This window comes from Pseudomonas sp. WS 5079 (genome assembly GCF_012985465.1).
GTDB lineage: Bacteria > Pseudomonadota > Gammaproteobacteria > Pseudomonadales > Pseudomonadaceae > Aquipseudomonas.
The window spans coordinates 229,523-313,984 of sequence record NZ_JAAQWN010000009.1; the positions used below are offsets into that span (position 1 = coordinate 229,523).

General features: G+C 61.8%; 83 protein-coding genes and 1 pseudogene (1 of these 84 running past the window's edge). 41 read left to right on the plus strand and 43 right to left on the minus strand.

Going from position 1 to position 84,462, the window contains the following annotated elements; all coding sequences use genetic code 11:
* Positions 1-562 carry the final stretch of a hypothetical protein gene (locus HBO05_RS23395; protein ID WP_169956155.1) on the plus strand. Its footprint begins 608 nt before the window's first position, so the window shows 562 of its 1,170 coding nt (coding positions 609-1,170); its start codon lies beyond the left edge, outside the window; its stop codon occupies positions 560-562.
* Between the two features lie 37 nt (positions 563-599).
* On the opposite strand, the gene HBO05_RS23400 is transcribed toward HBO05_RS23395, so the two are convergent.
* Together HBO05_RS23400 and HBO05_RS23405 are read right to left on the minus strand one after the other, a co-directional pair.
* Complete coding sequence (locus tag HBO05_RS23400; protein WP_169956157.1) at positions 600-1,220, minus strand: hypothetical protein; 621 nt, start codon at positions 1,218-1,220, stop codon at positions 600-602.
* Positions 1,221-1,307: 87 nt separating this feature from the next.
* Positions 1,308-2,276: a hypothetical protein gene (locus HBO05_RS23405; protein WP_169956159.1), complete on the minus strand. Its 969-nt coding sequence runs from the start codon at positions 2,274-2,276 to the stop codon at positions 1,308-1,310.
* Between the two features lie 264 nt (positions 2,277-2,540).
* Between HBO05_RS23405 and HBO05_RS23410 the strand changes: the two genes are divergently transcribed.
* The 3 genes from HBO05_RS23410 (at position 2,541) to HBO05_RS23420 (ending at position 4,680) form a co-directional block, all read left to right on the plus strand.
* Complete coding sequence (locus HBO05_RS23410) at positions 2,541-4,034, plus strand: helix-turn-helix transcriptional regulator (RefSeq protein ID WP_169956161.1); 1,494 nt, start codon at positions 2,541-2,543, stop codon at positions 4,032-4,034.
* A 134-nt stretch (positions 4,035-4,168) separates the two neighbouring features.
* Complete coding sequence (locus HBO05_RS23415) at positions 4,169-4,420, plus strand: CsbD family protein (protein WP_029296551.1); 252 nt, start codon at positions 4,169-4,171, stop codon at positions 4,418-4,420.
* A gap of 11 nt (positions 4,421-4,431) precedes the next feature.
* Positions 4,432-4,680, plus strand: a complete 249-nt coding sequence (locus HBO05_RS23420; RefSeq protein ID WP_029296553.1) for a DUF1652 domain-containing protein — start codon at positions 4,432-4,434, stop codon at positions 4,678-4,680.
* Positions 4,681-4,809: 129 nt separating this feature from the next.
* Here the strand turns inward: HBO05_RS23420 and HBO05_RS23425 are convergent, their stop codons facing one another.
* On the minus strand, positions 4,810-6,015 hold the full coding sequence (locus HBO05_RS23425; protein WP_172314199.1) for an MFS transporter: 1,206 nt from the start codon (positions 6,013-6,015) through the stop codon (positions 4,810-4,812).
* Positions 6,016-6,190: 175 nt separating this feature from the next.
* Positions 6,191-6,496 carry an RcnB family protein gene (locus HBO05_RS23430; RefSeq protein ID WP_070995670.1) on the minus strand — a complete coding sequence of 102 codons (306 nt, stop codon included), beginning with the start codon at positions 6,494-6,496 and terminating at the stop codon, positions 6,191-6,193.
* A gap of 206 nt (positions 6,497-6,702) precedes the next feature.
* Between HBO05_RS23430 and HBO05_RS23435 the strand changes: the two genes are divergently transcribed.
* From HBO05_RS23435 to HBO05_RS23450, 4 genes are all read left to right on the plus strand, one after another.
* Positions 6,703-7,260 (plus strand): XRE family transcriptional regulator, encoded by a 558-nt coding sequence (locus HBO05_RS23435; RefSeq protein ID WP_038441866.1) that lies wholly within the window; start codon positions 6,703-6,705, stop codon positions 7,258-7,260.
* 22 nt (positions 7,261-7,282) lie between these two features.
* Positions 7,283-8,629 (plus strand): glutamine synthetase family protein, encoded by a 1,347-nt coding sequence (locus tag HBO05_RS23440; RefSeq protein WP_169956165.1) that lies wholly within the window; start codon positions 7,283-7,285, stop codon positions 8,627-8,629.
* A gap of 124 nt (positions 8,630-8,753) precedes the next feature.
* The gene (locus tag HBO05_RS23445; protein ID WP_170057917.1) at positions 8,754-9,851 is read left to right on the plus strand and encodes a DNA alkylation repair protein; all 1,098 of its coding nucleotides are present in this window, start codon (positions 8,754-8,756) and stop codon (positions 9,849-9,851) included.
* Between the two features lie 151 nt (positions 9,852-10,002).
* Positions 10,003-11,862: a DUF3857 domain-containing transglutaminase family protein gene (locus tag HBO05_RS23450; RefSeq protein WP_172314201.1), complete on the plus strand. Its 1,860-nt coding sequence runs from the start codon at positions 10,003-10,005 to the stop codon at positions 11,860-11,862.
* 145 nt (positions 11,863-12,007) lie between these two features.
* On the opposite strand, the gene HBO05_RS23455 is transcribed toward HBO05_RS23450, so the two are convergent.
* Positions 12,008-12,895 carry a LysR family transcriptional regulator gene (locus HBO05_RS23455; protein ID WP_169956169.1) on the minus strand — a complete coding sequence of 296 codons (888 nt, stop codon included), beginning with the start codon at positions 12,893-12,895 and terminating at the stop codon, positions 12,008-12,010.
* 129 nt (positions 12,896-13,024) lie between these two features.
* Here HBO05_RS23455 and HBO05_RS23460 point away from each other — a divergent pair, with 129 nt between their 5' ends.
* From HBO05_RS23460 to HBO05_RS23475, 4 genes are all read left to right on the plus strand, one after another.
* A complete protein-coding gene (locus HBO05_RS23460) occupies positions 13,025-14,671 on the plus strand; it encodes a GMC family oxidoreductase N-terminal domain-containing protein (protein ID WP_172314203.1) in 1,647 nt (548 codons plus the stop codon).
* A 94-nt stretch (positions 14,672-14,765) separates the two neighbouring features.
* Positions 14,766-16,391: an MFS transporter gene (locus tag HBO05_RS23465; RefSeq protein ID WP_170043170.1), complete on the plus strand. Its 1,626-nt coding sequence runs from the start codon at positions 14,766-14,768 to the stop codon at positions 16,389-16,391.
* Between the two features lie 229 nt (positions 16,392-16,620).
* Complete coding sequence (locus tag HBO05_RS23470; protein ID WP_172314205.1) at positions 16,621-18,570, plus strand: DNA topoisomerase III; 1,950 nt, start codon at positions 16,621-16,623, stop codon at positions 18,568-18,570.
* 124 nt (positions 18,571-18,694) lie between these two features.
* The gene (locus HBO05_RS23475) at positions 18,695-19,135 is read left to right on the plus strand and encodes a CBS domain-containing protein (RefSeq protein WP_169956176.1); all 441 of its coding nucleotides are present in this window, start codon (positions 18,695-18,697) and stop codon (positions 19,133-19,135) included.
* A gap of 137 nt (positions 19,136-19,272) precedes the next feature.
* Here HBO05_RS23475 and HBO05_RS23480 read toward each other — a convergent pair whose 3' ends face one another.
* Positions 19,273-19,434 carry a hypothetical protein gene (locus tag HBO05_RS23480; RefSeq protein ID WP_169956119.1) on the minus strand — a complete coding sequence of 54 codons (162 nt, stop codon included), beginning with the start codon at positions 19,432-19,434 and terminating at the stop codon, positions 19,273-19,275.
* Positions 19,435-19,766: 332 nt separating this feature from the next.
* On the opposite strand from HBO05_RS23480, the gene HBO05_RS23485 reads away from it, so the two are divergent.
* On the plus strand, positions 19,767-20,096 hold the full coding sequence (locus tag HBO05_RS23485; protein WP_029296579.1) for a hypothetical protein: 330 nt from the start codon (positions 19,767-19,769) through the stop codon (positions 20,094-20,096).
* 120 nt (positions 20,097-20,216) lie between these two features.
* Here the strand turns inward: HBO05_RS23485 and HBO05_RS23490 are convergent, their stop codons facing one another.
* A complete protein-coding gene (locus HBO05_RS23490; RefSeq protein ID WP_170057913.1) occupies positions 20,217-21,119 on the minus strand; it encodes a LysR family transcriptional regulator in 903 nt (300 codons plus the stop codon).
* A gap of 132 nt (positions 21,120-21,251) precedes the next feature.
* Between HBO05_RS23490 and HBO05_RS23495 the strand changes: the two genes are divergently transcribed.
* From HBO05_RS23495 to HBO05_RS23505, 3 genes are read left to right on the plus strand one after another with little or no spacing between them, the layout of a single operon-like run.
* Entirely contained in the window at positions 21,252-21,950 is a 699-nt protein-coding gene (locus HBO05_RS23495; protein ID WP_010211319.1) for a CoA transferase subunit A, read from the plus strand.
* 34 nt (positions 21,951-21,984) lie between these two features.
* A complete protein-coding gene (locus HBO05_RS23500) occupies positions 21,985-22,644 on the plus strand; it encodes a CoA transferase subunit B (protein WP_027603173.1) in 660 nt (219 codons plus the stop codon).
* Between the two features lie 11 nt (positions 22,645-22,655).
* Entirely contained in the window at positions 22,656-23,837 is a 1,182-nt protein-coding gene (locus HBO05_RS23505; protein WP_169956179.1) for an acetyl-CoA C-acetyltransferase, read from the plus strand.
* A 187-nt stretch (positions 23,838-24,024) separates the two neighbouring features.
* Here the strand turns inward: HBO05_RS23505 and HBO05_RS23510 are convergent, their stop codons facing one another.
* Complete coding sequence (locus tag HBO05_RS23510) at positions 24,025-24,435, minus strand: PaaI family thioesterase (RefSeq protein WP_169956181.1); 411 nt, start codon at positions 24,433-24,435, stop codon at positions 24,025-24,027.
* A 168-nt stretch (positions 24,436-24,603) separates the two neighbouring features.
* On the opposite strand from HBO05_RS23510, the gene HBO05_RS23515 reads away from it, so the two are divergent.
* On the plus strand, positions 24,604-25,383 hold the full coding sequence (locus HBO05_RS23515) for a DUF4349 domain-containing protein (protein ID WP_169956182.1): 780 nt from the start codon (positions 24,604-24,606) through the stop codon (positions 25,381-25,383).
* A gap of 2 nt (positions 25,384-25,385) precedes the next feature.
* On the opposite strand, the gene HBO05_RS23520 is transcribed toward HBO05_RS23515, so the two are convergent.
* The 4 genes from HBO05_RS23520 to HBO05_RS23535 form a co-directional block, all read right to left on the minus strand.
* The gene (locus HBO05_RS23520) at positions 25,386-26,471 is read right to left on the minus strand and encodes a DUF1615 domain-containing protein (RefSeq protein ID WP_170057911.1); all 1,086 of its coding nucleotides are present in this window, start codon (positions 26,469-26,471) and stop codon (positions 25,386-25,388) included.
* A 127-nt stretch (positions 26,472-26,598) separates the two neighbouring features.
* A complete protein-coding gene (gene hemB, locus HBO05_RS23525; protein ID WP_057959111.1) occupies positions 26,599-27,573 on the minus strand; it encodes a porphobilinogen synthase in 975 nt (324 codons plus the stop codon).
* Positions 27,574-27,791: 218 nt separating this feature from the next.
* Entirely contained in the window at positions 27,792-28,634 is an 843-nt protein-coding gene (locus HBO05_RS23530; protein ID WP_172314207.1) for a PhzF family phenazine biosynthesis protein, read from the minus strand.
* Between the two features lie 3 nt (positions 28,635-28,637).
* Positions 28,638-29,336, minus strand: coding sequence for a glutathione S-transferase N-terminal domain-containing protein (locus tag HBO05_RS23535; protein WP_172314209.1), 699 nt, complete (start codon positions 29,334-29,336; stop codon positions 28,638-28,640).
* 255 nt (positions 29,337-29,591) lie between these two features.
* On the opposite strand from HBO05_RS23535, the gene HBO05_RS23540 reads away from it, so the two are divergent.
* Positions 29,592-30,293, plus strand: coding sequence for a histidine phosphatase family protein (locus HBO05_RS23540; protein WP_170057908.1), 702 nt, complete (start codon positions 29,592-29,594; stop codon positions 30,291-30,293).
* 52 nt (positions 30,294-30,345) lie between these two features.
* Positions 30,346-31,401 (plus strand): permease, encoded by a 1,056-nt coding sequence (locus tag HBO05_RS23545; protein ID WP_172314211.1) that lies wholly within the window; start codon positions 30,346-30,348, stop codon positions 31,399-31,401.
* Between the two features lie 118 nt (positions 31,402-31,519).
* Here the strand turns inward: HBO05_RS23545 and mnmH are convergent, their stop codons facing one another.
* The 4 genes from mnmH to HBO05_RS23565 form a co-directional block, all read right to left on the minus strand.
* On the minus strand, positions 31,520-32,620 hold the full coding sequence (mnmH, locus tag HBO05_RS23550) for a tRNA 2-selenouridine(34) synthase MnmH (protein ID WP_172314213.1): 1,101 nt from the start codon (positions 32,618-32,620) through the stop codon (positions 31,520-31,522).
* Positions 32,620-33,654, minus strand: a complete 1,035-nt coding sequence (gene selD, locus HBO05_RS23555) for a selenide, water dikinase SelD (protein WP_172314215.1) — start codon at positions 33,652-33,654, stop codon at positions 32,620-32,622. The genes mnmH and selD overlap by 1 nt, the downstream gene beginning before the upstream one ends.
* Positions 33,655-33,748: 94 nt before the next feature.
* Entirely contained in the window at positions 33,749-34,498 is a 750-nt protein-coding gene (locus HBO05_RS23560) for a TerC family protein (RefSeq protein WP_057726241.1), read from the minus strand.
* Positions 34,499-34,527: 29 nt separating this feature from the next.
* On the minus strand, positions 34,528-34,779 hold the full coding sequence (locus tag HBO05_RS23565) for a hypothetical protein (RefSeq protein ID WP_172314217.1): 252 nt from the start codon (positions 34,777-34,779) through the stop codon (positions 34,528-34,530).
* A gap of 148 nt (positions 34,780-34,927) precedes the next feature.
* Here HBO05_RS23565 and nhaR point away from each other — a divergent pair, with 148 nt between their 5' ends.
* On the plus strand, positions 34,928-35,833 hold the full coding sequence (gene nhaR / locus HBO05_RS23570; RefSeq protein WP_169956198.1) for a transcriptional activator NhaR: 906 nt from the start codon (positions 34,928-34,930) through the stop codon (positions 35,831-35,833).
* Here the strand turns inward: nhaR and HBO05_RS23575 are convergent.
* Positions 35,830-36,984 (minus strand): MFS transporter, encoded by a 1,155-nt coding sequence (locus HBO05_RS23575; protein WP_170043180.1) that lies wholly within the window; start codon positions 36,982-36,984, stop codon positions 35,830-35,832. The genes nhaR and HBO05_RS23575 overlap by 4 nt on opposite strands.
* A gap of 209 nt (positions 36,985-37,193) precedes the next feature.
* Between HBO05_RS23575 and sstT the strand changes: the two genes are divergently transcribed.
* Complete coding sequence (gene sstT, locus HBO05_RS23580; protein WP_172314219.1) at positions 37,194-38,417, plus strand: serine/threonine transporter SstT; 1,224 nt, start codon at positions 37,194-37,196, stop codon at positions 38,415-38,417.
* A gap of 94 nt (positions 38,418-38,511) precedes the next feature.
* Here the strand turns inward: sstT and HBO05_RS23585 are convergent, their stop codons facing one another.
* Complete coding sequence (locus HBO05_RS23585; RefSeq protein WP_057439460.1) at positions 38,512-39,021, minus strand: DUF1993 domain-containing protein; 510 nt, start codon at positions 39,019-39,021, stop codon at positions 38,512-38,514.
* A gap of 115 nt (positions 39,022-39,136) precedes the next feature.
* On the opposite strand from HBO05_RS23585, the gene HBO05_RS23590 reads away from it, so the two are divergent.
* Positions 39,137-39,787 (plus strand): DUF480 domain-containing protein, encoded by a 651-nt coding sequence (locus tag HBO05_RS23590; RefSeq protein WP_169956206.1) that lies wholly within the window; start codon positions 39,137-39,139, stop codon positions 39,785-39,787.
* Between the two features lie 129 nt (positions 39,788-39,916).
* Here the strand turns inward: HBO05_RS23590 and HBO05_RS23595 are convergent, their stop codons facing one another.
* Positions 39,917-40,735, minus strand: coding sequence for a shikimate 5-dehydrogenase (locus HBO05_RS23595; RefSeq protein ID WP_170057903.1), 819 nt, complete (start codon positions 40,733-40,735; stop codon positions 39,917-39,919).
* 164 nt (positions 40,736-40,899) lie between these two features.
* Between HBO05_RS23595 and HBO05_RS23600 the strand changes: the two genes are divergently transcribed.
* From HBO05_RS23600 to HBO05_RS23610, 3 genes are all read left to right on the plus strand, one after another.
* Complete coding sequence (locus HBO05_RS23600; protein ID WP_169956210.1) at positions 40,900-41,247, plus strand: hypothetical protein; 348 nt, start codon at positions 40,900-40,902, stop codon at positions 41,245-41,247.
* A gap of 231 nt (positions 41,248-41,478) precedes the next feature.
* A complete protein-coding gene (locus HBO05_RS23605) occupies positions 41,479-41,673 on the plus strand; it encodes a hypothetical protein (protein WP_029296627.1) in 195 nt (64 codons plus the stop codon).
* 109 nt (positions 41,674-41,782) lie between these two features.
* On the plus strand, positions 41,783-41,962 hold the full coding sequence (locus tag HBO05_RS23610; protein WP_169956212.1) for a hypothetical protein: 180 nt from the start codon (positions 41,783-41,785) through the stop codon (positions 41,960-41,962).
* Here the strand turns inward: HBO05_RS23610 and HBO05_RS23615 are convergent.
* Positions 41,959-43,026: an AI-2E family transporter gene (locus HBO05_RS23615; protein ID WP_169956214.1), complete on the minus strand. Its 1,068-nt coding sequence runs from the start codon at positions 43,024-43,026 to the stop codon at positions 41,959-41,961. The genes HBO05_RS23610 and HBO05_RS23615 overlap by 4 nt on opposite strands.
* A 162-nt stretch (positions 43,027-43,188) precedes the next feature.
* Between HBO05_RS23615 and yegQ the strand changes: the two genes are divergently transcribed.
* On the plus strand, positions 43,189-44,508 hold the full coding sequence (gene yegQ, locus HBO05_RS23620) for a tRNA 5-hydroxyuridine modification protein YegQ (RefSeq protein WP_170057902.1): 1,320 nt from the start codon (positions 43,189-43,191) through the stop codon (positions 44,506-44,508).
* 338 nt (positions 44,509-44,846) lie between these two features.
* On the opposite strand, the gene HBO05_RS23625 is transcribed toward yegQ, so the two are convergent.
* Both HBO05_RS23625 and HBO05_RS23630 read right to left on the minus strand, forming a co-directional pair.
* Positions 44,847-46,526 (minus strand): methyl-accepting chemotaxis protein, encoded by a 1,680-nt coding sequence (locus tag HBO05_RS23625; protein WP_172314221.1) that lies wholly within the window; start codon positions 46,524-46,526, stop codon positions 44,847-44,849.
* Positions 46,527-46,617: 91 nt separating this feature from the next.
* Positions 46,618-47,937, minus strand: coding sequence for a Na+/H+ antiporter NhaC family protein (locus tag HBO05_RS23630; protein ID WP_172314259.1), 1,320 nt, complete (start codon positions 47,935-47,937; stop codon positions 46,618-46,620).
* A 238-nt stretch (positions 47,938-48,175) separates the two neighbouring features.
* On the opposite strand from HBO05_RS23630, the gene HBO05_RS23635 reads away from it, so the two are divergent.
* A complete protein-coding gene (locus tag HBO05_RS23635) occupies positions 48,176-50,323 on the plus strand; it encodes a methyl-accepting chemotaxis protein (protein ID WP_172314223.1) in 2,148 nt (715 codons plus the stop codon).
* A 7-nt stretch (positions 50,324-50,330) separates the two neighbouring features.
* On the opposite strand, the gene HBO05_RS23640 is transcribed toward HBO05_RS23635, so the two are convergent.
* The 7 genes from HBO05_RS23640 to HBO05_RS23670 all read right to left on the minus strand — a co-directional run bounded on the left by HBO05_RS23640 (position 50,331) and on the right by HBO05_RS23670 (position 56,623).
* Entirely contained in the window at positions 50,331-50,747 is a 417-nt protein-coding gene (locus HBO05_RS23640) for a DUF1850 domain-containing protein (protein WP_172314225.1), read from the minus strand.
* Positions 50,744-52,771, minus strand: a complete 2,028-nt coding sequence (locus HBO05_RS23645) for a TRAP transporter permease (protein ID WP_172314227.1) — start codon at positions 52,769-52,771, stop codon at positions 50,744-50,746. The genes HBO05_RS23640 and HBO05_RS23645 overlap by 4 nt, the downstream gene beginning before the upstream one ends.
* 88 nt (positions 52,772-52,859) lie before the next feature.
* Positions 52,860-53,813 (minus strand): TAXI family TRAP transporter solute-binding subunit, encoded by a 954-nt coding sequence (locus HBO05_RS23650; RefSeq protein ID WP_172314229.1) that lies wholly within the window; start codon positions 53,811-53,813, stop codon positions 52,860-52,862.
* A gap of 203 nt (positions 53,814-54,016) precedes the next feature.
* Complete coding sequence (locus HBO05_RS23655) at positions 54,017-55,336, minus strand: sensor histidine kinase (protein WP_169957030.1); 1,320 nt, start codon at positions 55,334-55,336, stop codon at positions 54,017-54,019.
* Positions 55,333-56,001, minus strand: coding sequence for a response regulator transcription factor (locus tag HBO05_RS23660; protein WP_169957029.1), 669 nt, complete (start codon positions 55,999-56,001; stop codon positions 55,333-55,335). Before HBO05_RS23660 ends, HBO05_RS23655 begins: the two co-directional genes overlap by 4 nt.
* The gene (locus HBO05_RS23665; RefSeq protein WP_172314231.1) at positions 56,001-56,315 is read right to left on the minus strand and encodes a PepSY domain-containing protein; all 315 of its coding nucleotides are present in this window, start codon (positions 56,313-56,315) and stop codon (positions 56,001-56,003) included. The genes HBO05_RS23660 and HBO05_RS23665 overlap by 1 nt, the downstream gene beginning before the upstream one ends.
* A complete protein-coding gene (locus HBO05_RS23670) occupies positions 56,315-56,623 on the minus strand; it encodes a PepSY domain-containing protein (protein WP_172314233.1) in 309 nt (102 codons plus the stop codon). The genes HBO05_RS23665 and HBO05_RS23670 overlap by 1 nt, the downstream gene beginning before the upstream one ends.
* A gap of 159 nt (positions 56,624-56,782) precedes the next feature.
* Between HBO05_RS23670 and HBO05_RS23675 the strand changes: the two genes are divergently transcribed.
* The 10 genes and pseudogenes from HBO05_RS23675 to HBO05_RS23720 all read left to right on the plus strand — a co-directional run bounded on the left by HBO05_RS23675 (position 56,783) and on the right by HBO05_RS23720 (position 65,079).
* Positions 56,783-57,862: a patatin-like phospholipase family protein gene (locus HBO05_RS23675; protein WP_170043188.1), complete on the plus strand. Its 1,080-nt coding sequence runs from the start codon at positions 56,783-56,785 to the stop codon at positions 57,860-57,862.
* A gap of 89 nt (positions 57,863-57,951) precedes the next feature.
* Entirely contained in the window at positions 57,952-58,533 is a 582-nt protein-coding gene (locus HBO05_RS23680) for a hypothetical protein (protein WP_172314235.1), read from the plus strand.
* A gap of 3 nt (positions 58,534-58,536) precedes the next feature.
* Positions 58,537-58,749, plus strand: coding sequence for a helix-turn-helix transcriptional regulator (locus HBO05_RS23685; protein ID WP_172314237.1), 213 nt, complete (start codon positions 58,537-58,539; stop codon positions 58,747-58,749).
* Positions 58,750-59,050: 301 nt separating this feature from the next.
* Positions 59,051-59,446 (plus strand): hypothetical protein, encoded by a 396-nt coding sequence (locus tag HBO05_RS23690; protein ID WP_169957023.1) that lies wholly within the window; start codon positions 59,051-59,053, stop codon positions 59,444-59,446.
* Between the two features lie 140 nt (positions 59,447-59,586).
* A complete protein-coding gene (gene queD / locus HBO05_RS23695) occupies positions 59,587-59,943 on the plus strand; it encodes a 6-carboxytetrahydropterin synthase QueD (RefSeq protein ID WP_003190259.1) in 357 nt (118 codons plus the stop codon).
* A 67-nt stretch (positions 59,944-60,010) separates the two neighbouring features.
* Positions 60,011-60,157 (plus strand): annotated as a pseudogene (locus HBO05_RS23700) (DNA mismatch repair protein MutT); the annotation flags it as partial.
* 182 nt (positions 60,158-60,339) lie between these two features.
* The gene (gene codB, locus HBO05_RS23705) at positions 60,340-61,608 is read left to right on the plus strand and encodes a cytosine permease (RefSeq protein WP_170043190.1); all 1,269 of its coding nucleotides are present in this window, start codon (positions 60,340-60,342) and stop codon (positions 61,606-61,608) included.
* A gap of 102 nt (positions 61,609-61,710) precedes the next feature.
* Positions 61,711-62,946, plus strand: a complete 1,236-nt coding sequence (gene codA / locus HBO05_RS23710; RefSeq protein ID WP_169957021.1) for a cytosine deaminase — start codon at positions 61,711-61,713, stop codon at positions 62,944-62,946.
* A 181-nt stretch (positions 62,947-63,127) separates the two neighbouring features.
* Positions 63,128-63,790, plus strand: coding sequence for a carboxymuconolactone decarboxylase family protein (locus HBO05_RS23715; RefSeq protein ID WP_169957020.1), 663 nt, complete (start codon positions 63,128-63,130; stop codon positions 63,788-63,790).
* A 137-nt stretch (positions 63,791-63,927) separates the two neighbouring features.
* Positions 63,928-65,079: an MFS transporter gene (locus tag HBO05_RS23720; protein WP_170043192.1), complete on the plus strand. Its 1,152-nt coding sequence runs from the start codon at positions 63,928-63,930 to the stop codon at positions 65,077-65,079.
* Between the two features lie 13 nt (positions 65,080-65,092).
* Here HBO05_RS23720 and HBO05_RS23725 read toward each other — a convergent pair whose 3' ends face one another.
* The 7 genes from HBO05_RS23725 to HBO05_RS23755 form a co-directional block, all read right to left on the minus strand.
* Positions 65,093-65,707 carry a type III secretion effector protein gene (locus tag HBO05_RS23725; protein ID WP_169957018.1) on the minus strand — a complete coding sequence of 205 codons (615 nt, stop codon included), beginning with the start codon at positions 65,705-65,707 and terminating at the stop codon, positions 65,093-65,095.
* Positions 65,697-66,044: a hypothetical protein gene (locus HBO05_RS23730; protein ID WP_169957017.1), complete on the minus strand. Its 348-nt coding sequence runs from the start codon at positions 66,042-66,044 to the stop codon at positions 65,697-65,699. Before HBO05_RS23730 ends, HBO05_RS23725 begins: the two co-directional genes overlap by 11 nt.
* A gap of 172 nt (positions 66,045-66,216) precedes the next feature.
* Positions 66,217-66,564 (minus strand): hypothetical protein, encoded by a 348-nt coding sequence (locus HBO05_RS23735; protein WP_172314239.1) that lies wholly within the window; start codon positions 66,562-66,564, stop codon positions 66,217-66,219.
* Between the two features lie 224 nt (positions 66,565-66,788).
* Positions 66,789-67,619, minus strand: coding sequence for a hypothetical protein (locus tag HBO05_RS29390; RefSeq protein ID WP_262380943.1), 831 nt, complete (start codon positions 67,617-67,619; stop codon positions 66,789-66,791).
* Between the two features lie 204 nt (positions 67,620-67,823).
* Positions 67,824-70,229 carry a TonB-dependent receptor gene (locus HBO05_RS23745; protein ID WP_172314241.1) on the minus strand — a complete coding sequence of 802 codons (2,406 nt, stop codon included), beginning with the start codon at positions 70,227-70,229 and terminating at the stop codon, positions 67,824-67,826.
* 84 nt (positions 70,230-70,313) lie between these two features.
* Positions 70,314-71,282: a FecR family protein gene (locus tag HBO05_RS23750; RefSeq protein WP_170043233.1), complete on the minus strand. Its 969-nt coding sequence runs from the start codon at positions 71,280-71,282 to the stop codon at positions 70,314-70,316.
* Between the two features lie 32 nt (positions 71,283-71,314).
* The gene (locus HBO05_RS23755; protein WP_169957014.1) at positions 71,315-71,815 is read right to left on the minus strand and encodes a sigma-70 family RNA polymerase sigma factor; all 501 of its coding nucleotides are present in this window, start codon (positions 71,813-71,815) and stop codon (positions 71,315-71,317) included.
* Positions 71,816-71,961: 146 nt separating this feature from the next.
* Between HBO05_RS23755 and HBO05_RS23760 the strand changes: the two genes are divergently transcribed.
* Complete coding sequence (locus HBO05_RS23760) at positions 71,962-72,567, plus strand: hypothetical protein (RefSeq protein ID WP_172314243.1); 606 nt, start codon at positions 71,962-71,964, stop codon at positions 72,565-72,567.
* A 19-nt stretch (positions 72,568-72,586) separates the two neighbouring features.
* Here the strand turns inward: HBO05_RS23760 and HBO05_RS23765 are convergent, their stop codons facing one another.
* From HBO05_RS23765 to HBO05_RS23780, 4 genes are all read right to left on the minus strand, one after another.
* Positions 72,587-73,942 (minus strand): MATE family efflux transporter, encoded by a 1,356-nt coding sequence (locus HBO05_RS23765; RefSeq protein ID WP_172314245.1) that lies wholly within the window; start codon positions 73,940-73,942, stop codon positions 72,587-72,589.
* 86 nt (positions 73,943-74,028) lie between these two features.
* Positions 74,029-75,324 (minus strand): FAD-binding oxidoreductase, encoded by a 1,296-nt coding sequence (locus tag HBO05_RS23770; RefSeq protein WP_172314247.1) that lies wholly within the window; start codon positions 75,322-75,324, stop codon positions 74,029-74,031.
* Entirely contained in the window at positions 75,321-76,409 is a 1,089-nt protein-coding gene (locus HBO05_RS23775; RefSeq protein WP_172314249.1) for a polyamine ABC transporter substrate-binding protein, read from the minus strand. Before HBO05_RS23775 ends, HBO05_RS23770 begins: the two co-directional genes overlap by 4 nt.
* A gap of 31 nt (positions 76,410-76,440) precedes the next feature.
* Positions 76,441-77,799, minus strand: coding sequence for a glutamine synthetase family protein (locus HBO05_RS23780; RefSeq protein WP_169957335.1), 1,359 nt, complete (start codon positions 77,797-77,799; stop codon positions 76,441-76,443).
* A gap of 138 nt (positions 77,800-77,937) precedes the next feature.
* Here HBO05_RS23780 and HBO05_RS23785 point away from each other — a divergent pair, with 138 nt between their 5' ends.
* Positions 77,938-78,834 carry a helix-turn-helix domain-containing protein gene (locus tag HBO05_RS23785; RefSeq protein WP_172314251.1) on the plus strand — a complete coding sequence of 299 codons (897 nt, stop codon included), beginning with the start codon at positions 77,938-77,940 and terminating at the stop codon, positions 78,832-78,834.
* Between the two features lie 114 nt (positions 78,835-78,948).
* Here HBO05_RS23785 and HBO05_RS23790 read toward each other — a convergent pair whose 3' ends face one another.
* From HBO05_RS23790 to HBO05_RS23800, 3 genes are read right to left on the minus strand one after another with little or no spacing between them, the layout of a single operon-like run.
* On the minus strand, positions 78,949-80,052 hold the full coding sequence (locus tag HBO05_RS23790; protein WP_172314253.1) for an acetoin dehydrogenase dihydrolipoyllysine-residue acetyltransferase subunit: 1,104 nt from the start codon (positions 80,050-80,052) through the stop codon (positions 78,949-78,951).
* Entirely contained in the window at positions 80,049-81,068 is a 1,020-nt protein-coding gene (locus tag HBO05_RS23795; protein ID WP_169957330.1) for an alpha-ketoacid dehydrogenase subunit beta, read from the minus strand. The genes HBO05_RS23790 and HBO05_RS23795 overlap by 4 nt, the downstream gene beginning before the upstream one ends.
* 23 nt (positions 81,069-81,091) lie before the next feature.
* Positions 81,092-82,072 (minus strand): thiamine pyrophosphate-dependent dehydrogenase E1 component subunit alpha, encoded by a 981-nt coding sequence (locus HBO05_RS23800; RefSeq protein WP_057445001.1) that lies wholly within the window; start codon positions 82,070-82,072, stop codon positions 81,092-81,094.
* A gap of 309 nt (positions 82,073-82,381) precedes the next feature.
* Here HBO05_RS23800 and HBO05_RS23805 point away from each other — a divergent pair, with 309 nt between their 5' ends.
* Positions 82,382-84,244 (plus strand): sigma-54-dependent Fis family transcriptional regulator, encoded by a 1,863-nt coding sequence (locus HBO05_RS23805; protein WP_172314255.1) that lies wholly within the window; start codon positions 82,382-82,384, stop codon positions 84,242-84,244.
* Between the two features lie 15 nt (positions 84,245-84,259).
* A partial coding sequence (locus tag HBO05_RS29110; RefSeq protein WP_222932571.1) for a hypothetical protein occupies positions 84,260-84,462 on the plus strand: 203 nt, incomplete at its 3' end.

Below are 84,462 nucleotides of genomic sequence, written 5' to 3' on the forward strand. Positions count from 1 at the left end.
TGTGATGGCCTTTGTCGTTTGTCGTCGCGTTCCGATTCTGGTGCGTTCGGACTTTATCGCCACGGACAAACCGTTGCCGCTCAAGCCGCCAACCTATGGCCTGGGCTGGAGTTTGCGCAGGGTCTTGGCGGACTTTTCCGAAGCGCCGTTCTTCGGCAATGAGTGGGCCAGCCTTGGCCTGCTGGCGGGGGTCCTGCTGGCGTATGCCTTGAACCCATTGAGCGCTGCCTATGGTTCGGGACTGGTGCTGCAACTGATCGGTGCCCAGGCGCTGACATCGGCATTGGGCGTGCTGATCTGGCGCAGTCAGTGGATCAAGCGCGGTTGGTATCCCACCTATGTGCCGCTGGTGTCGGTCGTACCGGCGGCGGTGTTGACCCATGGCGGAAGTTGGATGGTGGTCGGTTCGAGCGCGTTGCTCGGCGCGCTGATTGCACCACCGCTGGCCTGTGCCATTGCAGGCCGGCTGCCGGCACACGTTCATCCGTATATCGGCAATGTGATCTCGATGGCGTTGAGCACCTTATTGATTGTGCCCATCGTTGGCAGGCTGATCGCGTAAACACGCGGGTCAGGCTCATGAGCCTGACGCGCTGGCCTCACAACCAGCGCCAGAACCGCCCCCAGAACCCCCGCTCCAGATCCGCCTTGCACCCCGCATACTGGCGCGCATACAGATCGGAGCGGGCCTTGACCTTGCCGGCTACCGGCAACAGCCACGCCTTGCTGGCGTAGGTGCGGTTACGGTAGCCGCCCCAGCCTTCGTGGTAGTTGAGGTATTGGCCATAGGCGTCGTATTTGTATACGCCGTTGATGCTGGCGGTCTTGTCCATGTACCAGCCGACAAAGTCGATGGCATCGTCGAAGTCCTGGCGGCTGGCCCAGTTGCGGCCGGTGCTTTTCTGGTAGTCGCCCCACACTTCATCCTTGGCCTGGGCGTAGCCGGCTGCGGTGCTGACACGGCCCCAGGGAATGATCCATAGCAGGTATTTGCGCGGGGTCTTGGCGTTCTGCCGGAAGCCCGATTCCTGATACATGATGGCGAACGGCACCTGGATCGGCACACCCCAGCGCTTCTGGGTGACTTTGGCCGCGTCGTACCAGTCGTCCTTTTCGCGGAAGATGCCGCAGATGTCGTCAGGGGTGCGTGGCGGTGAAGTGCCGCACGCCGCCAACAGGGTGGTGAATAGCAGGAGGGCTGTGGTTTTTAGCGGGGTCAAAAGCTTACCTTTGCATGAGCGCGTAAAAAAACCGACAGTTTACGCGCTCACGCAAGGTGTTGTGGTTACGGCATCAATGAGCCTTGATCAAGCCACGGGTACTTTGCGGGTCGAAATGGCCAGGCGACCGATGCCAAAGCTCAATGCGGCGCCCAGTACCAATATCAACAAAGTGCTCCACGCCGCGCGGGACAGTTGCTTGGCCGCCACTTCGCCAGCTTCACGAGCCTTTTGTTCGGCTTGGGCTTTCAGTTCTTCGACTTTCTGCACGGCCTGCTGATACGCCTGGGCATAGTTTTCGACGATCTGGCTAGCCTCGGCCTGGCTCTTGCCGGTGCGGGCAGCGACGATGTTGACCAGCGCCTCTTTGTCCGCTGCATTCAACGCAGGCTCACCCGAAGCTTTGACGCGTTCGAACCATTGCTTGAGCTCAGTCGCAGCCTGGGCCGGGTTGGTGGCGGCATCAGTAGCCGCTTGCTGGCCGTCTGCCGCTGCCTGGTCGGCTTTTTGTTCGACATTGGCCGGATCCAGTTCAGCCTTGCCGCTTTGCTTGAGCAAGGTGTCGAGTTCGCCCTGCAAGCTATCCCAATCCAGGCTGATGCCCTTCTCGTTCAACTGCTGCTTGACGCTGTCGCTGATGCCGGGGGCTACCGCAGCAATTCCGCTGCCGGCCGCCGACAGGCCTTTGCCGACCACATTGCCCGCTGCGCCGACCACGCTGGTGGCCAATGCCGCCAGCAGCCAGGTGGTGAGCAAGGTGGTGATGGTCCAGCTCAGGACGCCGTGCAGGCCGCCGCGATCCGGGGCGGTGCGGCCGGCGACGAAGGCGCCCACGCCAATCGCCAATAGTGTGGAGACAAACAGCCAGATCCCGGCACCGGTGCCAAAACCGCTCAGCGGGTTACCCGCCGCCATGGGGTCGACTGCACTGGCGCCGATGGCGGTACCCAGCACGCTCAGCACCAGGTAGGTCACCAGGGCAATTGCACTACCGGCCAGTACCGAGCCCCAGGACACTCGAAAAGGCGAGCGGTTGGTTTCATACAAAGTGGTCATGATCGTTCCTTGGACAAGTGAGTAGGCCGTCAGTGTGTCGAGGCCGGAGGTTGCGGTCTCGGCACAATTGCACTAGGGCAACTGGTGCATTCGCACCCCGCCAAGCCGAATCGGTCTGCACTATGCTCAAGGCCAGTTGTCGTACTCCACACACACCAACTGTAGGAGCCGGCTTGCCGGCGAAGACGGCCGTAAGGCGTGCGATGAAGCTCTGGGCCTCATCGCCGGCAAGCCGGCTCCTACGCGGATTTTTTTGGAGAAACCATGAGCCAGGCCGTCCTCGCCCAAGAAACCAATCGCCGCCAATTGCAGCAGATCATTTCCGGCCTGTCCGATGGGGTGATTCTCGCCGAGATCGACCAGAGCATTCTGTGGGCCAACGAAGCCGCGCTGGCCATGCATGGCCTGGATGACATCGCCGGGCTGGGGGCCAACACCGCCGAATACGCCGAGCGCTTTGCCCTGCGCTACCGCAACAATCACCCGCTGCCCCTGGAGGCCTATCCCCTGAGCCGGGTGGCCAACGGCGAAGAGTTCAGCGATGTGGTGGTCGAAGTCACGCCCGCCGCCGACACCGACCGTACCTGGGTCCATCGTCTGCGCAGCCTGGCGCTCACCGACAGCGCCGGCAAGCCGGAATTGCTGGTGCTGATCTTGAGCGATGCCACCGAATGGGCCAGCGCCGAGCAGCGCTTTGAAAAGACCTTCAACGCCAACCCGGCGCCGGCAGTGATCTGCCGCCTGAGTGACTTGCGCTATATCAAGGTCAACCAGGGCTTCCTCGAAATGACCGGCTACAACCGCGACCAGGTCATCGGCCGTTCGGTGTACGAACTGGACGTGCTGGAACAGGCCGAGCGCAAGGAGCTGGCAATCCAGCGCCTGGGCGAAGGTGCGACCATCCCGCAGATGCAAGCCGAGCTGAAGCTGCCCGAAGGCGGCAGCAAACTGGTGATTGTCGCCGGCCAGCCGCTGGATATGAACGATGAGGAATGCATGCTGTTTTCCTTCACTGACCTTGAGCCCCGGCGCAAGGCCGAAACCGCCCTGCGCCAGAGCGAGGAGCGGTTTGCCAAGTCGTTCCGCCTGACGCCGGTGCCAACCCTGGTGTGCGACGCGGGCAATCAGCAGGTGGTGGACGTCAACGATGCGTTCATGACCATCACCGGCTACACCAGCGAAGAGTTGATCGGCAAATCCATCAGCGATATCAACTTTATCGATAGCAGCGAGGCCTGCACGCAGTTGTTCGCCACCCTGGAAAAGGCCGGCAGCCTCGAAGGCCAGGACCTGAAGATCCGCAAAAAAGGCAATGAGGTGATTGACTGCGTGGTGTCGGCCGACACCGTAACCATCCAGGACACCGCCTGTTACCTGCTGGTGATGATGAACATCACCGAGCGCAAACGCTCGGAGCTGGAGTTGGTGTCGGCCATCGAGGAAGTGATGAAGGACGCGTCCTGGTTCAGCCAGACGCTGATCGAAAAACTGGCCAACGCCAAGAGCGTCAACAGCCCCAACCAGCCGAACATCGCCTTCACCGACCTGACCGCCCGTGAGCGGGATGTACTGGGGTTGATCTGCGAAGGCCTGGCCGACAAGGAAATCGCCTCGCGCCTGAAGCTGGCGCCCAATACCGTGCGCAATCATGTGGCAACGGTGTACTCCAAGCTCAACGTACACAGCCGCAGCGCCGCGATTGTATGGGCACGGGAACGAGGGCTGTTTGCCGGCGAGCGACGGGTAAAAAAACCATGAACCAAGTGCAAATGCACTAGCCCTACCAGTGCAAATTCGCCTTATTGCGAGGGGATGGGCTGCTTAACCTTGAAGGGTAGCCACAGGGTTTGACGCTCTGTGCCATGGCGATTGTTGCCCTTGAAGGAGACATCATGAAAAGTGAACAAATCAAAGGCCGCGTGGAAAAGGCCGTCGGCAAGGCCCAGGACTTTCTTGGCGACATGACCGATGACGAACAACTCCAGGCCCAGGGCGTAGCGCGCCAGGCGGCCGGCCAACTGCAACAGACCTATGGCGATGTGCTGGACAATGTCGGTGACTTTGCCCAACGCAAGCCGCTGGCCACCGTGGCAATCGTCGCGGGCGTGGGTCTGGTCCTGGGCCTGTTGCTGCGTCGTCGTTAATGGGGGCCGGCATGTTTACCTTGTCCCAACTGCGTAATTGCATCGAAGAAGCCTTGTTGCCACTGACTTGCGAGTTCACCCTGTGCCGCGATTCGTCACTGACGTTGAAGGTGTTTGATGCCGAGAGTGGGCGCGTGGACCTGGTGGTCACCGGGATCAGCGTGAACAAGCTCAAGACCCCGCAGGACGTCGCGACGATGGTCGAAGAATTGCGCTACGAATTGCACAGCAACACCGTGGGCGGTGCCATCTCCATCTGACCCCGCCCCCTTGTAGGCACTATCCCCTGTGGGAGCGGGCTTGCCCGCGATGGCGGCGGCTCAGTCAAAGATGCATTTACTGACAGGCCGCAATCGCGGGCAAGCCCGCTCCCACAGGGCCGCAGACGTTTACCCAGGTGGTGTGATGTCAGGGCGCGGCTTTAACGACGCCCCGATAAAGTAGAACAGCCCCCCGGCCACGATAAACCCGGCCAGCATGTAGAACATGTAGTGCGCCGGCAGGCTGGCCAGTACCAGCCCGCACAACACCGGCCCCAGCGCGGCGCCGAGGTTGGAGAGGTTTTGCGCGCCGTAGTACATGCCCCGCAGGTGGTCCGGGGCGATGCGGTCGATAAACATGTACTCGGCGGGGAATACGATGATTTCCCCCACGGTAAAGATCGCCATCGACACCACCCACCACCACACGCTGGTGGACAGCGCAAAGCCGATCACCCCCACCATGAACATCGCCAGCCCCAGGAGCAGCCAGCGGCTCAGGTGACGGTGGCTGATCTGCCGGCCAATCACGTATTGCAGGGCGATCACCAGCAGGGCGTTGGTGGTCAGGATGGCGCTGATTACGGTGTAGGTGTATTCGGCGTCCGAGGTGGTCACCAGGTATTGCGACAGGTAGGCCGTGAACTGCCCGAACACCACGGCGCTGAGCAGGCCACCGAGGGTGAAGCACACCAGGCGATGATCGCGCAGCAACACCCGGCCCACCGCGATGAAGGGCACCGGCTTTTGCGCGGCGTCGACCGTGGCCAGGCTGCGGTCGCCCCAACGCCAGTACAGCAGGAAGAAACCCAGCCCCAGCAGCACCGACAAGACAAATGGCAGGCTCATATCGACCTTGGCCACCATCGCCCCTAAAAACGGCCCTACCGCGTAGCCGATATTGGTCAGGGTGTACTTGATGGAAAACACTTCGCTGCGCGCGTCGACGGGCAACAGGCTGGCAAAACCGGCCTTGACCGCGACGTCGATCACCGCATACGCCAGGTTGATCAGGATCAGGCAGCTATAGAACAGCCACAGCTCGCGTGCCAGCAGCGTGCCGACAAACCCGAGGACGAACAACAGGCTCAGGCCCAGCAACAGCCGGTAGCTGTTGACCCGGTCCACAAGGAACCCGCCATACACACTCAGCAGGGATCCGACGATCAGCGAACTGCCGATCACCAGGCCCACCTGGCTGATGCCCAGGGCAAAGTGGCTGGACAGGTAGATCACCATGTAGGGAAAGGTGATCGCCTTGGCCAGGGTCAGCACCAGCGTGGCCGACAGCAGCAGGTTCACACTGCGGGGGTAGTTTTTTATTGTGTTCAGCATCCTGCTCTCGTTTCCTGAAAAGGAGTCGTTGCACACGCCATGACGGGCGCGAAGCGCAGCTACCTTAACTCAGGATGAGCGGCAAAAAAGACTGTTTTTATGCATTCGTGCATGCAATTTTTAAATGCGCAGCACAAAGGGGGAAGAAGGGCGCGGGCCCCTTCCCCCAACCCGGTTACTTGGCAGGGGTGATATCGAGAATGGTGCCATTGGTGATTTTCACCAGCACATAACGGTCATTGACCCGCGCCCACTGGCTGTCGTCATGGGGCGCTTTGAGCCCGCGCTTTTTCCAGTCTGCAAGGGCCGATTCCTTGCGCACCAGGATATCCGGCGCACGGTCTCCCACTTTCAAGTCTCGGGTATTGATGTTTGAAGGCTCCACGGTTTTCTGCGGATTGTCCTCGGCCTGCACGGTAAGGCTGGTGGCGGACAGGCTGGCGGCAACCAGCAGGCTGGCAATCAGGGACGTTGCTTTCATGGGCATTCCTTCAATAAATGATGTGTACCCAGGTTCCGACAGCAGGGCTGGGCAATCATTCACCGGCAATCCAGGCACCGATTGCCTGCCGGAAAATCCCGCGGTGGATGGCAAGCCGGCTCCTACACTGGACCGCCTATTGCGCTGGTGAAATTAATCCTGTAATTTTTCATGAAATTTTTAGATAAGAATTTCACGAAATCCCCATGGACAAACAAGAAGAACTGGACGCCCTGGCGATCCTGATTCACGACCTGCGCAAGTACAAAAAGCTCACCCTGGCCCAACTGGCACAGAAGATCGAGCGTTCCGTGGGGTTCCTGTCCCAGGTCGAGCGGGGGTTATCGCGCCCCACCGTAGCGGACCTGACTGCCATCAGCCATGCCCTCGATGTGCCCACTACTTATTTCTACAGCCTGTCCAAGCCCAAGGCGGTGGACTGGGTCACGCGCCCCAACGAGCGGCGCACGGTGTATTACGCCAATGGCATCACCGATATCCTCGTCTCGCCGAGCATGCAAGGGGCGTTTTCGATCCTCGACAGCCTGCTCGAACCCGGCGCCAACAGTGGCGAACAGACCATGAGCGACCGCGCCGAACAGGCCGGTTACGTACTTGAAGGCCACCTGACGCTGTGGGTCGAGGGCGAAGCCGATGCGGTCACCCTCGGCCCCGGCGACAGCTTTCACCTGGCCAGTTTCGCCCACTGCCGCTATGGCAACCTGACCGACCTGCCGGCCCGCGTGCTGTGGGTCTATAACTGAGGCACACCAAGGAGCGTCACCCGTGAAAAGCCATTCCTCCACGTTACTGGCCGAAGTGCGGACCTTTCGCCAGAACCATCCGGATGTACGTTATGTCGATCTGATTTGCCTGGACATCCCCGGGCGTTTCTACGGCAAGCGCTACCCGGTTGAAATGTTGGAAAAAGTCGCCGCCGGCAGCCCCCTGAAGCTGCCACAGAACGCGGTGTTGCTGGGGGCCCAGGGCGGTTTGTTCAAGATCGGCGACTATTGCTTCCACGACGGCGATCCCGACGCCAACCGCCGCCTGGTGCCCGGCACGCTCAAGCCGGTGAGCTGGGAAGCGCAGCCCCTGGGGCAGATGCTGATCACCTCCGACGGCACCGAGGCACCCATTGAGTTCGAGCCCCGCGAAGTCCTGGCCAAAGTCCTGGAGCGCCTGCACGGCAAGGGCATTCACCCGGTGGTGGCGTTCGAGCTGGAGTTCTACCTGTTCGACCGGAAACTGGCCGACGGCCTGCCGCAATTTGCCCGCGACCCGTTGAGCGACGACCCCGATGACCAACCGACCCTGCACATCGAGCGGCTGTCGCGTTTCGCCCCGGTACTCGATGACATGGTGCAGACCGCCCAGGCGCAGGGGATCGACATTACGGTGATCACTGCCGAGTTGGGCCCCGGCCAGTTTGAAATCAACTTCGGCCACCTCGACGACGGCCTCCGCGCCGCGGACTGGGCCGCGCTGTTCTGCCGCAGCACCCGTGGCGTGGCGCTCAAGCATGGCTATCGCGCCAGTTTCATGGCCAAGCCCTACCTGCAACATCCCGGCAGTGGCATGCATGTGCATGTCAGCCTGTACGACGCCGCCGGCAACAACCTGCTGGCGGCGCACCAGCAGCAACCCTTGCGCCATGCGATAGCGGGTTGCCTGGCACTGCTGCCGCACTGCATGCCGATTTTCTCGCCCAACCACAACGCCTTCCGCCGCCTGGGCGGTACGGTCAATGCCGCCACCAAAGCCTGCTGGGGTTATGAAGACCGCGATGCCTGCGTGCGCATTCCCGAGTCCGACCCGCGCAACCTGCGGATCGAACATCGGCTGGCCAGTGCCGACGCCAATCCATACCTGGTGCTGGCGGCAATCCTGGTCGGGCTTGAACATGGCCTGGAGGCGGCGCGCGAACCTATCGCACCGCTGAACGAGGACCGCGACAGCGGCCACGACTTCCCCCTGGAAATGCTCGAGGCCGTGCGCGCCATGCAACAGCAACCTGCGCTGCGCGAGGGCTTGGGCGCGGAGTTTGTCGACGTCTACTGCGAAAACAAACGCCAGGATCACCTGGCTTTCCAGCAGGAGATCAATGCGCGGGAATATCGCTGGTATCTGTAAATACCGAGCACCCTGCCCACCCTTGTGGGAACAGCTTGCCTGCTCCCACATTTTGAGCTTCGCGGCCTTGAGCAAGGTGTTACCTTGAAAAAGCCCGACGAACGCCCTCTCCTGCGGACTCCCCATGACCAAGCAAAGCACCCCTGCCCTCAAGGAAATCTTCAACCTCGAACGCCTGCAGCACATCGCCGATGAGATGAGCGCGGTGTACCCGTCATTCGATGCCAAGGGATTTCTTAAGCACGCCAGGCGCGACCTGGACGGGTTGTCGGTGATGCAGCGCATGGCCCGCGTCAGTGAAAGCCTGCACGCGGTGATGCCACTGGACTACCCACAAACCCTCGAACATTTGTATGCCCTGGCCCCGCGCCTGAACAGCGGTTTTGTCAGCCTGTTCCTCGGGCACTATGTGGCCAGCTATGGCCTGGATGACTTCCAGCGCTCGATGGCGGCACTCAAGTACTTCACCACCTTTGGCTCTGCCGAATTTGCCGTGCGGGCTTTTCTGCTCAAGGACTTCGAGCGCACTCTGGCGGTGATGCAGCAGTGGTCGCTGGATGACAATGAACACGTACGCCGCCTCGCCAGCGAGGGCTCGCGGCCGAGGTTGCCGTGGTCGTTTCGCCTGGCCCAGGTGCAGGCCGACCCGCGCCTGTGCGCATCGATCCTGGAGAACCTCAAGGCCGACAGCAGCCTGTATGTGCGCAAATCCGTGGCCAACCACCTCAACGACATCACTAAAGATCATCCCGACTGGGTGCTGCAGGTGATCGAGAGCTGGTCCCTGGACAACCCCCACACCGCCTGGATCGCCCGCCACGCCCTGCGCAGCCTGATCAAGCAAGGCAACACCCGCGCGCTGACGATCATCGGCGCAGGCGCGCGGGCCGAGGTGAAGATCCACCAGTTCAAGGTCGAGCCGGCGGTGATTCGCCTGGGTGAGCGGATCAATCTGTCGTTCACCCTCGAATCCCTGGCCAGTGCCCCACAAAAACTGGTGGTGGACTACGCCATCGACTACGTAAAAAGCGCCGGCCATAGCGCCGCCAAAGTGTTCAAGCTCAAGGCGTTTACCCTCGGCGCGGGTGAACGGCATACCGTACTGCGTGGCCAACACATCCGCGACATGACCACGCGCAAGCACTACCCCGGCCAGCACACCGTGCATGTACTGGTGAACGGCGAACGCTTGGGCAGCACCGGCTTTGAGCTGATCGACTGACCCTTCCTACTCATCCGAAGGCTCTATCTCGGGCCTTTCAGCGATATTTATTGTCCTACAATGCTAGCCTTTGGTGTTGCGATCCATTATCATCTGCTGCCTTCTCGGTACCCGCCAGGGTATCTGTGTCAACGTTCCACCTGAGGCGCCCATGCACCGTTTCTCGTTTTACCGCCCTTTGATCTGCGCCAGTCTGGGGCTTGTTTCGCACACCGCCTATGCCGCGTTGCAACCCATGGCCGAAGCTGCACTTGCCAACGAATCCGAGCTGCACTGCCACTTCAATCGTGACGCCAGCACCGATTGCACCACCACCTATCACTACACCATTCTCCAGCCCAGTGGCCGGGAGATATTGTCGCGAATCGACTTCAACTACGCCGAAGGCGATGGTTTTGAAGTGCTGCACGCCGAGTCCACCCAGCCCGGCGGCAAGCCCCAGGCGCTGGACGAAGCGCAGATCGATACGCGCACCGCGCCCAACCCCGACCAGGGGTTTTCCCGCCTCAAGCAAACGTCCCTGGCCTTCCCCAACCTGCGGGTCGGCACACAGATCCGCTACACCGTGCGCGAACATCACCCGGCCAAGCCGCTGATGACCGAATTCCACTACGCCCTGCAGTTTGGCCCCAGCAACGCCCGCCGCGATCGGCTCAAGGCGCGCTTCACCGCCGAACGGCCCATCGAGTGGCGCGCCGAGTCGATGGATGGCTTCACCATCACCCCGTCGGTCAATCGCAAGACCCTGGACATCGAGCAAAAAGCGCCGAGCTATCTCAACTACATCAACGAATCGGGCCACGCCTATATACGGGTGATCCCCCGGATCGAAGTGGGCAGCAGCCTCGATGTACAAAAGCACTTTGGCGGCTTTGCCCAGCGCTACAACCAGATCCTCGCGGCCAACCTGCCGGCCGCAAGTGCCGCTGCCGTGGTGGCGGTGAAGGGCCTGGCCCCGGCCCAACAAGTGGCCGGGCTGATGCAGCACATCAACGATCACCACCGCTACCTGGGTGACTGGCGCGCCACGGATCGCGGCTATGTGCCGTTTAACCTGGCAGAGATCGAACAGCACGGTTACGGCGACTGCAAGGACCTGGCGATTCTCCTGACCGCCATGCTCAAGGCCAGCGGGATCAAGGCCGAGACCGCCTGGGTCAGCCGTGGGGATGTGGTGGATTCACTGCTGGTGCCGGGCACTGGCGCGCCCAACCATGCGATCGTGCGCGCCGAAGTGGCCGGCCAGGTGTGGTGGCTGGACCCGACCAACCCGGTGTTCGCCCCGGGCCAGACCATGCCCGACATCCAGGATCGCTGGGTGCTGGTCAACGATGCACAGGGCCAGGTACGCGAGGAACACATCCCCCTGGCGCGCCCTGACACCAGCATCCGCCTGGACAAGCAGGTGCATTACGACAAGCAGGGCAACGGCACGACCCGCGCCAGCGTCACCTTCAGCCGCCTGACGCTGATGCAATTGAGCATGGCTGACCGCGAACAGGGCGCCACCGCCACCGACCAGAATATCTGCGACAACTTTGGCCGCGAGATCAGCGATTGCCAGGTCACCCGCCAACCCACCGGATTCGTGCAGCCCGACAGCTACACGGTCAAGGCCAGCATGACTGACCTGCGCGCCCTGGAAAAACTCGACGAAGGCTACGTCTACACCGACCAGTCGCTCAAGGAGAAGTGGGACGGCCTGCTCAACTACCGCCGCAACGGGCAACGGGGCGACCTGTACCTGGGCAATCCGGACACCGTCGACTACACCTTTACCTTGACCGGCGGGAAGATGGACAAGCCGGTTCAGGGCTGCAAGATCAGCTCGCCCTGGTATGACCTGGAACTCGATGGCGAACCGCTCAAGGATGGCTTGCGCTACCACTACCGGCTGACCCAGAAAGTGCGCTGGTTGAGCCATGATGAAATCGTCAGTGCGCCGTTTGAAAAGATGATCAACGATGCCCGTGCGTGTGGTGAACAGGTGCACCAGACGGTAAAACTCTAAGCCTGTGTGGGAGCTGTCTCGCCCTGCGAGGCTGCGATGACGGCGGTACTGCCAGCATTGATGTTGACTGACCTGCCGCCATCGCAGCCTCGCAGGGGCTCGACAGCTCCCACATTTGATCTCTGTAAAGCCCCCTTGCCCTTCGCTACTCGCCCAACAGCAGCCCCTGCTCCTTGGCGCACAACTCCACCACGTAATCCCACAACACCCGCAACCGCACCGACTTGTGCAGTTCGCGCCGGGAGCTGATCCAGTAGCTGCGCTGGATGCCCTCCTCCGGCAACAGCGGCACCAAGTCCGGGTCGCCGGCGGCCATAAAGCATGGCAACACCGCAATCCCCAGCCCTGAGCGCGCCGCCTGGTGCTGGGCGATCACGCTGGTGCTGTGGAATACCACCCTGGGGTTGCGGCAAAAGCTGCTGAGGAATTTCAATTCCTGGCTGAACAACAGGTCGTCGACATAATCGATCCAGGCATGGGCGGCCAGGTCTTCGCGTTTCTCGATGGCTGGCGTGCGCGCCAGGTAGCTGCGGCTGGCGTAGAGGGCCAGGCGGTAGTCGGTGAGTTTGCGCGTGACCAGTTGATCGACGCTGGGCCGCTCCAGGTGGATGCTGATCTCGGCCTCGCGGTTGAGGATGCTGACAAAGCGCGGCACCGCCACCAGTTCCACTTCCAGCCCCGGATAACGCTCGAACAGGCCACCCATGCGGCTGGCGAGAAACATCACGCCCAAGCCTTCGGCCACCCCCAGGCGAATCTTGCCCAGGGGCGCGGCGGAATGGGTCAGTTCTTCTTCGGCCAGCAGCGCCACGTTCTCCATGGCTTCGGCATGCTTGAGCAGCGCTTCGCCCGACGGCGTCAGTTCATAACCCTGGGCGTGCTGCACAAACAGCGCAGTGCCGAGGCTTTTCTCGATGGCCTCGATGTGCCGGGCTACGGTCGCATGCGTGGTTTTCAGGCGCTGGGCGGCGGTGAGCAGGCGCCCGCTGCGCTGCAACTCAAGAAAATACCGCAGGTCATTCCAGTCGAACATGTCACCCCCCTCTCGGCCATGAGCGCAGCGCTGTTTAAAAACGCACAGCAGCTGGGTAAAAACTAACATTTTTAAGACGAAAACTAACAACTAGGATGGAGCCAATAAGAAAAACAAGCGAGACCCCAGATGACTATTGCACCTGCGCAATACGATTACGTGGTGGTAGGCGCCGGCCCTGCGGGCTGCCTGCTGGCCAACCGACTGTCCGCCAACCCTGCCCATCGCGTGTTGCTGCTTGAAGCGGGCGGGCGCGACAACTATCCCTGGATCCATATCCCCGTCGGCTACCTGTTCTGCATCGGCAACCCGCGCACCGACTGGTGCTTCAAGACCGAGGCCCAGCCTGGCCTGCAAGGCCGTGCGTTGAGCTATCCGCGGGGCAAGGTGTTGGGCGGTTGCTCGTCGATCAACGGCATGATCTACATGCGCGGCCAGGCCAATGACTACGACGGTTGGGCCGCCGAAGGCAATCCCGGCTGGGCTTGGGACGATGTATTGCCGCTGTTCAAACAAAGCGAAAACCATTTTGCCGGTGCCTCGCCGCTGCATGGCGACAGCGGCGAATGGCGCGTGGAACAACAGCGCCTGCACTGGCCGATCCTCGACGCCTTCCGCGAAGCCGCCAAGCAGAACGGCATCGCCAGCATCGACGACTTCAACCAGGGCGATAACGAGGGGTGTGGCTACTTCCAGGTCAACCAGAAAGGCGGCGTGCGCTGGAATGCGGCCAAGGCGTTTCTCAAGCCCATCCGCCAGCGCGCCAACCTCACGGTGCTCACTGGCGTGGAAGTCGACCGCGTACTCCTGGAAAACGGCCGCGCCAGTGCGGTGGCGGGCCGCCAGCAAGGGCAAGCGGTGACGTGGCAAGCGCGCAAGGAAATCATCCTGTGCGCCGGTGCCGTGGGTTCGCCCGGCATCCTGCAGCGCTCCGGGATCGGCCCTTCGAGCATCCTCAAGCCCTTGGGCATCGAGGTACGGCACGAACTGCCAGGAGTCGGCGGCAACCTGCAAGATCACCTGCAACTGCGGCTGATCTACAAGCTGGAAAACGCCCGCACCCTGAACCAGATCGCCGGCTCCGTGTGGGGCAAGATGGGCATGGGCCTGCAATACCTGTATGACCGCAGCGGCCCGCTGTCCATGGCCCCCAGCCAACTCGGCGCCTTCGCCCGCTCGGGGCCGGAACAGACTTCGGCCAACCTCGAATACCACGTGCAGCCGCTGTCGCTGGAGCGCTTTGGCGAACCGCTGCACGCGTTCCCGGCATTTACCGCGTCGGTCTGCGACTTGCGCCCACAGAGTCGCGGACGCATTGATATCCGCTCGGCCGATCCGGCGGCGCCGCCCCTGATCCAGCCCAACTACCTGAGCCATGCCGAAGACTTGCGCGTGGCCGCCGCAGCTATCCGCCTGACCCGGCGCATTGTCGGCGCCCAGGCCCTGCGCCCCTTCAACCCGGTGGAATACCTGCCCGGTGAGGCGTTGCAGAGCGACGAACAATTGCAGGAAGCCGCCGCGCGGATCGGCACCACGATTTTTCACCCGGTCGGCACCTGCCGCATGGGCCAGGATAAGGACGCGGTGGTCGATGCCCAATTGCGCGTGCACGGCGTGCCGGGCCTGCGCATCGCCGATGCCTCGATCATGCCGCGTATCACCTCCGGCAACACCTGCTCACCCACGTTGATGATCGCGGAAAAAGCCGCGCAACTGATCCTGTCCCCGCCAACAAGGAACCTCACCCCCGAAAGAGAACAGACAACACCGGCATGACCTGTAGAAGCCGGCAAGCCTACAGGGCAAGAGCGGCGCTGAAGTTGGCGCCGACAGTGGAACAACAATAAATAATCACTGTGAGGGCTACCCCATGTCAGAACGTGCTCAACCCCTGGACGCCACTCCTGGCGCCACTGTCTCCAGCAAGGAGTCGCAAAAGGTCATCTTCGCCTCGTCCCTGGGGACGGTGTTCGAGTGGTATGACTTTTTCCTCTATGGCGCCCTCGCGGCGGTGATCAGCAAGCAATTCTTTGCCGGGGTCAACGACACCACGGCCTTTATCTTCGCCTTGATGGCCTTTGCCGCCGGTTTTGTGGTGCGGCCGTTCGGCGCGCTGGTATTCGGCCGCCTGGGGGACATGATCGGGCGCAAGTACACCTTCCTCGCCACCATCATCCTGATGGGCGTGGCGACTTTCTGCGTAGGCCTGTTGCCCACCTACGCCAGCATCGGCATCGCTGCGCCGATCATCCTCGTGGTGCTGCGCATGCTCCAGGGCCTGGCCCTGGGCGGTGAATACGGTGGCGCCGCGACCTATGTCGCCGAGCACGCCCCGGCCGGCAAACGCGGCTTCCACACCAGTTGGATTCAATCCACCGCGACCCTCGGCCTGCTGCTGTCGTTGCTGGTGGTGCTGGCCTGCCGTTACTTCACAGGCGATCAATTTGAAGTCTGGGGCTGGCGCCTGCCGTTCCTGCTGTCCATCGTGCTGCTGGGGATTTCCACCTGGATCCGCATGAGCCTGCACGAATCGCCCGCGTTCCTGAAAATGAAAGAGGAAGGCAAGGCCAGCAAGGCGCCGATCCGCGAGTCGTTCGGCAACTGGGAAAACCTCAAGGTGGTGTTGATTGCACTGTTCAGCATCAACGCCGGCCAGGCCGTGACCTTCTACGCCGCGCAGTTCTACGTGCTGTTCTTCCTGACCCAGTTCCTGAAGATGGACCCGGCCCTGGCCAATATGCTGCTGATCATCAGCGTGGTGATTGGCGCGCCGTTCTTTATTTTCTTCGGCTGGCTCTCGGACAAATGGGGGCGCAAGCCAGTACTGATGGTCGGCCTGCTGCTGGCCACCGCCCTGTACTTCCCGATCTTCAAGGGCCTGGCCCACTACACCAACCCGGCGATGGACCAGGCTAGCCGCCAGGCCCCGATCACCGTGCTGGCGGACCCGGCCACCTGCACCTTCCAGTTCGACCCGGTAGGCAAGGCGCGCTTTGACAGCCCATGCGACAAGGTCAAGACCTTCCTGGTCAAACAGGGCCTGCCCTACAGCAGCGAAGCCGCACCTGCCGGCAGCGCGGTGCAAGTGAGCATCGGCGATGTGCGCATCGACGGCTACGACGAAGACGCCCTGCGCGGCGCCGTGACCCTGGCTGGCTACCCGAAATCGGCGGACGTGGCCCAGGTCAACAAAACCATGGTGGTGGTGCTGATCGTCGCCCTGATCCTGATCGCCGCGATGTGCTACGGCCCGCTGGCCGCGCTGATGGTGGAACTGTTCCCGACGCGCATCCGCTACACGTCCATGTCGCTGCCCTATCACATCGGTAACGGCTGGTTTGGCGGGTTCCTGCCAACCGTGTCGTTTGCCCTGGTGGTGTACACCGGCGATATTTTCTACGGGCTGTGGTACCCGGTGGTGATTACCGGGGTGAGCCTGATCGTCGGGCTGCTGTGCCTGAAGGAAACCAAGAATGTGGATCTGGATAAAAACTAATATCCCGCAAAGCCTGTAGATCCCTTGTGGGAGCGGGCTTGCTCGCGATGGCGGTAGGTCAGTCAATGAATACAGTGACTGGCACACCGTCATCGCGGGCAAGCCCGCTCCCACATTGGTTTGCCGGCGCCCACACAAATTGCTGTATATCCATACAGATAAAGGTTGCTCAATTCCCTTCTTTTGCCCATCCTGCTCTCCATTCAACTGTGTAACGAATGGGCTGAGCATGCGGCTGTTCCTCTGTGAAAAACCCTCCCAGGCCAAGGATATCGCGGCCGTGCTCGGCGCCCGGCGCCGGGGCGACGGTTGCTGGCTGGGAACCGACGTCACCGTCACCTGGTGCATCGGCCACCTGCTGGAAACCGCCCCGCCCGATGCCTACGACGCCAAGTACAAGCGCTGGGTGCTGGCCGACCTGCCCATCGTCCCGGAAAAATGGAAGATGACGGTCAAGCCCAAGACCGCCAGCCAGTACAAGGCGGTCAAGCGCCTGCTCGGGGAAGCCCGGGAACTGGTGATTGCCACCGATGCCGACCGCGAGGGCGAGATGATCGCCCGGGAGCTGGTGGAGCATTGCCGCTATCGCGGGCCGATCCAGCGCCTGTGGCTGTCGGCTCTGGATGATGCCTCGATCCGCAAGGCCCTGGCCTCGTTGAAGCCTGGCGCAGACACCTTCAGCCTCTACCATTCGGCCCTGGGCCGCTCACGTGCCGACTGGCTGATCGGCATGAACATGAGTCGCCTGTTTACCCTGCTCGGCCGCCAGTCCGGCTATCAGGGCGTATTGCCAGTGGGCCGGGTGCAAACCCCGACCCTGCGCCTGGTGGTGGACCGCGACCGCAGCATTGCCGACTTCGTCCCGGTGGCTTACTGGGCAATCGACGTCGAACTGCTGGACCAGCAGATGCGCTTTATCGCGCAATGGCGCGCCGCCGACGATCTCTGTGACGATCAGGGCCGCTGCCTCAACCCGGAGCGGGCACAGCAGGCGGCAACGGCGATGAGCAATGCAGCCAGCGCGCGCCTGGTGAAGCTGCGCACCGAACGCATGCGCGAAGTGGCACCGCTGCCCTTTGACCTGGGCACGCTGCAGGAGATCTGCTCGAAGAAACTCGGCCTCGGCGCCCAGGAAACCCTGGATATCGCCCAGTCCCTCTACGAAACCCACAAGGTCATCACCTACCCACGCAGCGACTGCGGCTACCTGCCCGTGAGCCAGCATGGCGACGCGGCGACAATTCTCGCGGCACTGGGCCGCGCCGACCCGGCGGTAAATGCGCTGATGCCACACCTCGATGCGCAACGCCGCTCCCGTGCCTGGAACGACGCCAAGGTCAGCGCCCACCACGGCATCATCCCCACCGGCGCCGGCAAGGACCTCGCGCAACTGACCGGCAAGCACCGCGCCGTCTACACCTTGGTCCGCGCCCGTTACCTGGCGCAGTTCCTGCCCAACCACGAATACGACCGCACCCAGGCGGATTTCGACTGTGCCGGTGAAGCCCTGCGCGCGGTAGGCAAAGTGGTGGTGGAGCCGGGCTGGAAGCGCGCCTTGCCCGAAGCCCTGGCGCCCAGCAAGGGCCGCGAGGCGCCGGCGCCACAGCCTTTGCCAGCGTTGGTGCAGGGCCAGGATTATGCAGTGGCGAAGGTCAACCTCAAGGACCTGTGGACCCAACCGCCCAAGCCTTTCACCGAAGGCGACCTGATCAAGGCGATGAAGAACGTCGCCAAACTGGTGGAGGACCCGTTGCTCAAGCAAAAGCTCAAGGACACCACCGGCATCGGCACCGAGGCGACGCGGGCCGGAATCATCCAGGGCCTGCTGGACCGTGGTTACCTGGTGAAAAACGGCAAGGCACTGTCTGCCACACCGGCGGCCTTCAGCCTTATCGACGCGGTGCCCAGGGCGATTGCCGACCCCGGCACCACGGCGATTTGGGAGCAGGCCCTGGACATGGTGCAAAGCGGTGAGATGAGCCTGGAAGAGTTTGTCGCCAAGCAGGCGGCCTGGATGAGCAAGCAAGTGGCCCGCTGCAATGGTATGCAAATGACCATCAGCGGCCCGGCCAGCCCGGCAGGCCGTGGCGCCGCCCCCTGGAAAAACAAACGCAAGCCGGCCAAACGCAAGGCCGGCGCCAGCCCGAAACGGGCGGCAAAACCAGCAAACAAGGGCTGAAATACCGAAAAAAGTCGGGTAATGACGCTTTTCAAGCGGATATACGCCGCTTTAGGTCTTGCTCTGGCGCCAGCGGTCTAGGATTCTGTAGGAACTGCCTAATAACAAAACCGGGGTGGCCACCATGAAGACCGTCGCACAGTTGCTCAAGTCCAAGGACCAGAAGAATCAGGAAGTCCATACCATCCAGTGGAACCACACCGTGTTTGAGGCGCTGGTGGTGATGGCAGCGAAGAACGTCGGCGCTTTGCCGGTGGTCAAGGACGACAAGGTCGTTGGCATCATCAGTGAGCGCGACTACGCGCGTAAACTGATTCTCCATGGACTGTCCTCGACGAGCACACAGGTCCACCAGGTGATGAGTTCACCGGCAATCACCGTGGACACCCACAAAAGCGTCGAAGACTGCATGGGTATCATGACTGACGGCCACCTGCGCCACCTGCCCGTGGTGGAAGGCGGAGAACTGCTGGGCCTGCTGTCCATTGGCGACCTGGTCAAGGAAGCCATCGCTGAACAGGCTGCCCTTATCCAGCAATTGGAACAGTACATCCGCGGCGAATAGCATTTACCAAAACACCTCGAAGCCAATGTGAACACAGGCTTATGTGGGAGCGGGCTTGCTCGCGATAGCGGTGGATCAGTCAAAAAAATTACTGACTAATCCACCGCTATCGCGAGCAAGCCCGCTCCCACATTAGATCACTGGAAGGGTCCAGCATCGCCATGCTTACCCCGACTCCCCGGCACAAAAAATGACGCCCAAGTCACCTTTTCCCAGACCGCCCTCTCTTCTGCAAAAAATATGTAGTGATCAAAAATAATCACTACATAACCGTTGACGTAACCATTTTGACCTTGCATGATTCAAGCGTCTCCCGGATCGGGAGCGTTGGTAACACGCGTTTTGAACAAGCTCGTCTGACCGCCGAGCTGTTTTTCCGGATGTGCACTGCCCACAAGGCAGATTGATGAAGCTGACCGGCCCGAAAGGATCGGTACAAGAAGCTCAAATGCTGCTTGTCTTCGTTATGAAACCATTGCGTAGCAGTTCATCAGAAACACTACATGCATCAGGTTCAAGACCCTGCCCGTATTTGGCAGACCGTTTCTGACGCCCGGTTTTCGCAACCGGAGACAACTAACGTGGATTAACGAATCAACTGAAGATCGCCAACTGGTCAAGGGGCTTACACATGAATCTGAACAACCAACCAACTATCGATGAATTGGCTGAGATGTTCGCAGCGCAGAAAGACACACTCGACGACCATATCCTGTGGATTGGTAAATCGGGCGAAGTGCAAATTGACTGCCTGGCGCCCCATACCGAAGAAGCCGAGTTCGACCGCAATAACCGTGAACTGGCGGCGCGCCTGAAGATGTACCGCCGCGGCCAGGGTTATGTCGGTAAAAAGGCCGCTGCCGATCGCAACTTTATTGAGCAGGTCTTCGATACACTTAACAATGCCTGGGAGTCGTTCAAGGACAACTCGCAAGTTAAAGTGATTGACCGCTACTACTAAGAATAACTAGACCTTTGTGGGAGCTGGTTTGCCTGGGATAACCGTTTAACGATCAACAGAGTTGTTGAATGTTAGATAGCTATCGCTGGCAAGCCAGCTCCCACATTTGTTTGTGTTGACTTAAATCCCCGGGAATCGCCCCTTCTGCGCTTCGCCCCTGAAGATATCAAACAGTGCCTGCGCCGCCGCCGACAGCTCATGTCCTGGTTTGGTCAGCACCCCAATCGGCCGCTCGATCACGGGATCACCCAAGGTGATGCAACGGGCACCTGCCTCTTCCATCTGCTGCGCGCACAATGCTGGCACGGCGCTGACGCCCAGGCCGCTGGCGACCATCTTGCCCACCGTCGCCAATTGATGGCTTTCCAATGCCACCGGCAGCTTCATCTGCAAGGCACCCAGGTGCTCTTCCAACATCACCCTTACCGTCGAAGGCCGCTGCAAGGTAATGAAGGGTTGTGCCAGCAGGGTTTTCCAATCGATCTCGGTCATGTGTGCCAGCGTTGAGTCACCGGGCACTACCGCGACAAAGCGGTCCAGGTACAGCGGGGTAAAGGCCAACGACGATCCCGATGAGGGTTCAAATGCCACACCCAACTCGACCTGGCGATCGCGGACCATTTCCAGGACCTGTTCGTTGATCAGGTCGTGCACCGTGACATTGACCTGGGGAAACCGCGCGCGAAAGATCTTCAGGATCGGCGGCAGCAGGTTGCCGGCAAACGACGGCATCGCCGCCACCGTCACTCGCCCGCGCTGCAGGGTGAAACGCTGGCGTAGTTCATCCTCGGCATTGTCCCAGTCGGCAATCAAGCGCCGGGCCAGGGGCAGCAGGGATTCGCCTTCCGGGGTCAGCGCGACGTTGCGCGTATTACGGCTGAACAGCCGCCCGCCCAGGCCTTCCTCCAGGCCTTTGATAGTCAGGCTCAGGGCCGACTGGGACAAATGCAGGCGCTCACAGGCGGCGGCAAAACTTAAGGTCTGGGCCACGGCAAGGAAGGCCCGCATCTGTTTAACTGTCATGACGCTGCTCCAATGGCCGGATAATTGTGCTGTTTTTTAAATCAATCAACCTTAAAAAACAACTTAACAAATCAATCCCCCGGCGCAACACTCGGTTCACTGGCTGGACCACAAACAATAAAAGAGGTGCATATGGCAGGTTTCGATAAACGCGTGGCGTCCTATGAAGAAGCGCTGGCAGGCCTGGAAGACGGCATGACCGTACTCTCCGGTGGCTTTGGCCTGTGCGGCATCCCGGAAAACCTCATCGCCGAAATCAAGCGCAAAGGCACCCGCGACCTCACGGTAGTTTCCAACAACTGCGGCGTCGACGGCTTCGGCCTGGGTGTATTGCTCGAAGAAAAACAGATCAGCAAGGTCATCGCCTCCTACGTCGGTGAAAACGCCCTGTTCGAGAAGCAACTGCTCAGCGGTGAAATCGAAGTGGTGCTCACGCCCCAGGGCACCCTCGCGGAAAAAATGCGCGCAGGCGGCGCCGGCATTCCAGCGTTCTTTACCGCCACAGGTGTTGGCACGCCCGTCGCCGAAGGCAAGGAAACCCGTGAATTCAACGGGCGCCCATACCTGATGGAAGAATCCATCACCGGCGACTTCGCCATCGTCAAAGGTTGGAAAGCCGACCATTTCGGCAACGTGATCTACCGCCACACCGCCCAGAACTTCAACCCGCTGGCCGCCACCGCCGGCAAGATCACCGTGGTCGAAGTCGAGGAAATCGTCGAACCGGGCGAGCTGGACCCGGCGCAGATCCACACCCCTGGCATCTACGTCGACCGGATTATCTGCGGCACCTTCGAGAAGCGCATAGAACAGCGCACTGTCCGCAAATAATCTGCCTCCAGCCCGAACAATAAGGACTCATAAAATGGCTCTTACCCGCGAACAAATGGCTCAACGCGTCGCCCGCGAAATGCAGGACGGCTTCTACGTCAACCTCGGCATCGGCATCCCGACCCTGGTGGCCAACTACATTCCCGAAGGCATGGAAGTGATGCTGCAATCGGAAAACGGCCTGCTGGGCATGGGACCGTTTCCTACCGAAGACACCATCGATGCCGACATGATCAACGCCGGCAAGCAGACCGTCACCGCACGTATCGGCGCGTCGATCTTCTCCTCGGCCGAATCCTTCGCGATGATTCGCGGCGGCCACGTTGACCTCACGGTGCTCGGTGCCTTTGAAGTGGACGTGCACGGCAACATCGCCTCGTGGATGATCCCCGGCAAGCTGGTCAAGGGCATGGGCGGCGCCATGGACCTGGTGGCCGGTGCAGAAAACATCATTGTGATCATGACCCACGCCTCCAAGGACGGTGAGTCCAAGTTGCTCAGCCAGTGCAGCCTGCCGCTGACCGGTGCCAACTGTATCAAGCGCGTGCTGACGGACTTGGCCTACCTGGAAATCGAAAATGGCGCTTTCGTCCTCAAGGAACGCGCACCTGGCGTCAGCGTGGAAGAGATTGTGAGCAAGACCGCCGGTAAACTGATCGTCCCGGACCACGTTCCAGAAATGCACTTCCAGTGAGGACAGATTCCATGCAAGACGTCGTGATTGTTGCTGCCACCCGCACCGCCGTGGGCAGCTTTCAAGGGGCCCTGGCCGGCATCCCGGCACCGGAACTGGGCGCCGCCGTGATCCGCCGCCTGCTGGAGCAGACCGGCCTGGACCCTGCGCAAGTGGACGAAGTGATCCTCGGCCAAGTGCTGACCGCAGGCTCCGGCCAGAACCCGGCGCGCCAGGCGTCGATCCTCGCCGGGCTGCCCCACGCGGTGCCGAGCCTGACCTTGAACAAGGTCTGCGGCTCGGGCCTCAAGGCCTTGCACCTGGGCGCTCAGGCCATCCGTTGCGGTGATGCCGAAGTGATCATCGCCGGCGGCATGGAAAACATGAGCCTGGCCCCTTACGTGCTGCCAGCCGCGCGCACCGGCCTGCGCATGGGGCACGCGAAGATGGTCGACAGCATGATCACCGACGGCCTGTGGGATGCGTTCAACGACTATCACATGGGCATCACCGCCGAGAACCTGGTGGACAAGTACGGCATCAGCCGTGAAGCTCAGGATGCCTTCGCCGCCGCCTCCCAGCAAAAAGCGGCCGCGGCGATTGAAGCCGGGCGCTTTGCCGATGAAATCACGCCGATCCTGATTCCCCAGCGCAAGGGCGACCCGATTGCCTTTAGCGTGGACGAACAACCCCGCGCCGGTACCACCGCCGAGTCCCTGGGCAAGCTCAAGCCCGCCTTCAAGAAAGACGGCAGCGTCACCGCCGGTAACGCGTCGAGCCTCAATGACGGCGCCGCCGCTGTGCTGCTGATGAGTGCCGATAAAGCCAAGGCCCTCGGCCTGCCAGTGCTGGCGCGTATCGCCAGCTACGCCAACGCGGGCGTCGACCCGGCGATCATGGGCATTGGCCCGGTGTCTGCAACCCGTCGCTGCCTGGACAAGGCCGGCTGGCAGTTGGCCGACCTGGACCTGATCGAAGCCAACGAAGCCTTCGCCGCGCAAGCGCTGGCAGTGGGCAAGGAACTGGAGTGGGACGCGGCCAAGGTCAACGTCAACGGCGGCGCGATTGCCATAGGCCATCCGATTGGCGCATCAGGCTGTCGGGTGCTGGTGACCCTGCTGCATGAAATGATCAAGCGCGATGCCAAGAAAGGCCTCGCGACCTTGTGCATCGGCGGCGGCCAGGGCGTGGCACTGGCCCTTGAGCGCGACTGATTCAACGAGCAACACGAAAAAGGCCTGGCTCCACGAAAAGCCGGGCCTTTTTTTGCCTATTTTGATTGGCGAACACCGTCCAATGTAGGAGCTGGCTTGCCTGCGATAGCGGTGGGGCAGTCACCGGCAGCATTGACTGCTACACCGCTATCGCAGGCAAGCCAGCTCCTACATTAGATCTCTATCGTCAATTGGATTGCGGCACGGCGAACACCGCATTGGCCCGCACCACCACCTTCTCCCCCACCTGCAAGCTGACCGTGGCAAACGCCATCTGCCGCCCGCGCTTGTGATGCTCCAGCTGCACCTCGATCCACTCGCCGACCTGCACCGCCCCCAGATAATCAAGGGTCATGCTGGCGGTAATCAACGGCACCGGTGGGTCGCTGGAAAACGCCATGGCGTAGCCCATGCCGACATCCGCCAGGGTTGCCAATACACCACCGTGCACCGTACCGCGCCCATTGGCATGGCGGTTGTCGGCGCGCAGGCCCAATTGCAGCCGTAGGCCCTCACCACGGCAATACACCGGGCCCAGTAGATCCAGGAGCGGGCTGCTGCGGGTTAAGGGAGCAAAACCTTCAGGGACGTTCGTCATGGTGGATCTTCCTTGTGACCGGGCATGAGGTTTAACCTGCATCGCTCGATGCGGCCAGCATGATCAACCGGGGAAATCTGGGCCGATAAGCCTGCGCCTGCTTTGCGTTCGCCGGGCAAACCGGCTTTAATCGCCGCGCATCTATCCCGCACAGTTGAAGGAACCGTAATGCGCCACCTGGAAGGCAGATCTACTGCGTTGATGTTATTGGCCGCCCTGCTGCTCGGCGGCTGTTCGCCCAAGGAATATTCCGAAGGCACGCCGATCAATGGTGAACAGGGCCGGGCCGGCGCGCTGTTGGCCTATGAACACGAGTTGAGTCTGGCGATGCCGCTGGCGCTGCTCGCGCCGCGCATGCAGGCCACCCGCCAAGCCTGCGAGTCGGCACAGTTCGGCGCCTGCAATATCCTGCGTATCGAAGAAAACAGCGACGGCGGCATGATCGTGTTGCGCATCGCCCCCAGCGGGGTCGAACCCTTGGTGAAGATGGCGGCCGAGGGCGGGCAACTGGGCCAGCGCATCACCAGCGCCGAAGACCTGGCCGACGCAGTGGCCGATGTGCGCCGCCGCCAGCAACGTTTGCAGGCCCAGCAAAAGCGCCTGGATGAACTGGCCGCACGCAAGGACATCACCGTGGGCGACCTGATCACCCTCACCAAGGAACAGGCCGCCATCGAAAACGAGCTACAGGAGTTGGCGCAGATCGCCGCCGGCCAGCAGCGGCGCCTGGACACCAACCGCGTGACCCTGAACTTCAGTCCATCCGACGGCGAGCATCAGCAATCACGTTTTGCGCGGATGTTCGGCAACCTGGGCGACAACCTGGTCGACGGCACCGCCGATGCCCTGGAACGCTCCAGCTACGTGCTACCGTTCGTGATCCTCGCGTTCCCGGTGTTGTGGCTGTGGGTCTGGCTGTGGCGCAAGCTAGTCAAGCGCCGCCCCTGACCTCAACGCTTCATGCAGCGCTGGTAACGCTCATCCACGCGCTTGGCGAACCAGGCCGTGGTGAGGTTGCGGGTGATCTTCGGGCTCTTGAGCACAATCCCCGGCAGGATCGCCCGTGGCAGCGGCTTGCCTTCGGCTTTTTCGGCCAGGGCAAATACCCGCTGGTACAGGGTGGTCTGTTCAAAGTCCAGGCGATCGCCCTGCTCCAACTGGCTGCGAATGCTCGGGTTGCGCATGTCCAGCTTCTTGCCCAGTGAGCGCACCGCCAACTCCGTGGTGCCGGGCATGATCGAGCCATAGCGGATCAAATCGCCATCCAGCGCCAGGCGGGTACCGGAAGCGCGGCTGACTGCGGCCTGGAACGCGGCATTGCGGCTGGCGTACCAACCGGCGTTGAAGTCGGCAAAGCGGTACAGCGGCTGCTCGTAGCTCACCGGATAACCCAGCAAATGGGCAATGCCGAAGTACATGCCGCCACGCCGGGTGAACACTTCGCGGCGAATGCTCCCGTCTACGGTGTAGGGATAATTGCGCGCCTGCTGCTCGGCGAAGGCAATGCTCACCTGCATCGGGCCTGCGGTATGCACTGGGTTGAAACTGCCAAACAAGGTACGGCCCAACGGCACGGTGCCGATAAAGTCGTCAAAGATCCCACTCAGGTCCTTCTCGGTTCGCGCGGCGTTCAGGCGTTCGGCGTAGGACTTGCCCGTGGGCGAGCGCAGTTGCAGCGCGGTGCGCACCAGCACCGCCGGCACATGCACCCTGGCCGCGCGCTTGAGGATTTCATCCTGGGCGATCTTGCCCATGTTCGGCACCGGCGGGTCAACCTGATAGGTGGACTCTTGCTCGGTGACCGCCAGCACCGCACAGATATTCTCGGTGCTGGGGTAGATTTTCTGGCTGTCGAGTGCCGTGTAGATATCCTGAGCCCAACCGGCGCGATCCGGCACCTTGGCCGGCATCAGTCGCACGATCTGCGCCTTGACCTCGGCCTCGCTGCGCTCGGGGAGCTGCTGGCTGCGTTGGGTCGAACAACCGGCCAGCACCAGTAAGGCGGCCAGGCACAGAGTCAGCCGGGATGAAAACATGCGGGGGGTTTCCTGTGAGTCGCTGAAAGCACCCACTATCTCACAAACCCACACCCATCCCTGTAGGAGCGGGCTTGCCCGCGATGGCATCCTCAAGCCGGCCCCCACAGTACGGCATGCGCCGGGATCAGATACCGGCGAGCGCCAGGTCCATCGCAAAGTAGGTAAAAATCAGGTCCGCACCGGCACGCTTGATCGAACCCAGGGTTTCGCGCACCACACGGGCTTCGTCGATGGCACCGGCCTGGGCACCGAACTTGATCATCGCGTATTCGCCGCTGACCTGGTACGCCGCCACTGGCAAGCGCGAGGCTTCGCGGATGTCACGGATGATGTCCAGGTACGCACCGGCCGGCTTGACCATCAGCGAGTCGGCCCCTTCCTGCTCATCGAGCAAGGATTCGCGCACGGCTTCGCGGCGGTTCATCGGGTTCATCTGGTAGCTTTTGCGGTCGCCCTTCAGTGCACTGCCACCCGCCTCGCGGAACGGGCCATACAGGGCCGAAGCGAATTTGGTGGAGTACGCCATGATCGGGATATGGCTGAACCCGGCCGCGTCCAGGGCCCGGCGAATGGCCTGGACCTGGCCGTCCATCGCGGCCGACGGCGCGATCACATCGGCACCGGCACGGGCTGCCGCCACCGCTTGCTTGCCCAGGTTGGCCAGGGTGCGGTCGTTGTCCACTTCATTGCCGTGCATCACGCCGCAATGACCGTGGTCGGTGTATTCGCAGAAGCAGGTGTCAGACATCACGATCATTTCCGGCACTGCGTCCTTGCAGATCGCCGACATGCGCGACACCAACCCACGCTCGTTCCAGGTATCGCTACCGCTGGCGTCCAGGTGATGGGACACGCCGAATGTCATGACCGACTTGATCCCGGCGCGGGCAAAACGCTCGATTTCACTGGCCAGTTTCGATTCGGGGATGCGCATCACACCGGGCATGCTGGTAATCGGCACGAAGTCGTCGATTTCTTCTTCGACGAAGATCGGCAATACCAGGTCATTGAGGGTGAATTCGGTTTCCTGGAACAGGCTGCGCAGCTCGGGGGAACGGCGCAGACGGCGGGAACGGGCTTCGGGGAACTGACTGGACATGGGTTTTCCTACAATTTCCTACAAAAAACGCCAGGGCAAGTGGCAAGGCCGCTAGCTTAAAGGCGAAAGCTTATGCCTGGATTGACCGAGAGCACAAATACGGCGGCCATAACGGTGTTTTGCCGTTCACGTAACAATGCGCCCAGGCGGAACAAGCAGCAGCAACGAGTGACCTGCAGCGACCGGGCTGGCCCGTTCCCCACAGGTGCTTTTCGGCGTTACAGGGTCAGGCGCCCTTCGATACACAGCGAGACGGCGCCGCCGATCCAGATCTCATCGCCCTGCTGCTGCACCCGGATACGCCCGGCGCGGCCAATGGCCGTGCCCTGGCTGACCACATACTGGCTGGGGGCCAGGCCCGCACTCAGCAGCCATTGCGCGACGCCCGCATTCAGGCTGCCGGTGGCCGGGTCCTCGGGTGCACCGTCACCGGCAATAAACGCACGCACTTCGAACTGCGCATCGACGTCATCGCGTGTCGGATCGCACGGGGCAACCACGCCCACCGCCAGCCCGAGCAGTTTTGAATAGTCCGGCTGCAAGTCCAGCACTGCCTGGCGATCCGGCAACATCAACGCCAGCCAGCCGGCGCCGTTATCGACCCATTGGCTGCGCACAATCGCCTCAGGCTCAAGGTTAAGCGCCAGGCGTACACGCTCCAGCAGCTCGGCATCCAACGGCCCTGAGCGCAGCAACGGCGGCGCGATAAACGCCAGCTCCTCGCCCTGGCGACGGATGCGCACCAGGCCAATCTCGCACTCCTGGATGATTTCGCTGCCCCGGGGCACACCACCGGCTTGCAGCCACGCCTGGCAACTGCCCAGGGTTGGGTGACCGGCGAACGGCAGCTCCTGCACGGTGGTAAAAATACGCACCCGGTAATCCGCACGCGGGTCGCGCGGTTGCAGCAGGAACGTGGTTTCGCTGAGGTTGGTCCACTTGGCGAAGTCGGCCATCTGCTGGTCACTGAGGCTATCGGCGCCCAGCACCACTGCCAGCGGGTTGCCCTTGAGGGCCACGCTGCTGAATACGTCCAGTTGCTTGAAATCGAAAGTCGGCATGGGTCAGCTCGGAATATTCAGGCCACGGATCACCGCCGGCCGGGCGACAAAGCCATCCAGCGCGCGCAGCACATTGGGGAAGTCACTGATGCCCACCAGATCGCCCGACTCATAGAAGCCAATCAGGTTGCGGATCCAGGGAAAGGTCGCGATATCGGCGATGGTGTACTCATCGCCCATGATCCAACTGCGGCCCAGCAGGCGTTTTTCCAGGACGTCCAGCAGGCGCCGGGCTTCAGCCGCATAGCGATCACGAGGGCGCTTGTCTTCGTAGGCCTTGCCGGCAAATTTATTGAAGAAGCCAACCTGGCCGAACATCGGCCCGATCCCGGCCATCTGGAACATCAGCCATTGCAGGGTTTCGTAGCGCGCGGCGGGTGCCTGGGGCAGCAGTTGCGCGGTTTTCTCCGCCAGGTAGACCAGGATCGCCCCCGACTCGAACAACGCCAGCGGTTCACCGCCCGGGCCGCTGGGGTCGATGATCGCCGGGATCTTGTTGTTGGGGTTCAGGGACAGAAACTCTGGCGAGAGCTGGTCCTGGGTGTCGAAGCTGACTTTGTGCGCCTCATACGCCAGGCCCACCTCTTCGAGCATGATCGAGACCTTGACCCCATTGGGCGTCGGCAACGAGTACAGCTGCAGGCGCTCGGGGTGCTGGGCTGGCCATTTGGTAATAATCGGAAACGCTGCAGCTGAAATCATCGATATACCCCAAGGTGAGAAAAACCCATGATAGCCATCCGGCGGCACGCTTGCATCGGTCTTCAATTCGCAACATCCGCCGGCTAATCTCCTGTACCAAGCGAACCAAAACGCCCTGACGCACTCTTAGAAGCGCTTGAACGGTTGAATGGAGGCATACCGCCATATCTGTCACGGAAAACCGCACGATGCTTGGAGCGTCGCTGTGGCTGGGCCTTCCAGCCTTGATCCGACGCACTGAAGACTCGAACCCTAATGACTATCAAGCCTTTGTGCATTGGCAAACGTTTTAGAAAATGTGCTTATTTCCTGGTGCCGACACTGTTTGTCGGTGGCGCCTTGATGCTGGCCTTTGAAGCCCGCGAAAGCAGCGCCGAGCCGAAGAACGGCGTGCAGACCCTGGTGTTCCTGCGCCATGGCGAGAAGCCCGTGGGCGGCCTGGGCCAACTCAATTGCCAGGGCCTCAACCGCGCGATGAACCTGGCCACCGTATTGCCAGAAAAATTCGGCGCCGCCGATTTTGTATTCGCGGCCAACCCGACGCGCAATGTCGAGGAAGGCGAGTTCGACAATTCCTACAGCTACATTCGCCCATTGATGACCATCAGCCCCAGCGCGATCAAACTCGGGCTGCCGGTGAACATCGAGTTTTCGGCCAACGACACCAGCGATCTGGCTGACGAGTTGATGGAGGACAAGTACCACAACTCCACCATCTATACCGCCTGGTCCCACGGCTACCTGCCGGAATTGATCAACAAGGTCGCGAGCGAAGCGGTCGGCGAGAAGTACACCATCACCGAAGACTGGTCCGGCGGCGATTTCGACACCTTGTACGTGTTGACCCTGACCTGGCAGAACGGCAAGGCCAGCCTGCTCAGCCGCAACTACAAGCAAGGGCTGGATAACGGCTTGCAGACCTGCCCGGATGCGACGCACGTAGCCGCCGACACCTGACACCGGGACCGCGTATGATGCGTCGCTATCGACTTATCTGCGGATCTTGACCATGTCTAACCTCACCTCTGCCAGCCCTGTACGCGGCTGGTCCTTCTGGTGGAAGCCGGCGCTGTTCCTGTTGGTGGCCTGCGTCGGCCTGTATTACGTGAAGTGGTCACCCTACTACTTCAAGGCGTTCGTCGCGGCGAACAGCCACAGCATCGGCAACTCGATCCTCAATGACCAGCAAGGCTCGCCATTGGCGGCGGCCCTGGCCTATGCCCAGGTGTATTTCCTGGCGATCTGGAAAGCCGCCGTGCTGGCGGTAATTCTCGGCTCGTTGCTGCAAGTATTGATTCCACGGGACTGGCTGTTGCGCCTGTTCGGCCGCGCCGGGCTGGGCTCCACGGTGCGTGGCGGGCTGTTCGCCCTGCCGGGCATGATGTGCAGTTGCTGCGCCGCGCCGGTGGCCGCCGGCATGCGTCGCCAGCAAGTATCGGTGGGCGCCGCCCTGGCGTTCTGGATGGCCAACCCGGTGCTCAACCCCGCGACCCTGGTGTTCATGGGCTTTGTGCTGGGCTGGGATTTTGCCGCGCTGCGGCTGGTGGCCGGGATCGTCCTGGTGATCGGCGTCGCCCTGATCGCCCAACGTATCGCCCGCCCCGAGCAGGTGCCACAGGTGGCGCTGGAGGCCGTGGCCGACGTCAGCGGCGCCGAGACCCAGCCCTTCCTCAGCCGCTGGCTGCGCACCTTGTGGCAGTTGTTCTGGAGCACCATCCCGATCTACATCCTCGCGGTGTTGCTGTTGGGCGCGGCGCGGGTGTGGTTGTTTCCCCATGTGGACGGGGCGATGGCCGACAGCCTGCTGTGGCTGGTGCCGCTGGCGATTGTCGGCACCCTGTTTGTGATTCCGACTGCCGCCGAAATCCCGATCGTACAGACCATGATGGCCCTGGGGCTCGGCACCGGGCCCGCAGTGGCACTGCTGATGACCCTGCCGAGCGTGAGCCTGCCGTCGCTGTTGATGCTGCGCAAGGATTTCGACACGCGGGTGCTGGTGACGGTGGCCGGGTTGACCATGCTGATGGGCGTGGTGTGTGGGTTGGTGGCGGTGGTCGTCCTGTAGGGAGGGGTTGACTGTCAGGGCCTCATTGCAGGCAAGCCAGCTCCCACATTTGGAACTGTGAATACATTCAAAATGTGGGAGCTGGCTTGCCTGCAAATGAGGCCCGAAAACCAGCCAATCACCCGCGCCGGGCACCACGCTCGCGCAGATACTCCAGCACCGCCCCCCGCTCCCCGGCAAACTCGATCCGCGCGCCCTTCTTCTCACGCTGGAACGCGTACATCGGGTCGTAGTATTCACGCAGCCCGACAATCCAGCCGCGGTGTAAATCCACGTTCCCCGAGCGGGCCTGCTCGGCCAGGGCGTCCTGCATCAGCCCGCGCAAGCGCTGGTAGCGTTCGCCGCCCAGGCGCTTGTGGATATTGGCCAGGCTCTGCACCAGACGCTCGGCGAACAGGCTGAAGCCCGCTTCGCCAAACTCGGCCTCGAACTGCGCGCACAGGTCGATGACATAGTCGCGCAAGACCCGCTCGACGCGGTTTTCCAGGCTTTCTTCCAGCCATACCATCGGGTACGCCTGCATGCCCCGGTGCAGGTTCAGCGGCAAGGCGCAGCTACCAATCATGCGGCTTTCATCTTCAAGCACGAACTGCTCGATCCCTTGCGCACGTTTTTTCAACACGTCCACCGCCAGGCGGTTTTCAAAGTCGATATTCGATGGCTGGCCCGTGGCGCGCTTGCCAAAGCTGGAGCCCCGGTGATTGGCATGACCCTCCAGGTCCAGGCCATTGCGCAACTGATGGAGCACCTCGGTCTTGCCACTGCCCGTCAGGCCACCCAGCAGGACAAAGTCACACTGCTCGACCGCCTGCTCCACAGTCTCCAGCAAGAAGGTACGCATGGCCTTGTAGCCACCGCCGACCCGGGGATAGTCGATCCCCGCTTCGTCCTTGAGCACCTTCTGCACCAAGTGCGAGCGCAAGCCGCCGCGGAAGCAATACAGGTAACCGTCAGGGTTGGCCTGGGCAAACGCGGTCCAGCGCGCCAATCGCTCCTGCAAAACTGCGCCGCTGACCAGTTGGTGCCCCAGCACAATCGCCGCCTGCTGCCCCTGCTGCTTATAACAAGTGCCCACCCGCTGGCGTTCGTCGTCGTTCATCAACGGCAGGTTGACCACGCCGGGGAACGCGCCCTTGACGAATTCGACCGGTGCGCGGGTGTCCATCATCGGCCGGTCGTTGAGAAAGATATCGCGGTAATCGGTAATGTCGATGGGCATCAAGACACCTCTACCGCGTGGCTCTGTCGCTCAACCAACTGGCCAATCGGCGCCAGGTTCAAGCCTAGTTCGGCAGCTGCCGCCAGAAACTCGGCTTCGCCCTCGGGCGTGACCGCCACCAGCAGCCCGCCACTGGTTTGCGGGTCGCACAGCACACGTTTGTGCAGTTCATTGATACGGCCCAACTGGCTGGCGTAGCTGTCGAAATTGCGCAGGGTGCCACCGGGCACACAGCCCTGGTCCAGGTAGTACTCCACCCCCGGCAGGCGTGGGACTTTTTCGTATTCGATAAGGGCAGTCAAACCACTGCCGTCAGCCATTTCCACCAGGTGCCCGAGCAGGCCGAAACCGGTCACGTCGGTCATGGCGCTGACCCCGGCCAGCTTGCCGAAGCGGCTGCCGGGCTTGTTGAGGGTGCACATCCAGTCCCGCGCCAGGCCGATATCCGCCTGCCGCAGCTTGCCCTTCTTCTCGGCGGTGGTAAGGATGCCGATGCCCAGGGGTTTGGTCAGGTACAAACGGCAGCCAGCGGTGGCGGTGTCGTTGCGCTTCATATGGCGTTTGTGCACCAGCCCGGTGACGGCCAGGCCGAAGATCGGCTCCGGGGCGTCGATGGAATGGCCACCGGCCAGGGGGATGCCCGCTGCGTCGCACACCGCGCGGCCACCGCGAATCACTTCGCGGGCGATTTCCGGGGCCAGCACGTTGACTGGCCAGCCGAGAATCGCGATAGCCATCAACGGATCGCCGCCCATGGCGTAGATATCGCTGATGGCGTTGGTAGCGGCTATGCGCCCGAAATCGAAGGGGTCGTCGACGATCGGCATGAAAAAGTCAGTGGTGGACACCACCCCGCGCTCGTCGTCGATGGCGTACACCGCCGCGTCGTCCCGCGAGGCATTGCCCACCCAGAGCTTGGGGTCGAGGTTCTGCGCACCGCTGCCGGCGAGGATCACTTCCAGCACCTGCGGCGAAATCTTGCAGCCACATCCGGCACCGTGGCTGTACTGGGTCAGGCGAATCGGCTCGTTCATGGTGGACCTCAAGCTATCAAGTGCGGGGATTCTAACAGACAGCAAAAAGCCGGCTGGGCTCATGTGAGCGCAGCCGGCCTTTGGGTTCCAGCGGTTACTGGCGGGCAGCGAGCAAACGCTTGTGGCGATTGCGCCGCGCGATGTTCAGGCACTCGATGGCAGCCGAGAAAGCCATGGCCGCATACACGTAGCCTTTAGGCACATGGGCACCGAAGCCTTCGGCGATCAAGGTCATGCCGATCATGATCAAGAAGCCCAGGGCCAGCATGACCACGGTCGGGTTGTCGTTGATGAACTTGGCCAGGGGTTCAGCCGCCACCAGCATCACGATCACCGAGGTCACCACGGCAATGATCATGATCGGCAAATGCTCGGTCATGCCAACGGCGGTGATGATGCTGTCGATGGAGAACACCAGGTCGAGCAACAGGATCTGCCCGATGGCCGCGGCAAAGCCGATCGCCACGGTATTGCCGACGCTGGCTTTCTCTTCGGGCTCCGGGTCCATGCTGTGGTGGATCTCGGTCGTCGCCTTCCACACCAGGAACAGGCCACCGGCGATCAGGATCATGTCCTTCCACGAAAACGCCTGGCCGAACACTTCAAACACCGGCGCCGTCAGTTGCACGATAAACGCGATGGTGCTCAACAGGCCCAGGCGCAGTATCAGCGCCATGCTGATGCCGATGCGCCGTGCCTTGGCCCGGTGTTGCTCCGGCAGCTTGTTGGTGAGGATCGAGATGAAGATCAGGTTGTCGATCCCCAGCACGATTTCCATGACGATCAGCGTCGCCAGGGCCACCCAGGCGGTGGGGCTGGCGGCCAGCTGTAAAAGGTAATCCATAGGTCAGTCCTGACTGGGTGTACGGGAAATTAAGCTTCTTTGGAATCTGGCTCAGGCTTGGAATCCTGCTCTTGCTCGTCTTCCTTGGGGGCAATCAAACCCTGGGTCGCTTCGCTCAACGCCTGTTCGGCGGCCTTATGGGTGTCATCAATGGCCTGCTTGGCCGCTTCGCTGGCTTTGCCCAGCACCTGCTGGGTGCTCTTCTCGACCTGGTCGCAACCACCGAGCACCACTAATGAAAGCGCAAGCAACGACGCCGCGCCCAGGGAATTGAGTTTCATGATGTATTCCTCGTTAGAACCGTTGGACCCAAGCATTGGGCCCGCGATAGCGAGGCATTCTAAGGAAGCGAACACTTCAGGAAAATTCGTATTTTTTTCGCTTATACTTCGATTTACACGAAGTAATACTCTGCAACCGAGGCGCCTGATGCTCAATTACCGACAACTGCACTACTTCTGGGTAGTCGCCAAGACCGGCAGCATCGTGCGTGCCTGCGAGCAACTGAACCTCACGCCGCAGACCATCAGCGGGCAAATCAGCCTGTTGGAGCAGACATTTGGTATCGCACTGTTTCAACGAGTCGGCCGCCAACTGGAGCTGACCGAGGCTGGGCGCCAGGCCCTGCCCTATGCCGAGCAGATGTTCCAGACGGGCAATGAGCTGGAAGCGATGTTGCGCGCCCAGCCCAATGAACAGCAGATTGTGTTTCGCGTTGGCGTGGCGGACGTGGTGCCCAAGTCCATCGTCTATCGCCTGATCGCGCCGACCATGGAGTTGAGCGAGCCACTGCGCATTACCTGCCGTGAAGACAAACTCGAACGCCTGCTGGCCGACCTGGCGATCCAGCGTCTGGACCTGGTGATCTCCGACAGCCCGATGCCGACGCACCTGGACATCAAGGGCTACAGCCAGAAGCTTGGGGAATGCGGCATCAGTTTCTTCGCCACCCAGGCGTTGGCGGACCTGCACGGTGGTGATTTCCCACAGTGCCTGCACGGTGCACCGCTATTGATTCCCGGTGCCGAAACCGTAGTGCGCAGCCGTTTGCAGCGCTGGTTCGCCGAGCAGCAGATCCGCCCGAAAATCATCGGTGAGTTCGACGACAGCGCCTTGATGCAGGCCTTCGGCCAGTCCGGCAGCGGGATTTTCATTGCCCCCAGCGTGATTGCCGAGGAAGTGCTGCGCCAATACGGCGTGGCATTGATTGGCCAGACGGACGCGGTCACCGAGTCGTTCTATGCCATCTCGGTGGAACGCAAGGTCAAGCACCCCGGCATCGTGGCGATTACCGAAGGTGCTCGCCGCGAACTGTTTACCGCGTTGCCCGCCTAGGCGCAGGCGACCCGGGTCTTGGCGGTCATCAGCCACAGGGCCAGGAGAATCGACAGCAGGATAAAACCCGACGCGGCGAACCCCAGGCTGCCCAGGCCCAAGGTGTCGATCACCCGCCCGCCGACCATCGCGCCCAGGCCAATGCCCAGGTTGGCCCCGGCAATGTTCAAGGACGCGGCAAATGCCGGCGCATGGGGCGCCGCCTTCATCAAGCGCACATGGCTGACCAAAAACAGCGCCGCCTGGGTCACGCCCCAGATACCCATGGCCGCAGCCAGGCCGAGGGTGGAGTGGATCGCCGGTACCAGCGCCACCATGCCGGCAATCATAAAGCCGCAGAACACCATGGAGGCGATCAGCGGATGCTTGTCGACCATGCGTCCGCCCAGGGAATTGCCGATCAGCCCCACGGCGCCAAAGCCCATCAGGCACCAGCCCACCAGCGTGCCATCGAAGCCGGCCAGGCGCTCGAGAATGTCGGCCAGGTAGGTATAGGCAGTGAACATGCCGCTAAATACCAGGATCGACAGCAGTACGTGGCCCTGCATCAACGGGTTGCGCAGGATCTTGAACTGCGAACGCAGGGTCACCGCGTCCTTCTTCACTGTGGTCGCCGGCAGGTAAATCAACAGCAGCAATGCCTTGAGCACCGCCACCCCGGCGAGAATGCCGAAGGCGCTGCGCCAGCCGAACATATCGGAGATCAGCGTACCCACCGGGATGCCGAAGACCGTGGCGCAGACGATGCCGAAGCCGATCTTGGCAATCGCCCGGCCAGCGTAGTCCGGCCCGACGATGTCCACCGCCGTCTCGCTGGCCAGGGCCCAGAACACCGGCAATCCGAGGGCCGGAATCAGGCGGGCCACGGCCATTACCCAGATATTCGGCGCCAGCGCCGCCAGGGTGTTGGCCGCGCCGAACATCAACAGAATGCTGATAAACAGGCGCTTGCGCTCAAAGCGTGCGAAATACGCGGTGAGGAACGGCCCAAACGCGGCTACGGTGAAGGCAAACAGGGTCACCAGCAGACCAGCCTGGGACACGCTCACATCCAAATCACGGGCGATGGAGGGCAACAGGCCCACGATGACAAATTCGGTGGTCAACACCGTAAAACCGGCTGCGGACAGCAGCAGGATGGGCAACAACATGCACAACTCCAGAAACGGCGACGCCAGCGCTGACCCAAGGGCCCGCTGACAGAGAGATAAGAAGAGGATGGCGAATCTTAACAGAATGTGACCGGGGCACACACGGCCTTGGCGACTGAATGCCGCAGCAAACGGGATGTTTCCTACAGCATGTTAGACTTCGCGCCCTGCATAGCGCTGCACACATTAAAAAAACTAGAGACACTCTTATGACTGCTGCTCCTTCGCTGCTTCAACGCCTGCTGCGCGTCAGCCTGGTGACCCAAATTGTCATCGGCCTGGTTGCTGGCATCTTGCTAGCCCTGCTGTCGCCCAGTGCTGCCCTGTCCACCGCGTTCATCGGCAAGGTATTTGTCTCGGCGCTCAAGGCCGTGGCGCCCATCCTGGTGTTTGTGCTGGTGATGGCCTCGATTGCCAACCACAAGCATGGCCAGGAAACCAATATCCGGCCGATTCTGTTCCTGTACCTGCTGGGTACCTTTTCGGCGGCGGTGGTCGCGGTGATTGCAAGCACCCTGTTCCCGTCGAGCCTGGTGCTCAGCACCCATGACGTGGCCATCAGCGCTCCCGGCGGAATCGGCGAAGTGATGCAGAGCCTGTTGCTCAGCGTGGTGGACAACCCCGTCAGCGCTTTGATGAACGCCAACTTTATCGGGATCCTGGCGTGGGCCATCGGCATGGGCATCGCGATCCGTCATGCCGGGGAAACCACCCGTACCGTGCTGGACGACCTGTCCAACGGCGTCACGCTGATCGTGCGCGTGGTGATTCGCTTCGCACCGCTGGGGATTTTCGGCCTGGTGGCCTCGACCCTGGCCGCTTCTGGCTTTGATGCGCTGCTCGGTTATGCGCACCTGTTGCTGGTGCTGATCGGCTGCATGCTGTTCGTGGCCCTGGTGGTCAACCCGGCGATCGTGTTCTGGAAATTGCGTCGCAACCCCTACCCGCTGGTGCTGCTGTGCCTGCGTGAAAGCGGGATCACCGCCTTCTTCACCCGCAGCTCCGCGGCCAACATCCCGGTCAACCTGGCGTTGAGTGAGCGCCTGGGCCTGCACGAAGACACCTACTCGGTATCGATCCCGTTGGGTGCGACCATCAACATGGCCGGCGCCGCCATCACCATCACCGTGCTGACCCTGGCCGCCGTGCATACCCTGGGCATCGCGGTCGACCTGCCGACCGCCGTGCTGCTCAGCGTGGTGGCGGCGATCTGTGCCTGTGGCGCGTCGGGTGTGGCCGGGGGTTCGCTGTTGCTGATTCCACTGGCGTGCAGCCTGTTCGGCATTCCGAGTGAAATCGCCATGCAAGTGGTGGCCGTGGGCTTCATTATCGGGGTGTTGCAGGATTCGGCGGAAACCGCGCTGAATTCGTCTACCGACGTGCTATTCACCGCAGCGGCGTGCCTGGGCCACGAAGACAAGAACCCGGCCTGACACAACCCGGCAAGCAAGTGGGAGCTGGTTTGGGTGGGAGCCAGCTCCCACACAAGCCCGCTCCCACATTTGTTTTTGCAGTGTTACTCAGGGCTTAGAACGCGCCCATGTAGTCACGCTTGCCCACTTCCACACCGTTATGACGCAGCAACGCGTAGGCGGTGGTGACGTGGAAGAAGAACTGCGGCAGACCATAGGTCAGCAGGTAGGACTGGCCGCTGAAGCGCTTCTCTTTAGGTGTGCCTGGGCGGGTGACGATCTCGATGCCTTCCTTGCCGTCGATCTGCGCCGGGGTAATGGTGTCGATGAAGGCCAGGACCTTGGCGATCAGCGCTTGCAGGTCGGCGAAGGTGACTTCGGTGTCTTCGTATTTCGGTACTTCAATCTCGGCCAGGCGCGCGGAAACACCCTTGGCAAAATCCACGGCGATCTGCACCTGGCGTACCAGCGGGAACATGTCCGGGAACAGACGCGCCTGCAGCAAGGCGTTCGGGTCGATGTTCTTGGCGGTGGCGTGGGCCTCGGCCTTGTTCAGCACATCGCTCAGGGCGTTGAGCATTTGCTTGAAGACCGGAAGGGAAGCGGCGTACAGGGAAATAGTCATGACAGTCTCGACAGTGGTGACAGGGTTTGAACAGCCGCGATTATAGACATGAGCGCTGCTTGTCTTTTATTTTTTCGGGATTAGGCTAGTGGGCTCACTGCATAGGGAAAGCGCGATGACCGCCGAGCACGACACCACCTCCTCCGAGCCGCGCCTCAACAGCACGGAAATCCGCGTTCTGGGCTGCCTGATCGAGAAGCAGGCCACCAACCCGGAAACCTACCCGCTGACCCTCAATGCCCTGGTCCTGGCCTGCAACCAGAAAACCAGCCGCGAACCGGTGATGAACCTCAGCCAGGGCCAGGTCGGCCAGAGCCTGCGCGCCCTGGAAGGCCGTGGCTTTACCAAACTGGTGATGGGCAGTCGCGCCGACCGCTGGGAACACCGCGTAGACAAGGCCCTGGAACTGGTGCCGGCGCAGGTGATTCTGACTGGCCTGCTGTTCCTGCGCGGCCCGCAGACGGTCAACGAATTGCTGACCCGCAGCGGGCGCATGCATGACTTTGAAGATGCCGAGCAGGTGGTGCACCAACTGGAACGCCTGATCGCTCGCGATCTGGCGGTGCTGGTGCCCAAGCAGGCCGGCCAGCGCGAAGACCGCTACACCCACTCCCTGGGCGACCCGGCGGATATCGAGGCGATCCTGGCCGCCCGTGGCAGCCCGGTGGAGCGCAGCAGCGCTGGCAGCGGGGTTCCCCTGGAACGCATCGAAGAGCTGGAGGCGCGGATTGCGGCGCTGGAAGAGCGCCTGTCCCGTCTCGAATAAACACCGCGTCCCCCTGTGGGAGCGGGCTTGCCCGCGATAGCGGTGGATCAGTTAACACGTAGTTGACTGACACTCCGCCATCGCGGGCAAGCCCGCTCCTACATGGGCCCGCAGTGTTTTTGAGATTTTTTACTGGCGGGCGAAATTCACCGCCTTCTGGAACTGTTCGTCGGTCGGCCGGATGCCGGTGTACAGCACGAACTGCTCCAGGGCCTGGATCGCAATCACTTCCAGGCCGGTAATTACCCGCTTGCCCTGGGCCCTTCCCCGCACGATCAGCGGTGTTTCGGCGGGGATCGCCACTACATCGAACACCGTGTCGGCCGCATCAATCGCGTCGGCCTCGAATGCCAGGTCCTGCGCCTGGGCGCCGCCGGTCATGCCGATCGGCGTCACGTTGACCAGCATCTGCGGGCGCGCCTTGCCCAATGTCGCCTGCCACTCATACCCCAGGTTGTGCGCCAGGGCCCGGCCCGCCGTTTCATTGCGCGCAACGATCAGCCCATTGGCATAGCCACCATCACGCAAGGCGCTGGCCACGGCCTTGGCCATGCCGCCGCTGCCGTGCAGGGCGAAGGTCGAGTCCTTGGGCACCGCGTGCTTTTGCAGGAGTTGCTCGATGGCGATGTAGTCGGTGTTGTAGGCCTTGAGGTGCCCGGCGGTGTTGACGATGGTGTTGATCGAGGCGATGGCGCGAGCCGAGTCGTCGAGTTCGTCCACCAACTCGATACAGGCCTCCTTGAACGGCATCGACACCCCGCAGCCACGGATACCCAAGGCCCGGATGCCGGCCACGGCGCCGTTCAGGTCTTGGCTGCTGAAGGCCTTGTAATAAAAGTTCAGCCCCAACTGCTCATACAAATGGTTATGAAATCGCAGGCCGAAATTGCCTGGCCGGGCCGACAACGACATGCACAGCTGGGTATCCTTGTTAGGGTTCATCAGCATCGGTAACGCCTCTTCAAGTAAGCAAATCGGTACAGACCTTACACAACCTTTACCTAGTGGTAGTGCTGTTTTCGTGAAATACGTTGTCTTAAAAGTATCCCCGCGACAATCCTTGAGTCTATTGATTGCAGACCACAAGCGCAGGGGCCAACCGAGGAAAGACCATGATTCGTAAAATCCCCAGGATCGCCTTGCTGATCGGGGCACTCGCTGTAGCCGGCCAAGCCTGCGCCCATGGTGGCGGTTGGGGTGGCCCGGCCGTATTGGGTGCGGTTGTCGGCGCAGCCGTAGTGGGCTCAGTGATCGCCAGCCATGATCGGCCGGTATATGTGCAGCAGCAACCGGTGTATTACCAACCGCAGCCGGTGTATGCCGCCCCGCCACCGGTCTATTACCAGCCGGCGCCGGTGTATGTGCAGCAGCCGGTGTATTACCGCCCGGCGCCGGTGTATTACGGGCCACCACGCGGTTATTACGGCCCGCCCCGCGGCTATTACGGGCGCGGCTGGTAAGCCCAGCAGAAAAAGCCTCGCCCTCCAGGCGGGGCTTTTTTATGGGCTGCCAGGTCTGAATAAATCTCGCCAAGGTCGCTATCGAGACAACGCCGACTGTTAAATCCGACATTATTAAGGCCAAAGTGCACTTGCCCAACCGGGGGGCGCGCTGTCATGTTTGTGTCACGCGGCACTCTCACTATCAAAACTGTCCCCCATAACAGGTCATAACAACAAGGACGACCCAGCATGCCCACACAAAACCCGCACCGTACCGCCGGCCTCTGCACTTCGAGCAAGGTCTACAGCGCCTTGACCGAACTCAAGCACCTGGAGGGCCATCGCAGCGCCAAGTTTCTCTCGCTGCTGGCAGAAAACCTGGTCCACAAGGGCCTGCTCAATGAACAGGAAGTGCTGCACATGCTGGACCAGGTGGTTGACTGAACCCCTGCCGGCGCAGTCTCGATCGCAGTGATGTTGACTATCGAGCAGGGTGATTTTCCCTCGCCGCCTGGCCGCCGTAAGGTGACCTCCATCAGCAATGGAGGTAGATATGCCCACTATCCAGATCATGTCCGTCATCGGCAGTGCCGTCCCCGGCCCCCTGCGGGAACTGGGTTTGCTCGCCTGCTGGTACCTGGTACGCGACGGTGAAGCCATCAGCGGCCCACTGACTTCACTACCCGACGCCCAGGCCCTGTCACGCAAGATGGCCCATTGCTTCTCAGCCTAGGGCAATGGCAGCCGCACCCGCGGTTTGGTCTCGACAAATAGCGCCCAACTGGAGATAAACAGCGCGGCAATCAACGGCCCGATGACAAAGCCATTGAGGCCGAAGATCGACAGGCCGCCCAGGGTCGAGATCAGGATCAGGTAATCCGGCATTTTGGTGTCCTTGCCCACCAGGATCGGGCGCAGCACGTTGTCCACCAGGCCGATCACAAACACCCCGAACAAGGCCAGCACCACCCCCTGCCAGATTGAACCGCTGAGCAGGAAATAAGCGGCCACCGGCCCCCAAACGATCCCCGCACCCACGGCCGGCAGCAAAGACAGAAACGCCATCAATACCGCCCAGAGCAACGCGCTGGGGATATCCAGGAACCAGAAGATCAGGCCGCCCAACGCGCCCTGGGTCACCGCCACCAGCACATTGCCCTTTACGGTCGCGCGCACCACGCGGTTGAACTTCAGTTGCAGGCGACGCTTCTGCGGCTCGGCCAGCGGCACCGCCGTGCGCACTTTGCGCACCAGGTCGGGGCCGTCGCGCAGCAGGAAGAACAGCAAGTACAGCATGATGAAAAAGCTCACCAGGAAATCAAAGGTGCCCTGGCCAAAGCTGAACGCCTGGCTGGCAAAGAACTGGCTGCCCTGCATCGCGCCCTTGACGATTTTCTCGCGCAGGCCTTCCAGGTTGCCCATGCCGAAGCGGTCCAGCAGGTGCTGGAAGTACGGCGGCAGGAAGTTCTTGAATTGTTCGATGTAGCCGGCCACATCCAATTTGCCGCTTTCGACGTTTTTGTACAGCGTCGCCCCCTCCTGCACCAGCAAGGCGCTGGTGATGATCACCGGCAAAATCGCGATCACCAGGCACACCATCAGGGTACACAACGACGTCAGGTTGCGGTTCCAGCCAAACTTGAGCTGCAGGCGGCGCTGCATGGGCGCAAAGATGATCCCCAGGATGACCGCCCAGAACACCGCGCCATAGAACGGCAACAGGATCCAGAAGAATGCGAGGGTCACGATGACCAGCAGCAACAGCAGGGTTTTGAATTGCAGATTCGTTTGGTTCATGTCCGATCCGTACCAGAAAAACGCCGGGCGCCCAGCGCGCCCTGTTGCTTAGTCCGCCGGGCGTCGCACGAGTGCCATCTTTATTTCTACAGCGTAGACCCAGATCAATAAGCGCCCGCCCCGGCTCGGCTACCCTGCCGCCCTTTTGCGACCCAAATCCCCATGCTCCCTGTCCTTGCCCCCGAATTGCTCGCCCCTGCCGGCACCCTGAAAAACATGCGCTACGCCTTTGCCTACGGTGCCGACGCGGTCTACGCCGGCCAGCCGCGCTACAGCTTGCGGGTGCGCAACAACGAGTTCGACCACGCCAACCTGGCCCTGGGCATCGCCGAGGCGCAGGCCCAGGGCAAGCGCTTTTATGTGGTGGTCAACATTGCGCCGCACAACGCCAAGCTCAAAACCTTTCTCAAGGACCTGGAACCGGTGATCGCCATGGGCCCGGACGCGCTGATCATGTCCGACCCGGGCCTGATCATGCTGGTGCGCCGGCACTTCCCGCAGATGCCGATCCACCTGTCGGTACAGGCCAATACGGTGAACTGGGCCAGCGTCGAGTTCTGGCAGCAGCAAGGCATCTGCCGGATCATCCTGTCGCGGGAATTGTCCCTGGAAGAAATCGCCGAGATCCGCCAGCACGTGCCGGCCATGGAGCTGGAAGTGTTTGTGCATGGCGCACTGTGCATGGCCTATTCCGGGCGCTGCCTGTTGTCGGGCTATATGAACAAGCGCGATGCCAACCAGGGCACCTGCACCAACGCCTGCCGCTGGAAATACCAGGCCACCCCGGCGGTCGAAAACACCGTGGGTGATATCGTCCAGCAGTATCAACCCGAGCCGACCCTGGGCCTTGGCGCGCCCACCGACCAGGTGTTTCTGCTGCAAGAGGCCAATCGCCCGGATGAGCAGATGCCGGCTTTCGAGGACGAGCACGGCACTTACATCATGAACGCCAAGGACCTGCGGGCGGTGCAGCACGTCGAGCGCCTGACGCAGATGGGCGTGCACTCGCTGAAGATCGAAGGCCGCACCAAATCCCACTTTTATGTGGCGCGCACCACCCAGGTGTACCGCCAGGCCATTGATGATGCAGTGGCCGGGCGCACGTTCGACCGGGGCTTGATGACCAACCTTGAGTCCCTGGCCCAGCGCGGCTACACCGAAGGCTTCCTGCGCCGCCATGTGCACGACGAGTACCAGAACTACCAGAACGGCAGCTCCGTCTCGGAACAACAGCAGTTTGTCGGGGAATTGACCGGCGAACGGCGCGGGGAACTGGCCGAGGTCAAGGTGAAGAACCGCTTTGCCGTGGGCAATCACCTGGAGTTGATGACCCCGGCGGGGAATTTCCACTTTGATTTGGGGATGATGCATAACGCCAAGGGTGAGGCGATCGAAGTGGCGCCGGGGGATGGGCATACGGTGTATGTGCCGGTGCCGTTGGAGATGGATATCGGGTTTGGGTTGTTGATGCGGGATGTGTAGCGGCTGTTAGGGCCTCATCGCGGGCAAGCCCGCTCCCACATTTTGACCGTGTTCACCGATCAAATGTGGGAGCTGGCTTGCCTGCGATGAGGCCAGAACCAGCACCGCAATCGCCAGGTCACACCCTGAACTGCCCCACCAACTCCCCCATTTTGAACTGTGAATACATTCAAATGTAGGAGCTGGCTTGCCTGCGATGGGGCCAGCACCAGCCCCCCAATTACCAGGTCAGATCCTGAACTGCCCCACCAACCCCCACATTTTGAACTGTGAATACATTCAAATGTAGGAGCTGGCTTGCCTGCGATGAGGCCAGCACCAGCACCGCAATCGCCAGGTCAGATCCTGAACTGCCCCACCAACTGCCCCAACCGCTGCCCCAGTTCCGCCAGACTGCGGGAGGTCTGCGCGCCCTGTTGGGTCTCGTCCGCCACGCTGTCCACCGCCACGGCAATCTGATGCACGCTGCGGTTGATCTCTTCGGCCACGGCGGTTTGCTCTTCAGCGGCGCTGGCGATCTGCGCGTTCATCGTGTTGATGGTGCCGATCAGCTGCGCCATGGTATCGAGGGACGCCCCGGCTTCATTGGCCTGGGCCGAGGTGCCGTCGCCGGCATCGCTGGAGCGGCGCATGGATTCCACGGCCGCCTCGGTGCCTTTTTGCAGGCGGTCGATCATGCCCTGGATTTCCTGGGTACTTTGTTGAGTGCGGCTGGCCAGCGCGCGGACTTCATCGGCCACCACCGCAAACCCACGCCCGGCTTCACCGGCACGGGCCGCTTCAATGGCGGCGTTGAGGGCCAGCAGGTTGGTTTGCTCGGCAATCGAACGGATCACCCCAAGCACACTGACAATCGACGACACGTCCTGTTGCAGGCTGTCCAGGGACACGCCACTGCTGCGGATGTCGTTCACCAGCGCATGAATCTGCGCGATGCTGCCATCCACCACACGCTTGGCGGCCTGGCCTTCGGCGTCGGTCTGCTGCGCCGCCACCGCCGCGCCCTGGGCACTGCGCGCCACTTCATGGGCGGCGGATGACATTTCATTGATCGCGGTTGCCACCTGGTCGGTTTCCTGGCGCTGGCGCTCCATGGCCTGCTCCGAACGATGGGCCTGCTCGGACACCTGGCTGACCAGGCCGGTCAGTTGCGAAGTCATGTCGGTGATCTGGCGCACCAGGCCGTGGATCTTGTCGACAAACCGGTTGAACGAGCCCGCCAGTTCACCCAGTTCGTCCTGGCTGGTGATTGCCAGGCGGCGCGTCAAGTCACCCTCACCGGCGGCGATGTCGTCGAGGTTGGCCTTCATCAGGTGCAAGGGACGCAAGATGGTATTGGCCAGCAGCATGCCCACTGCCGCGATCAGCAACAGCAGCACCGCCGCAATACCGATAATGCTCAACAACACCCCTTCCATACGCTCGTTGACCTTGGCTTCCACCTCGCTGACCAGGGCGTCGATACCGTCGAGGTTGACTGACGTACCGATCACCATGTCCCACTTGGGCAGGTATTCGGTGTAGCCGAGCTTGGGCACCAGTTCGGTTTGCCCCGGCTGGGTCGAGCTGTATTGCAGGTAGTGGCTGCCGTCCTTGCCGACCTTCACCAGGTCGCGGTTGACGTAGACACCGTTGGGGTCGCGGTTGTCCTTGAAGCTTTTGCCCACGCCGTCGGGGCTGTTGCCCTTGAACAGGCGGATGGTTTCGGAGTCGTAGCCGAAGAAATAGCCGTCCTTGCCGTAGGTGGTGTTGGACAGCAACTTGACCACCTGCGCCCGCGCCTCTGTGTCGCCAGGGGCTGCGGCGTCGTACAGCGGCTTGATGGTGGTCATCGCCACCTCGACATAACTTTGCAGGGTGGCCTTGGCGTTGTTGAGCAGGCGCTGGCGGGTTTCGGCCACCTCGGTGCGCGCCTGTTCCTTGAGGATCCACACCGTGGTCAGGCTGATGACCACCGCGAACAACAACACCGGCAATACGGCAAGGGACAGGACTTTGGCCTTCAGACTCAGACGCATGGATCTTCTCTCTTGTAGGGCAACGTTAAGAGGTTAACGGCCCGCAGAGAAAAAACTGTAGGAGCCGGCAAGCCGACTCCTACAGGGGGTGTTACAGGGTCATCGCGGCAAACCAGCCGAACACCAGCAACGGCAGGTTGTAGTGCAGGAAGGTCGGGACCACGGTGTCCCAGATATGGTGATGCTGGCCGTCGATATTCAGACCCGAGGTCGGCCCCAGGGTGGAGTCCGACGCTGGAGAGCCGGCGTCGCCCAGGGCCCCGGCGGTGCCGACGATGCAGACGATGGCCAGCGGGCTGAACCCCAGTTGCACACACAGCGGCACAAAAATCGCCGCAAGGATCGGCACGGTGGAGAATGACGAGCCAATGCCCATGGTCACCAGCAGGCCCACCAGCAGCATCAACAGCGCCCCCACGCCACGGCTGTGGCCGATGAAGGCGGCGGAGGCCTGCACCAGCGTCTGTACCTGGCCGGTAGCCTTGAGCACTTCGGCAAATCCGGAAGACGCGATCATGATGAAGCCAATCATCGCCATCATCTTCATGCCTTCGGTGAACAGGTCATCGGTGTCGCGCCAGCGCACGATGCCCGATACCGAGAAGATCAGGAAACCCGCCAAGGCGCCGATGATCATCGAGTCCAGCCACAACTGGATAATAAAGGCCGAGGCAATGGCCAGCCCGGCCACCAGCAGGGTCAGCGGGTTGTATTGCACCGCCACTTGCTCGACCCGTTCGATTTTCTCCAGGTCATAGACGCGCTTTTTGCGGTAGCTGATAAACACCGCCACCAGCAGGCCGAACACCATGCCCAGCGCCGGGATGCCCATGGCCTGGGTGACATTGACCTGGCTGATATCCACCCCGCTCTTGGCAACGTTGGCCAGCAGGATCTGGTTGAGGAAGATGTTGCCGAAGCCCACCGGCAGGAACATGTACGGGGTGATCAGGCCGAAGGTCATGACGCAGGCGATCAGGCGCCGGTCAATCTGCAACTTGGTCAGCACATACAGCAGCGGTGGCACCAGCAGCGGGATAAAGGCGATATGGATCGGCAGGATGTTCTGCGAGGCAATCGCTACCGCGCCCAGCAGGCAGATCAGCAGCCATTTGACGTGACTGCCGCCGGTAGCCTCCTGGCGGTCCACCAGCAGCAGGGCCTTGTCCGCCAGGGCGTGGGCCAGGCCGGACTTGGCAATCGCCACGGCGAAAGCACCGAGCAACGCGTAGGACAGCGCCACTGTGGCACCGCCGCCCAGGCCGCTGTTGAACGCGCTGAGCGTCGCGTCGATCCCCAGGCCGCCGGTCAAGCCGCCGACCAGCGCGCCGACGATGATCGCGATGACCACATGCACGCGGGACAGGCTGAGCACGAGCATGGTACCGACCGCGGCGATTACTGCGTTAATCATGGTTACCTCAAGACAGAAACATAAAAACAACACGCGCCGGCGCCCTGGCCAGATGGCGACCACGGCACACGCAGAAAGGGAGTTTTATTAGAGGGCGCGCACTTTGCAGCAGCCGGCGCGTCATGTCAAAGCGCGACGTCGCAAACAGAATTCAATTGATCGTATGAATAAAGAAAAAAACCACGCGGCCGATACAACGGATCATCTCTGTCGTAACGAAAGGTTAAGGATCTCCATGTCGCTCAGGCAGCTGTCCATTCAATGGAAAATCACCCTCCTCGCCGGCCTTTGTCTGTTGGGGATCGTGACCCTGCTGGTGGGTCTGTCGCTGTATCGGATGGACCAGAGCTCACAAAGGGTCCAGACCTCCAGCACGCAGATGCTCAATGTCGCGGCCCAATCGCGCATCGAAGCCCAGGGTGAAGTCCAGGCCCTGGGCATCCGCCAGCAATTTATGGACGCCTATCAGTACGGCCATGGTTTTTCGCGCCAGGTGCTGTTTTTGCGCGAACAGGCCGAGAAGCGCTTTCTCGATGCCTTCGACCTGCGTGAGGACCTGACCCGCCAGGTCAAGGCTGCCCTGCAAGCCAACCCGGACCTGCTGGGCCTGTCCCTGGTCTTTGAAGCCAATGCCCTGGATGGCAAGGATGAGCTGTTCGCCGGCCAGGCGGAGCTGGGCAGCAATGAAAAGGGACGCTTTGCCCTGTACTGGTCGCAGCCGACACCCGGCACGCTGACCTCGATGGCGCTGCCGGAAAGCGATATGTCCGACACCAGCGTCGGCCCCAGCGGCGAAAAGGCCAACACCTGGTTCACCTGCCCGCGCAGCACGCTCAAGCCGTGTGTGATCGAGCCGTACTTCTATGTGATCGACGGGCACAACGTATTGCTGACCAGCATCGTGTTCCCGCTCATGGTCAATGGCAAAGTCATCGCCTCGCTGTCGGTGGACATCAACCTCAACAGCCTGCAGGCCGTCAGCCAGAACGCCAGCCGCAAACTGTATGACGGCCAGACCAACGTCAGCATCATCAGCCCGGTGGGTTTGCTCGCCGGCTACAGCCCGGATGCCAGCAAGCTCAGCCAGCGCCTGGACAGCGTGGATACCGCCAGCGGCGCGCAACTGATCAGCGCCATGGCCAGCAGCACCCAGACCTACAGCCTGCGTACCGATCATCAACTCAAGGTCCTGGCCCCCTTCCAGCCCATTCCCAATGGCAAGTCCTGGGGCGTGTTGCTGGATGTGCCGGAAAAAGTCCTGATCGGCCCCGCGCAAGCCCTCAAGGCCGAGCTGGATGCCGACAACACCAAAGGCACCCTGCTGGAACTGGGCCTGGGCCTGCTCGCCGCCATCGTCGGCTTGCTGTTGGTGTGGCTGATGGCCCGCAGCGTGACCCGGCCGATCCTCGGCGTGGCCCGTATGCTGGAGGATATCGCCAGCGGCGAAGGCGACCTGACCCGGCGCCTGGCCTACGACAAGCGCGATGAGCTGGGCGAGTTGGCCAGTTGGTTCAACCGCTTCCTCGACAAACTGCAACCGATCATTGCCGAGGTCAAACGCTCGGTACAGGACGCGCGCAGCACCGCCGACCAATCGGCGGCAATAGCCAGCCAGACCAGCGCCGGCATGGACCAGCAGTACCGCCAGGTGGATCAGGTGGCCACCGCCTCCCACGAAATGAGCGCCACCGCCCAGGATGTCGCGCGCAGCGCCGCCCAGGCAGCACAAGCCGCCCGCGATGCCGACCAGGCCACCCGCGAAGGCCTGACCGTGATCGACCGCACCACCACCAGCATCGGCCACCTCGCCGCCGACATGAGTACGGCGATGGCCCAGGTCGAAGGCCTGGCGGCCAATAGCGAGCAGATCGGTTCAGTGCTGGAAGTGATCCGCGCGATTGCCGAACAGACCAACCTGTTGGCGCTCAACGCCGCCATCGAAGCCGCCCGCGCCGGTGAGGCCGGGCGCGGTTTTGCGGTGGTGGCGGACGAAGTGCGCAACCTCGCGCGGCGCACCCAGGAGTCGGTGGAAGAAACCCGCCAAGTGATCGAACAGTTGCAAAACGGCACCCAGGAAGTGGTGAGTTCCATGAACAACAGCCACCGCCAGGCCCAGGGCAGTGTCGAGCAGGTGGGCCAGGCCGTCACGGCATTGCGCCAGATCGGCGACGCCGTGACTGTGATCAGCGACATGAACCTGCAGATCGCCAGCGCCGCCGAACAGCAAAGCGCGGTGGCCGAGGAGATCAACAGCAACGTGGCGACGATTCGCGACGTGACCGAATCGCTGTCAGGCCAGGCCAATGAATCGGCGCGGGTCAGCCAGACGCTGAACAGCCTGGCCAATCAGCAACAGGGGTTGATGGACCAGTTCCGAGTCTGATGGCGCCTTAAAATGCGCGGGGCCTGGCGCTGGATGCAACATCCAGCTCACACCCCCACAGCTCCAGCGCCGGTCGGCTCGCGTGTGGCGGGCCGAGCCAGGCGCTCAGCCAGTGGCAGCGCTGGTTGAAGCACACCTGATAATCCCCGGCCTCGGGGGCTCGCCCCACACGTAACGGTTGCACAGGCGGCAACTGACGCCGGTAATGCCAACTGCCCTCGCGCAGTTCGGCGCCGTGCGGGATTTCCATGCCTGCCCCGGAACCCTTGACCCGCGCCTCGCCCAGCAGCAATCCCTCGGGCGTTACGCGGTAGTCCTCCTCCCAGCGCACTTTCTCAACGGTATGGGTCCAGGCCAGGGTGAAGGCTGGCGTGGGGATTTGTGCCCAGACCGCGCCGGCCAACCCCAGGCACAGGCCGATCACGCAGTGGCCACCTGAGCTCGGCGAGCACGCCAGCAGTGCTGTGCGATCAACAGTACGGCCAGGGCGAAGCCGATTTCATCGCTTAACGGCGTCGCCAGAATCAGGCTGGCACCGGCGGCAAAGCCCAGCATGCGTTCCCACCCACTGAGCCGAGTCTGTAGGTAACCGGTGAACACCGCGCCCCAGATGCCAATGGCCAGCAGCGCCTTGGCCACCACATACAGTGTGGCCAGCAGACTGTCGCCCTGGAGCATCAACGCCGGCTCGTACACCGCCATGAACGGCACGACAAACCCGGCCACCGCGATGCGGATCGCCCACAGGCTGATGTTCAGGCCGCTTGCCCGGGCAATCGGCGCCGCCGCGAAACAGGCCAGCGCCACCGGTGGCGTGAGGTCCGCCATGATGCCGAAATAGAACACGAACATGTGCGACACAATCAGCGGCACCCCCAGGTCGAGCAAGGCCGGGGCGGCAATCGAACTGGTGATGATGTAGTTGGGAATGGTCGGGATGCCCATGCCCAGCACCAGGCAAGTGAGCATGGTGAGCAGCAGCGACAGGAACAGGCTGTCCTGGCCGATGGCAAGGATATAGCCGGCAAAGGTGGAGGCCACCCCGGTCAGCGACACCACGCCGATGATCACCCCCACCAGGGCGCAGGCGATGCCCACCGGCAAGGCATGGCGCGCGCCTTCGACCAGCGCATGCAGGCAGAGGCCCAGGGTGTCGCGGCCGCCCTTGATAAACCAGCACACCGCCACCAGCAGCGCCACCACCCCGAACACCATGCCGATACCCAGCCGGAAGAACCCCGCGCAGAGCACGCCCAGGGCAATCCAGAAGGCCAAGCGCATGACCCTGGATGAAACACGCAGGATGATCGCCGAACCAAGAATCACGATGGACGTCAGTGCCAGGCCGACCATGCCCGAGAACAACGGTGTGCGCCCGGAAAACAGCAGGTAGATCAGCACCAACAGCGGTATCAGCAAGTACCAGCGCTGTTTGACCGCCGCCCAGGGGTTGGGGCATTCGCTCTTGGGCAGGCCACACAGGTTGGAGCGCCGGGCTTCCAGGTGAACCATCCAGAACACCGAGCCGAAGTACAGCAAGGCCGGAATCAGCGCGGCCCTGGCCACCTCGAAGAACGGCACGTTGATCGTCTCGGCCATGATAAACGCCACTGCGCCCATGATCGGCGGCATGATCTGGCTGCCCATCGACGAGGTCGCTTCCACGCCGCCGGCAAACGCCGATTTGTAGCCAAAGCGCTTCATCAACGGGATGGTGAACTGGCCGGTAGTGACCACGTTGGCCACGCCCGAACCGGTGATGGTGCCCATCAGCGCCGACGACACCACCGAAACCTTGGCCGGGCCACCGAGCTTGTGGCCGAACAGGCCCATGGCGAAATCGGTGAACAGCTTGATCATCCCGGCCTGTTCGAGGAACGCGCCGAACAGGATGAACAGGAAGATGTAAGTGGCTGAAACATAGGTCGGCGTGCCATACAGCCCCTCGGTGCCAAAGGCCAGTTGGTTGACGATCTGGTCGATGGCGTAGCCACGGTGCATCAGGTCGCCCGGCAGGTACTGGCCGAACAGGCCGTAGGCCAGGAACAGCGCACAGATCAGCGGCAGGGCAATGCCCATCACCCGTCGCGCGGCTTCAAATACCAGCACGATCAGTAGCAGGCCGACGAACATGTCACTGCCAGTCAGGTCGCCGGAGCGTTGAATCAGGTCGGCTTCGAAATACCACTGGTAGAACGCCGTGGCCATCCCGGCCAGCCCCAGCAGCCAGGCCAGCGGTTGCCAGGGCTGGGCCCTGCCCCGCGCCGGAAAACACATAAACACCACCAGTAACAGGAAGCCCACGTGCACGGCCCGCAGAATCTGGCTGGAAACCGGGTGGAAGGCGGCGGTGATGATCTGGAAGGTGGAAAACAACAGCCCGACATAGAACAGGGCTCGGGGCCAATCCCTGGGATTGGCGGCGAGGCTTTGGTCTTGCTCACTCATGGAGGCACTCCCACATTACAACGTCGATAGGCCAATAAAACCTGGCGTACGGTGTACGCAGGCTTTATTGGTAGCCCTGGCACGTGGGCTATAGGGCGCCCACTTCCCTGTAGAAGCGCTCGGCGCCTGGATGCAGCGGGATCGGCAGGCCCTTGGCCGCGCCTTCGAGCTGGATATCCTTGGCGGCCGAATGGGCATTACCCAGGCGATCGAGGTTGTCGAACATGAGTTTGGTCATCTGGTAGGCCACGTCATCGGGCACACCGTCATGGCTGACCAGGAGGTTGGTGACGGCCACTGTCGATACATCGCTGGCCTGACCGTCGTAGGTGCCCGCCGGGATCGTGCCGGCCTGGTAGGCCGCGTTGCCGATCTTGGCGATAACATCCGCAGGAATGGCAACGAAGGTGACCGGCAGGGTCGCCGCCAGGTCACGAATCGCCGCCATGCCCAGGCCCGAAGACTGCAGGGTGGCATCCAGCTGGCGGTTCTTGATCAACTCCACAGACTCGGCATAAGGCAGGAACTCGACCTTGGCCATGTCTTCGTAGCGCAGGCCAGCCGCCTTGAAGATTGCGCGGGCGTTGAGCTCGGTGCCGGACTTCGGCGCGCCGACGGAGATGCGCTTATTTTTCAGGTCGGCCAGGGTGGTGATGCCGGACTCCTGGCTGGCAACGATCTGAATGTAGTTGGGATAGGTACCGGCAACCGCCCGCAGTTTTTGCAGCGGAGCCTTGAAGCCAGCGTCCTCTACGCCATTCCAGGCATCAGCTACCGAGTCACCGAGGGCAAAGGCCAGCTCGCCGCGACCGGCTTGCAGCAGGTTGAGGTTTTCCACGGAAGCCTTGGTGGCCTGCACCGAGGTCTTCGACCCTTCGATGCCGTTGCTGTAGAGCTGCGACAGGCCCACGCCAATCGGGTAATACACGCCGCTGGTGCCGCCAGTCAGCACGTTGATAAATGTGGGAGCGGCGAGTGCCGCCGTACTTGCGGCAAAGGCTGCGACAGCAGCAAACACGCACAAACGCTTGGTCATTCGCATGGGAGTCACCTTTTATCTTTCTTATTAGGTGCCGAGCAAGCGAGTGCCCGGCTGACAAGTGCTCTGACAGATGCCATGGGTTGCGAGCGGGAAAACCCGCTCGACGTGGCCAGCCAGGCGGCTGTTATAAGCGAAATAGTCCCAGCCAGGCGTTACAGGAAAAGCCTTGTTGCAAATTCCTACAGATCGGAAGCAAGGTGCCATCAGACCTGGCGTCGGGGCAGCTCGATCAGCACCTTGAGGCCGCCCAGTTCACTCTCGTGCAACTGCAATGTGCCACCCCATACCTCGACGATATCGCGCACGATCCCCAGCCCCAGGCCGTGGCCATCGGTCTGTTCATCCAGGCGGGTGCCGCGGCTGAACACCTGGGTGCGCTGGGCCTCGGGAATCCCCGGCCCGTCATCCTCGACCCGCAACTGAAAACCGTGGGGCGCCTCGTCAATGCTCACCCGCACTTCGGCATCCGCCCATTTGCAGGCGTTGTCCAGCAGGTTGCCCAAGAGCTCCAGCAAGTCCTCGCGATCCCACGGCAGTTGCAGGCCGGGGCGAACGTGGTAGCTCAGGTCCAGGTGCTCGCCGTGAATCATGTTCAGGGTCGCCAGCAGGCCCGGCAATTCGCTGTCGCAGTCGAACAGCGCACCGGGCAGGGTTTCACCGGCAAGGCGCGCGCGATTGAGTTCGCGGTTGAGGCGTTGCTGCACCTGCTGTAATTGCTCGCGCAGCAGCTTGGCCAGTTGCGGCTGGTCCTTGAGCTGCTCGCTGGAGGCCACGCTCAACAGTACCGCCAGGGGGGTTTTCAGGGCATGCCCGAGGTTGCCCAGGGCATTGCGCGAGCGCTTGAGGCTGTCTTCGGTGTGGGCCAGCAGGTGGTTGATCTGCGCCACCAGCGGCTCCAGCTCCACTGGCACCTGGGTGTCCAGTTGTGAGCGTTGGCCTTGTTGCAGTTGCGCAATCTGTTCGCGCGCGGTTTCCAGCGGGCGCAAGGCCCGGCGCACGGTGACCCGTTGCAGGATCAGGATCAGCAGCAACGCCGCCAGCCCGAGGACCAGGCCGACCTGGCGCATCAGGCGGAAACTTTCCCGCACGGGCGTGTAGTCCTGGGCCACGCTGATGGAAATCGACTGGCCGAAACGCTTGTAGTCCGAACGCAGCACCAGCAGTTGCTGGCCTTCCGGGCCCAATTGCAGGTTGCCCTGCAGGCCGGCCTGGGGCAGTTGCGGCAGTTCCTGGTCCCAGAGTGAGCGCGAGCGCCAGTGGTGGTCGCTGAAGTCGATACGGAAATAGTGCCCGGAAAACGGCCGCTGATAGGCCGGTGACAAGCGCTGCTCATCCAGTTGCACGCCGCCAGGGCCGCGCACCAGGGCCACCAGCAGGTTTTCGCTGTCATTGCGCAAACCCGACTCCAGGTAGCGCTGCAAACCCATTTCAAACAGCCACAGGCTGGTTTGTGCCAGCACCAGGCCGACGATCACCATCACGCTGATCAGCCCCAGGCTCAACCGCCGCTGGATCGACCTCACGCGGGGCTGGCGCCAAAGCGATAACCCTGGCCGCGCCGGGTTTCAATCACGCTGCGCCCCAGCTTGCGCCGCAGATGGTTGACGTGGACCTCGAGGACATTGGAGTCGCGCTCGGTCTCACCGTCATACAAATGCTCGGCCAGGTGGCTTTTGGAAAGGATCTGTTCGGGATGCAGCATGAAGTAACGCAACAGGCGAAACTCGGCAGCGGTCAGTTGCACCTCGGCACCGTCGCGCATCACGCACTGGCGGCCTTCATCCAGATGCAAGCCTGCCGCCTGCAAGGTCGGCTGGTTGGCCTGGCCATGGGAGCGGCGCAACAACGCCTGGATGCGCAGGTACAGCTCTTGGGGGTGGAACGGCTTGCTCAGGTAATCGTCGGCCCCGGCCTTGAGCCCTTCGATGCGCTCGGCCCAGGAGTCGCGGGCGGTGAGGATCAATACCGGCGTCGCCAGGGCGGCGGCGCGCCATTGGCTCAACACCTCAAGCCCAGGCAGCCCGGGCAGGCCCAGGTCAAGGATGATCAGGTCATAGGGCTCGCTGCGCCCCTGATACACCGCGTCACGCCCGTCCGCCAGCCAATCCACGGCATAACCCTGGGCTTTGAGCCCGGCCAGCAGTTCATCGGCCAACGGTACGTGGTCTTCCACCAGAAGCAGGCGCATCAGTCATCTTCCTCGTCTTTAAGCAGTGCGCCAGTGGTCGCGTCCAGTTTGATTTCCCGGACCACGCCATCGGTGGTCACCAGTTCCACTTCATAGACATAGCTGCCGTGTTTGCTCTCAAGCTCGGCCTCCAGCAACCGGGAGCCGGGATGCCGCGCCATGGCCTGCTGCAACAGTTGTTCAAGGGACAGGATCACCCCCTGCTGGCGCAGTTCCAGGGCTTCATCCTGGTTGAGGTCCCGGGCAGCCACCACCGAGCAAAAGGCCATGAGCACCAGCGCCAATCGACTGCCGGTGCGTAGATTTACCTTCATTACGTATCCTGATGATCCTTGAGGACTTGCCCGGTGACAGCGTCCAATTCCACATCCCACTCGACGCCTTGGGCATCGCGCAGGTCAACCTGGTAAATATATTTGCCGTATTCCTGCTCCAGTTCGGATTCATGCACGGTGCCACCTGGATGTTTGGCCAGGGCGGCGGCATTGAGCTTCTCGAAGGACTGGATGGTACCAGCGTCACGCAATTTCAGCGCTTCATCCGGCCCCAGGTCCCGCGCCTGGGCCAGGCCGGTGGTCAGGGCGATGATACTGGCGGCGACAATTGCTGTGAGGTTTTTCATGACAAGTCTCCATTTCACAATGTTTTACCTACGGCCCCCACAGTACGACGCGCAACTTAACTGAAACTGAATTGCCACTATGGCAATTGTCCCACAACACCTTGCCAGCCCCCTGGGGAAATTTCCTATACTGCCCTGCCCGCCTGCACAGAGATCGGTATGACGGCCATCCACATCAAGTTCCCAGCCCTGACGCTCAAGGCTGGCCAGCGCGCCTTTACACGCATTCGCGAGCACGGCCTCAAACCTCAAGACGTGGGGATTCTGCCCGGCGCGGCCGGGGGCCCCAAGGCCTTGGGCATTCAGGGCCTGGACCTGGCGTTGTTCGGTGACTGGCTGGCACGCGCGCCCCGCGAGCGCGCGCTGATTGGCGCATCGATCGGCTCCTGGCGCTTTGCCAGTGCCTGCCTGCCCGACCCGGTACAAGGCCTGCTCGACCTCGGTCGCCTGTACAACGAGCAACGTTTTGCCAAGGGCGTGACCATGGCCGAGGTCAGCCAGAGCTGCCAGCGCATGCTCGATGACTTGCTGGCCGGGCGCGATGCAACGCTGCTGGATAACCCGCACTATCGCCTGAATATCGTGGTGGTCAAAAGCCATGGCCTGCTCGCCGATGACCACCGTGGGCGCCTGGGCCTGGGCCTGTCTTCGGTGATCGCCGACAACTTGCGCGGCCGTGCGCGACTGTCGCGGCACTTTGAGCGGCTGATCATCCACGACCCGCGCCAGGCCCCGCCGCTGCACCCACTCAAGGATTTCCCGTCGCGCTTCCTCGACCTGGAACTGGGCAACCTGCGCCAGGCCTTGCTGGCGTCCGGCTCGATCCCCATGGTGATGCAAGGCGTGCGCGACTTGCCGGGCGCCGGTGCCGGCACCTATCGCGATGGCGGCCTGCTGGACTACCACCTCGACCTGCCCTACCACGGTGATGACATTGTGCTGTACCCGCACTTCACCGACAGAGTCATCCCCGGCTGGTTCGACAAGAGCCTGCCGTGGCGGCGCAGCAGTCCGCAGGGTTTGCGCGATGTATTGCTGGTGGCCCCTTCACGGGACTACCTGGCCCGCCTGCCCTACGGCAAATTGCCGGATCGCAGCGATTTCAAGCGCTTTATGGGGGACGACACCCGGCGCAATCAGTACTGGCAAACCGCGATGAATGAGAGCCAGCGGCTGGGCGATGAATTCCTTGAACTGGCCGATAGCGGTCGATTGGGTGAGCGTTTGATTGCACTCTAAGCATCGGCCACTGTTTTTTCGAAAAAAATTATTGTAATTCGATAATTATTCATGGATTATTCTTCCATCAACCCCGTATGGATCGACCCATGAGCAATCATCTGCATACCATCTCTACCAACACCCGGCTGCGGTCCATAGGCGCGTTTGCCGCACTGTTGGCGTGGTCGGTCGCGCTGATCGAATTCGGCGCGCCGATTTTGTACTGGATCTTCGACTATCCCACCGCCCTGGCGGAGTATCTCAATGCCTACGGCGAGCAAATGCCTTCGCTGTTAGCCCCTGGCTACCAACCGGCCCCCTGGATCATGGGCCTGGTCCTGGCCCTGGAAATGCTGCCGATCAGCCTTACAGTGCTGGCGCTGGTGCTGACCGGGATCTTTTTCATGCGCCTTTCCAAGGGGCACATCTGGACCGAGGCCAATATCAAGATCCTGTGGTGGATGGGCCTCCTATTCATTGCTACCCCACTGCTGGCACCGGTTGTTTCCACCCTGCAAGGCTTGGCCCTGGCGATTGAAATGCCGCCTGGCGAGCGCACATTCAGCCTCAGTGTGGGTGTATCATCCGCAGCCATCTATGCAATCATACAAGGCATCTTTCTGTGCGCATTCTCATTGATAGTGGCCGAATCAAAAGTTATCGACGATGAAAATAAAAGCATCATCTAACCCATGACAATCATTATTCGATTGGACGTCATGATGGCGAAGAAAAAGATTCGCTCCAACCAACTGGCAGATGCCATTGGGATTACCGAAGCCAATCTGTCGCTATTGAAAAATGGAAAGATCAAAGGCTTCAAACTTGAAACCCTGAACAAGCTGTGTATGGCCCTGGATTGCCAGCCAGGCGACTTGCTGGAGTTCGAGAGCGAAGACGCCTAGCTCTGGAATGGGCTGCCTGGCTTGCGGGCAACCCTGTAAGATACTGATCAATTTAACGCGGACCTCCCCCCTATGACACCCATAAAGTTCCTGGGCCTCTTCACTATCGCCCTGATTACTGGCTGTAGTAACAGCAGTTACGACCCTTCCTCGTTCAAGTTTTATGAACCAGGCACGCAGTTCGGCAACCGCTACGGCTCATCTTTCTGGTTGAATACTCCCTGCCCTAAACGTGGTTGCGATAACAACAAGTTGTTCTTCAATCCAGCCCATCAAGAAACAACTTTGGAAAGATACAACCATGCATTCTAATCGCAAAAAACTGTATAGCCTTGGCATGTTCCTGCTTCTGGCGGCCGGCCACGCAAACGCGCAGGACTTGCCCAATCTCTCGCTTCTCACTCGCTATGGCGTCACCGAAGACCAGTTGCCGGCAGCCCCCACCGACCTGGCACTGAACACCGAGCCGACGAAAAGCCGCTTTGAAATCCAGCCCGAACGGCCATTGATCCGGGTGGAGAAAAACGGCGACCTGGTGTCCGAAACCACCGGCAATATCAGCATTGATAATGCAGCCGCCCAAGGCCAGGTGCAGTGTGCTCGTGCGCACGCAGAACTGGAGCGCCGCGGGTCGCAGAGTTCATTGGCCTGCGGGGATGGGGTCAAGGTCAGTACTACGCTATGGTCCCAGGAATAACCGTGCTTTACGCACCACGCCAGGTCGCCCGATAAACAGGTTAGAATGCGCGCCACGTCGGTCGCCTGGGCCCATCAAGCGCTCACCCGACCCTGACAATCGCACACCGCCCTAGAAACTCCTGCCTTACAGGTCATACCGTGGAAATTTTCAAAGAGTTCACCTTCGAGTCCGCCCACCGCTTGCCTCACGTCCCCGAAGGCCATAAATGCGGGCGCCTGCATGGTCACTCCTTCAAGGTGGCCATCCACCTGAGCGGCGACCTCGACCCGCATACCGGCTGGATCCGTGATTTCTCGGAGATCAAGGCGATTTTCAAGCCGCTCTATGAGCGCCTCGACCACAACTACCTCAACGACATACCCGGCCTGGAAAACCCTACCAGCGAAGTGCTGGCCAAGTGGATCTGGAATGAGTTGAAGCCGTTGTTGCCGGAACTCAGCGCTATTCGCATCCATGAGACCTGCACCAGTGGCTGTATTTATCGCGGTGAGTAATTCGCTGCTGTGCTCGGTGGCAACAGCGATTAAAACCAGGCCTTGAAGTACACCAAGCAAGCCCACCATGGCATCAGGCTTTGAAACCACCGACGTTGGTTTCTTCAGACTCGACGACCTGCCACCGCCATCACGCGGGCGCACCATCGAGAGTGATCTTGCAGCAGCCTTCGCCTTTCACCGCGGCGAAATCAGCCAGACCCTGTTCGACTGACACCCTGGCACGGTGATCCAACTTGTATCACCGCTGCACCGCTTTTGTGCCTGGCTGGGCCTAACCAACAAGCAATCCCAGCCTCCTGCCCTTCCCCGCGCCCGAACACTGTGCAACCTGCACAGCCCCCACTTGGCACGGGCGCTGCAACAAGCCCTGGGTCACTCACAGGGGAACGGCACATGACGCAGAACGAACCGGGCAACGATTACCCTCTCAGCGAAGTGCCCATGCATGCACGCAAGGGCCTTGGCTCCACGGCCATGGTGTTGCTGGGCTTCACTTTTTTTACCGCAACCATGTTTGCTGGCGGCAAGCTGGGGGTGGCCTTCAGTTTTACCCAGATGCTCGGTGTCGTGGCCCTGGGTAACCTGCTATTGGGTATCTACGCCGCAGGCCTGGGTTATATCGCCTTCAAGAGCGGCTTGAACTCGGTGCTGATGGGGCGTTTCTGCTTTGGCGAAGTGGGTAGCAAATTAAGTGACCTGATCCTGGGGTTCACCCAGATTGGCTGGTACGCCTGGGGTACCGCCACGGCGGCCGTGGTACTGGGCAAATATTTCGAATTGGGCCAGGGCAGCGTACTGGCACTGATGGTGCTGTTCGGCCTGGTGTTCTGCGCCACGGCCTACGTGGGCTACCGGGGGCTGGAAATCCTCTCCTACATTGCCGTCCCGGCCATGGGCCTGCTGCTGTTGCTGTCGATGTGGGTGGCCACCGTAAAAGTCGGCGGGCTGCAAGGTTTGCTCGCGGTGGTGCCCAGCGCGGAGCTGGATCTGTCTACGGCCATTACCCTGGTGTTCGGCACCTTTGTCAGCGGTGCTACCCAGGCCACCAATTGGACGCGTTTTTCCCGCTCGGCCAAGGTCGCGGTGCTGGCCAGCCTGATCGGCTTTTTTGTCGGCAACGGCCTGATGGTGCTGATCGGTGCCTACGGCGCCATCGTCTATCAGCAACCGGATGTGGTGGAAGTATTGCTGCTGCAAGGTTTCGCCATGGCGGCAATGGCCATGCTGCTGCTCAATATCTGGAGCACCCAGGACAACACCATCTACAATTTCGCCGTCGCCGGCTGCAACCTGCTGCGCACCAAACGCCGCAAGACCGTAACCCTGGTCGGCGCCGTGATCGGCACCCTGCTCGCCTTGCTGGGCATGTACGACATGCTGGTGCCCTACCTGATTTTATTGGGCACAGTGATACCACCGATTGGCGGGGTGATCATGGCCGACTTCTTCTATCGCTATCGCGGTCACTATCCACGGCTGGCAGACGTGCGCTTGCCGGCCTTCAATTGGCCGGGGCTGATTGCCTATGCGGTGGGTACGGTGCTGGCGTTCAGCTCGCCATGGGTCGCGCCCCTGGTGGGGATTATCGCGGCAGCCGCTACCTACATTGCACTCACTGCCGCCCTACGGGTGCGCGTACCATTGGCTGACATCCAGGCATGAGCCTGAGAGCCCCGACACTCCAATGACCGTCGGACATCGGCGTCGCGCTGATGATCTGGCGGCTGTCTGCCTGATTGCTGTTTGCCCAAGAGGAACTTGCCCATGCATATCATCAACGCCCGCCTGCGCAACCGTGAAGGCCTGCATGATCTGCACCTGGAACATGGCCGGATCGCCAGCATTACCCCACAAACCGTCACGCCGCCCCTGGGGCCGGACGACCTGGATGCCGCTGGCAACCTGGTAGTGCCACCGTTTGTCGAGCCGCATATCCACCTCGACGCCACCCTCACTGCCGGCGAGCCGCGCTGGAACATGAGCGGCACGCTGTTCGAAGGGATCGAGTGCTGGGGCGAGCGCAAGGCCACCATCACCCAGGCCGACACCAAGACCCGTGCCAAGCAGACCATCCAGGCCCTGGCAGCCCATGGTATCCAGCATGTGCGCACCCACGTCGACGTCACCGATCCGGACCTGACGGCGCTCAAGGCCATGCTCGAAGTGCGCCAGGAGAGTGGCCACCTGATCGACCTGCAGATCGTGGCGTTTCCCCAGGAAGGCATCGAGTCCTACCGCAATGGCCGCGAACTGATGGAAGAAGCCATTCGCCTGGGCGCCGATGTGGTGGGCGGCATTCCCCATTTTGAGTACACCCGCGACCAAGGGGTCAGCTCGGTCAAATTCCTCATGGACCTGGCCGAACGTACGGGCTGCCTGGTGGACGTGCATTGCGATGAAACCGACGACCCGCATTCGCGCTTTCTCGAAGTGCTGGCCGAAGAAGCGCGCAGCCGCGACATGGGTAGCCGGGTCACGGCCAGCCACACCACGGCCATGGGCTCCTACGACAATGCCTACTGCGCCAAGCTGTTTCGTCTGCTGGGGCATTCTGGCATCAGCTTTGTGTCCTGCCCCACCGAAAGCATTCACTTGCAGGGCCGCTTCGACAATTTCCCGAAACGCCGGGGCGTGACCCGGGTCAACGAGCTGTTGGAAGCCGGCATGAACGTGTGCTTCGGCCAGGACTCCATCGTCGATCCGTGGTACCCACTGGGCAACGGCAATATCCTGCGAGTGCTCGAAGCCGGGCTGCATATCTGCCATATGCTCGGCTACAGCAACCTGCAAAAAGCCCTGGACCTTGTCACGGACAACAGTGCCCAAGCCATGGCCCTGGGCGACCGCTACGGCCTGGAACCCGGGCGGCCGGCCAACCTGCTGATCCTGTCGGCAAACAGCGACTATGAAGTGATTCGCAGCCAGGGCCTGGCGCTGTATTCGATCCGTAATGGCAAGGTGCTGATCAAGCGCCAGCCTGCGCAGGTGGAGTTTATGTAGGTCAGCCCCATTCGCACGCTATCGCCGACACCGCACACCACCTGCACCATTGGTGTGCATGACCCTGGCAAAAACAGCCACTCGCCCTACACTCCTAGTTCCCCTGGATGGACGTTTTCATCAGGCCGAAGTCCGTGCGCAGTCGAGCAAACGCCGTCCTCATTTTCTCGGAGGATGCACCATGAAGACCCTTGCCCCGCAAAGTCCCGTTGAAACGCTTTACCGCGAAGGCCGCAAAACGTTCATTGAGCTGGTACCTGATGGCGGCGCACGCCTGGATGCGTTGTTCCATACCGCACCGGCCCTGGGCGAATTGGCGGTCGGCGTGGTGTATGGCTATCTGCATGATCGCCCGGGCCTCGATCCGCGCCTGCAGGAAGCGGCGATTTTTGCCGCGATCGTCGCCGCCGGCATGGTCGGCCCACCGTTGAGCGTGCACTTCAAGACCAGCCTGGCCCAAGGCTTGGCGCCTGGGGAGTTGACCGAACTGCTGCTGGTCGCCTCGGCCTTTACCGGCTTCCCGCGCGCCGTCGCCACCGCCGATCAACTCAACCTGCTGTTCGCCGGGGCCAACCTGCCCTCGCCACCACCACCGACACCCCGCGCCGTGGCGCTAGCGTTTTGCGACAGTGTGCGCCGCGGCCACCCCTCATTCCCGGTGGACGCCCAGGCTCGCAAGCTGCTGCGCAAACCCCATAAGCTATCGCTGCAAGCCACGGCTGCGGACCGAGTAATGGTAGAGAGCTACATCGGCCAGGAAACGACGCCCCGTGGCACGGTCGTGGTGCGCGTCGACGGCGCCGACGTCGTGCAAGTCAGGGCGTATCTGCCGGCAACCACCTGACCCGAAGGCCAGCAGTATCCGCTGCTGCTGCAGGAAAGTTCGCGATCGCCAAGGGAACCTGGCTCGCTCCACAGGGCCTGATGTGCAAGGATGTCGCGCCGGACATCGTTCGCTGAACGCAAAAACCAAGGACTTTCATGACTGCCATTCCCACCCCTGCGCCCGTGGTTCCCGGGCGCCTGGAACAAATGTCGACCCGTATCGCGTTTTTTATTGCCGGCTTCGGCATTGCCGCCTGGGCGCCTCTGGTGCCCTATGCCAAGGCCCGCGCAAATCTCAACGAAGGCACCCTGGGCCTATTGCTGTTGTGCCTGGGGGTGGGCTCGATCATTGCGATGCCGGTGGCCGGCGCGCTGGCTTCACGCTATGGCTGCCGGCGCGTACTCAGCGCCGGCACGCTCCTGCTCTGCGTGGCCTTGCCGATGCTGGCCACCGTCAGCTCGATACCCTTGCTGATGGCAGGATTGTTTCTGTTTGGTGCGGGCCTGGGCACGGTGGACTCCACCGTCAACCTGCAGGCGGTGATCGTCGAACGGGCCAGTGGCAAAACCATGATGTCGGGCTTCCACGGGTTGTTCAGCCTGGGAGGGATTGTCGGGGCGGCGGGGGTCAGCGCGTTGCTGGGCTTGGGGCTGTCACCGCTGTCGGCCACCCTGGTGGTCATCGTGATTACCCTGGCCGCCCTGCTCAAGGCGGCCCCGCACTTGCTGCCCTACGGCAGCGAAAGCTCCGGCCCCGCCTTCGCCATCCCCCACGGGGTAGTGCTGTTTATCGGCTGCCTGTGTTTTATCGTGTTCCTGGCAGAAGGTGCCGTGCTCGACTGGAGCGCGGTGTTCCTCAGTGACGAACGCGGCCTCGACGAAGCCTATGCGGGCCTGGGTTATGCGGCATTTGCCCTGACCATGACCATCGGACGCCTGACCGGCGATGCCATTGTGCGTCGCCTGGGGGCCAAACGGGTGATCGTGATCGGCGGTTTGCTGGCCACTGCCGGCATGCTCCTGGCTACCCTGCTCCCAGCCTGGGAAACCGCGCTGCTGGGCTATGCCCTGGTAGGCGCCGGCTGCTCCAATATCGTCCCGGTGTTGTACACCGCAGTCGGCAAGCAAACCGTCATGCCGGAGCATATTGCAGTGCCCGCCATTACCACCTTGGGGTATGCCGGTATTCTCGCCGGCCCCGCGCTGATCGGCTTTATCGCCCATGGCAGCAGCTTGAGCGTGGCCTTTGTGTTGATCGCCGCGCTCCTGCTGGGGGTGGCGATCAGCGGGAAAATCCTGCGGGTGTAACGCGCTCAAGACCCTACAGGGTCTTGTTGTTTTCCAGCCAGCCGTCCAGGTCCTTGTTGCTCAACCAGCCCTTCTGGTAATGGCTGCCGTAAAGGCGTCGCCAGCCAGAATGGATGCGTTCCAGCGAGTTCAAGAGCCTGGGGCGGTCCACCAGGTTTTTTGACATGTACACCAGTTGTTCGCTGTACATTTTTTTCGCTAACCCCGTGACGGGGTCCCGGATAACGGCGCCTTCCTGGTCCGTTTCGTCCGGGTCCTTGCTGATTGAAACAAGCCGCTCGATCTGCACGTAGCCGACGCTCTCGAAAAAGCCCGTGCGATCCCGGGACCTGTCACGCAGTTCATCAAATGCCGCCCTGAACGCCTGCACCAGTTCGACGTTGGTCTTGGCGTGAAAGGGATCCGAACTGAAGGCATTCGGGTCGCTGTTGCCAAACACTCCCTGTACCGCTTTGGACAGGCTTTGCCGCGTAATCAAGCCCTCCTCGTCGAGGATCGCGTCGATCAGTCGCGGGCGCTGGAGCAGGGCCTTGGCCAGCAGAATGGCGTTATTGAGCGCTGGTGTGTCCGTCATTTTTTCACCCGCGATCCGTCGCAACGCCACCAGTTTCAAGCCTTCAGTTTTCATGAAAGTTTTCCAGCACGGAAAAATGATCACCCAAGGCCTTCACCAACTGGCTATCCGGCAATTGGGTATAGGGGTTCATATGGGAGGTACGCGCCGAAGGCGTGTTTCTGAGTTCCTGATGATGCAGAGTGACTTCGTCAGGCGTGGCCCACCGCAAGGGGCGCCGGAAACCCGAAGATCGAATCGTGCTGGGCAGAGGCTGATTATCAACCTGCCACCCACGCGGCGTGCTCTCGATTGAAGCAGCATGAGCTTTCTGTTGTGCGTCATCCGGTATCGCATCATGGCGGCTCGTAACATCAGGCCGCAGGAGAGGTACCCCACCGTCAATTGCCATGTTTCATATCCACCTTTTCTAGATCCATACTCAGACCGGCTATCACCACCGTCACTACAAGGGTGGTTTCCAAAAAGCGCAAAGTATGTGGCCAAGCACCGGCAATGGTTCCGGGGCGGTCGATCATTTTCGATGACTACATGTAAACAACGGAGGGGGCCTGGGCGCGGCTTCAGTCAGGTTTTTGGGGCGGCAATGCCACGGATTTCGAAACACCCAGCATGGCCTTTATTGCATTGATCAACCCCACCGTGGTACCCGCCGTTGTCGACACATCAGAGCCTGGCGTCGCGGTGGCTCGGTGAGCAAGCATGCCTTTGGCGAAGTCATCCGCCGCCGGGGCCTTGAATGTGTACTGTGCGGAAAAACCCTTCGCTCGCTGAACCTCGGCACCTCCCTCGCCAGCCACGCCCTGGTGCTGAGCATCGAAACGTGGGCACTGCGCGCGGGTTTCGCAAGGTGGTGCAAGAAGGGATTGTGGCAAGCCAGGAGTTTGAGTTCCAAACGACGTAGAAGTCATGTCAACACCCTCTCTTTGAGTGAAACCGTCGGCGTCATAAAGGCCGTCAGTTACAAGCTATGTGGCAGACCGCTGAAAACAGTTCCTGTTCATTGAAGTGGCAGGCGATGAGCGGACGCTGGCACTTTCAGCCAGCCCTGCCATCGTTAATGGCCGAACCGGGAAACACCGCGTAATACTCGCGGCCCATCCCGGTTCTATGCTTGCGCTGCAATACCCGCGGCTTAACGGGACAACTTCTTCAAGGCTTGTCTGCTGATCCTGCCGTCATAATCGGGGCTGGCCGTATTGTCCATTTGTTGGCGCAGGTTCGAGCGGTTATTGACCTCCCTGGCCAGTTGGGTGAGTTGGTCCCGGTACGGGTCACCCGTCAGCGGGCGCTGGGCCTTGGCATCGAGATCGGCGAACTTGATGTCTTTGTTCCAGAAATTTCCTTTCAACTGATTGAAGTTATTCAGCATGTCCTTGGCCAGCTGTGCGTCGTCCTTGAACTTCAACGGGTTGTCCGAGCGTATGACGTCATAAATGTTTTGTCGGGTGAGTTGGGCATCCAGCGCCCCCGTACGACCGTCACGGTCTAGCGCCTTGAGCAGGTCCGGACGTTTCAGGATCTCCCTGGCCAGCCGGGTGTCCTGATCCTTGCTCGAGTAGCCGGTCAGGGGCATCTGTGCCTTGTCTTTCAGACCTTGGGGCGTGATGTAGGACGGGTTGCTCGGATCCTTGAACGACTGGAAGTTATCCAGCAGTTGCTGGGCCAACTGATCATGGCTGCGTTTTGAGTAGATAGGATCAGGCTTCTGCGCAACAGGCCTTGGCGGCGGCCCCCCATAGGACGCAGGCGCAGCCCCCCGAGCTGCATCGCCCTGTGCCATCGGCTGCGGTGCTGCGAACACCGGCCCCGACTGACTCTGCGGCCCGCTGAAACTGGGCCCCTTGGAGGCTGCCCCGGCGGCCGGCGCCGCAGCGCCCGAGGTGCTGGCCTTTGCCTCAGCCCCTTGAGGTGTGGCGTCATTCGGTAGTTTGACGACAGGCTGATTGAATGCAGTTACCGACATAATGTTCTCCAGTGCGGCTTGTTGACACAGTTCACCTCACGGTCCCAGGCACCCAGACAATGGGTGCCCGCACACGATGAGCTGAAGGTGTGTGGCAGGCCTACGGAGTTCGGTTCCGCAAAGTGCAGAAAATCACAAAATAAAGGTAGGAAACGCGTCCCTACGACCCTTCGCTTTCGTCAGAAGGATCGTAGGAAGCACGCGTCAGAACCCCACGCTCGCCTGCACAAAGAACGTACGGGGCTCACCCAGGTAGATCCCGGAGTTGTTATCGCTGGACCGGGTGTAGTGCTGCTGGTCGAACACGTTTTTCACCCCCACGCCCAGCTTCAGGTTCGACAGTTGCGCGCCAAAGTCATAGCCACTGCGCACGTTGACCGACACATACCCCGGGATATCACCGTACTGGCCGTCCGCAGTCGGCTGGGTGATATAGGTGCTGGTGGTACCTGGCGCCCGCTGCCCGGACTGGGCATACGCATCCAGGTTATGGGTCCAGCGGTTGACCGCATAACGCAGGCCCAGGGTTGCCACTTGCCGCGAGTACAACGGCAGGTCACGCCCCTTGAAGGCCACATCACCTTCGGAGGTCGCCTTGGTGTAGGTAAAGCCGGCATTTGCGCTCAGGCCATCCAGGCGCGGGTCAAGGTTGGCCAGGTCGTAGCGGGCAGAGGCTTCGATACCCGCATGCTTGGTGGCGCCCAGGTTGGTCCAGCCCACGTCATTGCTGACGTACTGCAATTCGTCGGAGAAGTCGATGTAGAACAACGTCACTTCGCCGCCCCACACATTGTCGTTGTAGCGGGTGCCGACCTCGTAAGTCTTGGCTTTTTCCGGTTGTAGGCCATTGGCCGTCTGGTCGCCATTACCGCCCTGGCCCAGCTGGAAATACTGCAGGCTGCCGAAGGACGTTTCGTAGTTGGCGAACAGTTTCCAGGCGTCGGAGACGTGGTACATCACGCTCAGTGCCGGCAGCGGTTCGTTGTTCTTGATCTCGCGGCGCTTCTCCTGGACGGGAGTGCCATTGAGTGCCAGTACCGGGCGGTCATGCCATTGGGTGCGGATGCTTTCAAAGCGGATACCGGGGGTAATCGTCCATTTGCCCACATCGATCTTGTCATCGATATAGAACGCGTTGGCTTCGGTGCCACCAGTGCGGTCCTGGTACACATGGCCATCACTCTGCGGCCCCGGCGTAGGGACGTTATTGGTCAGGTTCAGGCGTGTGGCCTGTTCGTGCATGCCTTCTTTCAAGTAGCGGTAGCCCACGCTGACTTCCTGGCTGGTGGGCCCCAGGTCAAAGACATGGGACACCTGTGGCTCGATACCGAAGGTGTAGTAGGTACGCGGATAGGAACCGATAGTAGCCAGGTCACGGTTGGCGATGTTGCTGCCACGGAAGCTGTCGGAATAGTAAGTCAGCACTTGCGCCTGGGTACGGTCGTCGATCTGGCGGATGTACTTGAACGAAACATCCTTGCGCCGGCCGCTGAAGTTGTCCCAGTCGCGCACCGACTGGTAAGGGTTGGCGTCGAACTGCTTCTGGGTCAGGCCGCCGGGCATGTCGGCAGTGGCGTCGTAGTAATGGAAGTTGAGGGTGAAATCGTCCTGATCGGTCGGCGCCCAGTGGGTCTTGAGGATCACATCGTCGATGTCGTTCCCATTGTTGCTGTCGCGATAACCGTTGCCATTGACCCCGGAATACAGGAGCGCCATGCCAATGCCATTGTCTGCGGTGCCACCGATGAAGGCGTTGTCGACATGTTTCCAGCCACCGTGGGAAGAGGTTTGCAGGGTGGTGCCGACCTCACCGGAAAAGGTCTCGGGGATCGCCCGGGTCACGAAGTTGATCACGCCGCCGACGTTCTGCGGTCCATAACGCACGGAGCCAGCGCCGCGTACCACGTCGATGCTCTCCAGGTTGCCGGCGGAAATCGGTGCCATCGACAACTGGGGCTGGCCATAGGGCGCGAACGCCGCAGGAATACCGTCGATCAGGACCGTGGAGCGTGGCGACAGGCGCGACGTCAGGCCACGTACACCGACGTTGAGGGAAATATCGCTACCGCCGGTGCCGTTGGACTCCTGCACCTGCACCCCGGGAACCCGGCGCAACACGTCGCCGACATTCATCGCGCCCTGCTCCACCATGGCTTCACGCCGGATCACCGTACGCGCGCCGGGATGGTTCTGCACCACTTCGGCATTGGCATCGCCCAGCCAATCGCCCACGACCTTGATCGAGGTCGCGCCAAGCTCCAGGGGCGAGCCCGCTTCACCAGTGCCCTTGGAGGCCGGATGCAATGTCACCGAGCCCGAATCGATCTGGTACTCCAGGCCGCTGCCTTGCAGCAACTGGCGCAAGGCCTGTTCCGGCGACAGGTTGCCATCGACGGCCGGGGCTTGTTTGCCTGCCACCATCTGCGGGCTGAAAAACACTTGCAGCGAGGTTTGCTGGCCCAATTGGCTCAGCGCCGCGCCCAAAGGCTGGGCATTGATATGGATGGCATCGTCGGCATAGGCCGCAGGCAGTGCGGCATTGATCGCCAATACCAGGGCCAGGGGCGCCCAGCGCCAGGTTTTATTGTTGTTCGCAGCGAGTTTTTTCACGTCGTAATCCCAGGAAAGCGCGGCTGTTAATGCAAACCAGTTGCAGTTGGACAAGAAGACGAAGAACTCGGAAAAAACCTGAATCTAACGTGAAATTATTTCCTGGCTGCCGTCCGGCAGCGTGCGCAGAGCCACCGGCAGGATGTGCGGCAAGGCCTTGAGCAAGGCATCGGTGTCGTTGGATTTGAACACGCTGGTCAGGCGCAACTCGCTGGCCGCGGTGCTGACCCGCAAGGGTTTTTCGCGGTAGCGCGAGACTTCCCGCGCCACCTCGGCCAGGCTGGCGTCGTTGAACACCAGCTTGCCGGTCTGCCAGGCCAGCAGTGCCTGGGCGTTGACCGGGCGGGCCGCCGCGACCGCGCCCTGGTTGTCGATGGATGTCCCCAGGCCCGCCGTCAGTGTGACCACCGGCTGCGCGGCATGCCCTTGCACCTTGACCGTTCCCGCCTCGACCACCACGCGGGTCTGGTCATCGTCGCGGCGTACATCAAACCGCGTGCCGGTAACCGTCACCTGCCCGGCCCCGGCCCGCACCACAAAAGGCCGGCTGGTGTCGTGCTCGACGCTGAACAGCGCCTGGCCCTGCTTGAGCTCTATCCCACGCCGGCCCTTTTCGTAGTGCACCGCCACCACGCTGCGGCTGTTGAGGTCCATCAGCGAGCCGTCGGGCAACGCCACTTGGCGACGCTCACCCAACACCGTGCTGAACTGCGCGTCGTACACCGCCGGATGATCCAGGCCGCTGAACAGCCCAAGACCCACGGCCACCGCCAGCACACTAGCCGCCATGGCATAGCGCACTGCTCCACGCCGCTTGCGCGGCACAGGCGTATCGACCAGGGCCTGCAAACGGCGCTTGGGCAGCAGGTCGGCGGCGCTCCACAGCCCTTGCAGCACCTCGAATTCGTACTGGTGCGCGGGATGCTCCCCACACCATGTGTCGAAAAGACACTGGTCCGCATCGCTCAGGGGCTGATCCTGCAAACGCACGAACCACAGCGCCGCCTCGTCACGCACCGCTGCGCTGCCACAGGCACACTCACGGGTATCCATCATGGAAGATCCTGTTTCAAAGCGGGCATTGGTCATGGGGCCAGCGCGTCCAGGCGCTCGCGCAGATGCCGCAGGGTGCGGATCATATACTTTTCCACCATGTTTTTAGACAACCCCAGGCGCTCGGCGATTTCCTGTTGGGTCAGGCCCTCGACCTTTTGCCAAATGAAAATCTTGCGGCAATTGAGGGGCAATTCGGCCAGGGCCCGCTCGATGGAGTCCGCCAACTGCACTGCATGCATGAAATGCTCCGGGTCGCCACTTGGCGGCGCACTCTGGTCAAGACCTTGCAGCTCCATTGCTTCACGCCGGTCGGCACGGCGATAGGCATCCACCGCAATATTGCGCGCCGTCTGGTGCAAATAGGCACGCGGCTGCTCGACCAGCGCCGCCTTGGACTCCAATACCCGCACGAATGTATCGTGGGCCAGGTCCTCGGCCTGCTGGCGATTGCGCAAGCGACGCGTCCAGGTCCCGACCAACTCCTCGTAGTACGCGAAAAAGCCTGGTCTGCGGGGCGGCTGAGGAGTCATCGAGGATGCACTGGGTAGGCGGGGCGTGAATAGTAATGCTTCCTATTAAGCAGAGCAATTGCTGACGGTCGCCCTCCCTGATAATGGCTTCTGACAATAACCATGCCACTGTGCCACTATCCAGTTTTCCTCGGGTGCAGGCCTCCATGACCACCAAGAAAACAAATAAACCAAAGACAACCAAGTCGAATAAACAATTCGTCCAGATGTCCGGCGAATTCGGCGTAACCTCAGAGCTGTACCGTCATCATATTCAAGCGTCGATTACCTATGGAAACGCCAAGAGTGCTGATGTCGTTGTTTTTTCGCCCACCGGTAACAGGGCAGCACGGGTTGAAGTCAAGTCCGCCTCAATCGAGACCTGGATTGTTGGCAAGCAAGCACTGCAAGCGGCATCTCATATTGTGTGGGTGTTCGTCTATCTTCCTGAACCTGCCGCCACCATCAGTCCTGCGCAAACCTCAGAAAACGCTGCAGCAGCCCCCAGGTATTACATCCTCAGCTCAAGTAACGTGAAGAGTATCTACGAAAAAAAAATGGCTCAAGCAATCACGGCACGCGCCACTAAAGCGCAAGTCCTCTCCTCGGTCGAAGCCAAAAAAATTCAGGATGCGCAAGGAGAAAGCCTCGACTCGGCCCCCTCCACCGGAAAAGTCACTTCAACCAAGGCCCCCATGATTATCTTTGAAGTGGCAGATGTTGATCCTGGATTTAATAAGTGGCACAGGGTGAACGAAGCACTCAAAGGCTGACCTGAGACACCGACGGTTCTCACACCAACCGCTTGATCTGCTTATGCCGCCACACCAACCGGTAATAAACCGTCTGCAACCCCAACATCACCAGATAAGTCACCGGGAACGCCATCCACACCCCTTCCAGGCCAAAGTGTGCATTAAGCAGGTACGCCACCGGCAGCTCCACACCCAGCACGCAGAAGATCGAGATCGCCACCGGCATCAGCACCACGCCGCTGGCGCGCATGATGCCGCCAATCACCGCCTGGAAGCCGAACACCAGAATGCTCCAGAGCATGATGTGCAGCAGGTGTTCGGCCTGGACCCGCGCCTGGTCATCGGTGATGAACAGGCCCAGTAGCCAGTGGGACAACACATAGCCCAGCACGATCAGGCCCCCGGTCAGGCACAGGTTGATGGCAAGGCCGGTGCGCAGGATCGGCCCGATGCGTTCCAGGCGCCCGGCGCCAATGGCCTGGGCGCCGAGGATCGAGGCGGTGATGGCAATCGACAGCGCCGGGAATTGCACATAGTTGACGATCTGCGTCACCGCGCCATACGCCGCCGTGGCCTGGGAGCCGTGGCCGTTGACCAGCGCCAGGATCACCAGCTCCGACAACGACAGCACCACCATCTGCAAGCCGGTGGGCAGGCCGATGCGCAGGACTTTACCGAGGATCGCCCGGTCCAGGCGCAAGGCCGCCAGCAATGCGCGATCCGGCGCCATCACATGGTTTTTATGACGCAGGCGCAGCACCAGAAACAGCATGGCCACGGCGTTGGCCACGAGGCCAGCATAGGCCGCGCTCTGGATGCCCATGGGCGCCAGCCCCAGCCAGCCGCGGATCAGGGCCGGGGTCAGCAACAGGCCAACCACCGTCGAGACCATCAGCGCCAGCAGCGGCGACACCGTATCGCTCACGCCCCGCAGCAGTTGGGTGTAGAGGATGAACACCAGCAGCAGCGGCATGATCAGCATCATCACCTGGGCATAGCCGACGGCGTCGTCCAGCACATCCAGCGGCGTGCCCAATGCCTGCATGGCCGGGCGCGCGAACAGGCTGCCGAGCACGGCGGCGAGAATCCCGATCAACGCGCCCAAAGTCAGGGTCGCGCCAGTGATGACTTTGACCAGCGCCGTTTCCCCCGCGCCCCAGGCCTGGCCGATCAGCACCGAAGCGCCCGCCCCCAGGCCGATCACCAGGGCGATAAAAAAGAACACGATGGGAAACATCCCCGACACGGCCGCCAGCGCCTGGGTGCCAAGCATCTGCCCGACATAGATGCCGTTGAGGGTGCCGGAAAAACTCTGGAGGAAGTTGGACAGCACCATCGGCGCAAGAAAGAACAGGTAGACCTGCCACAGCGGGCGTTGCAAAGGGTTCTGCATGAAAAGCGGGGCCTCGGAATGACACAGCGACCGAGGGGTTATAGCGTATTGGATCCGATCCTGCTGTGTTTTAAACCGCTACCCACCTATCCCAGCATTTCCCGAAGCCGATACCACAACATGCCCAGCGCCAGTAACGGCGAGCGTAAAGCCTTGCCGCCGGGAAAGGTCATGTGCGGCACCCGGCTAAAGGTGTCCAGGCCCTGGCTGACACCTGCGTGGATCCCCTCGGCCAGCAACCGCGCGCACCAGTGCGTGACATTGAGCCCATGCCCCGAATAACCCTGGGCGTAAAACACGTTGGGGTACTGCTGCAACCGTCCAACCTGGGGGAAACGATTGGCGGTAATCCCGATTTTGCCGCCCCATTGGAAGTCGATGGCGGTGTTGGCCAGTTGCGGGAATACCTTGAGCATCTTCGGCCGCATATACGCAGCGATATCCACCGGATCACGCCCCGAATAATGACAGGCGCCGCCGAACAACAGCCGACGGTCCGCCGAAAGCCGGTAGTAGTCCAGGCCGACTTTCTGGTCGCACAGCGCCAGGTTCTGCGGGATCAGCTCGTCGGCAAGCGCAGCCGGCAACGGTTCGGTGGCGATGATATAGCTGCCGGCCGGCAGCACCTTGCCACTCAGGCGTGGCTCCAGTTCGTCGAGGTGTGCATTGCACGCCAACACCAGGCTGCCGGCCCGTACGGTGCCACCGGCGCAGCGCACCTGCACGGTGTCGCCATGGCTCAGTTGCAACGCCGGGCTGTGCTCGAAAATCCGCACGCCCAGCGCCTCGGCCACGCGGGCTTCGCCCAACACCAGGTTCAGCGGATGCAAGTGGCCCGAGCCCATGTCCACCAAACCACCGGCGTACAGGGTTGAGCCGACCACCTGCGCCATGTCCTGCGCCGCCACCAGCCGGGTTTGCGCCATGTAACCCTGGGCGGCCAGGCTGTCCTGCTCGCCCTGGAACGCGGCGAATTGCGCCGGCGTGTTGGCCAACTCGCAAAAGCCCCAGCGCAGGTCGCAGTCGATCCCGTGCTCACGGATGCGCTCACCCACCAAGGCCACCGAATCGATCCCGGCCCGTTGCAGGTAACGCACGCCCTCCTCGCCCACGTACCGGGTAAAACCCGAAACGTCATGGCCAATACCCCGGATCAACTGCCCGCCATTGCGCCCGCTGGCACCCCAGCCAATGCGCCGGGCTTCCAGGAGGATCACCGACAGGCCGCGCTGGGCCAGCTCGATGGCGGTGTTGACGCCGGTAAAGCCGCCGCCGATCACACACACATCGGCACTCAGGTCCGCAGCCAGTGCCGCGCGCTCGGGCATGGCATTGGCGGACGCCAGGTAATAGGAACGGGCATGGTCTTGGGACTGGTTCATCGGTTGGACTTCACTTTGCTCCAGGCCCGGGTCATCACACGCATGATGGCGGGGCTGGGGGTGGTGGAAATGTACAGTTTGTCGAGCACGTCCTGGGGCGGGTACACCTCGGGATTGTTCACCAACTCCGGCGCCATGAAGGCCTTCGCCGCCAGGTTGGGGTTGGCGTAGCCGACGTAGGTACTGACCTTGGCAATCACCTCGGGGTCCAGCAAGTCGTTGATAAACGCGTGGGCCTGTTGCGGGTTGCTGGCGTCTGCGGGAATCGCCAGCAAATCGAACCACAGGTTGCTGCCCTCCTTGGGAATCGCATAGGCGATGTTCACGCCGTTATTGGCTTCCTTGGCGCGGTTGGCCGCCTGGAATACATCGCCGGAGTAACCGAAGGCCACACAGATATCACCGTTGGCCAGGTCCGAGATGTACTTGGAAGAATGGAAATAGGTGATGTATGGGCGCAGCGTCAGCAACTTGGCTTCGGCCTTTTCATAATCGCTGACCTTCTCGCTGCGCGGGTCCATGCCCATATAGTTGAGGATCGCCGGGAATGCTTCATCCGCCGAGTCCAGGAATGCCACGCCGCATTGCTGCAGCTTCTTCAGGTTCTCGGGCTCGAACATCACCGCCCACGAATCAATGTGGTCGATGCCCAGCACTTGCTTGACCTTGTCGACGTTATAGCCAATGCCATTGGTGCCCCACAGGTACGGCACCGCATGGGCATTGCCGGGGTCGTTCTGCTCCAGCAGCTTGAGCAGCTTGGGGTCCAGGTTCGGGTAGTTGGGCAATTGCGCGCGGTCCAATTCAAGGAACGCGCCGGCCTTTACCTGGCGCCCCAGAAAGTGATTGGACGGCACCACCACGTCATACCCGGTGCGCCCCGCCAGCAGCTTGCCCTCCAAGGTTTCGTTGGAGTCGAACACGTCGTAGACCACCTTGATCCCCGTCTTGGCCTGGAAGTCGGCCAGGGTGGTCTCGCCGATGTAATCGGTCCAGTTGTAGACACTGACCGTCGGCGCGGCGTGGCTGGCGCTGCTGAACACCGCAGCCAGGGCCAGTGGGAGAAGCTGTTTGACGAGACGCATATCGACACCTTTTTTATAGTTGATGATGGAGTCAGACACTCAGCAGCAGGAACTCACGCTCCCAGGAGCTGATCACCCGCTTGAAGTTTTCATGTTCGGCACGTTTCACCGCGACATAGCCCCGCACGAACTTGTCCCCCAGGTACTGCTTGACCGTATCGCAGGCCTCCATGCGCGCCAGGGCATCTTCGATGGTGATCGGCAGGCGCAGGTTGCGGCGCTCATAGGCGCGGCCTTCGACCGGGGCGCTCGGTTCGATCTTTTCGATCATCCCCAGGTAGCCGCACAACAGGCTGGCGGCGATGGCCAGGTAGGGGTTGGCATCGGCCCCCGGCAGACGGTTTTCGACGCGCATCGCCTCGGCGCTGGAGGTCGGTACACGCAGGCCGACGGTGCGGTTTTCTTCGCCCCACTCCACGTTGACCGGGGCCGAGGTGTCGGGCAGGAAGCGGCGGAACGAGTTGACGTTGGGCGCGAACATCGGCAGCAGCATCGGGATGTATTTCTGCAGGCCGCCAATATGATGCAAGAACAGCGGGCTCTTCTGCCCGTCGGCATCGACAAACACCGGCTTGCCCGTGGCGATCTCCACCACGCTCTGGTGCAGGTGCATGGCGCTGCCCGGCTCGTCGGCCACCGGTTTGGCCATGAAGGTCGCGGCCACATTGTGCTTGAGCGCCGCTTCGCGCAGGGTGCGCTTGAACACCGTGATCTGGTCGGCCAGGTCGAGGGCGTCGCCGTGGCGGAAGTTGATTTCCATCTGCGCCGGGCCGTCTTCGTGGATCAGCGTGTCAAGGTCCAGGCCCTGGGCTTCGCACCAGTCATAGACATCTTCAAACAGCGGGTCGAACTCGTTGGCCGCGTCGATGGAGAACGACTGGCGCCCGGTTTCGGCACGCCCGGAACGGCCCACCGGGGTTTTCAGCGGCAGGTCCGGGTCTTCGCAGCGCTGGGTCAGGTAAAACTCCATTTCCGGCGCGACAATCGGCTGCCAGCCCTGGTCGGTATACAGTTGCAGGACTTTTTTCAGCACATTGCGCGGCGACAGCTCGATGGGGTTGCCCTGCTTGTCGAAGGTGTCGTGGATCACGATGGCGGTGGGTTCGATGGCCCACGGCACCACGTAGGTGGCGTTGGCCACCGGGCGGCAGATCATGTCGATATCGGCCGGGTCCAGCAGGTCGTAGTAGATGTCGTCGTCGACAAAATCCCCGGTTACCGTTTGCAGCAACACACTTTCCGGCAGGCGCATGCCACGCTCATGCAAGAACTTGTTGGTGGGCGCAATCTTGCCGCGGGCAATGCCCGTCAGGTCGCTGATCACGCATTCGACTTCGGTAATCTTGTGTTCTTTCAGCCAGGTGGACAGCTGATCGAAAGGGGCATTCATAAAGACCTCGGCATGGGTTGGGTGCTGCGCCGGCTTGTACTTGCGGCGCATTGAGGTCTATCTTGGGCCAGCCTTACCCAGGCATCTATCCACTTTGCACGACCCACAACGCACCAATAGAGTGCGCACGGATCACCCATGACACAGGCAACCGCTTTGCGCGTACAGGCCTTCACCACCGGTGATGTGGCCGCCCAATGCAGTGCGACACCCGGTTGGGTGCAGCAGTACCAGCAGATGTCCCCGGGGCATTTTGCCGGGCAGATCCGCTACCTCGACCTGCAGGGGGTGCAGGTGTACGAAGAGTGCATGAACACCCGCGTCGAGCAGCACTTCAACGCGCCGCCGGGCGCCCTGGCCTTCTGTTTCGACGGCAGCGACAACGCGCTGTACCTGCTCAATGGCGAAAGCCGCAACACCTGGATCACCCCGGAAAACTACCGGGAAGTGGCGGTGGTATTCGGCCCGCAGTTCGTGCAACGCCATGGCCTGGATGTGGCCAGGCTCGAAGGCCTGTTCATGGCGCCGTTGACCTGCCAACAGAACGCGTTGTTCAGCCGCTGGCTCAGTGGCACCCTGACGCGCTTGTCCTGCGAGATCGACCCGATCAGCCGCGACGCCCTCACCCGGCAACTGCTCGACGATTGCCTGTTTATCCTCGACAACGCCTGCGTGTGCCTGGACCGCCACTCATTGCAGCGCCGCAGCGAAGAACGCCGGTTGATGGCGCGCATTGGCGCGTGGGCGGCGGATGCGCCGGATGAAACCGTCAACCTGCTGCAACTGGCGCAGATCGCCGGCGTGCCGCTGCGCCAGTTGCAGCAGGGCTTCAAGACCTACACCGGGATGAGCCCGGCGCAGTGGTTGCGCCTGCGCCGGTTGAACGGCGCGCGGCGCGAGTTGTTGAGCTCAGCGGGTTCCACCGTGGCGCAGGTCGCGATGAACTGGTCGTTCTGGCACCTGGGGCGGTTTTCCAATAGCTACCGCGCGTTGTTCAAGGAACTGCCCAGCGAAACCCTCAAGCGTCATGGTTGATACACGCTCAACCCTGTAGGAGCGGGCTTGCTCGCGAAAGCGGTGTGTCAGGCAATGAATGTCTGACTGACCCACCGTATTCGCGAGCAAGCCCGCTCCCACATTTGATTGCTATCAGGCTGGAGATTTGAGGAAGAGGCTCAGCAACTGATTCACCTGCTCCGCCGCCTCCAACTGCACCATATGCCCCTGCCCCGGCAAGATCTCAACCTGGGCCTGCAACCCCTGGGCATGCCGCACCGGAATGATCGCATCGTCACTGCCCCAGATCACCAGGCTTGGTTGCTGCCCCACCACTGCACGCAGGTCAAGCATCTGCCGACCGCCATCAAACAGCTTGGCATTGAGTTGCCGCAACGCCTGGTCCACACCCTCCAGGCGCTTGAACTTGAGCATGTCCTCCAGCATCTGCCGCGTGACCAACGCCGGGTCGCTGAACAGTTGCACCAGTTGCGGCTTGAGCGCGTTGCGGTTGTTGGCTTCGGTGAAGCCTTGCAGGTAGTCACCGTTGATGTCCGCACCCAGGCCGGCGCTGGCGATCAATACCAGCGAGGCAACCCGCTGCGGTGCCTGGCGCGCCACCGTCAACGAAACCAATCCGCCCATGGAATGCCCAGCGAGGTGCACGCGTTCAAGCTTGAGGTGATCGAGCAACGCCAGTACCGCCAGGCTCAACTCCTCGGCATCGCCACTGTGCAAGTGCTTGCCCGACTCGCCATGTCCCGGCAGGTCCAGGGCGATCACCCGGCGCTCGGCAGCCAGGGCCGGATGGTTGAACAGCCAGTTGTTCAAGTCGCCACCAAACCCGTGGATCAGCACCAGCGGTATGCCGCCCTCGCCAAGGTCGAGATAACGCAGCAGGCGCCCGCCCAACTCGACTTTCTGCGCACTCGGCCCCGACGCCTGCGCCTCGGCGCTGCTGGAGACAAAGCCGGCATTGAAGCGGTCGATCACCGTATCAATCTCTGGGTCGGTGGCTTCGCCCTCCACCACAATCGCTAGCAATGCGCCGACCGGCAACGTCTCGTCGCTCAGGGCCAAAACCCGGCGCAACACTCCACTGAACGGCGCCTCGACACTGCTGGAGATCTTGTCGGTCTCCACGTCGAGCACTTCCTCGCCCTTCTCTATCCGGTCGCCCGGCTGCTTGAGCCAGACGTCGACCCGGCCTTCGGTCATCGACAGCCCCCACTTGGGCATGGTCAAGGTATGGATCATGCCGCAGTCCTCTTGTCAGCGATCTTGCGCACCGCGGCCTCGATCTTCGCCGCGTCGGGGATGTACAGGTCTTCCAGGGCATCGGAAAACGGCACCGGCGTGTGCGGCGCGGTGACCATCTCGATTGGCGCGCGCAGGCAGGAAAATCCGCGCTGGGCCACCAGGGCGCTGATATCCGTGGCGATGGAGCAGCGCGGGTTGGACTCGTCGATCACCACCAGGCGCCCGGTTTTCTCCACGCTTTCGAGGATGCTGTCTTCATCCAGCGGGCTGGTGGTGCGCAGGTCCAGCACTTCGCAGTCGATACCCTGGCGCGCCAGGTTGGCCGCAGCCTCCAGGGCGATATGCACCATGCGCCCGTAGGTCACCAGGGTCACATCGTTGCCTTCGCGCACAAAGTTGGCCTCGCCGAAGGGCACGGTGTACAGCTCCTCCGGCACTTCGCCTTGCAGGCTGTAGAGCATCTTGTGTTCGAGGAAAATCACCGGGTCGTTGTCGCGGATCGCCTGGATCAGCATGCCCTTGGCGTCATAGGGCGTGGCCGGGCACACCACCTTCAAGCCCGGGATATGCGTCCACATCGAGGTGAGCATCTGCGAATGCTGGGCCGCAGCGCGCAGGCCGGCGCCGTACATGGCGCGTACCACCAACGGCGTGGTGGTCTTGCCGCCGAACATGTAGCGAAACTTGGCGGCCTGGTTGAGCAACTGGTCGAGGCAGCAGCCGATAAAGTCGACGAACATCAACTCGCACACCGGGCGCATGCCCCGGGTGGCGGCGCCGACGGCCATGCCCACGTAACCGACTTCGGACAGCGGCGCATCCAGCACGCGGTCAGGGAACTGCGGGTACAGGCCCTTGGTCACCCCCAGTACGCCGCCCCAGGCATCCTGCTCGCCAGGGGCGCCGGTGCCGCCGGACACGTCCTGGCCGATGATAAAGACACTCTGGTCGCGGCGCATTTCCTGGGCCAGGGCTTCGTTGATTGCCTGCTGATAACTGATTTTACGAGCCATGAAATTCTCTCCGGGTCTTGTTGTTATGAGCGGTAGGCGACGTAGACATCGCTGAGCAGGTCGGCGGCCTGGGGCTTGGGATCGGACTTGGCCAGGCGCACGGCGTCGTCGATCAACTGCGCGACTTCGGCGTCGATGCGCTCGAACTGCGCCGCCTGCAACCAGCCTTCGGCGCTGCAGCGCTGGCGGAACAGCGCCAGGCAATCCTGGGTTTCGCGCAGGTTTTTCACCTCGTCACGGCCGCGATAGGTTTGCGCATCGCCTTCAAAGTGGCCGTAGAAGCGGTGCAACTTGACCTCGACCAGGGTCGGCCCCTCGCCCTGGCGCGCCCGCGCCACCGCCACGCCCAGCGCCGCGTGGACGGCAAAAAAATCATTGCCATCGACAATCACCCCCGGCATGCCAAAACCTACGGCGCGCTCGGCAATGTCCTTGCACGCCACCGACCAGCCGGAACCGGTAGCTTCGGCATAGCCGTTGTTCTCGGCGACGAACAGGCATGGCAGCTTCATGATCGCGGCCAGGTTCATCGCCTCGAACACCGCGCCCTCGTTGGAACCGCCGTCGCCAAAAAATGCCACGGCCACGCCCTGGCTGCCCTTGAGCTTGGATGCCAGGGCCGCGCCCGCCGCCAGCGGTGCACCGGCGCCGACAATGCCGTTGGCGCCGAGCATGCCCTTCTCCTGATCGGCAATGTGCATGGAGCCGCCCTTCCCGCCGCAGACCCCGGTTTTCTTGCCGTAGATCTCGGCCATCATGCCGAACACATCCACGCCCTTGGCGATGCAATGGCCGTGGCCACGGTGGTTGGAGGCGATGCAATCTTCATCGTTGAGATGGGCCATGACTCCGGCGGCGCAGGCTTCCTGGCCGGCATACAGGTGCACGAAACCGGGGATCTCGCCGGTGGCGAATTCCACGTGCAGGCGCTCTTCGAAATCACGGATGGTGCGCATCACGGTGTAGGCATGCAGCAGTTGATCGGTGGACAGGTGAGTGGACATCTTGTTGTTCTCCAGGTTGTCTCGACACACAAAAGGCTGGCTGCGGCCAGTTGCAACCTGTTCAGCACAGCCTGTGCCAAGGCCCGGCAAAACCTGGCAAAGCCTTGATCCAGAGCAGTGCCGTGCGGTTGTGCCGGTGAGGGATGCCACCGCACAATGAGACGGCGCATTGCAGCGTGCAGGCTGCGTCTAAGGCAGGATGAGACGTTGCGTCTCAAGGCGGGCAGTTGGTCAGGCCGCCCTTGTCCCCCTGCGCCCGCGGGCGCTTAATGGCGGGCATAACAACAAAGATCGAGAACCGGAGGCCTTATGCTCGCCGCGAACTCCAGAGAGCACGTCGACTGCGTCAGTCGCGTGGTCCGCAATGCCGACCGCCTGCCCCAGGCACCGGTGCCGTCGCTGATTTTCGATTCATGGCGCCGCTCCATGGAACAACACCACCTGGACCCCGGTTCCCTGCAGGGCCCGCGGATCCTCAGCGAGCCGCTGCTCAAGGAATGCCGCGAGCGCGCCGAACTGTTCATGCGCATTGCCAGCGAGCAAGTCAGCCAACTGCACCACCGCGTGCGCCACGCCGACTACTGCGTGATGCTCACCGACGCCCAGGGCCAGACCATCGACCACCGCGTAGACGCGGCCATCCGCAGCGACTGCCGCAAGGCCGGCCTGTACCTGGGCACCTGCTGGTCGGAAGCCGAAGAAGGCACCTGCGGCGTGGCCACGGTGCTGACCAGCAAGGCAGCGGTGACGGTGCACAAACGCGACCACTTCCGCGCCGCCTTTATCAACCTGACCTGCTCCGCCGCACCGATCTTCGACCCCCAGGGCAACCTGCTGGGGGTGATGGATGCCTCGGCGCTGCAATCCCCGGATGACCGTCGCAGCCAGCACCTGGTGCGGCAGATGGTGGCGCAGAGCGCCCAGGCCATCGAAAACGCCTTCTTCATGCACAGCGCCGCCAAGCACTGGGTGCTTCAGGCCCACAGCACCCCGGGTTATGTCGACAGCCAACCCGACCTGCTGCTGGCCTGGGACCACGACGGGCGCCTGCAAGCCTTGAACAGCAAGGCCCGCCAGGCCTTGCGCCGGCGTTTTGGCCAGGTGCCGGTGCATATCGGCGAGGTGTTCGACCTCGATGCCCTGCGCGCAGTGACCGATCAATCGGTCCAGCAACTGCAGTGGCTGGGAGAACCTGGGGTGCTGCAAGTGCGCGTCAACACCCCGCGACGCCAACCGGCGCGGGCGCTGCCGAGCTCCCAGGTCGACCCACGCGTGGAAGAACACCTGCGCCTGGCCGTGCGGGTCAAGGATCGCAACCTGCCGGTGCTGGTGCAGGGTGAGACCGGGGCCGGCAAGGAAGTCTTCGCCCGCCAACTGCACGCCCGCAGCGCACGCCGCGACGGGCCATTCGTGGCGGTGAACTGTGCGGCGATCCCGGAGAACCTGATCGAAAGCGAGTTGTTCGGCTATGTCGCCGGCGCGTTTACCGGGGCGTCCAGCAAGGGCATGACCGGGCTGTTGCAGCAGGCCCACGGCGGCACGCTATTTCTCGATGAAATCGGCGATATGCCCCTGGCCCTGCAAACACGCTTGCTGCGGGTGATGGCCGAAGGTGAAGTGGCCCCGCTGGGCGCGGCAAAAACCCGCGCGGTGGATATCCAGGTGATCTGCGCCAGCCACCGCGACCTGGCGACCCTGGTCAGTAACGGGCGTTTCCGTGAAGACCTGTACTTTCGCCTGGGCTGCGCCCGCGTCACCCTGCCGCCCCTGCGCGAGCGCACCGACAAACTGGCGTTGATCAACCGGCTGCTGGAACAGGAGGCCCGCAGCAGCGGGGTCACGGTCGGCATCGGCCAGGCTGCGTTGGAGTTGCTGCTGGGCTATGCCTGGCCGGGCAATGTGCGGCAACTGCGCCATGTGCTGGCGTATGCCTGTGCGGTGTGTGAAGGCGGCACGATCCAACTGGCGGACTTGCCGGTGGAGGTGCGTGGTGAGCGGCTGGAGCTCGAACTTGAGCAAAGTATGAGCCCGGAGCGGCAAGTGGTACTGGATGCCCTGGTACGCCATCGCTGGAAGCCATTGCCGGCGGCGCAGGCGCTGGGAATTTCCCGCGCGACCCTGTATCGCCGAGTCAAGCAGTTGGGCATTGATATGCCGGGTAAACACCCCTGACCCAATGCAATCCAAATGTGGCTTGCCAGCGATAGCGGTGGGTCAGCCAGCATCAATCCCAGCAATGCCGCCGCCATCGCAGCCTCGCTGGGGCTCGACAGCTCCTACATTGATCCTCAGGGATTGGAGGATTGCATTTCACTGCCACCGCAGGATGCATACGGTACTCAATGTACGACGATCCAATGTAGGAGCTGGCTTGCCAGCGATAGCGGTGG

Coding starts and splice junctions, on each gene's coding strand:
- HBO05_RS23660 (WP_169957029.1), bottom strand. CDS start 56,001: ATGCGCCTGCTTCTGGTGGAAGACCACGTACCGTTGGCCGATGAACTG.
- HBO05_RS23595 (WP_170057903.1), bottom strand. CDS start 40,735: ATGCTGATGAACCCTAACAAGGATACCCAGCTGTGCATGTCGTTGTCG.
- HBO05_RS23460 (WP_172314203.1), top strand. CDS start 13,025: ATGACTATTGCACCTGCGCAATACGATTACGTGGTGGTAGGCGCCGGC.
- HBO05_RS23800 (WP_057445001.1), bottom strand. CDS start 82,072: ATGTCCACTCACCTGTCCACCGATCAACTGCTGCATGCCTACACCGTG.
- HBO05_RS23535 (WP_172314209.1), bottom strand. CDS start 29,336: ATGATTTCAGCTGCAGCGTTTCCGATTATTACCAAATGGCCAGCCCAG.
- HBO05_RS23585 (WP_057439460.1), bottom strand. CDS start 39,021: ATGACTATTTCCCTGTACGCCGCTTCCCTTCCGGTCTTCAAGCAAATG.
- HBO05_RS23490 (WP_170057913.1), bottom strand. CDS start 21,119: ATGACAGTTAAACAGATGCGGGCCTTCCTTGCCGTGGCCCAGACCTTA.
- HBO05_RS23475 (WP_169956176.1), top strand. CDS start 18,695: ATGAAGACCGTCGCACAGTTGCTCAAGTCCAAGGACCAGAAGAATCAG.
- HBO05_RS23715 (WP_169957020.1), top strand. CDS start 63,128: ATGAAGACCCTTGCCCCGCAAAGTCCCGTTGAAACGCTTTACCGCGAA.
- HBO05_RS23670 (WP_172314233.1), bottom strand. CDS start 56,623: ATGAAAAACCTCACAGCAATTGTCGCCGCCAGTATCATCGCCCTGACC.
- mnmH (WP_172314213.1), bottom strand. CDS start 32,620: ATGCCCATCGACATTACCGATTACCGCGATATCTTTCTCAACGACCGG.
- HBO05_RS23675 (WP_170043188.1), top strand. CDS start 56,783: ATGACGGCCATCCACATCAAGTTCCCAGCCCTGACGCTCAAGGCTGGC.
- HBO05_RS23650 (WP_172314229.1), bottom strand. CDS start 53,813: ATGCGAATGACCAAGCGTTTGTGCGTGTTTGCTGCTGTCGCAGCCTTT.
- HBO05_RS23420 (WP_029296553.1), top strand. CDS start 4,432: ATGTTTACCTTGTCCCAACTGCGTAATTGCATCGAAGAAGCCTTGTTG.
- HBO05_RS23480 (WP_169956119.1), bottom strand. CDS start 19,434: ATGCAAGGTCAAAATGGTTACGTCAACGGTTATGTAGTGATTATTTTT.
- sstT (WP_172314219.1), top strand. CDS start 37,194: ATGACTGCTGCTCCTTCGCTGCTTCAACGCCTGCTGCGCGTCAGCCTG.
- HBO05_RS23750 (WP_170043233.1), bottom strand. CDS start 71,282: ATGGATACCCGTGAGTGTGCCTGTGGCAGCGCAGCGGTGCGTGACGAG.
- HBO05_RS29390 (WP_262380943.1), bottom strand. CDS start 67,619: ATGTCGGTAACTGCATTCAATCAGCCTGTCGTCAAACTACCGAATGAC.
- HBO05_RS23485 (WP_029296579.1), top strand. CDS start 19,767: ATGAATCTGAACAACCAACCAACTATCGATGAATTGGCTGAGATGTTC.
- HBO05_RS23560 (WP_057726241.1), bottom strand. CDS start 34,498: ATGGATTACCTTTTACAGCTGGCCGCCAGCCCCACCGCCTGGGTGGCC.
- HBO05_RS23790 (WP_172314253.1), bottom strand. CDS start 80,052: ATGATCCATACCTTGACCATGCCCAAGTGGGGGCTGTCGATGACCGAA.
- codB (WP_170043190.1), top strand. CDS start 60,340: ATGACGCAGAACGAACCGGGCAACGATTACCCTCTCAGCGAAGTGCCC.
- HBO05_RS23540 (WP_170057908.1), top strand. CDS start 29,592: ATGACTATCAAGCCTTTGTGCATTGGCAAACGTTTTAGAAAATGTGCT.
- codA (WP_169957021.1), top strand. CDS start 61,711: ATGCATATCATCAACGCCCGCCTGCGCAACCGTGAAGGCCTGCATGAT.
- HBO05_RS23465 (WP_170043170.1), top strand. CDS start 14,766: ATGTCAGAACGTGCTCAACCCCTGGACGCCACTCCTGGCGCCACTGTC.
- HBO05_RS23510 (WP_169956181.1), bottom strand. CDS start 24,435: ATGACGAACGTCCCTGAAGGTTTTGCTCCCTTAACCCGCAGCAGCCCG.
- HBO05_RS23445 (WP_170057917.1), top strand. CDS start 8,754: ATGACCAAGCAAAGCACCCCTGCCCTCAAGGAAATCTTCAACCTCGAA.
- HBO05_RS23760 (WP_172314243.1), top strand. CDS start 71,962: ATGACCACCAAGAAAACAAATAAACCAAAGACAACCAAGTCGAATAAA.
- HBO05_RS23505 (WP_169956179.1), top strand. CDS start 22,656: ATGCAAGACGTCGTGATTGTTGCTGCCACCCGCACCGCCGTGGGCAGC.
- HBO05_RS23635 (WP_172314223.1), top strand. CDS start 48,176: ATGTCGCTCAGGCAGCTGTCCATTCAATGGAAAATCACCCTCCTCGCC.
- HBO05_RS23730 (WP_169957017.1), bottom strand. CDS start 66,044: ATGGCAATTGACGGTGGGGTACCTCTCCTGCGGCCTGATGTTACGAGC.
- HBO05_RS23435 (WP_038441866.1), top strand. CDS start 6,703: ATGGACAAACAAGAAGAACTGGACGCCCTGGCGATCCTGATTCACGAC.
- hemB (WP_057959111.1), bottom strand. CDS start 27,573: ATGTCCAGTCAGTTCCCCGAAGCCCGTTCCCGCCGTCTGCGCCGTTCC.
- HBO05_RS23755 (WP_169957014.1), bottom strand. CDS start 71,815: ATGACTCCTCAGCCGCCCCGCAGACCAGGCTTTTTCGCGTACTACGAG.
- HBO05_RS23780 (WP_169957335.1), bottom strand. CDS start 77,799: ATGAATGCCCCTTTCGATCAGCTGTCCACCTGGCTGAAAGAACACAAG.
- HBO05_RS23615 (WP_169956214.1), bottom strand. CDS start 43,026: ATGAACCAAACGAATCTGCAATTCAAAACCCTGCTGTTGCTGCTGGTC.
- HBO05_RS23685 (WP_172314237.1), top strand. CDS start 58,537: ATGACAATCATTATTCGATTGGACGTCATGATGGCGAAGAAAAAGATT.
- HBO05_RS23645 (WP_172314227.1), bottom strand. CDS start 52,771: ATGAGTGAGCAAGACCAAAGCCTCGCCGCCAATCCCAGGGATTGGCCC.
- HBO05_RS23470 (WP_172314205.1), top strand. CDS start 16,621: ATGCGGCTGTTCCTCTGTGAAAAACCCTCCCAGGCCAAGGATATCGCG.
- HBO05_RS23735 (WP_172314239.1), bottom strand. CDS start 66,564: ATGACTTCTACGTCGTTTGGAACTCAAACTCCTGGCTTGCCACAATCC.
- HBO05_RS23610 (WP_169956212.1), top strand. CDS start 41,783: ATGCCCACTATCCAGATCATGTCCGTCATCGGCAGTGCCGTCCCCGGC.
- HBO05_RS23430 (WP_070995670.1), bottom strand. CDS start 6,496: ATGAAAGCAACGTCCCTGATTGCCAGCCTGCTGGTTGCCGCCAGCCTG.
- HBO05_RS23605 (WP_029296627.1), top strand. CDS start 41,479: ATGCCCACACAAAACCCGCACCGTACCGCCGGCCTCTGCACTTCGAGC.
- HBO05_RS23765 (WP_172314245.1), bottom strand. CDS start 73,942: ATGCAGAACCCTTTGCAACGCCCGCTGTGGCAGGTCTACCTGTTCTTT.
- HBO05_RS23545 (WP_172314211.1), top strand. CDS start 30,346: ATGTCTAACCTCACCTCTGCCAGCCCTGTACGCGGCTGGTCCTTCTGG.
- HBO05_RS23495 (WP_010211319.1), top strand. CDS start 21,252: ATGGCAGGTTTCGATAAACGCGTGGCGTCCTATGAAGAAGCGCTGGCA.
- HBO05_RS23805 (WP_172314255.1), top strand. CDS start 82,382: ATGCTCGCCGCGAACTCCAGAGAGCACGTCGACTGCGTCAGTCGCGTG.
- HBO05_RS23520 (WP_170057911.1), bottom strand. CDS start 26,471: ATGTTTTCATCCCGGCTGACTCTGTGCCTGGCCGCCTTACTGGTGCTG.
- HBO05_RS23775 (WP_172314249.1), bottom strand. CDS start 76,409: ATGCGTCTCGTCAAACAGCTTCTCCCACTGGCCCTGGCTGCGGTGTTC.
- nhaR (WP_169956198.1), top strand. CDS start 34,928: ATGCTCAATTACCGACAACTGCACTACTTCTGGGTAGTCGCCAAGACC.
- HBO05_RS23575 (WP_170043180.1), bottom strand. CDS start 36,984: ATGTTGTTGCCCATCCTGCTGCTGTCCGCAGCCGGTTTTACGGTGTTG.
- HBO05_RS23795 (WP_169957330.1), bottom strand. CDS start 81,068: ATGGCTCGTAAAATCAGTTATCAGCAGGCAATCAACGAAGCCCTGGCC.
- HBO05_RS23410 (WP_169956161.1), top strand. CDS start 2,541: ATGAGCCAGGCCGTCCTCGCCCAAGAAACCAATCGCCGCCAATTGCAG.
- HBO05_RS23590 (WP_169956206.1), top strand. CDS start 39,137: ATGACCGCCGAGCACGACACCACCTCCTCCGAGCCGCGCCTCAACAGC.
- HBO05_RS23530 (WP_172314207.1), bottom strand. CDS start 28,634: ATGCCGACTTTCGATTTCAAGCAACTGGACGTATTCAGCAGCGTGGCC.
- HBO05_RS23690 (WP_169957023.1), top strand. CDS start 59,051: ATGCATTCTAATCGCAAAAAACTGTATAGCCTTGGCATGTTCCTGCTT.
- HBO05_RS23450 (WP_172314201.1), top strand. CDS start 10,003: ATGCACCGTTTCTCGTTTTACCGCCCTTTGATCTGCGCCAGTCTGGGG.
- HBO05_RS23500 (WP_027603173.1), top strand. CDS start 21,985: ATGGCTCTTACCCGCGAACAAATGGCTCAACGCGTCGCCCGCGAAATG.
- HBO05_RS23405 (WP_169956159.1), bottom strand. CDS start 2,276: ATGACCACTTTGTATGAAACCAACCGCTCGCCTTTTCGAGTGTCCTGG.
- HBO05_RS23625 (WP_172314221.1), bottom strand. CDS start 46,526: ATGCGTCTGAGTCTGAAGGCCAAAGTCCTGTCCCTTGCCGTATTGCCG.
- selD (WP_172314215.1), bottom strand. CDS start 33,654: ATGAACGAGCCGATTCGCCTGACCCAGTACAGCCACGGTGCCGGATGT.
- HBO05_RS23680 (WP_172314235.1), top strand. CDS start 57,952: ATGAGCAATCATCTGCATACCATCTCTACCAACACCCGGCTGCGGTCC.
- HBO05_RS23785 (WP_172314251.1), top strand. CDS start 77,938: ATGACACAGGCAACCGCTTTGCGCGTACAGGCCTTCACCACCGGTGAT.
- HBO05_RS23425 (WP_172314199.1), bottom strand. CDS start 6,015: ATGCTGAACACAATAAAAAACTACCCCCGCAGTGTGAACCTGCTGCTG.
- HBO05_RS23515 (WP_169956182.1), top strand. CDS start 24,604: ATGCGCCACCTGGAAGGCAGATCTACTGCGTTGATGTTATTGGCCGCC.
- HBO05_RS23725 (WP_169957018.1), bottom strand. CDS start 65,707: ATGAAAACTGAAGGCTTGAAACTGGTGGCGTTGCGACGGATCGCGGGT.
- HBO05_RS23600 (WP_169956210.1), top strand. CDS start 40,900: ATGATTCGTAAAATCCCCAGGATCGCCTTGCTGATCGGGGCACTCGCT.
- HBO05_RS23415 (WP_029296551.1), top strand. CDS start 4,169: ATGAAAAGTGAACAAATCAAAGGCCGCGTGGAAAAGGCCGTCGGCAAG.
- HBO05_RS23665 (WP_172314231.1), bottom strand. CDS start 56,315: ATGAAGGTAAATCTACGCACCGGCAGTCGATTGGCGCTGGTGCTCATG.
- HBO05_RS23565 (WP_172314217.1), bottom strand. CDS start 34,779: ATGAAACTCAATTCCCTGGGCGCGGCGTCGTTGCTTGCGCTTTCATTA.
- HBO05_RS23770 (WP_172314247.1), bottom strand. CDS start 75,324: ATGAACCAGTCCCAAGACCATGCCCGTTCCTATTACCTGGCGTCCGCC.
- HBO05_RS23720 (WP_170043192.1), top strand. CDS start 63,928: ATGACTGCCATTCCCACCCCTGCGCCCGTGGTTCCCGGGCGCCTGGAA.
- yegQ (WP_170057902.1), top strand. CDS start 43,189: ATGCTCCCTGTCCTTGCCCCCGAATTGCTCGCCCCTGCCGGCACCCTG.
- HBO05_RS23455 (WP_169956169.1), bottom strand. CDS start 12,895: ATGTTCGACTGGAATGACCTGCGGTATTTTCTTGAGTTGCAGCGCAGC.